The following is a 109484-nucleotide window of genomic DNA, read 5'->3' on the forward strand; positions in this document are numbered from 1 at the left end:
TGTCCAGCCACCTGCTGGCCGAGGTGGACCAGATGTGCACCCATGCCGCCGTCATGAGCGCCGGCAGGCTTGTGGCGCAGGGGCCGCTGGCTGAGCTGCGGCAGGCAGGGTCCACCCGCCTCCGGCTGGTCACGCCCGACGGCGGGACGGCCCGGGAGGTCCTGGCCCGGCTGGGGCTGGCACCTGACCCCGGACAGGCTGGACCGCGTGCACAAGCCGATGGGGAGACCGTTGTGGCGGTGCTCCAGACCGGCGCCCAACAGCCGGAGGTGCTCCCGGAGGACGTCGTGGCGCACCTGGTGCACGCCGGCGTTCGGGTCCGGGGGTTCGCCGTCGAGCGTGAAAGCCTTGAAGACCGCTTTGTTGCCCTCACCGGGGAAGGATTCGACGTTGCCCAGTAGCGTGCCCGCCGACATGCCCGAAGCCGCCGGAACGGCCCGGCCGGCAGCAGCCCCGCGAAGCTCCGGATTCTCCCTGCTTGGGTCAGAACTCAAGGTTTTGTTTGCGCGCCGCCGGACCTGGGCGTTGCTCCTGGCTCTGGCTGCCATCCCGGTCCTCATCGCCATCGCCGTGAAAGTCTCTTCCGCCGTCCCGCCCGGCAGGGGTCCCGCATTCCTTGACCGGATCACCCAGAACGGCCTGTTCGTTGCCTTCACCGCCATTCTGGTCTCCGTACCGCTGTTCATGCCGCTTGCGGTGGGGGTGGTGGCCGGGGACACGATCGCAGGCGAGGCGAACCTGGGAACCCTCAGGTACCTGCTGGTGGCACCGGCCGGACGGGTACGGCTCCTGCTGGTCAAGTACGCAGGCGCGCTGGCCTTCTGCATCGCGGCACCCTTGACCGTGGGCGTCGCCGGGGCGGCCATCGGAGCCGCGCTTTTCCCGGTAGGCCCGGTGACGCTGCTCTCCGGCGGCGTGGTCCAGCCGGGCGAAGCGGCTTTGCGCATCGTGCTGATCGCCGCCTACCTGGCGGTATCCCTGGCGGGCCTGTCCGCGATCGGGCTGTTCCTGTCCACCCTCACCGTGGTTCCGGTCGGGGCCATGGCTGCCACCGTGGTGGTCTCGGTGGTGTCGCAGGTCGCGGACCAGCTGCCGCAGCTGGAGTGGCTGCACCCGTGGCTATTCAGCCACTACTGGCTCGGTTTTGGCGACATGCTGCGCCAGCCGCTGGTATGGGATTCCTTCGGCAGCAACGCCCTGCTCCAGGCCGGCTACGTGGCAGTGTTCGGAGCACTCGCCTACGGCCGGTTCGTCACCAAGGACATTCTGAGCTGACGACGCCGGCGGCAAACTTCACTGCCGCAGGGTCCGGCGATGAGGGTCAGTAGCGGGCCGCGTACGGGTAAAGCTCCATGCCCACCATCGAGCTGATGCTGGAAACGGTGATGCCTTCCTGCGGGTTGAGGGCCTGCACCACCTGGCCGTTCCCCAGGTAAATGGCTACATGGTAGAAGTTCGGTGCCGAGCCCCAGACCAGCAGGTCGCCGCGGCGGGCCTGCGAAATCGGAACGTGGACCGGGGCTGCCGCGTACTGCTGGGAGGCTGTGCGCGGGAGGTACTGGCCAGCCGCGGCGAAGGCGTTCTGCACCAGCCCGGAACAGTCGAAACCGTAGACCCCGGTCCCGCCCCACTGGTAGTAGTACGGTGCCCCCACCTTCCCCAGGGCTACGGAGATCGCTGCCTCATAGGTGCCTGAACCCGTTGAAGGGGCGGGCGCAGGAGCCGGTGCAGGCGCGGGCGCGGGAGCCGGGGCAACGGGAGCAGGGGCAGGAGCCGGCGCGGCGGGAACCGGCGCAGCAGGAGCAGGTGCCGGAGCAACGGGCGCGGGCGCGGGTGCAACAGGTGCCGGTGCGGCCGGCGCTGCGGGGGCTGCTGCTGGAGCAGGTGCCGCAGGGGCCGTGTCCGGGCTTGGGTCGTTCTGGCCGGCAGCAGCCTGGTTTTGCCCGCCCTGGTTCTGCCCGCCTTGGTTCTGCGCTGCCTGGTTTTGGGCTGCCTTATCCTGGGCGGCCTTGTCCGCTGCAGCCTTGTCTGCGGCGGCGGACAGTGCGGCGAGGCGGGCCTCCTCGCGCTGCCGGTCCAAGGCATCTACGCGGGCTGATTCGAGCGCCACCGTGGTGTTGCGGAGCTGTGCGAGTTGGTCCACCAGGACGGTCCGCTGGGCCTTGGCGTCAGCCACAGCCTTGGCCTGTGCGGCGTTGGCCTGTTCCGCCTGGGACTTCCGCTGTTCCGCCGTCTTGGCTGCATCGTCGGCGGCCTTGGAGGCGTCATCCGCAGCTGCGGTCAGGGAACGGTAGGCGGTGGCTGCGGCGTCGGCAGCTTCGAAAGCCCGGCTGCGGCTGGCGGAGAGGGCCTCGAGCGTGGCGGCCTGCTGCAGGCTTTCACCGCCGCTGGCGAAGGTGCCGAGGGTGGGGTTCAGGCCGCCGTTCCGGTACAGGTCACCGGCGAGCTGCCCCACCTGCTTGCGGGTTTTGTCCTGCTGTTCCCGGGCGGAGTCGGCCTTGGCTGCGGCGACTGATGCCGCCTCGGTCCGCTGCTGCAGTTCCACCAGTGCCTCGCTGTAGGCGTTGTTGGCCTGCATGGCCACCGCGAACGCGGCCTGCTGGGCTGTGGACGCGTCGGCCAGGATGCGTTCGATGTCCGTGACCTTGTCCGCCGTTGCGGACTCGCTGGCCTTGGCTGCGGCAATGTCCTCGGGCGACGGGATCTCGGGCGTCGCCGGAACGGTCAGGGGCAGGGACGGTGCCGGGACTGCGGCCGCCGGCGTTGCGACGGAAGCAAAAAGGACGACGGCGGCGCAAAGCACGGCCGTCCTGCGGCCGGATCCGGATAAAGCCATCTGCAGAGACCTCGCAACAGTAAGGCTGGGAGTGAGGTTCTGGATGCGGCACAACCGTGCCCCTCAGCTGCTCGCCAGCAGTCCGAGGCTACGTGACCATCTGCACATTGGCAACACTAGTCACATCAATAACATAAACCACAACAGTGTCATTAGCGGCGGAATCCGCGGGGGTGTGTCGGCTCAGGCGTGTTGGTGTTCCTCATGTGCGGAGTGGCTGGCGGGTTCCAGCTGGAAGGTGCAGTGGTCCGTGTCGAAGTGGGATCCCAGGCACGTGATGAGCTTGTCCAGCAGCTGGTCGGCGCCCCGGGCGTTGAGCACGCCGTCCTCCACCACCACGTGGGCCGAGAACACCGGAACGCCTGATGTGATGGTCCAGATGTGAATGTCATGGACGTCGGTCACACCCGCCACCGAAAGGATGTGCTCGCGGATCATCTGCACCTCCACTCCCTTCGGGCTGGCTTCCAGCAGGACGTCCACCACATCGCGCAACAGGCTCCAGGCCCGCGGGAGGATCATCAGTGCGATCAGGACGGAAGCAATGGTGTCCGCTGCCTGGAAGCCGGTCAGCATGATCACCACGGCGGCGATGATGACGGCCACCGAGCCCAGGAGGTCGCCGAGCACTTCCAGGTAGGCGCCGCGGATGTTCAGGCTTTCCTCCTGCGCCGTACGCAGAACCAGCAGCGATACCAGGTTGGCCACGGCGCCGAGGATGGCGGCAGACAGCATGATGCCCGTCTGCACTTCCGGGGGTGCGCCGAACCGTCTGATGGCTTCAGTGAAAATGACCACCGAAATCACAATCAGGATCAGCGCGTTGGCCAGGGCCGCGAGGACCTCTGCCCGCTGGAAGCCATAGGTCCGCTGATCGCTCGCGGGGCGGCCCGCGATCCATGCAGCCAGCAGGGCGATGGTGACGCCGGCCGCGTCGGAGAGCATATGCCCCGCGTCCGCCAGCAGGGAGAGTGACCCGGAAAGCACGGACCCCACGATCTGGATGACCACCACGCCAAGGGTGATCCCCAGGACGGCCACAAGGCGTTTCCGGTGCCGGCCGGTGGCGGTCATCCCGTGGCTGTGGCTGTGGTCGTGTCCCATGTTTACAAGGCTAGCCCCAGCCCAGTTCATGCAGCCGGTCATCGGAAATGCCGAAGTGGTGCGCGATTTCGTGGACCACGGTCACGGCCACTTCGTGGATCACGTCGTCCCGCGAGGCACTGATTTCCAGGATCGGTTCGCGGAAGATTGTTATCCGGTCCGGGAGGGAGCCGGCTTCCCACCACGAATCGCGCTCCGTCAGCGGAACCCCTTCGTACAGCCCCAGCAGCACCGTGTCCGGATCCTCCCCAGGCCCCGGCACGTAATCGTCGTCGATGAAGACCGCAACGTTGTCCATGGCGCGGGCCAGCCGCTCCGGAATGCTGTCCAGGGCGTCCTGGACAGCGGCCTCAAACTCGTCGGGGGACATGCTGAAGCCGGAAGGCTCGTGCGGGCCGTCGGGGACGATCGGCAGGCCCGGCGGCAGATTGGTTGGCATGCCCAGACCCTACCGCTGGAAGCGTTGTTGCCGGAGGCGGTCCGCCCGGGACCTGCGGCGGGTCAGCCCCACTCCCACCAGGCACACCAGCCCGCCCACCAGTCCCCAGGCAGTGGGGATTTCGCCCAGCAGCAGCCAGGAGATCAGGACGGTGGTGCCGGGGACCAGGTAGGTGGTGGCCGCCAGCTTCCCGGCATCCACGAGTGACAACGCGTAGGCCCAGGTGGTGAAGGCGATGGCGGTCGGGAAAACGCCAAGGTACACGAGCCCCAGCGTGGCCTGCGGCGGGGCTGCCTGCACTTCGGCCGCCAGCTGCCCTGCGAAGGGCAGGCAGCACAGCGCTCCCACCACGATGCCGAACCACGTGGCCTGGGCCGCCGGGAATTTCCGCACAACCGGTTTCTGGATGATGACGCTGACCGCGGCGAGGACCGCTGCAAGGAGGCAAAGCGCCACACCCGCCAGGTCCGCCGTCGAACCTTCCCCTGGTGTTCGCGGCTGCCCTGAACCGAGGGCGATCAACGCGACCCCGGCAAACGCCACCGTGCTACCGATGAGGAGCCAGCGCGGAAACCCTTCCTTGAGGAAGATGCCCGCCATGATGGCCACCAAAATGGGGTTGACGTTGATCAGCAGGGCACTGGTGCCGGCATCCAGGATGTGCTCCGCGGCGTTCAACGCCACGTTGTACCCGCCGAACCACATCACGCCGTAGGCGAGGATGGGCAGCCACTCGCGGCCCATGGGCAACAGCCGGCTCTTGAGAAGTTGCGGCACCACCAGGAAGGCCAGGACGACGGCGGCAATCGCCAGCCTCCCCAGAGTCAGGGAGCCGGGGGAGAAGTGCGGGCCAATGGCCCGGATGCCCACGAACGCCGAGGCCCACAGCACCACGGTGACCACCATGGCCGCCACGCCCAGGGCCTTGACGGGAGCAGCCGCTGGAGCTTGGGGAGGAAGTGGTTGGCGGGCGGGGCTGGTGGAAGGCATGAGATAAATCTACGGCGGATGCGGGCACCGGACTGGCGGGAATCGGCCACGTCGGTGCCCGGCTGGCGCTGCGGCGGCGGGCAGGCCCCCTGCTTCATGCCCGGCCTGCTTTTCTGCCCGACGCTGCCTTTTGCCGTCCCTACTTCCCACCAGCCCAGGCGAGCAGCTTCTCCACAGGCCAGGTGGTGATGATCCGTTCAGCCGGGACGTCGTTGCGGGCGGCCCGCTCCGCGCCGTACTGCAGGAAGTCCAGCTGCCCCGGTGCGTGGGCATCACTGTCGATGGAGAACAGGCAGCCCGTCTCCAGCGCCAGCTGGATCAGTGCGTCGGGCGGGTCCTGCCGCTCGGGCCGGGAATTGATTTCCACGGCGACGTTGTGCTCCGCGCAAGCTGCGAAGACCTCCTTGGCGTCGAATTCCGACGGCGGCCGGGTCCCGCGGGAGCCCTCCACCAGGCGGCCTGTGCAGTGGCCCAGGACGTTGGTCTGCGGATCCTGGATGCCGCCGAGCATCCGGTTGGTCATGGTTTTCCGGTCAGCGCGCAGCTTTGAGTGGACGCTGGCCACCACGATATCCAGCCGGTCCAGCAGTTCCGGCTCCTGGTCCAGCCCACCGGACTCCAGGATGTCCACTTCGATCCCGGTCAGAAGCCGGGTGGCCCCGCCGTTGCTGTTGATGCCGGCCACCACATCCAGTTGCTTCAGCAGGCGCTCGGCGGACAGCCCGTTGGCAATCGTGAGGTTGGGGGAGTGGTCGGTCAGGGCCACGTACTCCCTGCCCAGCACCTCTGCAGCAGCCACCATCAGCTCAATGGGGGAGCCGCCGTCGGACCATTCGCTATGGCTGTGCAGGTCTCCCCGAAGTGCCGCCCGGAGGTCCTCCCCGCCGGATGCCAGTGGCTGGGCCCCCTTCTCCCTGAGGTCAGCGAGGTAATCGGGGACAAACCCGTCCACGGCCTGCCGGATCACCGCATAGGTCCGGTCACCGATCCCCTTCATGGACTTGAGCCGGCCGGTGCGGGCACGCAGTGCCACTTCATCAGGCCCAAGGGGCTCGATTGCGGCCGCCGCCTTGCGGAAGGCCTGGACCTTGAAAGTGGCGGCGCGTCCGCGCTCCAGCCAGAAAGCAATCTCGTTGAGGGCTGCGACGGCATCCATCCGTCCATCTTTACCCGGATTTACCGCGCACAGCGGCGGAACGGCGGGGGTTTCCGGCAATTTTGGAATATTCCCGGTTACCCCCTATAGTTGTGGAGTCCCGTTCGGAGAAACGCAGAGGACAAAGACGGAAAGCCCCGCTTGACGCCTTTTATTTTGTTCCGGACAGGTTCTGGCCCCCATCGTCTAGCGGCCTAGGACACCGCCCTTTCACGGCGGCGGCACGGGTTCGAATCCCGTTGGGGGTACGCAAGGAACTGGTCAAGCAGGCTAAAAAAGTCTGGTAGGCTGGAAGCCTTGAAAAATGCGGTAGAGATACTGCAAAGCAAGAAACGCAAGGCCCTGTAGCGCAGTTGGTTAGCGCGCCGCCCTGTCACGGCGGAGGTCGCGGGTTCAAGTCCCGTCAGGGTCGCTCTGATTGTTGGAAGAAATTCCGGCTGTCATGGTGACTAGTCACCTAGGCTCTGTAGCTCAGTTGGTAGAGCGTTCGACTGAAAATCGAAAGGTCACCGGATCGACGCCGGTCGGAGCCACCACTGGGAAGCATCAGTTCTTCGGAACTGGTGCTTTTCTGCTTTAACCCCTGATCACTCTTCCAGCGCAGTGTCACAGGCTGGGGATAGGGTGGAAGCAACAGAAGGGGGAGTGCCTGATGGAACACCAGAACCCACAACCCGTGGTGCCAAGCCGTCCCGCCGCAAGCCCGGCCCCGGGCCCCGGACGGACCGTTATTTCCGAGACTGCTGTGGCAAAGGTCGCCGGAATTGCCGCGCGGGCAGTTCCCGGCGTTTACTCCCTGGGTTCGGGTCCCTCCCGTGCCCTGGGCGCCATCCGCGACGCCGTCGGAAGCTCCGACCACGCCGCCGGGGTCCACGCTGAAGTGGGCGAAACCCAGGTAGCCGTGGACATCACCCTGGTGGCAAGCTACGGAACACCCCTGCACTCACTGGCCAATGACGTCCGCGCCGCTGTCTACCGCGCCGTCGAGGAACTGGTGGGCCTGCAGGTCATCGAGGTGAACGTGGAGATAACGGACGTCTACGTACCCCCGCCCGTCAAAACCACCCCGCCCGCCACCACCGAGCGGGAGGCACTGCTGTGAGCCTCACGGTGGCAGGCGCGGCGATGGGCGCCTTCGTTGCGTTCATGTCCCTGCAGTTTGGCCTGTGGGGCTTCCTTGTTTCACTGCTGTTCATGGCCATCGGAGCGCTCCTGGGCCGTGCCGCGGAAGGAAAGCTGGACCTGCGCGGCGTGTTCGACGCCATCACCGGCCGGCGTTCGTCGTCATGAGCTCGCCCGCGCCCGTTGTGCGTGGGCAGGCGCTCAGCGGCCATAACCGGATCAGCACCCAGGCATTGACCAGCCTTGCCAGGGTGGCGGCGGCGCAGGCCCTGGGCGTCGACGCGCAGGATGTCCGCGCGGATTGGACGGACGACGACGGCCTGCTGGCTTTATCCCTCGTTGCCCCCATCAGCATCCCGCCCTTGCAGTCCGTGGTTCTGGACCCCGCACGGGTGCAGGCGGCCGGCGGTTCCATCTGGGACCGCACTGTCAGGGCCAAGGCAAGCATCCTGGCAACAGTTTCCGAACTGAGTGGTTCCCGGTTGAGCCGCGTGGATATCCGCATCAGCGGGGCGAGGATCAGTACAGCAAGGATCAGCACAGCCGGGATCAGCACAGCAAGGATCAGAACAGAAGGGCGGGTGCGGTGAGCAGCAGCGTGGAAGACCGCGGAGTCACTGGTGGAACCCGCGGGAAGAACGAACCCTGGATGCGTCGGGTCCTTTACCGTGAGACCCACTCGTCCCGTGCAGCGGTGTCCGTTGCCGCCGCCATCCTGGTCCTGGTCCTGGCCGCATACGGGGTCCTGGAATCCGGGGTCCACGCCGTGGGCCAGCCGGCCTGGCTGATCGAGCCGCAGGTGGCGGCGCAGCGCATCGTGGACCTTCCGGCCGGAATCTCCCCGCTGCTGCTGGCAGCGATCGGCGCCGTTCTTGCCATGCTGGGACTGATTTTCTTCCTTAACGGTGTCCTTCCCGGAAAGCGCGCCCGCCATCTGCTGGCCGGTGCGCCCGGCGAGGGGTTCCCCGCGGTGGTGGTGGATGACGAGGTCATCGCATCCTCGCTCGCCCGCCGCGCACGGTTGGCCGCCAACGTCACACCTGAACAGGTCATGGTCGTTGTTTCCCAACGGCAGGTGCTGGTCAACGTGCGTCCCACGTCCGGAATCCCCGTGGATCAGGACAGGGTGCTGGACGCGGTCCGCGACGAGCTGGATCAGATGCTGCTGGAACCTGCGCCCGTTCCCCGTGTCAACGTCACGGCTTCCGGGGTGATCGGGGCATGAACAGCACACCGGCGCTGCTCAACCGCATCCTGCTCACTGTGCTGGGCCTGATCCTGCTTGGGGCAGGGATCCTGCTGGTGCTGCTGGCGGCCCTTCCTCCCGTCGCTTCCTGGTGGCATGCCTGGTCCGGCGGAGTATGGGGCGGGATCACCCGGCTTTTCGACTCGACCCGGTTCCCGGGCCGGCCGGAAAGCTGGTTGTGGATTGTCGTTGCACTGGCGTTGGTGGCGCTAATGGGGCTCATGGTGGCCTGGATCGCCCAGCAGGGGAAGGGCCGGTCAAACCTCCTCGCGGCCGAATACGATCCCGGCGACACCCCCGGCGACGTCCGTATCGGCGCCGGGGTAGCGGAACAGGCCCTGAAGCAGGCCTTGGAGGGAAGGCCGGACTTGGCTGGGGCCACCGTCACTACCTATGACGTAAAAGGTTCGCCCGCGTTGAAGGTCCGTCTCCTGCCGCGCCAGGGTGTGGCCCCGCATCTGCTCGCAGCCGAGGTGTCAGGACTCCTGCACGCACTGGAGTCCGCTGTGGGCAAGGAGGTGCCGGTCCTCATCCACATAGGGGCCGGGGCACGGACCCGCTTCAGCCGGGCTGAACGCGTCCGCTAGCGTACCGCTGGTTCCGCCGGCGCTGCGGCCGGTACTGTCCGCCTTTCCCGGCTACCGCCCGCGTTGAGCGTTCCGTGGGCTTTAGGGATGCCGTGGGCTTTAGGAATGCCGGACGCTTTGGAGATAAACAGTGCAGTCCACCGGGACCTCCTGCATGCTGGCCCATTCTTCGGCGGGTTCGGGACCGCTGGACAGGACCACGGCATAACCTTCGGGCACGGGGGCCGAGGAGAAGCCCATGTTGGACAGGACCACTGTTTCCCCATTGCGGAACGCCAGCAGACCGCTGTCCGGCGCGTGTTCGTCAGTCCACTCCACGGTGCCGCTGCCCAGGCGCTGGGCCGCCCTGAACGCCAATGCGGCGCGGTAGAGTTCCAGCGTCGAGCCTTCCTCGCCGTCCTGCTGGTCGACGGCCAGGGGGCCGAAGCTTTTCGGCTGCGGGAGCCACGGCCCGGGTGCTCCTGTGGATACCCCTCCAGAAAAACCAAAGCCAGGTTCTTCTCCTGCCCACGGCAGTGGGACCCGGCATCCGTCCCGCCCGATCTCGGCACCGTGGGTCCGGAAAAATGTCGGGTCCTGTCTGGCCTCCGCAGGGAGGGTTGTGTGCTCCGGAAGTCCCAATTCCTCACCTTGGTAAAGGTAGGCCGAACCCGGCAACGCCAGTGCAACCAGCGTGGCAGCGCGGGCGCGGGCCAGGCCCAGGGCTGCGTCCGGCTGTTCGTCATCAGGGCCAATGCCCTTCGGGAAAGTGGTGGGGTCTGTCAGCCCGAACCGGGTGGCGTGACGCACGGTGTCGTGGTTGCTGAGTACCCACGTACAGGGAGCACCAACTAATGCTGCCGCTGCCAGCGACGCGTCGATGGCGTCGGCCATGCGTTCGGCATCCCAGCCGGCCAGCAGGAAATCGAAGTTGAAGGCCTGCTGCATCTCATCGGGCCGGACGTAGCGTGCAAGGCGCTCAGCCGGTTCCACCCAGGCCTCGGCAACCATCATCCGGTCTCCGCCGTATTCGGCCAGGACCTGGTTCCAGTCGCGGTAGATTGCGTGTACCCCGTCCTGGTCAAAGAACGGCGACGGCGGATACATCGGGGAGACTGCCCTGTGTGGTTCCTCGGCGTCGGTGTGGGCGTGGGGTGCATCCCCGGGCAGATGGCTCTCGATGCGGGGACCTGATGTTCCCTCAACCATGGCAGCCACGCCGTCCCAGTCTGGCAGCCCAGCCTCCTTCACCAGGCCGTGCGCAACGTCCACCCGGAAGCCGTCCGCCCCGCGGTCCAGCCAGAACCGCAGCACCGAGCGCATCTCCTCCTGAACTTCCGGGTTCTCCCAGTTCAGGTCCGGCTGCTTGGTGTCGAAGAGGTGGAGATACCACTGGCCGGGCGATCCGTCCGCGTCGGTTACCCGGCTCCAGGCCGGACCGCCGAACACGGACTTCCAGTTGTTCGGTGCAAGCCTGCCGTCCCCGGAGCCGGGTACTTCGTCCTTGCCGTCACGGAAGATGTACCGGTCCCGTTGCGGGCTTCCAGGAGCCGCGGCCAGCGCCTCCCGGAACCATGCGTGTTCGTCCGAGGTGTGGTTGGGAACCAGGTCCACGATGACTTTGAATCCGCGGCGGTGAGCTTCCTGCAACATCGCGTCGAAGTCCGCCAGGGAGCCGAAGAGCGGGTCCACCTGGCGGTAGTCCGCCACGTCGTAGCCGCCGTCGGCCTGTGGCGACCTGTAGAAGGGGGACAGCCAGATGGCATCCACTCCCAACCGTTCAAGGTAGGGCAGGCGGTCCAGCACACCGCGCAGATCCCCCATGCCGTCGCCGTTGCCATCTGCGAAGGAGCGGGGGTAGATCTGGTACACGACGGCGTCGGCCCACCAGGCAGAGGGGGCCGGTCCGGATGCGGGAACGGATGGGTCTGGCATTAGGTTCCCCTCCTGATAACTTTTTGATGTAAACGCTTGCATTACTGACAGGTACCTTACTAGTGTGACAGTCACCACATCAACCTCACCTAGCAAGCGCACTGTCGACTTACTTGTCACTCAGCGAGGAGCTTCAAGCTAATGAAAACCCCGAGATTCCTGCTTCCGGCTGCCACGGCCGGCATCCTGGCCCTTACGTTGTCCGCCTGCGGCGGCGGAGGTGGAGGAGGCTCTACAGGCGGCGGCGGTGGCGGCAGTGACGCTAGCGCCAACCTCGACGGCCGCGGCCCCATCACCTATGTGCAGGGCAAGGACAACAGCAATGTGGTCCGCCCCCTGGTCGACAAGTGGAATGCCGCCCACCCGAATGAGAAGGTCACCTTCAAGGAACAGACGGACCAGGCCGACCAGCAGCACGATGACCTCGTGCAGCATTTCCAGGCCAAGCAGTCCGACTACGACGTTGTGGATGTGGACGTCGTCTGGACCGCTGAGTTCGCTGCCAAGGGCTGGCTGCAGCCCTTGAAGGACAAGATGGCGATCGACACCAGCGCCATGCTCAAGCCGACAGTGGACAGCGCAACCTACAAGGGCACCCTGTACGCAGCCCCGCAAACCTCCGATGGCGGCATCCTGTACTACCGGAAGGACCTGGTCCCCACCCCGCCCAAGACCTGGGACGAGATGATGAGCATGTGCTCCATCGCGAAGCAGAACAACATCGGGTGCTACGCGGGCCAGTTCAGCAAGTATGAGGGCCTCACGGTGAATGCCTCCGAGGCCATCAACTCGGCCGGCGGCTCGGTCCTCAACAAGGACGGCAAGCCGGACCTGAACACCCCCGAGGCCAAGGCCGGCCTGGGGAACCTCGCAAAGGCCTACGCGGATGGCAACATCCCCAAGGAAGCCATCACCTACAAGGAAGAGGACAGCCGCCAGGCATTCCAGAGCGGCAAGCTTCTGTTCCTGCGCAACTGGCCCTACGCCTTCAACCTGATCACCACTGAAGGCTCCTCTGCAGTGAAGGACAAGACGGGGCTGGCTGCACTCCCCGGCAAGGATGGACCCGGCGCTTCCTCACTGGGTGGCCACAACCTGGCTACCAGCGTGTACTCCAAGAACAAGGCCACTGCGCTGGACTTCATGAAGTTCATGACCTCGGCGGAAACCGAGAAATTCTACGCCACGCAGGGCTCGTTGGCTCCGGTTCTCGGATCGCTGTATGACGACCAGGAACTCGTTGCCAAGCTGCCCTACCTGCCGGTACTGAAGACGTCCATCGAGAACGCCGTTCCGCGTCCTGTGACGCCTTTCTACCCGGCTGTCACCAAGGCAATTCAAGACAATGCCTACTCCGCTATCAAGGGAGAAAAGACAGTGGATAACGCACTTTCCGACATGCAGAAGTCCATCGAATCCGCCGGTGCGGGATCGTAGTTCTGCCATGGCAACCGAACTAGGCCCGACGCCGGTCAAGTCACCGGCGTCGGGCGGTACCCCCGTCCGTCATGCGCCCAAGGGCGTGGGGGAGGACAACAGGATTGCAAGCCAGGGGCGCTGGGCGTCCTGGCTGCTTGCCCCCACCATCGTCGCCCTGGGCATCGTGATCGTTTACCCGATCATCAGTGCCATCGTCATGTCCTTCCAGAAGGACGCCGGCCTGGATCCAGCCACCGGACTCTTCACTGCAGGCGGCCCGGCAGGCATCCAAAACTACGTCAACTGGCTTGCGCAGCAGTGTTCGTCACCGGACGGCGGAACGGTCGCTTGCCCGCCCGGCACGCTGGGCGGCCAGTTCTGGTCCGCCACGGCCACCACGTTCTTCTTCACAGTGGTGACGGTGGCATTCGAAACTGTCCTGGGTTTCTGGATGGCCATGATCATGGCCCGCGAGTTCCGTGGCCGCAGCCTGGTCCGCGCAGCTGTCCTGGTGCCGTGGGCCATCCCCACTGCCGTAACGGCCAAGCTCTGGTTCTTCATCTTCGCCTTCGAGGGCATTGCCAACAAGCTGTTCAACACCACCATCCTGTGGACGGGCAGCGAGTGGCCGGCCAAGTGGGCCGTGGTCATCGCGGACGTCTGGAAGACCACACCTTTCATGGCCTTGCTGATCCTTGCAGGCCTGCAGATGATTCCGGCGGACGTCTACGAAGCAGCAAAGGTGGACGGAGCCACTGCCTGGCAGCGATTCCGCCTGATCACCCTGCCGCTGGTAAAACCGGCACTTATGGTGGCAATCCTCTTCAGGACACTGGACGCGCTGCGTATGTTCGACCTGCCCTACATCCTGACCGGCGGCGCGAACAACACCACCACCCTGTCCATCCTGGTGATCAACCAAATCAGGCAGGGCTTCAACTCGGCAGCCGCGCTGTCCACCATCACCTTCATCATCATCTTCCTCGTCGCCTTCATATTCGTGCGCTTCCTTGGGGCGAACGTCGTTGAGCAGAGCGGCGCCACCGGAAAGGGGAAGAAATGACCACGGCAACAGCAGATGCCTCGGCGCTGCGGGCCCAACAGGACAAAGGCCGCAAGGCCGCCCAGAACAGGGAGAAGTGGGCACAGGGGCGCACGTACCTCAGCGCCGCCATCATCCTGCTCTGGTGCCTGGCACCGGCGTACTGGATGGTGGTCACTGCCTTCCGCGAGGTGGGCTTCACCTACGACACGTCGATCCTGCCCACCCATGTGACGCTGGACAACTTCAAGACGGCCTTCGACACGTCCTTCGGGAACAGGTTCGGCCAGGCGCTGCTGAACAGTGTGTTCATCGGCGGCGTAGTGACGCTGGTATCCCTGCTCATTGGCGTGTTCGCGGCCTACGCACTGGCCCGGCTGAACTTCAAGGGCAAGTTCCTGGTGCTTGGCTTCATCCTGGGTGCTTCGATGTTCCCCGGCGTTGCCCTGATCACCCCACTGTTCCAGCTGTTCACCAATATCGGCTGGATGGGCACCTACCAGGCGCTGATTATCCCGAACATCTCCTTCGTGCTCCCGCTGACGGTCTACACCATGACGTCGTTCTTCCGCGAGATGCCGTGGGAACTGGAGGAATCCGCCCGTGTGGACGGTTGCACCCAGGGACAGGCCTTCCGAAAGGTCATCATGCCCCTGGCCGCGCCGGCAATCTTCACCACGGCAATCCTGGCGTTCATTTCATCGTGGAATGAGTTCCTGATTGCCAGCCAGCTGTCCAGCGACGCAACCCAGCCGGTGACGGTGGCCATCGCCAACTTCGCCGGGGCACAGCCCAACCAGATCCCATACACGGCCATCATGGCCGCGGGCACCATCGTCACCATCCCGCTGGTGATCCTGGTGCTGGTCTTCCAGCGCAAAATTGTCGCCGGCCTCACGGCAGGTGCAGTCAAGTGACGGACAACGGTTCCCGTCCCCGCACCGCGGGGGCGGGAAGCCGCAGCCGACTGGTCCGCTCCGGTGAGGACTTCGATATCATCATCGGCTTCCTCGGATTCTGGGCACTGGTCCTGCTGGTGGTCACCGTGTGGATGGAAGTTACTGCCCAGCCGGCCCTTGGGTGGGCGCTGGGCCTGCTGGCAACACTGCTGGCGCTGTACGGTATGGTGCGGCTGCGCAGGAAACTGCCGGCCCGCAGGTAGGCGCTGATACGCACGCCCGCCGCCTTGGCGGCAACTGTGTGGATTCGCGCTGTCTAAGTTTTCACTGCCCGGCCCCTGAATGGAAAAATACAGGGCCGGGGGTAAACGCGGGGCCGGGCGGCCCCACGCCGCAAAGGAGTCAAAGAGGGGACACGGTGGCACGGACAACGGAAAGGTCCCAGCGGGGCGGCCATAACGGCGTCAGCATCGAGGACGTGGCGGCGGCCGCCGGAGTCTCCACAGCCACGGTGTCCCGCGCAGTCCGCGGGTTGCCCAGGGTTTCGCCGGCCACCCGCGAGAAGATTCTTGAGGTGGCCGGGAACCTGGGCTACGTTGCATCCTCATCGGCTTCCGGCCTGGCGACCGGGCGGACCAGGACCATCGGAGTGTTGGCCCCGTTCGTGAGCCGTTGGTTCTTCTCGAAAGCCATTGAGGGTGCAGACCGCGAACTGCATGCCCGCAATTACAACCTGTCCCTTTTCAACCTCGGCGGCCACGGCAGCAACCGGGAGCGGCTTTTCAGCAAGACCATGGTCTACAAGCAGATCGACGCTCTCCTGGTCCTGTGTATGGCGCTCAGCCATGACGAACTGGACCATCTCCAGAAAATCGACATCCCCCTCATCGTCGTCGGCGGCCACGTCGAGGAGTGCTCGTACATCGGCATCGACGACTACGCAGCCGCGTCAACGGCGGTGCGGCACCTGATCGACCTCGGCCACAAGAAGATCGCCCTGCTTCACGGCGACGACGAGACCGACCTTAACTTCGACGTTCCCCGGGTTCGCATCCTGGCGTTCAAGGACGTCATGGCGGCAGCCGGTCTGCCCACCCGCCCGGAATGGGACGAATGGGGCGACTTCACCGTACGCAGCGGCCAGGAAGCCCTGCGCCGGCTCTGGTCGCGGGAGGGGGAGAAGCCGACCGCCATTTTTTGCGCTTCTGACGAGATGGCCATGGGCGTAATCTTCGAAGCCAACCACCTTGGCATCAGGGTTCCGGAGGACCTCTCCGTGGTGGGCATCGATAACCACGACTTTGCTGAACCCATGGGCCTCACCACGGTGGGGCAGCGGCCGGACGAGCAGGCCGAACTGGCCACCAAGATGCTTCTTGACGAACTTGATGGGCAGGCAGGAGCTGTGCGCTCCGCCGTCGCGACGCATGAACTGATTGTCCGGCGCACCACGGCGCCGCCGCAGAACCCCTAGAAGCCCAGAACTTCTAAAAGCCCCAAAACCTCTAAAAGCCAGGGAACGGTTACGAGGCGCGGGCCAGCTGCCGGATGGGGATCCAGCGCGAGGCGAGCCGCCGGTAGGCCGCTGCAGCACCGGTCATGTCACCCTCCGCCAGGCACTCGATGCCCAGCCTGATATCCATGGGGGACTCGTCCGGGTAGACCTTGTCCGCCACGGCGCCGTAGTCCAGCTCCACCATGGAGTCCACGTGGAACAGCTCCAGCCATTCCGTCAGCTGCGCCAGGTCATCAAGCATGTCCAGGTCGGGAGCGGCGAGGGCCAGGTTGGCCACGGCATAGCGGGCCCGCTCCAGGGCATCGGTAATGGACGCCCAGACGCGCACGGTGAGAATCCGGCCGCCGGCTTCCACCACGTCCTTGCGGTCGGATTCGGCGAACAGCGAGAACCAGCTGAACGGGATGCCCCACGTGGAAGCCCGCGTGTGCACCCGGACGGAACCGTCCCTGGCCTTCACCAGGTCGATCCTCTCCTGGTGCCGGTCCCGCTGCTCCTCCGGGATCAGCAGCTCGGCCAGCGGGCCATGGATGCCTTCCATCAAGGCGTTGGCTGCCAGTCCGGCGCGCAGGACCAGCTGGCTGGGGCAATACAGCAGGACGGGCTCCGGGGCCGCGTCAGCACCGTCGTCGGCCGTTCCGCCGTCCGTTGCCGGCGCTGTGGTGACGCGCACAAGGTCGGTGCGTCCGGTGGGGAAGGGATCGCCGCCGGAGCGGGTGATGCGTCCCAGCGAGGCCAGCAGTTCAGCGTTTTCGACGGCGGCACGGGAGACTGCCTGCGCTCCGGCTGCCTGGATGGCCGGGCGTTGTTCCTCCGGAAAGGCTTCCAGGGGTTCGTAGACGCGCAGGGTGGAGGAGAAAGGCAGGCCTGCCTGGCCCCGGTAGAGGTTTCCCGTCATTGCGGTCTCCTTGCGTGGGTCCAGGCCACAGTCATCAGTCCGCCAGTTCCACCAGCACGGGCGCGTGGTCGGAAGCGCCCTTGCCCTTGCGTTCCTCGCGGTCAATGGAGGCGCCGGTGACGCGCGCGGCCAGGGCGGGGGAGGCCAGGACGAAGTCGATCCGCATGCCTTCCTTCTTCGGGAACCGCAGCTGGGTGTAGTCCCAGTAGGTGTAGACGCCGGGGCCGGGGGTGTACGGGCGTACTACGTCCGTGTAGCCGGCGGTTTCGAACGCGTGGAATGCCCCCCGCTCCGGCGGGCTGACGTGCGTGGACCGGTTGTTGATGAACAGGTCAATGTCCCAGACGTCCTCGTCGAAGGGGGCGATGTTCCAGTCGCCCATCAGTGCCACCTGCGCCTGGGGGTTGTCCGTGACCAGGGCCTGGGCGTGCGTCTTGAGGCTTTCCAGCCATTTCAGCTTGTACGGCATGTGCTCATCGTCGAGGGAGCGGCCGTTGGGGACGTACAGGCTCCAGATCCGGACGCCTGCGCAGGTGGCAGCCATGGCGCGCGCCTCCTGGACGGGGTCCTTCCCGGCCTTGCCGAACGAGGGCTGGTCCAGGAACGTCCGCTCGACGTCCTCCAGCCCCACCCGGGAGGCGATGGCCACGCCGTTCCATTGGTTCACCCCGAAGTGGGCCACCTCGTAACCCATCCGCTCAAAGAGTTCCCAGGGGAAGTTGTCGTCCTTGCACTTGGTCTCCTGGATGGCCAGGACATCGCAGTCGCTGCGCTGCAGCCACGCTTCCACGCGGTCGGCGCGGGCACGGAGCGAGTTCACATTCCAGGTAGCTATCTTCACGGTTCCTAACTTACCTTGGCAGCCGCACGCCGGGTAAAGCCCTGGGCGGCCCCGCCTCCAGGTGCCCCTGCGGTTGGTTAGGGACCGGAAGGGGCGGGTATATTCGCAAGCAGAATGACCTGGATCACTCATCCGGCCACCATGCGAAGGAGCACCCAGCCGATGACCGCAGCCAAGGGGAACATGACGGACAGCACGACAGGCGGCGGAGGTGCGGATGTACTATTTGAGCGCCGCGGCAGGCTGGGGGTGGCCACCCTCAACCGCCCCCGCGCGGTCAACGCGCTCACGGCGGGCATGGTGGACCTGCTGTTGAGCCAGCTCACCACCTGGTCAGGGGACGACGGCGTGGCCGCCGTCCTGGTGCAGGGCGCCGGGGAACGGGGACTGTGCGCGGGCGGAGACATCGTGGCCATTTACCAGGACATGCTGCACGGCGGAAGTGCGACGGCGGGTTTTTGGCAAACCGAGTACCGCCTGAATTCCCTGATTTCCCGGTACCCCAAGCCGTACGTTGCGCTGATGGACGGACTGGTCCTTGGCGGCGGGGTTGGCGTTTCGGCGCACGGGAACGTCCGCGTGGTCACCGAGCGGACCAGGATGGGGATGCCGGAAACCACCATCGGGTTTGCGCCCGACGTCGGCGGGACCTTCCTGCTCTCGCACGCACCGGGCGAAACGGGAACCCACGCCGCCCTTACGGGCGCACACCTGGGCGCCGGGGATGCCCTGTTCCTGGGCCTTGCAGACCACTATGTTCCGTCATCCGAGCTGCCCCGCCTGGCGGCGGCGCTGGAAACCGAAAGCCCGGAAGACGCCGTCGCCCATTACGCTGAGCAGGCCCCCGCCTCGGTGCTGGCAGGGCAGCGGGAGTGGATTGATGCCTGCTATGACTCCGACGACGCGGGGGAAATTGTCGCCCGCCTCCTCTCCTGGACCGGGCCGGGCCAGGACGATGCGTCGGCGGCTGCCGACACCATCGAAGCCAAATCGCCGACGTCTGTGAAAGTTACCCTGGCATCCCTGCGCCGCGCTTCAAACCTGACCCTGGATGAAGCGCTGGCCCAGGAGTACCGGGCAGGACTGCGATTCCTGCAGGGGCCGGATTTCCGCGAGGGAATCCGCGCGCAGGTGGTGGACAAGGACAGGAACCCGCAGTGGAAGCCGGCAACCCTTGCCGAGGTGCTTCCCCAGGATGTGGACCGGTTTTTCCAGCCGCTGGATGGCGGGGAACTGGACCTGCAGGTGAAGGAGGGCGACCGTGCCTGGCACATTTAGTGTTGCCTTCCTGGGACTGGGGCACATGGGCGGCCCCATGGCCGTCAACCTGGTCCGCGCAGGCTATCGGGTGACGGGTTTCGACGTCGTTCCGGCAGCACGTGAAGCGGCAAAGGCGCACGGCATTCCCGTGGCGGGTTCTGCCATTGACGCCCTGGCCGGCGCGGACCTGGTGCTGACCATGTTCCCCAGCGGCCGCCACGTCCTGGACGCCTACCAGGGCTCCGATGGTGATCCCGGCCTGCTGGCAACAGCCCGTCCGGGAACCATGTTCCTGGACTGCTCCACGATCAACGTCGAAGAGGCCCGCGCAGCTGCCCGCCTAACCATCGAGGCAGGCCACCGGTCCGTTGACGCCCCCGTTTCCGGCGGCGTGGTGGGTGCCGAAGCCGGCACCCTGACCTTCATGGCCGGCGGAGACGACGCGGACTTTGAGGCCGTGCGGCCGCTCCTGGAGGTCATGGGCAACCGGATGGTGCACTGCGGCAGCCACGGCGCCGGCCAGGCTGCCAAGATCTGCAACAACCTGATCCTGGGCGTCTCCATGATTGCGGTGAGCGAGGCCTTCGTCCTGGGCGAAAAGCTGGGCCTGACCCATCAGGCGCTGTTCGACGTCGCCTCCGCCGCGTCCGGCCAGTGCTGGGCGCTGACCACCAACTGCCCGGTGCCGGGGCCGGTTCCCACCAGCCCTGCCAACCGGGACTACCAGCCGGGCTTTGCCTCAGCGCTGATGGCAAAGGACCTGAACCTCGCGGTCAACGCCCTCAACGGCACGGGGGTGGCGGGGGAGATGGGAGCGCTCGCCGCCCATATCTACGATAGGTTTGCCGCGGAGGGCGGCGCGGGCCGTGACTTCTCCGCCATCATCACGGAGATCCGCCGGGCATCCGGCAAGCCTGCCCGGGACGAGGCAGCCGGGGAGCTTGCCCCCGGGGAGGCACCACGCAAGCACAGTACAAGAGCACACGACGACGGGAGCCCCGAATGACGGAGTACGCCAACATCCTGGTGGAACAGCAGGGCAGGGTGGGGCTGGTGACGCTCAACAGGCCCTCCGCGCTGAACGCGCTGAACAAGGCCACCATGGAAGAGCTGGTGGCAGCCGTCACCGCCATGGATTCCGATCCCGGTGTGGGGGCGGTGGTGATCACGGGCTCGGGCAAGGCGTTCGCGGCAGGAGCCGACATCAAGGAGATGGCGGACCAGGGCTATATGGATATGTATCTGGCGGACTGGTTCCGGGGCTGGGAGGACTTCGCCCGGCTGCGGATCCCCACAATCGCTGCTGTGTCCGGCTTTGCCTTGGGCGGCGGCTGCGAACTGGCCATGATGTGCCACCTCATCATTGCCGGCGACAACGCGAAATTCGGCCAGCCGGAAATCAACCTCGGCGTCCTCCCCGGCATGGGCGGGTCCCAGCGCCTCACCCGGGCCGTGGGCAAGGCGAAGGCGATGGACATGATCCTCACCGGCAGGTTCATCGATGCGGACGAAGCGGAGCGGTGCGGTCTGGTGTCGAGGGTGGTTCCGGCAGCGGACGTGGTGTCCGAGGCGCTCGCGGCGGCCGGGGTGATAGCCGGCAAATCCAAGCCTGCGGCGATGGCCGCGGTGGAAGCGGTCAACGCGGCCTTCGAAACCGGCCTGGCCCACGGGGTCCAGTTCGAACGGCGGCTCTTCCATTCCCTGTTCGCCACCGAGGACCAAAAGGAAGGCATGGCAGCCTTCACTGAGAAGCGCCAGCCGGAGTTCAAGCACCGGTGATGCGGATGTCCCGCCTGCCTGGATAAAGCGTGCGACGACGGGAAGCCCCGTAAGGTAGGCATGACGGGGCTAGCACGCGGCCATGGCATGCAGCGGAACGGGATAGGCGTATGTGGACAATCATGACCGGTGCAGCCAGCCCCACCGAGGGGCTCACCGGAATCGTGGGCTTTGCGGCGAGGGCTATTGATGCCCTGGGGGAGTGGGGCGTTGGCGCCTTCACGCTCGCCGAAACGGTGCTGCCTCCCATTCCCAGCGAGGTGATACTCCCGCTGGCGGGCTACCTCGCCAAACAGGGCTCCCTGAACCTCCTCCTCGTCTTTGGCACCAGCACCCTTGGCGCGTACCTCGGGGCATTGTTGCTCTACTGGCTGGGGGCCAAACTGGGCCTTGACCGGTCCATCCAGTGGTTGTCCAAGCTGCCGCTGGTGGACCGGGAAGACTTTGAGCACGCGGCAGGCTGGTTCCGGCGCCACGGCAGGTCCTCCATATTCTTTGGCCGTCTGCTGCCCGGGGTGCGCAGCCTGATTTCCCTGCCGGCCGGAGCGGCTGCCATGCCCGTGGGAACCTTCAGCCTCTTCACCCTCGCCGGCAGCGGCCTCTGGAACGGCGCCCTCATTGGCCTGGGCTACCTGTTGGGCACTCAGTACCGGCTCATTGAGGAGTACTCGCACTACCTGAACTACGCGGTCTACGCCGCGCTGGCTGTTGCTGTGGTCCTGCTCATCGTCCGGCGGACCAAACGCGCCAAGACCAGGCGCTGACAACCGGCAGCAGGCGAACCCCACCTCCTGAACGCTACAGGGACTCGTCGGCGAAGCTGCGCAGTGCTTCCCGGACGAAACCCGCGCCCTCCATCCCGCCGTAATTCACAGCGAACCGGGGGTCCATGACGTACATGTGCGCCAGGCCGAGGACGTATCCGCGAAGGTCTTTATCGCCGGCGGCGGGGGTTCCGGGAATGGACTGCAGCCAGGCCACGTGCCGCCGTGCCAGGTCCTGGGCCTCCTGCCCGTCCGGCGCGGCTCCGGCGGCCGCTGCCGTGCTCCAGTCCCTGCTGAGCTTTTCCGCCTTCGACTTCCACTCCTGCTTCTCCGCCGCAGCCATGCCGCGCCACCAGGCATCGGATGTGGCATAAGCGTCCTTGCCCCAACGCTCCTCGACCTCATCCTTGTACTGCGTGTGGTCGAAGCCTTCAAACATGTCCTCTGCCATCAGTTGGCCTCCTGCCTTCACTGTTTCGATGGTTTGCCGCACGGACTCCGCCTGCCGGGCCAGCCGCTGCTGCTCCTGGTCCAGCCACTTGAGATGCCGGGTGAGCGCCGCAACGGGACCGGCCTGCCGGTGGAAGACCTCCGCAATGGCCGGCAGCCCCAGGCCCAGCTCCCGCAGCAAAAGGATGCGCTGCAGCTGGAGGAGGGCGGCGCCGTCGTAATAGCGGTAACCGTTGCTGCCCACCCGGCTGGGCTTCAGCAGGCCGATGTCGTCGTAGTGCCTCAGGGTGCGGCTGGTGGTGCCTGCGATCCTGGCCACCTCCTGGATGGACCAATCCCGTCCCCCGCGAGCCGCCGTTTCTTCCATGGTTTGAGCCTAAGGTTTGACGCTGCGTCAAGGTCAACGCCGGATGGCCGGCAGGCGTTCCGCCGGGTTATTTGGCGTGGCGGTCACGGGGCGTGCGGTGCCTGGCCTGGGCGACCAGCCTGGTGAACGCGAAAACAAAGATCGCCTCGAACAGCAGCATGAGGCCCATCAACAGCCATTGCTGCCGGGTGATAAAGACGATGCATCCGGTCAAGGCCAGAATGGTTCCCAGGGCGAGCGCGTAAACGGCGAAGCCGACGGCCACCCGGGCGCTGCGGACGCCGGTCCGGAACCCAAACCCGTGCGGCTCCCCGCCGGGCTGGCCGGGGACGCGGTCCGGTGCGGCAGGTCCAAGGGAGTCGAACTCCTCCCACGGATCCCTGTCCTGGTCCTGTGCGCTCATGCCTTAATTATCCCAAACTCTGGAAACGAAGGGTGCGGACACCCAACAGCCTTGGCATTAAAATAGCGGCCCCTCCACCATGGGGTGGAGGGGCCGCTGAATGGGGTCCCGGCAGTTGCCGGAGGCCGCCGAAGACTTAGAGCGGGCGAATGTTCTCAGCCTGCGGACCCTTGGGGCCCTGGGTCACATCGAATTCGACCTTCTGGTTCTCGTCCAGGGAGCGGTAACCGCTGGTGGCGATTGCCGAGTAGTGGGCGAAAACGTCAGCGGACCCGTCATCGGGGGCAATGAAGCCAAAACCCTTTTCGGCGTTGAACCATTTAACTGTGCCTGTTGCCATGGCTGCATTCCTTCATGTGACTCTGATTCTCTCCCCGGGGATCGTCCCGGAGTGCGCGGGAGGTAATCCCCCACTGTCCCCAAACGTACGGGGCGCAGGGCCGTGGTGCAAGGGTATACGCCATAAAGCGTTGTCCGATGTGGTCGCAACCGGGCCATTGGCCGGGCTCTATGGCTGCGCGGGGTGTTCCGGTCCATCGCCCAGCAGCCGGCTAATCCGGTCCTGGACCATCAGATCCGCCGCAGATTCATGGTTGAAGAGGATGCGGTAGATCACGGGAGCAACCACGGTATCCACAATTTGCGACGTCTCCGGCGCACTCTCGCCGCGAAGTCCGGCAAGTCTTCGGATTTCGTCGACATGGCCCTGCATCGATTGGAAGTACTCCCGCGTTACTGCCCCGTCCGCGAGCATGTCCCTCAGCACCTGGCGCCCCAGCGGCGAGGAGAACTCTTCTACGTAAGGGATGAACCAGGCTTCCATGTCGCCCCTGAGTGAGCCGGTATCCTCCACCTGCTCGGGCAGCATCCGGTTGGAGGCGACGGCGGCGAGGAGCCGCGAAAGGTCACCCCACCTTCGGTAGATGGTGGAGGAGTTGACGCCGGCACGCTCTGCAACCTGCGGGACCGACAAAGCCGAGCGGTCGCCGTCGTTCTCGTCGAGTAGAGAGCGCACAGCCTGGTGAACGGCCTGTTGAACCCGGGCACTGCGGCCGCCTGGCCGGGGAGTCGCTGTCACCATCATCACACCATCTTAATGCAAAAACTACGCTTTAGTGACGGCACTCAGGAGTAGTCTCTTAATGCAGAGTTTGTGCTTTAGAGAGGTTTTGCGCGTGGATCGGGCAGGGAGAGCAGTGAAAAACAATGGGGCAGCGTTCTGGCTGCACGCGGCGCTTTTGACAGTCTTTATTGGCGCCTCGTCGGCGCCGTCTCCGCTGTATGAGTTCTACGCCAGGCAATGGGGTCTCGGATCCGCGGCCGTCACGGTCGTCTTCGCCGTGTATGCGGTGGCAGTGCTGCTGACCCTGCTGGTGGTGGGATCGCTGGCAAACCATCTGGGAACCAGGCCGGTGCTGCTGGGCGCCGTGGTGCTCCAGGTCGGAGCCATGATGACTTTTGCATTCGCGCCGGGCCCGGAAATGCTCCTCGCTGCGCGGGCCCTGCAGGGAGTTGCCACCGGAGGGGCCATGGCGGCCGCCGGAGCTGCGCTGCTGGCCTTCGAAGGCACCGTGCGGCGCGGCCGCGGCTCCCTGGTCAACAGCGCCGCTTCCCCCGTCGGGCTCTCCATTGGTGCCTTGGGCTCGGCCTCGCTGGTGCGCTTCCTGCCCGAACCGACCAAAACGGTGTACTTCTTCCTCGCGGCCCTCCTCCTTGTCGGAGCTGCGCTGCTGTGGCTGCCCAGCGCCGGGCAGAAGACGCCCGGCTGGTTCCGCTCCCTGGTCCCCGAGGCGAGGATCCCCAGTTCTGCCCGTAAGACGATGGCCGCAACCATGCCGGTGGCAGCCGCAACCTGGGCGCTTGCCGGCTTCTATCTCTCGCTCGGACCGTCGCTCGCGCACTCGATTACGAAAGACAACTCGGTGCTGGTGGGAGGGTTGGCCCTGTTTGCCCTCTTCGTTCCGGGGGCGCTGGCAATCCTTGTCGTCCGCCGCTGGTCCGACCGCAACACGCTCCTGACCGGTGTAGTCTCCCTGATCGCCGGGATCTCCCTGACGGTCCTTGCCGTCCAGGTGGGCTCGGCGCCGCTGTACTTCGCCGGCACGATGGTGGCCGGAGTCGGTTTTGGCAGCGGCTACTTCGGCGCGATGCGGATGACGCTGCCGCTGTGCAGCCCGCATGAGCGCGTGGGGATGCTCTCCAGCATCTACCTGATCTGCTACCTCGGCTTCAGTGTGCCCGCCGTGGCGGCAGGGCTGCTGGTGGCCGTTGCCGGGATGAAGAGCACGACGTTGCTCTACGGCGCCGCCCTGGTGCTGGCGGCCATTCCTGCCCTGCTGGTCACCGCCAGGGGCACACGCACCAACCGCATCACCCCGCCTGTTGAACCAACAGCGGCATCCTGAAAGGAAATGACATGACCTTCACCCTTCCTGCCAACATCGCGGGCCGGCCCATCACCGTACTCGGTGGCGGCACCCTGGGCCGGCGCATCGCCCTCATGCTCTCGCTCCAGGGCGCCGAGGTGCGCATCTTCGACACCAACGTTGCGGTGGCCCAGGCCGCCGTCAACTACATCGCAGCGGAGCGCCCTGCAGCCGTGGAGGAATTCGGTGGTGTTCCCGCAGGGCGGATTACCGCGGGTGACAACCTCCCGTCAGCCCTCAGTGACGCCTGGCTCGTAATTGAGGCGGTGCCGGAAAAGCTTGAGCTCAAGCAGAAGATCTTCGCCGACCTCGACCGCCTGGCCGCCCCCGACACTGTCCTGGCCAGCAACTCCTCGTCCTTCGCCTCGTCCGAATTCATCGGTGGGGTAGGCACGCCGGAACGGGTGCTGAACATGCACTTCTACATGCCGCCGGCCGTGCGCTCGGTGGAACTGATGTCCAGCGGCCGCACCGAGCCGGCGATCCTGGACCTGCTGATGGGGGAGCTGCCCAAGTACGCACTGGCCCCACACCTGGTGCGCAAGGAAAGCACGGGCTTCATCTTCAACCGGGTCTGGGCCGCGATCAAGCGTGAATCCCTGCTGGTAGTGGCCGAGGGTGTTGCCGATCCCGAAGACGTGGACGCACTGTTCCTTGATGTCTTCAAGTCCAACACCGGGCCGTTCCGCTTCATGGACCAGGTGGGCTTGGACGTGGTCCTCGACATCGAGAACCACTACTGCCAGCTGGCAGGAATGGAGAACAAGTCGGCACCGCTGCTGCAGCGTTACATCGACAAGGGCTGGCTGGGCGTCAAGAGCGGCCGCGGGTTCTACAGCGACTACGCCTAAATCCGCCGCCCACCTTGGCGATGCCTACGTTGTTGTCGAGGAATCCCGGAACGGCAGACCAGCCGCATGTTCGATGCCGTACTCAGCCCCGGACTGCCGGGCACCAGACCTGTGTGCCGTCGCCCTTGTGCAGCATGACGCGCTCAGCGGAGGCAAGGTACCTGACCCAGAGAACTGTCCCGTCCGGCGTCGCGAGTTCTGCCGTCGCGGCCGCCGGGAAACACCCGGGCCGGCGCACCATCACGGGTGCGCCGGCCGCCAGCCCAAGCCAGTTGGTAACCCGAACCAGCTCTGCGGGCGGGCATTCAGACGGCTTCAAGCACGCTGACATAGTTCGCGATGCCCACGCCGCCCATGTTTTGCACGGCTGCCCGGCGAGGGCTGGCCAACTGCATGTCGCCGGCGGTTCCGGTGAGCTGCATTGCAGTGATGACGTGCTGTGAGACTCCGGTGGCCCCCACCGGGTGGCCCTTTGCTTTGAGGCCGCCCGAGACGTTGATGGGAAGCTTGCCGTCCTTGAAGACCCAACCTTCCTTGACCGCGCGGGCGCCCTGGCCGGGTTCGGTCAGGCCCATGGCCTCGTACATCAGCAGTTCGGCGATCGTAAAGCAGTCGTGCACCTCGGCGAAGTCCAGGTCCTCCAGCCCGATACCGGCCATGCCCAGGGCACGCTGCCAGGACGCGCGGGTCGCGGCGAAGGCCGTGGGGTCCCTGCGGTCGGTGGGGAAGAAATCATTCGCCTGGCCGAAGCCGGCGAGACGTACCGGTGCGGTGGCGCCGCCCGTGGGCGCCACGCTGAGCACCACGGCGGCAGCGCCGTCGGAGACCGGGGAGCAGTCGGTGCGGCGCAGGGGATCTGCCACCATCGGGTTCTTGTCCGAGACGGTCTGGCAGAACTCCTCACCAAGGTCCTTCCGGAGCTGGGCGTAAGGGTTGTCGACGCCGTTGCGGTGGTTCTTCGCCGCGATGGTGCCCAGCACGTCGGACAGGTTCCCTGCGCGGGCGCCATAGCGCTTCTCGTAGTGCTTGGCCACCTCGGCGAAGAGGCCGGTGAAGCCTGTCGTGGAGGGCTTGCCGGCCATGTCGTAGTCGGCCCCGAGCAGGGCCGCTCCCACAACGTCGGCGCCGGCATGCGTCATCTTCTCGGCACCAATGACCAGGACCGTCCTGGCGGTCCCCGCCAGCAGCGACTTGGTGCCCTGCTGGAATGCGGCCGAACCGGAGGCACAGGCGTTTTCCACCCGGGTGGAGGGGACGTTGGCGAGGTCCGGCGAGACCTGCAGCGCCAGCGAGGACGGGAAGGCCAGTGGCATCATGCCGGAGTTGAACTGGCCCACGTAGATCTCATCGATCTGGCCGGGCTCGATCCCGGCATTGCCAATGGCCTCGGTAGCCACCTGCACGATCAGGGACTCGAGGGTCTCCTCAGCCAGCTTGCCAAACCGGCTGTGTCCCCAGCCGGTGAGCAGGACGTCCTTGCCAAACTGTTCCTGCAAGCTCATGCCGCCACTTCCTCATTCTCGAGCCGGACCTCAAAGCCGGCCTCGGTCTTCTCCCGGATCTCTTCCACCGTGACCCCCGGGGCCAGCCGGGTGAGCGTGAGCTGCCGCCCGCCGTCGTCCGTCTTGTGCAGGTCGAAGACGGCGAGGTCGCTGATGATCCTGTCCACGCAGCTGAGCCCGGTCAGCGGAAGGCTGCATTCGCGCACGATCTTGGCTGAGCCGTCCTTGGCGTTGTGCTCGGTGAGGACCACCACGCGCGGCGTGCCGGCCACCAGGTCCATGGCCCCACCCATGCCCTTGACCATCTTGCCCGGGATGGTCCAGTTGGCCAGGTCGCCGTTGCCGGAGACCTGCATGGCGCCCAGGATGGCCACCTTGACGTGCCCGCCACGGATCATGCCGAAGGAGGTGGCGGAGTCGAAGATGCTCCCGCCGGGCAGCACCGTGACGGTCTGCTTGCCGGCGTTGATCAGGTCCGCGTCCTCGTCGCCTTCGTACGGGAACGGTCCCATGCCCAGCAGGCCGTTTTCACTCTGCAGGACCACCCGCACGCCCTCGGGCAGGTTGTTGGCCACCAGGGTGGGGATGCCGATCCCCAGGTTCACGTAGTCGCCGTCATTCAGTTCCTCTGCCGCGATGGCGGCCATTTCATCCCTGGTCCATCCCATGGGGTTTCTCCTTTGAAAAGTGGCGGGGGTTTAGACAGCTAACGCTGCAATGTCTGCTCCGGCGCGCTGCCGGACGGTCCGCTGCTCGATGTCCTTGACCCGGTCCGTTGCCTGGACCAGGCGCTGGACAAAGACGCCGGGGGTGACGATGTGGTTGGGGTCCAGCTGGCCATGCTCCACGATGACTTCCGCCTCCGCGACGGTGAGGATCCCTGCCGTGGCCACCACGGGGTTGAAGTTCCTGGCGGTGTAGCGGTAGACCAGGTTGCCGTCCGTGTCCGCGGTGTGGGCGTGGACCAATGCGACGTCGGCCAGTATGGCGCGCTCCTGGACGTACTTTTCGCCGTCGAACACCTCGTGCGGCTTGCCTTCGGCAACCAGGGTGCCCACGCCGGTCTTGGTATAGAAGGCCGGGATACCGGCGCCGCCGGCGCGGAGCCGCTCGGCGAGGGTGCCTTGAGGGGTGAATTCCACCTCGAGCTTGCCGGCGAGGTACTGCTCGGCGAACAGCTTGTTTTCACCCACATAGGAGGCGATCACCTTGCGGACCTGGCCCGCCTCGATCAGGAGGCCCAGGCCCTTGCCGTCCACGCCCATGTTGTTGGACACGACGGTGAGGTCCCGGACACCGGAATCCCGGACGGCTTCGATCAGGTCGGCTGGGATGCCGCTGAGGCCGAACCCGCCGACGGCCAGGGTGATGCCGTCCTGCAGGGCCCCTTCCAGGGCGGCGGCGGCAGAAGCCTGGAGTTTCTTCATGACGTCTCCTCGTTGAGCGCAGTGGCGTCCACTTGGTGGACACCTGGATCTGAGTTTGGAGACTACGGGCGCCTGGCCGGGAGTGTCAAGAATCACTTCTCTAGGCATTACAGTATGGACAGTAGGAACAAAAGCATCCATATTGTGGACACTGGGAGGGTTGATGGCGACGACGCCGGTACAGGGCGCCCAGGTTGTGGCGCGAATCGCCGGGCTGCTGCGCCTGGTGGGCCGGAGCGCCGAAGGCATGCCGCTTGCCGGCCTGGTCCGGGAATCGGGACTCACCCGGCCCACGGTCCACCGGCTCCTGGCATCACTGGCCGCGGAAGGACTCCTGGACCACGACCCCATCACGGGCAACTGGGTTCTGGGCCCGGAAATCCTGCTGATGGGGTCGGTGGCTTCAGCCAGGTTTCCCATGGAGGACATTGCCCGGCCCAGCCTGCGCCGGCTGGCACAGGCAACGGGGGAGAGCGCCTTCTTCTCGATCCGCCGCGGGGCCGAAACGGTATGCCTGCTGCGCGAGGAGGGCAGCTTCCCGGTCCGGTCCTTCGTCCTGCACGAGGGCGTCCGGTTCCCGTTGGGGGTGGCGTCGGCCGGGACCGCCATCCTGGCGTTCCTGCCGAAGAGCGAGCAGGAGGAACTGCTGGGCCACTGGAGCGAACACGCCGGAGCCTTCGCCGCGAACCACACTCCGCAGCTGGTGCGGGAGAACCTGGCCCGCACCCGGCTGGCCGGCTACTCGGTGAACCCCGGGCTGGTCCTGGAGGGAAGCTGGGGGATGGGGGCCGCCGTGTTTGACCGTTCCGGGAAGCCTGCGTGGGCGCTGTCCCTGACCGGCATCGAGCCGCGCTTCAAGCCCGAGCGGCAGGAGGAGCTGGGTGGCCTGCTGATGGCGGAGGCGCACCGGATTACCCAGCAGCTGGGCGGGGGCGGCGACGGCGGCCGGCGCACCCGCTGAGTCTCCCCGGCTTTGGCGTGAAACCACGACGGCGGGCCGCGCTTTTCCGGCGCGGCCCGCCGTCGTACTCCCCAAAGATGGGGAAAAATCAGCAGAAGCGGAGGGCTACAGGCCAGCGCGGGGCTCCTCCGGGCCCTCTTCCTTCCACCAGGTGTCAAAGATGGTCACCGGCACCGTGCGCTTGTGGCGGGTGCGCAGGTACTTCTGCTCGATGGACTCGGCCACGGCGTCCGGCACCTCGCGGCCTTCGAGGTAGTCGTCGATCTGGTCGTAGCTGATGCCCAGTTCATCCTCGTCGGTGCGGCCCGGCCGGTCATCGAGCAGGTCGGCCGTGGGAACTTTCTCCCAGACCCGGGCCGGCGCACCCAGCTCGGCCAGCAGGGCCCTGTTCTGCCGCTTGTTGAGGCCAAACAGGGGCAGGATGTCCGCGCCGCCGTCGCCGTACTTGGTGAAGAACCCCGTGACGGATTCGGCGCCGTGGTCCGTGCCGAGCACCAGGTAGTTGAACTCGCCGGCCAGCGCATACTGGGCGATCATCCGGGTGCGGGCCTTGGTGTTGCCCTTGTGGAAATCGGAAATCTCCGAACCCACGGTCTTCTCGAACTCGTCCTCGAAACCGTCCACCGCCGCGGAGATGTTAAAGGTCCATTCCGTCTTGGCCTTGATGAAGTCCAGGGCCGCCTGGGCGTCTTCCTCATCATGCTGCACGCCGTAGGGCAGGCGGACGGCCACGAAATTGGCCTCGACGCCCTCGGCTTCAAGCTCGTCCACTGCCAGCTGGGCAAGCTTTCCCGCGAGGGATGAATCCAGGCCGCCCGAGATGCCCAGGACGAAGCCCTTGGTGCCGGTGGCCTTGAGGTATTCCTTGAGGAACGTGACGCGTTTGCGCACCTCCCCTGCTGGATCGATCCGGGGCTGGACGCCCATTTCTGCAATGATCTTGGCCTGGAGTTCGCGCATGTGGTCCAGCCTAGCCAGCGCTGTCAACAACCCTCAACTGTTCCACGAGGGTTCTGCGGGGCGTAGCGTAATGCCATGGAGCGGACAGGGTGTGCCGTGGTGGGCGGGGGCCCGGCGGGGATGATGCTGGGCCTGCTGCTGGCCCGGGCCGGGGTGCACGTAACGGTCCTGGAAAAGCACCGCGATTTCCTGCGTGACTTCCGCGGTGACACGGTGCATGCCTCCACTGTCCGGCTGATGGACGAACTGGGTTTGGGCGCGGGGTTCCGCGCCCTGCCGCAAAGCCGCCTGAGCAATGTAGCCGTCCCGGTCCCCGGCACCGGCCTGGTCACCCTTGCCGCCTTCGACTCCCTGAAACCCCCGTACAACTACGTGGCTATGATGCCCCAGTGGGACTTCCTGGATTTCCTCGCGTCCGCGGCCGCGGAGGAACCGACGTTCACATTGCTCCTGGAAACCGAAGCAACGGGTTTGGAGTTCGACGGCGGGCGGGTCACCGGAGTGCGCTGCCGCAGGGCCGGAGCCACCGGCGAGCAGGTGCTGCACGCCGACGTGGTGGTGGCCGCGGATGGACGGCATTCGGTGCTGCGCCAGGCGGCCGGGATGCGGACCAAGGAGTATCCCGTGCCTTTCGACGTTTGGTGGTTCACGCTTCCACGCCACGCCTCCGAGAAAGGTGAAGTTGCCGGGGTGGTGCCCGCCATCGGCGACCGGGACGCCATGATCGCGCTCAACCGCACCAAGTACTACCAGATGGGCTATCTCGCCCCCAAGGGTTCCGACGCCCTGATTCGCTCCAATGGTGTGGACCGGTTCCGGCAGCGGGTGGCGGCGCTCCGCCCGGACCTCGCGGACCGCGTCGAGTCCATCCGCAGCGTGGAGGACCTGCACTGGCTGGACGTCAAACTGAACCGCCTGCGCCGATGGTACGTGGACGGCTTCCTGTGCATTGGGGACGCGGCGCACGCGATGTCCCCCGCCGGGGGAGTGGGAATCAACCTCGCCATCCAGGACGCAGTGGCAGCCGCGGAACGGCTGGCTCCGGACCTTCGCCGGGGATACGTGCGCACCAAAACCCTCGCCGCGATCCAGCGCCGCCGCCGCATGCCCACGGTGGTGGTGCAGACCGTGCAGCGCGTCATGCACAGGGTGGTGTTCGTTCCGCTCTTCGAGGGGAGGCTGTCCGGAGACACGCTGGCAGGCAAGGGGGTTGGTGGCAGGTTCCTGATACAGCGGGCCATCTTTTTCATCCTCCGCCACAACCCCGTGGTAAAGCGCGTACTCCCGCGCGTCATCGCGCTGGGACCGCGCCCGGAGCATGCGCCGGGGTTTGCGCGCCCACTCACGGTCCGCCCACCCACTAAACTTGAAGCCATGACTTCGCCCACTGACACTGCGGTAGACACCGCGGCTGCCCGCGCCCGACTGCTCGAACTGATCAAGGAGCTCGCCGTGGTCCGCGGCAAGGTGATCCTTTCCAGTGGAGCTGAGGCCGACTACTACATCGACCTCCGCCGCATCTCGCTGCACCACGAGGCGTCCAAGCTGGTGGGCCAGGTCATGCTGGCGCTGGCGGACGACGCCGGCATCGACTTTGAGTGCGCCGGCGGGCTGACCATGGGTGCCGACCCCGTGGGTACAGCCGTGATGCACGCCGCCGTTGACGCCGGCCGCACCGTTGACGCGTTCGTGGTCCGCAAGGCGCAGAAGTCCTACGGCATGGGCCGCCAGGTGGAGGGCCCCTCCGTCGAGGGCCGCAAGGTGCTGGTCCTGGAGGACACCTCCACCACGGGCGGCTCCGCGCTCACGGCAGTCGAAGGCGTCCGGAAAGCCGGCGGCAACGTTGTGGCAGTGGCCGTGATCGTGGACCGCGACACCGGTGCCAAGGAAAAGATCGAAGCCGAAACCGGCGTGCCGTACCTGTTCGCGTTCGGCAAGGACGAACTGGGGCTGGACTAGACCCCGCGGCCGGACGGGCCGCTGGTCTGGGCGGTGAACCGCTGCTCCGCCCTTGCGTTTTGGCCAAGATGGCGACCTTTCCCAAAGTAGTGGCGGAATGTATAGAACATGGGCCGCCAGGTTCGCACGTCCACACGGGAGGTATCGAGCGCCAGGTCATCGCGGACTTGCACCTGCCGGACGCGTACATGGATTGCATGCAGGTCGGCTTCCAAGGGCCACGAGTTGTCCAGGGTCGCCTCGATATGGACGGGACATTGCGCAATCCGTTGGGGAGCGGTCCGCAGGCCCGGCAACGGGTCCCAGCCCGCCACGGCCCATTTGTCGTGCTCGGTGCGGTAGCTGCTGCCCTTCACGGCCGGCACCGGGTCACTGCCCGTGGTCATGGAGATCCGTTCGATGGCCGGCGCCATGCATTCCTCGGGAAGATTGAGCACCACCTCGCCGGTGCGGATCAGGTTCCGGTAACCCTGGCTACGGGAGCTGAGCCCCAGGACGTAGTGGTCTCCCAGCGACCACGCGGAGGAGATGGGCGTGATGTTGGTGGTTCCATCCGGGTTGCTGGTGGTTAGCAGGACCACCAGGGAGCCGAAGTAGTGGACGCTTGGGGAAATCGTGGTGAACATGGGTTCATCCTTCCCGGGAGAAGGTTTGAGGGGGGACAAACTGTCCTCCGGGCAGGATGGCTGCATGACAGCGTATTGGGCTGAGGACCTCGCCCTGATAGCCAGGGCGATGGGAGAAGCGTCGCGGGCGCGGATCCTGGTTGCCCTCATGGATGCCCGGGCCTGGACAGCCACAGAACTTGCCGGCTGTGCGCGGATCAGCAAGGGCACGGCCACCACGCATTTGAACCATCTCGTTGATGTCGGCCTGCTGGATGAAGTGCGCCAGGGGCGGCACCGGTATGTACGGTTGAAGAACCAGGGTGTAGCCGACGCGATCGAAGCCATGGTCCGGCTCAGTCCTTCACCCGGCCCGGAAGTTCCCACGACCTACCGCGGGGGCAGGCATAAGCAGGAGCTGCAACATGGCCGGACCTGCTACCAGCATTTGGCCGGGGCAATGGGGGTCAAACTGACCGCCCTGTGGCAAACCCGTGGGTTCATCACCCCGGCTTGGGAGGTGAGCGGGGCCGGGTTTGACTGGGCGGAATCGATTGGCCTGCGGTTCCCCGACAAGCCGCCACGCCCTTTGGTCCGGCCGTGCCTGGACTGGACCGAACGTGTTGACCATGCCGCCGGCGTGCTGCCGGATCTTTTCACCCAGCACGCACTGTCGTCAGGATGGCTCAAGCGCGGATCGCATCCCCGCTCCGTCGTCCTGACTGAATCAGGCGCCGGGCGGCTTGCCGGCTTGGGACTGGCCAATGCGCTTGGAGCCCCCATAGGCGCTGATTTATGATGTGCGTTAACACTTTTCAGTTGCTTGGAGACCATGCATCTTGCTCCCCCCAGAACAGCCCTTGAGCGCAACCGACCAGGTGCAGAACCTGATCCTGGAAAGCGCTGATTTCGAGGATTTCCTTAACGAACTCGCCCGGTTCTCCGCCCACCAAATGGCAGGGGACGGCGACGATGCCCTGTGCGGCATCACCTTGCTCCGTGACCGCAAGGCAGCCACCATTGGCTGGAGCAGCCCCTCGGCGCGGGAAGTGGACGAGATCCAGTACTCCCTTTCCCAAGGTCCTTGCCTGACTGCGGCGAAGGAAGAACGGGAAGTCTACGTTCCGGATCTGCTGCAGGAGGACCGGTGGGGCCCGGACTATGCCGCTGCGGTTGCCTCGCATGGCCTGCGCTCGGTCTTTTCCCTGCCCTTCCACCTGCAGGGCGAAGCCAGGGCAGCCCTGAACCTCTACTCTGATTTCCCGCACAAGTTCGACGGGCGGGCTGCGGAGAGGGCCAGGGACTTCACCCGGGAGATCTCACAGGCCCTGCGCCTGGCCGTCAGGTTCTCGCTGCACGCAGACAGCGCGACCAACCTCAAGGCCACCCTGGAATCCCGCACCATCATCGACATCGCGGTGGGCATCGTCATGGCGCAGAACCGCTGCAGCCAAGAGGCCGCCGTCGAAATCCTCACCGAGGCGTCCAGCAACAGCAACACAAAGCTGCGGGACATCGCCAAGTCACTGGTTGATTCGGTGGGCGGTCCCGGTGCGCGCACCTACTACCAGGAGCCGGGGAAGGTCGGGTCGGGCCCCAGCGCCTGACGGCAGCTTGTGCGGGGGCTTCACGGGGGTTACGCTTGCGGAGGTTGAGCCGTCGGCCATAGACCTCTTTTGGAGTACCTATGGACCGCGTATTAGACGCACTCGTTAACCTTGATGTCCCTGCCGACATCGTCCGGATTGAAGTCCGGGGGGCCCTTCACCACGACACCCGTGCTGACCTGGTCCACATTATCCGCCGCGTCCGAAGGATGGGCATCCGCTGCCGCATCTGCGTTGATCTTTCGCAGGCTGAGCTTATTGAATCCTCCGCGCTGGCCGGGCTGCGGACGGATCTCAACGCAATCGCCACCAACTCATTGCTGGGTGTTCCTTCCGCCACGGTGGAACTTCAGCTCACGCCCGCCGCGCATGATTGGGCCCCGGAGAATGCCGCCAGCCGCCAGCCGCTCCTGATGGACGACGACGTCCGTGAGCTTTTCCCCGGGGGCGAGTTTGCCGGTGAGTTCCCCCAGCTGCCCGTCATGTGGATCCAAGAGCTGTACGGCCGCCCGCTGACCGAATACACAGACGAGGAACTGCTCCAGGCGAGTGACGCGGTCTTTGCGCTCCTGGACACCCCGGAAGCCCCCGACGGAGCGGACCTGCTGGGCCGCTACAACGATATCGGCCTGGAAATCCTCCGCCGCCGGCAGGAACCCCACGCGCCGTTCCCAGCTGCGGAAGGGCAGGCCGCCAGCTGACCCTCCCGTCACCAAACGGTTACCTCCACCGGTTGCAGTGGCCACTTTCGGTGGGCTTACGGTAGGAGGGTGCCGTATGAGGGGGAGGTAAGTCCGCAGGGCCGGCGCTGGGTCCCAGACGCCCGGCTGCTGCTGGAAGCGGCTGCCCTAAAGCGCTTTTCACGGCGCAGCTTCCTGGCCGGTGCCGGGGCCTCCGGACTTCTGGCTGCCGACATGCTGGTGACCCGCGACGTGCAGTCGCAGCGCCGCAGCACCAGGATCCTGACCGTTCCTGATGACTTCGCCGACGCCTACTACCCGGACGCCAGCTGGTTCCTGTTCCCGGGCTACAAAACCAGCTGGGAAGAGGCGCAGTGGATCCTCAACACCATGCGCGGCGCCCTGAACAAGCGGGCCCGGCTAGCCGCCGTCGGGTACTCCAATCTGGGCCTGAACATCACCGAGGTGGTCAACGCCATCACTGACTACATCGCCGCCGAGAAGATCACCAAGCTGTTCTTTTACGGACACAGCTTTGGCGGCATGCTGGCAACACAGGTGGCTGCGCGGCTGCTGGCGTTGCAGGGAGTCCAGGTGCAGTTCATCCTCCTGGACTCCAGCCCCTACAGCGCGCACGACGTCCTGGACCAGAGTTGGTTCGACGGCGTGGTGTTCCTTTACGAGAGCGGGGTCAGGTTCCCGTCCACCCTCCGCGGCGGCTATGAACTGGGGGAGCGGATCATCCACAAGGACGAACGGAGCTGGCGGCAGATCCTGAACCAGACGCTGGAGCAGCTTTCACCGATTGCCCCGTCCAATGTCCTGGTCCAGACGGAGTCCGCCTACATCTACCACTTCGAGGGAAGCCAGTTCGCCGGCCATCTTGGCACAGCCAAGATGGCCTACATAGGCAATCCCAAGGACGGGACCGTGGACTACGAGACCGCGTCCGAAACGTGGTCCGTGGTGTTCAAGGACAACATGGTCTCAAGCAACCTGCAGACCACCGGTGCTGCCCCCGCCCACGCCAGCCCCGGCTGGAATCCGCAGATCTACCGGCCCCTGGTAAAGGAGTTGCTGGACGAGTACTTCCCACTTCCCCGGGGCGGTTCCCGGGTCAGCATCTTCTAGATCTGGTTCTTCAGGTCCGCCACCGAGTTCAGCACCTGGTTGGGCCGGAACGGGTACGCGGCGATGTCGTCCTTGTGGGTGATGCCGCTCAGGACCAGGACGGTGTGCAGGCCAGCCTCCATGCCGGCAATGATGTCCGTATCCATCCGGTCACCGATCATGGCGGTGGTTTCGGAATGGGCGTCGATCTGGTTCATCGCCGAACGGAACATCATGGGGTTCGGCTTGCCCACAATGTAAGGCTCCCTGCCGGTGGCCTTGGTGATCAGGGCCGCGATGGCGCCGGTGGCGGGCATCGGGCCGTCCTTGGAGGGGCCGGTGGCGTCCGGGTTGGTGGCGATGAACCGGGCACCGGCCAGGATCAGGCGGATGGCGGTGGTGATCGCTTCGAAAGAGTACGTGCGCGTCTCGCCGAGCACCACGAAGTCGGGGTTCTGGTCGGTGAGGATGAAGCCTGCCTCGTGCAACGCCGTCGTCAGCCCTGCCTCGCCGATGGTGTAGGCGCGGTTCCCGGATTCAGCGCCCCCGGCGGACACCTGGTCCTTCAGGAACTGGGCCGTGGCGAGGGCGGAGGTCCAGATGTTTTCCTCCGGGATCTCCAGACCGGACGCGCGCAGGCGGGCGGCGAGGTCGCGGGGGGTAAAGATGGAGTTATTGGTCAGCACCAGGAAGCGCTTTGAGGTATCCACCCAGCGCTGGATCAGTTCCGCGGCTCCCGGGATGGGCTGGTTTTCGTGGACCAGGACGCCGTCCATGTCCGTCAACCAGCACTCGATGTCCTGGCCGCTGCGGTATACCGCGGGGTTGCCTGCTACCTCGTCTGCCTCTGCCATGCCTGCCTCCGCCTGTGATGGTTGCCCGAAGAGTCCAGTCTAGTGTTGAAGGGTGAACCAAACGCCCGGCATGACAGACGAACCCGACCACCAGCCCGGGGAGGCCGAACCCGCAAAGGCGGAGGTCGGCGTCGGGCCCTGGGAAGGGGAACTTCCCGAAGGCGACCACTGGGACCCTGATCTGCTGGCCGACGGCGACCGGCGCAACGTCCTGGACAAATACCGCTACTGGAAGCACGAGGCGATCGTCGCGGAACTGGACTCGCGGCGCCACAACTTCCACGTGGCCATCGAAAACTGGCAGCACGACCTGAACATCGGCACCGTGGTGCGCACCGCCAACGCCTTCCTTGCCAAGGAAGTGCACATCATCGGCCGACGGCGGTGGAACCGGCGCGGTGCCATGGTCACCGACCGCTACCAGCATGTCCGCCACCACCCCACCGTTGAGGACTTTGTCCAGTGGGCGCAGGGGGAGGGGCTCGCGATCATCGGAATCGACATCTTCCCGGACTCCGTGCCGCTGGAAACCTACGAGCTGCCCCGGGACTGCGTGCTGGTCTTCGGACAGGAGGGGCCGGGCCTGACCCCGGAAGTCCACCAGGCTGCCGTCGCCACGCTGTCCATCGAGCAGTTCGGTTCCACCCGCTCCATCAATGCGGCCTCCGCCGCCGCCATCGCCATGCACGCGTGGATCCGCCGGCACGTCTTCAACCAGCATGTCTAGGGAAGGGCCGCTTCCTTTGGACGGCCAGGGTGCGGGTGGTGGGCCCACGCCCGCAGGGTTCCCTGGCTGAGCTTGCGAAGTTAGGGTGCGGGTGGTGGGCCCACGCCCGCAGGGTTCCCTGGCTGAGCTTGCGAAGTTAGGGTGCGGGTGGGGCGTAACCCAGAGCACTCCCGGCCCGCTAATGGCTAGGATGGTGCCAAGCCGTAAGCGGTCTACTTGAGGGTCTTCCACCCACAGACGAAACTCAGCAGAGGAGCCAGCATGCCCATTGCAACCCCAGAGATCTACTCCGAGATGATCGACCGCGCGAAGGCGGGCGGCTTCGCATACCCGGCCGTGAACGTCACGTCCTCGCAGACCCTGAACGCAGCCCTCCGCGGCTTCGCCGAGGCCGAGTCCGACGGCATTGTCCAGGTTTCCACCGGCGGCGCAGCCTACTGGTCCGGCGCCTCCACGAAGGACATGGTCGCCGGTTCCCTGGGCTTCGCGGCTTTCGCCCGGGAGGTTGCCAAGAACTACGGCGTTAACGTCGCCCTGCACACGGACCACTGCCCCAAGGACAAGCTGGACGGATTCGTCCTGCCCCTGCTCGAGGCTTCCGAGGCTGAGGTCAAGGCCGGCCGCAACCCGCTGTTCAACTCCCACATGTGGGACGGCTCCGCCGAAACCCTGCAGGAGAACCTGAAGATCGCACGCGACCTGCTGGCACGCACCGCTGCGGCGAAGATGATCCTCGAGGTTGAAATCGGCACCGTCGGCGGTGAAGAGGACGGCGTGGAGAACGCCATCAACGACAAGCTCTACACCACGGTCGAGGACGCCCTGGCCACCATCGACGCCCTGGGCGCCGGCGAGAACGGCCGCTACATCACCGCCCTGACCTTCGGAAACGTCCACGGCGTGTACAAGCCCGGTGGCGTTAAGCTGCGCCCGGAGATCCTGAAGGACATCCAGGCCCAGGTGGGTGCCAAGATCGGCAAGGAGAACCCGTTCGACCTGGTGTTCCACGGCGGCTCCGGCTCCTCCGACCAGGAAATCGCGGACGCTGTTTCCTACGGCGTGATCAAGATGAACATCGACACCGACACCCAGTACGCCTACACGCGTCCCGTGGCGGACCACATGTTCAAGAACTACGACGGTGTCCTGAAGGTGGACGGCGAAGTGGGCAACAAGAAGACCTACGACCCCCGCGTCTGGGGCGCTTCCGCAGAAGCAGGCCTGGCGGCCCGCGTGGTGGAAGCCACCAAGCAGCTCGGTTCGGCCGGAAAGACCTTCTAGATGTCGGACGAGTTCCGCCGGAACCTGATGGGGCCGGAGCCCACGCTCCTGCCCGCCGAGACCGAAGTGTACGGACAGCTGGACGCCGGTCAGGAAGCCCTGGACCTGGTGGAAAAGCACCCAACGTCCTCGCTCCTGTGGGCCATCCTGGCCGAGGAAGCCTGGGCGGAGGGGCGCACCATCGACTCCTACGCCTATGCGCGGGTGGGCTACCACCGCGGCCTGGATTCGCTCCGGCGCAATGGCTGGCGGGGCGTGGGGCCCATCCCGTGGGAGCACGAGCCCAACCGCGGCTTCCTGCGGGCGCTCTACTCCCTGGGGCGGGCGTCCTCGGCCATTGGCGAGGCTGACGAGCCGGAGCGGATCGAGAAATTCCTCAACGACTCGGACCCCAAGGCGAAAGCGGCCATCGAGGGTGCCTGAGGCCCAACGGCCTTAAAGCAGACGACGGCGGGCGGTGACTTTCATTCCGAAAGTCACCACCCGCCGTCGTTCGTTTAAGGTTTGGCGATGCCGGTGCGGGCCATGGCGTCGGCGTAGGCCGTGCGCATGTCTTCGAGGAACTCCTCCTGGCGTGCAGGGGAACCGGCGAACGCGCGGCCGCTCAGCGAGCGGACCTTGTAGGTCTTCAGGCCGCGGCGCCACAGCAGGGGCACCTCGGTCTTCAGCAGCAGGTTGGCCAGGCGGTTGGCTTCAGTGCCGTGCGCCACGATGACCGATGCGCGGGGCACCAGGGCCAGGAACTTCAGCAGGGGCTTCAGGCCGGCCTGAACCTGGTCCGGGGTGAACTTGCCGTTGGGTTCGCCGGGAACGTGCCAGGGGTGGACGTTCCACGGCATCACGAACTCGGGGCGCAGGCCCAGCTTCCACTGGATGCCCAGCATACGGGTGGCGGCGTCCTGGTCGCCGGCGGTGATGAAGCCGGACGGATCCGCCTCACCGATGTTGGAGTAGAGGCTGACAATGCGGCATTCTTCAACGTCGTGCATCGGATCCACGTAGGGGACCACGGTTCCGGGCTTGGTCTCCCGCAGGGAATCGCACAGTTCGTTGACGGCTGCCACGCTGGGTTCGTAGCGGCGGCTCATGAGCTGTTCGTGGAATGTTTCGGGGGCCAGGGCTGTCATGAAGTGCTGGTTCTCCTGCGGGGATTGGCGTTGCTGCCGCCGGCAGATGAGGGCGCGGGCAGGCGCAACGCATCAGCAGCGGTTGGTTGGGGTGGGCCGGACCTCGCCGGCCTTCCCCAGTTTAGCAAGCCCCGGGAAGCGAAACGCCGGCTGCCCCTTTCCGGTGATGGAAGGAACAGCCGGCGCCCGGACTGCAGGCGTATTTACCAGAGCCGGTTGGTGGCGCGGCGGGCACCCTCGCCCAACGCCTCCAGCTTGGCGAAGGCAATCTGCGGGTGCACGCGGCCGCCCAGGCCGCAGTCGGTGGAGGCAATGACGTTCTCCCGGCCCACCACGTCGGCGAAACGGACGATGCGGTCCGCCACCAGGTCCGGGTGCTCCACGACGTTTGTGGCGTGCGATACGACGCCCGGAATGATCACCTTGCCTTCGGGGAGCTTGGTGTCCTCCCAGATCCGCCATTCGTGTTCGTGGCGCACGTTGGCAGCCTCGAAGGAGTAGGCGCCGGCGTTGACCTGCAGCACGGAGCCGATGATGTCTGCGAACGGGATGTCGGTGGTGTGCGGGCCGTGCCAGGAACCCCAGCAGACGTGCAGCCGGATTTGCTCCTGCGGAAGGTCCCGGAGGGCCCAATTGGTAGCCTCGACGCGCAATTGGATGAACTTCAGGTAGTCCTCCAACGACGGTTCGGGGTTGATCTGGTCCCAGCTCTCGGCCAGGGACGGGTCGTCGAGCTGCACGGTGAGTCCGGCGTCGATGATCGCCTTGTATTCCTCCCGCATGGCGTCGGCACAGGCGTAGACCAGTTCCTCGTCGGACTTGTAGTACTCATTGGCCACCCGGGCGCAGGAGCCGGGGGAAAGCGAGGCCACGAAACCGTCGGAGAGGCCCGCAGCGGCCAGCCCGGTCTTCAGGTTCCTGATGTCCGACGCCACAAGGTCCTGGCCCGTGTACGTCAGCGGCCCGGCGATCTTGGGCTGGGTGACCGACTTGCGGTTTGAGAGGATGCCCGAGGACGGATCGCTATAGGCGTCGTTGAACTTCTGCCGGTCGCGGCGGTCCGGAAAGGAGGTCAGGACGATGTGGCCCGGCGAGGAGCGGTGGACTTGCGAGTCGGCCCAGCGGTCCACGTTGGTCGGTTCCAGGCCGCCGAGTCGGGAAAACGAGTAGTTCCACCAAGCGCCGTAGTCCACGGAAGTGGACATGGTGTGGCCGTACTCGCCGTCGTTGGCGATGTCGACGCCCAGGTCTTTTTGTCGCTGGACAATGTCCACCACCGAGGCCTCGAGGAGATCAAGGAATTCCGGGGTGATGCCGTCGGCTTCCTTGGCCGCATTTGCTGCGATGAGTTCCGGGGTGCGGGGGAGGGAACCGGCGTGGGTGACGCGGATGTGGTCGGTGTTCAGGGACATGCTGGAATCTCTCTTTCCATCGGTCCTGGCAGTAGCACCTTCGGCCAGCAGGACTCCTGCTGGACCGTGGTTGCTGCGGCGTCATCGAGCCAGGTCTCTCGGCCGCTCCGGATGGTTCCCTCTCACTTAAAGCGAGAAGCGCGGGTCTGGGCAAGTCCTGTCCGCTTTGTGTCGCACCAGATGCCGGCGCTTACTTCTTCTGTGCTGTTGGCGTACTTACAGCTTTCGTCCAGCGTATTGACAGATTCTGTCCAGCTTGGTTGGCTCTTGTCACAGCCAAATGAGGGAAACGATGGCTGACTGCCCACTCGCACGAAGCGCATCGCACCCAAAGAAGAGGTCATTCACCGTGAACAAATCCCTGGCAACCTTCAGGAACCTTGCCCTTTCCGGCGCCCTGGCGCTCGCCGTCGTGGCCGGACCGGCGCCGCTGGCCATCGCAGTGGGCGAAGGCCCCGGCTATGACGGCAACGGCCAGATCACCACAACAAAACTGGCCACCTATGACCAGATGGTTTCCTTCCTGAAGGACCAGGACGCCAAGCAGCCCGCCATGGAACTGGAAGTCATCGGCCAGACCGTGAAGGGCCGCGACATCCACCTGGTCAAGTACATTTCCGATCCGGCCAAGCCCACCATCCTCTACCTGACCCAGCAGCACGGCAACGAACAGCTCACCACCGAGGGCGCCATGGAGTTCATCAAGCACCTGGGCACCGGCAAATCGGCGGACATCCTCAAAGGCGTGAACATCCTGGTGGTGCCCATGCTTAACGCGGATGGCGCCATGGGGGACGTCAACTTCTCCCTGGACAACTACCTCGCCAAGGGGGACCGGCACCTCACCCGCTACAACGCCCAGGGCGTGGACCTGAACCGCGACCACGTGGCCAAGGTCCAGCCGGAAACCCAGGCGCTGCACAACAACGTGATGCGCAAGTACCGGATCGACTACATGATCGACCTGCACCACCAGGGCACCCGCGCCGAGCGTGACGGCAAGCTGGTCTCCGGCTCCATCCTGTACCCCACCACTCCCAACGCAGATCCCGCCGTCGTCGAAAAGTCGAAGCAGCTGGGCGCCGTGGTCTTCAACAACGTCGACTCGACCGGCTGGGGCCACCTGGGCAAGTACCAGGGCGGCAGCGCCGAGACCATCAGCCGCAACGGCATCTCCGTGGAATACGGCATCGCCACCTTGCTCTTCGAGATGCGCGGCATGTCCGACCACTACCTGGACGGCTACGCGCTGGGCCAGCGCAGCAACGGCTACCTGATCAAGCAGACGGTCACCACGCTGACGTCCACCGCCGCCGCCATTGCGGACGGTTCCATTGCCGACGCCGACACCTCCTTCTGGGACACCCTCGCCGAGCAGACGTCCCGGCCCGCCGGGGAGGCGGACGACGAATAGCGCGCCAAGGGCCGCCGCTGCCCTATACGCCTGAAGGGCAGCGGCGGGCCAAACGGTGGACAAAGTGCCCCATCGGCTAAACTTGGGTGGTAAGAGCCCCGGGACTCTTCCTTCGCCGTGCCGTGCTGCGGCCGCGCGAAGGCCGGTATGTTCGGGGCATTCTCATGAACGGCGCTGCATAGGCCTGCCACCTGGTGGCCGGACCCGGGCAGCCCGAACGAATGGGGGAGGATCCCATGCCAGCAATTGTGATCGTAGGAGCCCAGTGGGGCGACGAAGGAAAAGGCAAGGCCACCGATTTGCTGGGCGGCCGTGTTGACTACGTCGTCAAGCCCAACGGCGGCAACAACGCCGGGCACACCGTCGTCGTGGGCGGTGAAAAGTACGAACTCAAGCTGCTGCCGGCAGGCATTCTCAGCCCCAATGCCGTTCCCATCATCGGCAACGGCTGCGTTGTGAACCTCGAGGCACTCTTCCAGGAAATCGACGGCCTGCAGGCCCGTGGCGCCGACACGTCCAGGCTGCGCGTCTCCGCCAACGCCCACCTGGTGGCCCCGTACCACCAGGTCCTGGACAAGGTGACCGAGCGATTCCTCGGCAAGCGTGCCATCGGCACCACGGGCCGCGGCATCGGCCCCGCCTACATGGACAAAGTTGCCCGGTTGGGCATCCGCGTCCAGGACGTCTTTGACGAATCCATCCTCCGCCAGAAGGTGGAAGGCTCGCTGCGCCAGAAGAACGAACTCCTGGTCAAGGTCTACAACCGCCGCAGCGTGGTGGTTGACGAGATCGTGGAGTACTTCCTGTCCTTCGCCGAGCGGCTCCGCCCGCTGGTCATCGACAGCACCCTGGTCCTGAACTCCGCCCTGGACGAAGGCAAGGTGGTCCTCATGGAAGGCGGCCAGGCGACGTTCCTCGATGTGGACCATGGCACCTACCCGTTCGTCACCTCCTCCAACCCCACCGCAGGCGGCGCATCGGTTGGCTCCGGCATCGGGCCCACCCGGATCTCGCGCTCCATCGGCATCATCAAGGCCTACACCACCCGCGTTGGCGCCGGCCCCTTCCCCACGGAACTCTTCGACGAGATGGGCATGTACCTGCAGAAGACGGGCGGTGAGTTCGGCGTCAACACCGGCCGGCCGCGCCGCTGCGGCTGGTACGACGCCGTCCTGGCCCGCCACGCCTCCCGCGTCAACGGCTTCACGGACTACTTCGTGACCAAACTGGACGTGCTCACCGGCATCGAACAGATCCCCGTGTGCGTGGCCTACGACGTGGACGGAGTCCGGCACGACGAAATGCCCATGACGCAGACCGAGTTCCACCACGCCAAGCCGATCTTCGAGTACTTCGACGGCTGGACCGAGGACATCACCGGCGCCCGGACCCTTGCGGACCTGCCGGAGAACGCGCGGAACTACGTGCTGGCGCTGGAGAAGCTCTCCGGCACCCGGTTCTCTGCCATTGGCGTTGGCCCGGACAGGGACCAGACGATTGTGGTCAACGACCTCATCAACGACTAACCCGCGCTTAGAGCGCAGCATGACGACGGCGGCAGGCCACCTTTGCAGGTGGCCTGCCGTTTGCTTTGGTGCTGGGGTGGAAGCAATTTACACAGGCTTAACGCGGCCGGTCTTGTGAGGCGGCTGGCGTGGCAGCCACACTCGGTAGTACCCCCTGGTGCCCAAGGAAGGACTGTCATGGCTGGAAAATTCGAAGCATTCATCGACGCTGATTCATTCTTCCGGTTCCGGCTCCTGGCTCCTGACGGGGGAGTAATCGCGATCTCAGGCCCGTACGAAGATAAGGCATCGGTGGCGGCCGGGATCGCCGCGGTGCGGGAATGTGCCGGCACCGGCCTGGTCACCGATCTGTGCCCCGCGGGAGCCGTAACCCGTCCCGGCGAAGCGGTAAACCGTCACGGAACCCCGCCCGCTGCCGCGAGTGCCGCGGAGCCGCGGGCCGTCGTCGTGCCCGTCTGCGGCGAAGAGCGCCTGCCCGTCAGGCTGCACGCATTCGCACTGGCCAAGGCGCCCCGACGGCAAGCGACGTCCCCGCGGTGGACCAGGACAGCAGCCCGCTGAAAAAACTTTTGAAAGTTTTTTTGAAAACGCGTAACCCTGACTGCAGCGTTGGCGATTACCCCTATGAAGTGCCGGTCTGGAACCTGTCCCCCATCACGTTCCAGGCCGGCTCTTTTATCTTTCCCCGTGGGTAGCTTCCCCGCCTGACCCCGCACCGGACCGTACCCGGCACCGTGGCGTTCCGGCAGGGTGGTTACCGGAGGGTAGAGTGGGGGCCAGCGTTCCGGATGTACTGAGCGCTTGCCTTGCCAACACCCTCTTTGACGGAAAGCACTACGTCAGTGACCGATGCACAGACAGATGAGGCTCCGGACCAGCCAGTTTCCGGTACCGCTGCCTTCAGCCTCGTCTACAGGACATACGCATCACAGGTACTGGGCTATCTCACGGCCCGGGGAGTCGAGGATCCGGAGGCCGCCATGCAGGAAGTGTTCCTTTCGGTGCTGCCCAGGCTCGACACCGTCCATGGAGGAGAAGCCGGGCTGAAGACCTTTATCTTCTCCGTTGCCCATGCCCGGATGGTGGATGACCACCGCCGCCAAAGCCGGACTCCGGTCAAGCTGTCCTTCGAGCCCGAACTCGACCAGCGCGAAGATACCTCCGCGGAGAAGGAAGCCCTGCGGCGCATCTCGCCCCGGGAAGTCCTTGGGCTGCTGGACGGACTGCCCCAGGACCAGCGGGAAGTGCTGTCGCTTCGGCTGGTGGGCGGCCTTTCCATAGAACAGACAGCGGAAACCATGGATAAGAGCGCCGGTGCGGTGAAACAGCTCCAGCGGCGCGCCTTGCTCAAACTCCGGGAACTTAAGGCAGTGAAGGAGTATCTCACGCCATGACATCCGCCTCGGATAACCTCGCCACCCTTGTGGACGACATGCTCCAGGACGCAGGCTGCGGCCAGGACGCGGAACTTCGTGACGCCCTGCTCTCGCTCGGCACCATGGCATCGCTGCCCGTACCCGCTCCCACCGGGGAGTTGGCCGCATTGCTTGCTGCAGGTGTGCCGCCAACGGCTGAAGTGCCTGATTCGGGTGAGCCGGATGCAGAGCAGCCAGGTGGCCCGCCGCAGGAGGAGCCAGGCGTCCAGCCGCAGGACGAACTTGCCCGCCGCCGTCGCCGCCACCGCCCTACGGCGCTGGGCCTGGTCCTGGTGGCCGGGATGGGACTCGGCGTTGGTGGAGTTGCTGCCAGCACCACCGCTCCCGGGGGCAACGCCATCGAGCAGGTGCTGGAGGAGTGGGCACCGTGGAGCCGGCCTGCCGCCGACGCGTCAGCCGCCGGGGACGGTGCCGGGGCGGCCAGCCCGGGTTACCGCGCGCCTCAAGCGGCGGCAGACGGTGAACCCGCATCAACCGCTGCGCCCGGCGCGGCTGCCGACGCCGCAAATCCGGCGTCCCGGCTCCTGCGGGGTCATGCGGGCCTGTCCGGAAACTTCCCGCCGTGCACCAGCCCGGTGAGGCTTGCCGCCGAACAGGGTACAGCGAAGTGTGGGGCGACCGGGGACAACGGTTCATCCGGGGCAGCTGCACAGGGCAATGGAGCCGGCAGCGGCAAAGGCAACGCGGGACCGGCCGGGGCTGACGGAACGACGGCAGGGCCGGGCTCGCAGGGAGTGGCGAAGGCTGAACCGCCGGCAGCCAGTACTCCGGCCGGGGCCCAGGGGACAGCCGGTGCCGGCGCGCAGAAGCCGGCAGGCTCCGCGGGCAATGCGGGGCAGGGCCAGCCCCAAAGCCAGACACAGGGCCAGTCGCAGGGCGGGAACCCGGGCAACGCGCAGAAGGGTGCCTTCCCCGCGAAATGACCGTTAAAGACGACAGCGGGCCCGTGGCAACGGGCCCGCTGTCGTCTTTCGAAGGGAAGCGTTACGCCAGGACCTGGCGTTTGGAGGAAACCACGCCGGTATCGAAACCGGCCAGGTGAAGTCCGCCATGGAAGCGCGCGTGCTCGATTTTCACGCAGCGGTCCATCACCACATTGAGCCCCGCGGCTTCCGCGGCTGCTGCCACGCCTTCATGCCATGAGCCCAGCTGCAGCCAGAGCGTCTTCGCGCCCGCGGCCACTGCCTCGTCCAGGACACCGGGAAGGTCGTCGTGCTTGCGGAACACGTCAACAATGTCCGGGCTTTCCGGCAGGTCCGCCAGCGAGGCGTAGGTGGGCTGGCCCAGGATCTCCTTGACCACCGGGTTGACGAAGTACACCTTGTAGCGGGTGGAGGACAGCAGGTAGGTGGCCACAAAGTAGCTGGCCCGGGACGGCTTGTCCGAGGCGCCAACAATGGCAATGGACTTCGCCTGCCGGAGCAGGGAAAGCCGCTCCGGTGCGGACGGGCCGGACCAGGTGCGTTCGGCGGTGCTCATGCGTTTGCTCCGATCGTGCAGGCTTCTGCGGGTTCTTCAGCGATGGCTCCGGGCACCGCTTTGGACGCTTCGGTGAGTGCCTGGTCCAGGTCCCACAGGATGTCCTCGATGTCCTCGAGGCCCACCGAGATGCGGACCAGATCCTCCGGCACACCCGCCGATTCAAGCTGGGCCGCACTGAGCTGCTGGTGGGTGGTGGAGCCGGGGTGGATTACCAGGGTCCGGGAGTCGCCCACGTTAGCGAGATGCGATGCCAACTGCAGCGACTCGATGAACTTCTGGCCGGCAGCGCGGCCGCCCTTGACCCCGAAGGAGAACACCGATCCAGGGCCCTGCGGCAGGTACTTGCGTGCCCGTTCGAAGTGCGGGTGCGACGGCAGCCCGGAGTAGTTGACGTAGGCTACCCGGTCATCGTTTTCCAGCCATTCGGCCACGGCCTGTGCGTTCTTCAGGTGCTCGTCCAGCCGCTGCGGCAGGGTTTCGACACCCTGGAGCAGCTGGAACGCCGACTGCGGCGAAAGGGCCGGGCCAATGTCCCGCAGCTGCTCGGAGCGGAGCTTGGTGAGGAAGCCGTACTCGCCGAAGTTGCCCCACCAGGAGACGTTGCCGTAGGAAGCCACAGGCTCGGTCATGGTGGGGAACTTGCCGTTGCCCCAGTTGAACCGGCCGCTTTCCACCACTACGCCGCCCAGTGTGGTGCCGTGCCCGCCCAGGAACTTCGTGGCTGAGTGGATCACGATGTCGGCGCCGTGTTCAATGGGCCGCACGAGGTACGGCGTGCTCAAGGTGGCGTCGACCACCAGGGGGATCCCGGCGTCGTGCGCCACTTTTGCCAGCGCCGCAAGGTCCTGGACCTCCGACGACGGGTTGGCCACTGCCTCCACGAAAATCGCCTTGGTGTTGTCTTGGACAGCCGCGGCGTAGTCTGCGGGGTCCGTGCCGGGGACGAAGGTGGTGTCCACGCCGAACCGGCGGAGGGTCACGTCCAGCTGGGTCACGGTGCCGCCGTACAGCTGGGAGGCTGCCACGATGTGGTCTCCCGCCTGCGTCAGGGCCGCGAAGGTGATGAACTCCGCTGCCATGCCCGACGACGTCGCCACGGCTCCGATTCCGCCCTCAAGGGACGCGATGCGCTCCTCGAACGCCGCGACGGTGGGGTTGCCGATGCGGGAGTAGATGTTGCCGTACTTCTGCAGGGCGAACAGGTTGGCCGCGTCGTTGGTGTCCTTAAAGACGAACGACGTGGTCTGGTAGATGGGGACGGCGCGGGCGCCGTGCTCGGCGTCGGGGGTGCCGCCGGCGTGCAGGGCGCGGGTGCGGAAACCGAAGGTGCGTTCAGCCATCAGACAGCCACCGCTTCGGCGGCAACCGGGGTGCTGGACAGGTCGAGCTCGGTGCCGTTCTTCCGGGCCAGGTCCGCCTCAAGCTCGCGGACGATCGGCAGGATGTCCCGGCCGAAGGCGGCCACCTCCTCCTGGAAGTGCAGGTAGCAGGTGAGGAACAGGTTCACGCCGATCTTCTTGTATTCGACGATCCGTTCTGCGATCTGCTCCGGCGTTCCGATCAGCTGGGTCTTGAAGCCGTCGTTGTACTGGATCAGGTCCTCGAACGTGGAGTCGGCCCACATACCCTTGCCGTCCTTGGTGGAGGCCCCGGCTTCCTGGACCGCGTCCCGGAAGCCCTGCACGGCCGGCTTGTGGGCTTTCTGCACGATTTCCCGGAGCGTGTCCCGGGCCTCCTTCTCCGAGTCGCGGGCGATGACGAAACCGTTCAGCCCGAAGCGCGGAGCGGCCAGCTGGCCCGGGGTGCCGCGGCGGGCTTCACCGGCCGAAGCGACGACGCCGGCAATGTTCTCCTTGAAGCCCTCCAGGTCCTTGCCGTTGGAGAAGTACCAGTCGGCCACCCGGCCTGCAGTGGCCTGGGCCGCCGTCGAGTTTCCGCCAAAGAAGATCTCCGGGTGCGCCCGGCCCGGGACGTCCACGGGAGCGGGGTTCAGGGTGAAGTCGGTGATGTTGTAGTACTTGCCGGACTGGCTGTACTCCTGCTCGGTCCACAGGCCGCGCAGCACGTTGATGAATTCCTCAGTGCGGACGTAGCGCTCGTCGTGCTCCAGCCACTCCAGGCCGAAGTTGGTGAACTCGCTCTTGAGCCAGCCGGAGACGATGTTGACGGCGGAACGGCCGTTGGAGATGTGGTCCGCCGTGATGATGTACTTCGCCAGCACACCCGGGTGCCACATGCCGGGGTGGACGGCGGCGATCACCTTGAGCCGTTCGGTGGCGGCCAGCAGGGCCAGGCTGAACGAGGTAGCCTCGTGCTGCTTGTCCGCCCCGTAGGAGGCGGCGTAACGGGTCTGCGTCAGGGCGTACTCGAAGCCGGACTCCTCGGCGATCCGGGCCAGCTTCTTGTTGTAGTCGAAGTCCCAGCCGGTGCGCTGTTCGATGGTGGACACCACCAGGCCGCCGGAGACGTTGGGCACCCAGTAGGCGAACTTGAGCGGTTCGGAGAGACGTGCGACGTTGCTGGTGTCTGTCATGATTCTTCCTTTGGTAGGGCCCGCTGGCGCAGGACGTCCTGGATGCCGGCGATGGCCGGCTCGTTCTGGAGTGAGGTGGTGTCGCCCAGGGTCGTTCCTTCGAACAGCTGGGTGAGCAGCCGGCGCATGATTTTGCCGCTGCGGGTCTTGGGAACGTCAGGGACCACGACGACGTCGCGCGGCTTGGCGATGGGGCCAATCTCCCTGGCGACGTGGTTGCGGAGCTCCTGGGCACAGTCAGCCGGGGAACCGGCCTTCAGCACCACGAACGCGACGACGGCGTGCCCCGTCTTGGGGTCCGCCACCGGGCAGACGCCGGCTTCCACCACGTCCGGGTGCGATACCAGGGCGGACTCGATCTCGATCGTGGAGAGCAGGTGGCCGGAAACATTCAGGGTGTCATCCACCCGGCCCAGGATCCAGATGTCGCCGTCGGCATCGTATTTGGCGCCGTCGCCGGCCAGGAACCAGCCCTGGTCCGCATACTTGCTCCAGTAGGAATCAAAGTAGCGCCGGGGGTTGCCCCAGACGGTGCGCGCGATGGCGGGTCCGGGGGAGTCCACCACGATGTTTCCCTGGACGCCCGGCGCAACGGTACTGCCGCCGTCGTCCACGATCCTGGTGCTGACGCCCGGCAGCGGGCGTGCCGCGCAGCCGGGTTTGAAGCTGGTGTCCGTGGGCGCGGGGGAGAGGATCGTGGCGCCGGTTTCGGACTGCCACCACGTGTCCACCACCGGTGCGGTGCCGGCGCCCACGTTCTCGCGCAGCCAGCGCCAGGCCTCCGGATTGACCGCTTCCCCAACGGTGCCCAGCAGGCGGATGGAGGACAGGTCGTAGGTGTCCGGAACGCCGTCCGGGAACCAGCCCATGAGGGAACGCACCAGCGTGGGTGCTGTGTAGTACTGCGTCACGCCGTAGCGTTCGATGATCTCGAAGTGCCGGCCCGGATGCGGGGTGTTCGGGGTGCCCTCGAAGATCACCTGGGTGACGCCGTTGGAGAGCGGGCCGTAGATCTCGTAGGTGTGCGCCGTGACCCAGGCAAGGTCCGCGGTGCACCAGTGCACGTCCCGGTCCCGCAGGGCAGGGTCCGGGTTGCTGAACAAGTGCTCGAAACTCCAGGACGCCTGCGTGAGGTAGCCGCCGGAGGTGTGGACCAGGCCCTTGGGCTTGCCGGTGGTGCCGGAGGTGTACATGATGAACAGCGGCGTCTCGGCGTCGAACGCCTCCGGAACGTGGACGTCCGCGGCGGTTTCGACGACGTCGTGCCACCAGAGGTCGCGGCCCTCCGTCATGGGGACGGTTGCCAGGTCGGTGGCCGGGGTGGTGCGGTTGACCACCAGGACGTGCTCGATGGCATTGTCCCCGGCGACGGCTGCATCCGCGTTGTCCTTCACGGGAACGGCCACGCCTCGGCGGAACTGGCCGTCGGTGGTGACCAGGAGCTTGGCGCCGGTGTCCTCCACCCGGAACTTCAGTGCCTCCGCCGAGAAGCCGCCGAACACCAGCGAGTGGATGGCGCCGATGCGGGCCACGGCGAGGGTGATGATGATGGTTTCGGGGATGACCGGGAGGTAGATGACCACCCGGTCGCCCTTGGTGATGCCCAGGGCCAGGAGGGCGTTGGCTGCCTTGGACACCTCGCGCTGGAGTTCGGCGTAGGTGATGGAGCGGCGGTCGCCCGGCTCGCCTTCGAAATGGAGGGCCACTTTGTTGCCGCGCCCCGCGGCTACGTGCCGGTCCACGCAGTTGGCGGCCACGTTGAGCTTGCCGCCTTCGAACCAGGTGATTTCCGGGCCGCGGCCCGCCCCGGCGTCTGCCGGAATCCAGCGGTGCGGGGTATGCCAGGGGGTGTCCCAGTCAAGTCGCAGCGCCTGCTGCTCCCAAAAGGCAACGTTGTCCGGGTGCACGCCTGCGTTCAGGTCCAACGTTTCGGTGGCGCTCAAGCCCATCGTTTCACCGCCCATTTTTCGGCCAGGCCCAGCAGGGCGTCGGTAATCTTTCCAATCACGGCCAGCATCACGATAGCCAGGAGCAGCCGGTCCGTGCGGCCGTTGTTTTGCGAGTCAATCAGCAGGAAGCCCAGTCCCATGGAGGAGGCGATCAGCTCAGCCGCCACCAGGAACAGCCAGGCCTGGGCAAGGGCCAGGCGCAGGCCGGAGAACACGGCGGGGACGACGGCGGGCAACTGCACGGTGGTCAGCAGCCGGATCCCCTTGAGCCCGAAGGCGCGGGCGGCTTCCACCAGGTTGCGGTCCACGTGGCGCAGCGCCAGGGAGACGGTGGTGAACACCGGGAAGAAGGCGCCAATGATGATGAGCGTGACCTTCGAGTCCTCGCCGATCTTCATCCACAGGATCAGCAGCGGCACCCAGGCCAGCGACGGCACTGCCCGGAGTGCGCCGATGGTGGGTGCCAGCAGGGCATCGGCGAGCTTGGACAGTCCCACGGTTGCGCCGAGGACCAGGCCCAGGGCCGCGCCCACCAGGAATCCGATAAGGACCCGCTGGGTGGAGATGGCGATGTGGGTCCCCAGTTCGCCACGGTCCACGAGCTCGCCGGCAGCGGACAGCACCATGGCCGGCGGGGGCAGCTGGACCACGGTGAACATCCCGCTGGTGGAGGCGAGCTGCCACGCTGCCAGCAGGGCTGCCGGAATGATCAGGCCAAGGGGCAGACGCGCCCAGTTCCAGGAACGGACTCCGGCGGGAGACCATCCCGGTGCCGGAGCGCGTGCCGTGCCGGCACCCGCATGGGCGGCGTCTGCCGCGGTTGCGGTGGCGGCTGCAGCACGCCCATCCGCAACACTTGCGCCGGTGGTGTAGGGCTCTCCTTGATGGCTCATCAGGAGGCCTTGATGGCTGACGGATCAGCCTTCTTCACCAGCGAGTCGTCGAGAAGGGAGGCTACGGCGTCGTCAATCTGCTTCTGCGTCTTGACGTCGCCGGTTTCCACGAAAGTGGGGCCGATCTTCTCCAATACTTTGCGCTGCGCGTCACCCGGTGCCGGGTTGACGTCCAGGTTGCTGCGCTCCAGGACTACCGTCTTGGCCACGGAGAGGTCCAGGCCGGCGACGTCGGCCAGGATCTGGGCGGTCTGGTCCGGGTTCTGCGCTGCCCAGGCACGGGCCTTTTCATAGGCGTTCACCACGGCCTGGGCCAGTTCAGGCTTGTTTTTCAGGAAGGATTCGGTGGCGTTGAGGAAGCCGTAGGTGTTGAAGTCCAGGTTGCGGTAGAAGAGCTTGGCGCCCTTCTGCTCCGCCCCTGCCATGATCGGGTCCAGCCCGGACCAGGCCTGGACCGAGCCGTTTTCCAGGGCGGTCCGGCCGTCGGCGTGCTGCAGGTTCTGCACGGTCACGTCGCTTGGCTTCAGTCCGGCCTGCTCCAGTGCCTGCAGGAGGAAGAAGTAGGGGTCGGTGCCCTTGGTGGCGGCAACGGACTTGCCCTTGAGGTCGGCCACAGACTTGATGTCTGAGCCGGCCGGTGCCACCAGGGCTGCCCACTCCGGCTGCGAGAAGATGTCGATGGTCTTGATTTCCGAACCGTTGGCACGGGCCAGGAGTGCCGCGGATCCTGCCGTGGATCCGACGTCGATGGCCCCGGAGCGCAGCGCCTCATTGGCTTTGTTCGAGCCGGCGGACTGGACCCAGTTCACGGTGACGCCCTGCTCCTTGAGGCTCGCCTCGAGCCACCCCTGCTTTTTGATCACCAGGCTCAGCGGGTTGTACGTGGCGAAGTCGATGTTCAGGGTTCCACCGCCTTTGCTGTTGCCGGCCGCCGCCGCACTGCCGGAGGAACCTTCCCCTGCAACGCATCCGGTGAGTGCCAGGACCGTGGAAACGGCGAGGGCTGCGGCGCCCAGGACTGAACGGCGGGAGATGGGCGATGCGTGCGGCATTGGTTTCCTTCGAAAACGGGATGGAACGGTGCGGAAATAGACGGTGCGGAACAGGGGAGGCCAGGCTGCGCCTGCCAAAGGGATAGGGTCCGACGGCGGCGCGGGCCACCGGGGCGGGTGAAGGTTTTGTCGGGGTCAGGGGCGCCTAGTGCCCGTCGACGCCCAGCGTTTCCAGGAGCGAGCTGCGCATGAGCGCGAGTTCGGCTGAGGCGCGATCGCGCGGCCGGCTGCCGGGTACCTGGACTGTCCTGACGATGGTTGCACCCTGCCCGGTGGCGTCGGGGCCGAGGACGATGATGCGGTCGGCGAGCTGTAGGGCCTCGTCTACGTCGTGGGTGACCAGCAGGACGGTGGTGGGCTCTGCCCGGTGGATGTCCAGGAGCAGGTCCTGCATCTTGATGCGGGTGAGGGCGTCCAGCGCGCCGAACGGCTCATCGAGCAGCAGGACGCCGGGGTTCCGGGCAAGGGCACGGGCCAGCGATGCGCGCTGCGCCATGCCGCCGGACACCTCGCGCGGGCGGTGCTTGGCGAATTTCTCGAGCCCCACCAGTTCCAGCAGGCGGGCGACCTTTGCTTTGCCCTCTTTCGCGCTGCATCCGGTGGGCAGGCCGATGGCTACGTTCGCCTGCAGGGTGTGCCAGGGCAGTAGCCGGGGTTCCTGGAAGGCGAAGGCGCAGCGGGGATCGATGCCGTGCACCGGGGTGTCCTCGATAACCACGGAACCGGCGCTAGGGAAGTCCAGGCCCGCCGTGGCGCGCAGGAGTGTGGACTTTCCGCAGCCGGAAGGTCCCAGGATGGCCAGCACCTCTCCCGCTGCCACATCGAACGTCACATCGCGGAGGACGGTATGGGCTGCGGTGCCGGCTCCGAACGTGCGGCGCAGGTTCCTAAAGGATACGGGGAGGGCAGGCGCGTGGCCGGGGTTCGCCCCGACAGAAAGGGGCGACAAAACTGCAGTCATAGGATCACTCCATCGGTCCTGGCAGTAGCACCCTACGGAGGCAGCCTTCGCCGGAGTGGTCGGTTCCGGTACCCACGGCTGCAATCCTTGCTATCGCCGGGGCCGTTGGGGAGCGTCCGGCGACCAGGGTTGCTGCGGCGTCATCGATCCAGGTCTCTCGGCCGCTCGGGATGGTCAAGCACCACTACACAGCAATGAATCGCCGAGAGCAAACTCTCGCGTTTCCGCGCGTAATATTCGTTCATAGCGGCATGAGCGAAGAGCGATCATTCTTTTATTCGATCGCTCCTGCTGCTCAAGGCAAAGCGTAGGCTAATCCCATGGGCCACACGAACGATCCTGCAGTCATCGAACGCCTCATGCGAACCAAGGGGCGTTGGGCCATCGTGGGTTTGACCACCAACGAATGGCGTGCCGCCTATGATGTCTCGCTGTTCATCCGCGACCGGCTGGGCATGGAGATCATCCCCGTCAACTTGCCCGGCGACGCTGTCCACGGCGAAACCGGGTACCGCACCCTCGGTGACATTCCGGCGGAAAAGCGGCCCATCGACGTCGTGGATTGCTTTGTGAACTCGCAGAAGGTGGGCAGCGTGGTGGACCAGGCCATCGCAGTGGGGGCCAAAGCTGTTTGGCTGCAGCTGGGGGTTATCGACGAGGCAGCGGCGGAGCGCGCCAAGGCTGCAGGACTAGACGTGGTGATGAACGCCTGCCCGGCCCAGCTCGCGTGGAAGTACAACCTTTAGCGCTTCAGTAACTCTGGATAGTGCCGTTCGGTGACGTCCGGGTGCGCACGCATCCGGCCTTTGAGCATGTTCATGCCGAAGGAAGCCAGGAGCGGGTTGGCGGGGTCATCGGTGATTCCCCGGGCAGCCGCCTTCAGGTCAGGAGCCAGCGGCACCGGTTCAATGACCGCGTCCAGCCGTGGCGACCAAAAGAACGGCACCGAGTAGCGGTCCACGCCGGGCGGAGGCGCCTGCACACGGTGGATGGTCGCCGCGAGGTACCCCTCGGTGGCAACTTCCAGCATCTCGCCGAGGTTTACCACCAACGCTCCGGGCAGCGGTTCCACCGGCAGCCACTCGGTGGTCCCGGGCGGCAGTACTTCAAGGCCGCCCACCTCATCCTGCAGCAGGAGCGTCACGAAGCCGTAATCGGCGTGGGATCCAACGCCCTGGTCGCCGGCTTCTTCCACCACACCGCCTACGTAGTGCACCAGCTTGCCCATCCACGCAGGCGAATCCCGAAAAGGCTCGTCGAAATAGTCCTCGGGCAGATGCAGGGAAACAGCGATGGCCCGCAGCAGTTCCATCCCCACCCCGGACATCAGGTCCGCCCACTCCATCGCGGCAGTCTTCAGCTCCGGGAAGGTTTCATCCGGCCAGAGGTTGGGGCCCTGCAGCAGCCAGTAGGGCTGGTCGGCCGGATAATCCCTGACAGGCTCGCGCTCCGGTGAGTAGTCAATCTGCTCGCGGGCGTCCGCCCTGCCCTGGGTCACCTCCGTGCCCATCCGGGTGTAGCCGCGGAAATGCGGGGAAAGGCGGTTGTCCAGCTTCATCCGCTCCTCAAGCGGCAGGTCGAAGAAGCGCCGGACAGTGCCCAGGAGCTCTTCGGCCTGGCCCGGCCGGCCGCCATATCCCGTGACTTGGAAGAAGCCAACATCGTGGGTGGCGTGCCGCAGCTGCTCAATAAACCCAGGGCGAAAAGACCCGTAAGGCAGCCGTGCGGAACCTAAATCCAGAACAGGTATTGCTCCCTGGTCGCGTGACATCCCTGCACACTAGCACCGTGCAGGCCCGCTTTATAGGCTTCCTATATGGACCCAAGTGCGCTGCGGGAGATCTGCCTGTCTTTCCCGGGAACCTATGAGGATTTCCCCTTCGGGCCCGAAACCTCGGTGTTCAAGGTCCGCGCCCACATTGCCGGCGGGACCCGCCACGAGGCCAAGCTGTTTGCCCTGTCCTCCATGGACCAGGCCGACTTCTACGTGAACCTGAAGTGCGAACCGGCCCTGGCCGTGCAGCTGCGCGCAGTGCACCCGGCCATTACCGGCGCATGGCACATGAACAAAACCCACTGGAATGGCATCCGACTTGACGGCTCGCTGCCGGACGGGATGGTCCGGGACATGGTGGAGGACTCCTATGACCTTGTGGTGGCAGGCTTGAGCCGGAAGCAACAGGAGCAACTGGGGTGGGCAGGCCTCGAGAGGACAGGCGGCAATGACTGAAGAGGGACAGGTTCCGGGCAAGCTCGGATACCCCGGTGTGGGGAGCACGGAGCAGGGCAGCGCTCCGCAAGGCTACGACCGAGTCCTGGAGGAGGCCCGCCTGGGCACTGGACTGGACGTTTACAGGCGGGTGGCGGACGGCATCCTGGGCTGGGAACTGCAGCGGCGGGCAGGGCTCCGGGTCCGGGCCGATTCGCCGCGGGCCGTCCCCGGGGCACACGTGGTGAGCGGATTCGGCGTCGGGCCCTTCCGCCTGCCCGCACCCTGCCAAGTGGTGTGGGTCCACGAGCCGGCCCCCGACGGTGTTCCCCAATCCGCCGGCTTCGGATACGGCACACTGCCTGGCCACCCCGCCCGCGGGGAGGAATCATTCGAGGTGGAGATCAACAGCCAGGGGGAGGTGTGGCTGAGGATCCGTGCCTTCAGCAAGCCCTCCAACTGGTTCTATGCGGCCGGCGGCCCGGTCACCCGGGCGACGCAGCGCTACGTTACTTCCCGGTACATTGAAGGAGCACGCAGTCTCGCCGCGGAAGGAAAAACCAAGTGATCTTTATCGTCGTCAAGTTCAAGGTCAAGCCCGAGTGGTCGGAGCGCTGGCCGGACCTCGTGGCTGATTTCACCGAAGCCACCCGCAAGGAACCGGGCAACCTGTGGTTCGACTGGTCCCGCAGCCTGGACGACCCCAACGAATACGTCCTGGTGGAGGCCTTCAAGGACGACGCGGCCGGCGACCACGTGAACAGCGACCACTTCAAGAAGGCCATGGCTGACATGCCCCAGGCCCTCGTCGAGACGCCCAAAATCATCAGCCGCCAGCTCGACGGCGAAGGCTGGGACCTGATGGGCGAACTCACCATCTAAACCCCGTCGATTGCTCCGTACTTGTCGTTTTGACCCGCCAAAACGACGAGTACGCAGCAGTCGATAGCATGAAGCCATGTGGATTGGCTGGACCGAGTTCGACATCCTCCTTGGCGACGTACACAGCCTGAAGGAGAAACGCTCCGTGGTCCGGCCCCTCCTGGCCGAGCTCAAGCGCCGCTTCGAGGTCTCAGTCTCCGAGACGGGGGACCACAGCCAGTACCGGCGCACGCAGCTCGGCGTTGGCCTGGTGGCAGCCGACCGGGCGCACCTCGTGGAGGTGCTGGCCGCCGTCGAACGCTTCGTGGCAGGCCGCCCGGAGATCGAACTGCTCAGCGCCCGCCAACGGGAACTCCACAGCGAAGATTAACCCATCGACTGCTGAGTATTTGTCGTTTTCACGCGCCAAAACGACAAGTACTCAGCAATCGATGGAGGGTGTGGATAACTTCTGCGCACTAATCCTGATTCTGGTGTCATGGACCGATGAAGACCCCACGCTCATTACCGGAGGAACTCCGCGGCCGCCCCTTTACCGTTGCTGACGCAGCTTCTGCGGGCCTATCACCGCGGCGTTGGCGGCATGGGTCGCTGGAGCGCTTCGGCCGGGGCATCAGGATGGAGGGCACGACGGCGGCGCTTTCGTTAGGCGCGCGGGTCCGGCCTTTCGTTGAGGTCAACGAGCTCTGCGCCGCCTCGCATGTTACGGCTGCGGAGCTTCACGCGCTGCCGCAGCGGCGCCAGGACGGGACCTTTGACGTTTTCCACCTGATCCGGCCCGAAGGCGCAGCCCACCTGGACAGGCCCCACGTCATCGTCCACCGCATGAAGCTGTACGGGGACGAAGTCACGGCAATTGACGGGGTTCCGGTCACGACCCCGGCGCGTACCTGGCTCGACATGGCGGAATTGCTGTCCCTCGATGAAATCGTGGCCATAGGGGATGCCTGCGTTCGCATGCCCAGGCCGGAGTTTGAGGACCGGGACATGCCGCTGTGCAGCGTATGGGATCTGCAGCGGATGGTTGACGGACACCGGGGAAAACGCGGGCTCCGGAAGGCGAAGGACGCCCTGGAATTGATCCGGGTCGGCTCGGATTCGGCCCAGGAAACCATGCTGCGGCTCGCGATTGTGCGCGCGGGGCTGCCCGAACCCGAGCTGAATGTCCCAATTATCACTGAGGACGGCATCAGGCATCACAAGCCGGACCTGTCTTACCGCAAATACCGGATCGGCATCGAGTACGAGGGCGAACACCACGGCGAGGAAAGCCAGATCGCCAGGGATATAGCGCGCTCTGAACGGTACGCCGCCTTGGGGTGGACGGAGGTCAGGATCTCCAAGCGCCACATGGTCAACGACGCCAAACCGGCCGCGGCCAAAGTCCTTGTTGCCTTGGCGGAGGCCGGCTGGCGAAGGGGCTCTTAAAAACGATTGTCCCCACCGGCTCCCAGCCTTCGCAAGCTCAGGCCGGGCCCCTCGCCGGCGGGGGCCCACCGTACTTGTCGTTATGAGGCTTCAAAACGACAAGTACGGAGCACTCGATGGGGGTGGGACTAGCTGAAGTACTTCGGCAGGGTCCCCTCGTGGGCTTCGCGGAGGGCGTCGAGGGAAAGGGCGTCCACGCCGTTGATCTCCAGCTTGCCGCTGTCCGCGTCCACAACGCCGATGCGGGTGTGGGCGAAGCCGCGGGCGGTGCACATGTCCGTGAAGCGGACTTCCTCGGAACGCGGGACGCCCACGATGGCACGGCCCTGCGACTCGGAGAAGAGCGCCGTGAACAGGTCCACGCCGTCCCTGTCCATGATGTCCTGGAGGGCGATCCGCGCACCCACGCCGTAGCGCAGCGAGGACTCCACAAGGGCCGCCGCGAGGCCGCCCTCGGAAAGGTCGTGCGCGGCGTCGATCATGCCGTCGCGCGAGGCGTTGATCAGGATCTCGCCCAGGGCGCGTTCTGCCTCGAGGTCCACCTTCGGCGGCTGCCCGCCCAGGTGCCCGCGCATGTTGGCCCATTCGGAGCCGTCCAGCTCGGCGCCCGTGGTGCCCAGGAGGTAGATGGCCTGGCCGTCTTCACGCCAGCCCGACGGCGTGCGGCGCGCAACGTCGTCGAGCTTGCCCAGGACCGCCACCACCGGGGAGGGGTGGATGGGCGTGGTGCCCGTCTGGTTGTACAGCGAGACGTTGCCGCCGGTGACCGGAATCCCCAGCACCATGCAGGCGTCGGACAGGCCGCGGATGGCCTCGGCCAGCTGCCACATGACGTCCGGGTCCTCGGGGGAACCGAAGTTCAGGCAGTCGCTGACGGCCATGGGGATGGCGCCCGCGGTGGCCACGTTGCGGTAGGCCTCGGCCAGTGCCAGCTGTGCGCCGTGGTACGGATCGAGGTAGGTGTAGCGGCCGTTGGCGTCGGTGGCCAGGGCAACGCCCAGGCCGGTCTCCTCGTCAACGCGGACCACGCCGGCGTCGTCCGGGAATGCCATGGAGGTGTTGCCACCCACGTACCGGTCGTACTGGTTGGTGATCCAGGCCTTGGAGCACATGTTCGGCGAGGCCACCAGTTCGGTCACAGCGGCTGCAAGCTCGGCCGGAGCCGCCGGGCGTCCGGCGTCCTGGACGGACCCGGTGAAGGTGTCGGCCTGGACCGAATCCTGCCACTCGGGACGGGCGAACGGGCGGTCGTAGACCGGGCCGTCGTGCGCCACGGTGCGGGGATCGACGTCGACAATCACGTCGCCTTCCCACGTGATGATGAGGCGGCCGGTGTCGGTGACCTCGCCCAGCCAGGAGTACTCCACAGCCCACTTGTCCATGACGGCTTCGAACGCTTCCACGTTCTCCGGCGTGACCACGGCCATCATGCGTTCCTGCGACTCGGACATCAGGATCTCGCCCGGGGTCAGCGTGGGGTCGCGCAGCAGGACGGAGGTCAGCTCAACCTGCATGCCGCCGTCGCCGTTGGACGCGAGCTCGGAGGTAGCGCAGGAGATGCCCGCGGCGCCGAGGTCCTGGATGCCTTCCACCAGGGAGCCCTTGAAGAGCTCCAGGCAGCACTCGATGAGCACCTTCTCGGCGAAGGGATCGCCCACCTGGACGGCGGGACGCTTGGAGGGCTTGGTGTCGTCAAAGGACTCAGAGGCCAGGACGGAGGCTCCGCCGATGCCGTCGCCGCCGGTGCGTGCACCGAACAGGACCACCTTGTTGCCCTTGCCCGAGGCGTTGGCCAGGCGAATATCCTCGTGCCGCATGACGCCCACGGCGAGGGCGTTGACCAGCGGGTTGCCCTGGTAGACGGAGTCAAACACCATCTCGCCGCCGATGTTGGGCAGGCCAAGCGAGTTGCCGTAGCCGCCGATGCCGGCCACTGCGCCGTGCATGACGCGCGCGGTGTCGGGGTGGTCGATGGCGCCGAAGCGCAGCGGGTCCATGACCGCCACGGGGCGGGCGCCCATGGAGATAATGTCGCGGACAATGCCGCCGATGCCGGTCGCAGCGCCCTGGTAGGGCTCAACGAACGACGGCGAGTTGTGCGATTCGATCTTGAAGGTCACGGCCCAGCCGTCCCCCAGGTTGGTCACGCCGGCGTTTTCGCCGATGCCCACCAGCATGTCCTTCTTCATTTCCTCGGTGACCTTCTGGCCGAACTGGCGCAGGTGGTTCTTGGAGGACTTGTAGGAGCAGTGTTCGCTCCACATGACGGAGTACATGGCCAGCTCGGCGCCGGTGGGGCGCCGGCCCAGGACCTTGACGATCTCGTCGAACTCGTTCTGCTTCAGGCCCAGCTCTGCCCAGGGCAGCTCGGTGTCCGGGGTCTTGGCAGCGTTCTCGACGGTGTCGATGTTGAACTTCTTGGTGGTTTCGGTGGTCACTTGTCGCCTCCCACAATCTTGTTCAGTACGGAGGTGAAGAAGCCCAGTCCGTCGGTGTCGGACCCGCCGATGCCATCGAGGGACTCGGGACCGAAGCCCGGCTCCACGGCGTGCTCGGGGTGCGGCATGAGGCCCACCACGTTGCCGGCGGCGTTGGAGATGCCGGCGATGTCCCGGCGTGAACCGTTCGGGTTGAAGCCTACGTAGCGGAAGACGACGCGGCCCTCGGCCTCAAGGGCGTCCAGGGTTTTCTCGTCAGCGATGTACTGGCCGTCCTGGTTCTTCAGCGGGATGGTGATCTCCTGGCCCGCCTGGTAGTCCAGCGTCCACGCGGTGTTGCTGTTCTCGACGCGGAGCACCTGGTCGCGGCAGAGGAACTTCAGGTGGTCGTTCTTAATCATCGAACCGGGGAGCAGGTGCGACTCGGTAAGGATCTGGAAACCGTTGCAGATGCCGAGGACGGGCAGCTTGGCATCGGAGTTCGCGGCGTCGATGATCTTGGACATCAGCGGGGCGAAGCGGGCAATGGCGCCGGCGCGGAGGTAGTCGCCATAGGAGAAACCGCCGGGGATGACTACGGCGTCCACGTCGCCAAGTTCGGTGTCGCCATGCCAGAGTTCGACGGCGGTGGCGCCGGCCAGGCGGACGGCGCGGGCAGCGTCCCGGTCGTCCAGGGTGCCGGGGAAGGTGACGACGCCGATGCGGGCGCCGGCGAGGCGCGGTTCCGCCGCGACAGCGACAGCTTCGCCGATCAGGGGAAGTTCAGTCATCTCAGGCCTCGACGACCTCGACGTTGACGACGTCCTCGATCACGGGGTTGGAGAGGAGGGTTTCGGCGGCGTCACGTGCCTGGGCCAGGATTTCCTCCGTCACCTCGCCGTCGACCGTCAGTTCGAAACGCTTGCCCTGGCGGACAGAGCTGAAGCTGGTGAAGCCCAGCCGGGGGAGAGCGCCAACGATTGCCTTCCCCTGCGGGTCCAGAATCTCGGGCTTGGGCATGACGTCAACAACGATCCGGGGCATCCGGTAACTCCTGTGCGTGAGCTTGGGTAAGGGCGCAGCGGAGTGGTGCCGTCTCACGCCGTACCGGGATGTTGGGGACAAGTGGTCACCTGCGTTGGTTCACCATGAGGTCGGGCGCTCCGCGAGCTTGCCTTCCCATTCTACCGGCCCGGACACGTCCCTCTGTATTCGGCGGGTTCGGGGCCGGAACGCCGCGTGGAACGGCCCGCTCCGGCTCCGCTGGCAGGGTGGTCTGGAGTTGCCCGAAGGCCTTCACTAGGATTGCTGGATGGCTGAGAATTCAAAGTCCGTGCTGTTGCCGATGGTTGCCGCAGCGGTGTTCGCCGGCCTGGGCAGGATGGTCTTCCAGAAGATCAAGGCAGACCGGTTGGCCCGCGAAACGCGGATAGCCGGCCCGGTGGATGAAAAGACCAGGCAGTGGATCAGCGACGTGGTGCGGACCCCGCGCCAGTAACGCGGCCTCCCACCTGCCACTCGTCCGGGCGTCCTTCGGGGCGCCCTTTTTCATGCCCGGAACTGTCCGGGCATGCCCATATGACAAGCAAAAAAATCTCAAATGTGCTCTATGTCATATCCCGCTCTCAGTCTGTACTCTGTGATCAGTCTGGTCTCAGCAAATTACAAAACCTGTAATTTCCTCTGCAGTGCCAGTCGTTCGGGGGCGCCCACCAAGTCTGGGCGGCACATCGTGAAAGGGTTGCACGTGAAATCAACTGGAAAGAGCCCCTTGCGGGCTGGGGGACTCCGGAAGGCGGCCGCGCTGGCCGTCGGGTTGCCCCTTATCCTCAGCTCGCTGGCAGTAGGTCCCGCTTCGGCGGCCCCTGACGGCAAGGGCGTGGGGAATGCTTCTTCCAGCGCCAAGGACAGTCAGTTCAAGGACGGCCGGTACATCGTAGTGCTGGCCGGGCCCGCTGCCGCGGCCTATGAAGGGGGAGCTCCCGGGCTTGGTGCAACCAAGCCCCAGCAGGGCAGGAAGCTCGACGCCGGCAGCCCCAACTACAAGGCCTACGACGCCCACCTGCGCAAGCAGCAGCGTGATGTCGCGGCTGCCCAGGGAGTCACACCGGCCAAGCAGTACACCGCGGCCCTGAACGGGTTCAGCGCAGAGCTGACCGCGGCCCAGGCTTCGGCGTTGTCCAAGGACACCCGCGTCCTGGTGGTGGCGCCCGACGTTGAAAACAAGCCGGACTACACCACCACCGACTTCCTCAAGCTCACCGGTCCCGACGGTTCCTGGGCCAAGCAGTTCGGCGGAGAAGCCAACGCCGGCAAGGGTGTGGTGGTGGGCGTCATCGACTCCGGCTACGCACCGGACAACCCCTTCCTCCAGGGCGAAGCGCTGAAGCCGCTGCAGGGGAGCCCGCAGGTGGGCGTTCCCTACCGCACGGCTGACGGCAAGATCGCCATGCTGAAGTCAGACGGCACCACCTTTGAGGGCGAATGCCAAAAGGGCGAGGGAACCGGGGCAGGGTTTGACGGCTCGCTCTGCAACTCGAAGGTCATCGGTGCCCGCTACTTCGCAGACTCCTTCCTCCAGTACGTGGCGCCGGGAAACCGGGCACCGGAAGAGCAGATCTCCCCGGTGGACGTCGGCAGCCACGGCACCCACACCGCCACCACGGCAGCCGGTAACGCCAATATTGAGCAGGTGATTGACGGGGCCAGCTTCGGCAAGAGCTCGGGCGTGGCCCCGGCCGCCAAGGTCTCCGTCTACAAGGTCTGCTGGGAGGACACCAACCCGGACACCGGCGGCTGCTACTCCTCGGCCTCCGTTGAGGCTGTGGACGCAGCCATCAAGGACGGCGTCGACGTCCTGAACTACTCCATTTCAGGCAACAACAACAGCACTACCGATCCGGTCGCGCTGGCCTTCCTGAACGCCGCAGCCGCAGGAATCTTCGTCTCGGCCTCCGCAGGAAACTCCGGTCCTACGGCTTCCACCGTGAACCACGCATCGCCGTGGCTGACCACTGTGGCCGCCTCCACCTTCCCCAGCGACCTGCAGGGCACCGTCAAGGTATCCGACGGATCGCTGTACCGTGGCGCCTCCATCATGAAGTCCGAAGTGGTGGACAAGCCTGTTGTGGTCGCCGCCGCTGCCGCTGCCGCCGGCGCCGCAAATCCCAACCTGTGCGGTCCGGGAACCCTCGACGCCACCAAGGTGGCCGGCAAGGTCGTGGTCTGCGACCGCGGAGTGGTGGACCGGACTGCCAAGAGCAAGGAGGTCATGGACAAGGGCGGCGTGGGCATGATTTTGGTGAACCTCACCAGCAGCTCTGAGGACGCCGACAACCACGTCATCCCCACGGTCCATGTCAACGCGCCAAAGAGCCTGGAACTGAAATCCAAACTGGAAGCCAACCCTGCGCTGACCGTCAGCCTGGTCAAGGGTGACCTGACTGGCCTTCCCCCGGCTCCGGCACCCCAGATCGCGGGCTTCTCGTCACGCGGACCCACCTTCGCCTCCGGCGGTGACCTGCTGAAGCCGGATATCTCTGCCCCGGGCGTCAACGTCCTGGCCGGCGTCTCCACCATTGGCAACCACGGCGACCAGTTCGGGTTCATGTCCGGCACGTCCATGGCCGCGCCGCACATCGCCGGTTTCGGCGCCCTGGTGCTGGGCAAGCAGCCCAAGTGGACCCCCGCCATGGTGAAGTCCGCCATGATGACCACGGCCTACCCGATGGTCAACGCCGATGGCTCGCCCAACACCGACCCCTTCCAGGGCGGTGCGGGGCACATCGATTCCACCCGGGTCCTCGATCCCGGCCTGGTGTACGACTCCGGTATCCAGGACTGGCTCGGCTTCCTCAACGGCCAGGGTGTGGACACCGGCGCTCCGCAGGCAGGCTCCGTCGCTGCCCGCGACCTCAACCTGCCTTCCATTGCCCTGGGCAGCCTTGTGGGCGAGGTCCAGGTGAAGCGCAAGCTGACCGCTCTGGTGCCGGGCATGTACCGCCCCGAGGTGAACATGCCGGGCTTCAACGTCAATGTGGAACCCAAGGCCCTGAACTTCGCCAAGGCGGGCCAGACCCGCGAAGTGACCGTGACCATCCGCAACGTCAGTGCACCCGTGGGCAAGTTCAGCACCGGAAGCCTCACCTGGAAGGGCCCGCGGACGGTGACCTCACCGATCGCCATCCGCCCGGTCGACGCGCAGATCGCCCCGTCGTTCTCGTTCAGCTCCGCCACCGGCACCGGCAGCGGAACCATGGAACTGGTGTCCGGCTCGGACAGCCCCATCGCCGTCGGCGTCGAGGGCCTTGCACCACTGAGCCAGACCGCGATCACCAAGACGCCGGGCGAGTACGCGCCTACAAATGACGCACACAACGCCCTGGTCCAGGTGAAAGTGCCTGCCGGCGCCTCGTTTGCCCGGCTGGGCATCCAGGCGCAGTCGAACGACGTCGACTGGGACATGGTGGTCTACGCACCGAACGGTTCGGGCGGGCTGGCGGCCACCCAGGTGGCCACGGCATCTGCCAGTGAGTTCCTGGACATCGAGTCTCCGCGGGCCGGAACCTACTATGTGGTGGCCAATCTGTACGCCACGCCGGACAATGGGGCCGCCACTGCCTCCGTGCAGGCGGTGACCTTCGCCGGTGACGCGGGCAACCTTACGGTGAACCCGAACCCCATTGTGGCACCGAACGGAACCGCAACCTCGGCGACGCTGAACTGGACCGGGCTTGCTGAAGGCTCCTACCTCTCACGGCTGAGCCTTGGCAGCAACGGCATCAAGACCTGGGTGAACGTCCAGGTGGGAGCGGGCAACGCTCCTGCCCCGGCCGGCGCTCCCCAGCTTGACCTGGCCCAGGCGGTACCCGCCACCTGACCGGGTAGACATGGGGGGAGGTCCCGGGTGGTCGTCAGGCCGCCCGGGACCTTTTCTGTTCCCGCGGCTTCTTCCCTTGCCCGGGAGTGGCTAGGTGGCCGCGCCGCCCAGCAAAGGGGCCATGGCTTTCCACCGTGCGATTTCGCACCCGTCTGTGCGGGTGAAGGTCGAATGCACGGTGCGCCCGTGGAACGTCCCGGTGACCACGGCCACCTGCGGCCCGCCGTACTGCTGGGTGCACAGCTTTGGGGGTCCGGGCTTGGGGAAGAAGATGTCCTCGCCGAAGCGCTCTACCGCTGCCAGGGCCGCCCCCGGGTCCGGCAAGGTGGTCCCGGCATGGGGTTGGCCGTCGCCAGCCAGCAGGCGGAATACGTGTTCGGGAGCTCCGGGGTCCTCCCGAATACTGATGGTCAGGTCGATCACCGTGATACCCCTTCTGCCATGGCCCCAAGCTCCGCCGCGAGCCTGTTCCGCAGGACCCCCGCTTCCGCTGCAAATGCCCGCTGGTACTCGACGTAGGCGGCTTTGCCCTGGGGCGTCTCGATGGCGATGGCAGGGTAGCCCCAGTCGGCCAGATCGTAGGGCGATGCCTGCATGTCCATGGCCCTGATTCGCCATGACAGTTCAAAGCAGTCCATGACCAGTTCGCTGGACAGTGCAGGCAGGAGTTTGTAGGCCCACTTGTACAGGTCCATGTTGGCGTGGAGGCAGCCGGGCTGCTCCAGATGCCGCTGCGTTTCCCGGCTGGGGGAGTGTTCATTGAGCGGTATGGCGTCCGGAGTGTAGAAGCGGAACGCATCGAAGTGGGTGCAGCGGATCCTGTTGTCCTCCACCACCTTGTCCGTGCCGGCGGCTCCCAGCCGGAGCTGCAGGTACTCATGGCGGAGGTCGAACTTGTCCTGCCGGTAGACCATGGCCCACTCGTGCAGGCCGAAGCAGCCGAACTGGGCGGGCCTGGCGGCAGTGCCGCGGAGGATAATGCCGGCAAAGGCCACCGCTTCCTTGCGGTCGTCGAGGAAGGCGCTCCGGTCGAAGGTGACCGCGGTGCTGCCCGCAGCCAGCCCCAGGGAGGCGAGCTCGCCGTCGTCGAGCCTCCGGTAGTGCTTCCACCCAACCCGCGCGGCGGCTTGGTCACCGGTGAGGACCGTGCCGGCCCCTGGGTGCCAGCGCTTTAGCTGGCCGGGTTTCTGCGTGTAGTAGGTGAAGAGGAAATCCTCTACGGGGTGTTTTTGTCCGGCCGACCGGCGGGCCAGGTAGGGATCGGCATAGCGGCTGACACGCTGCACATGGGCTTTCTCCCTGTCCTGCGCACCGTCAGCCGCCAGGAGCCTAAGAGGCTCCACCGGCCGCACCCAAAACGTCCTTGGCGGCGTCCCACGCGCTGATTTCACATCCATTGGTCCGGGCGAAGGATGAATCGACGGCGACACCGTCCACTACCCCCGTGATGGTCGCCTTTTGGGGGCCGCCGTACTGCTGGGTGCAGGCCTGGGCGCTTGTCGGCTTCGACGGAGCCAGGATGTCCGGGTTTGCCTTGATTGCCGCGCAGGCCGCAGCGGCATTCGGATGGCTGCTTTCCGCGGCCGGTGTTCCCGAGGTGCAGACCAGGGTGTAGTCGACCTCAGGTGCGCCCTGGGACGGCACCACCGTGATGGCCAGTTCGGCGTTTCCCTGTCCCGGGCCGGCGCTTGGCCGCGATGATGCGGGAGCGGGGGCCGGTACCGAGGTTTCCGTGTCAGCGGAGGGGGTGGCAGAGTCCGCGGGAGAGCTCGAGGAGCTGCCTGGGTTGGTGGAAGGTGCTGTGGACGCGGACGTGCCGCCGTCGGGTGTAGCACTGCAACCGGAGACCAGCCCGGCGGTCACGGCCAGGAAGACCGCGAGGGTCCGAAAATTGCGCATCAGGCCACCTCTCGTTCGTCCCGTAATTCTAGTCGCTTGGCGTACGGCGGCAGGTTTCCGTTTGGCCGCAATCACTCACTGGGAGGTGGCGGCAATCAGTCCCATCATCGAGGCATGCAGTTCAGCGACCTGTTCGCGGGTCAGCCCCAGCCGCTCCATCATGGTCCCCGGCACCCGTAATGCCTGCTGCCGCAGTGCGGCCCCTTTGGGTGTCAGTTCGACGGCGAGTGCGCGCTCGTTTCCGTCGGCCCGCTGCCGTGTGATCAGGTCCGCTGCCTCCAGTCGGCGGAGGAGCGGGGAAATGGTGGCCGGTTCCTGCGCGAGCGCCTCACTGATGTTCCGGACTGTCCGCGGGCTGTTTTCCCAGAGGCAGAGCATCACCAGGTACTGCGGATGGGTGAGGTTGAGCTTCTCCAATACAGGCTTGTAGGCCCCCACCACGCTGCGGGCAGCCACCGTGAGGGCAAAGCAGAGTTGGTGTTCCAGCAGCAGGTCTTCCTCCTGCGCATCTGCCCCTGCCGCGTCCTTTGCTGTCGCTTCCTTCGCCGTTGTGACGGTCATGGCCCCTCCAACTGTTAGTGCACTAATCATTAGTGTACATTTGATGTAGGTAAAGGGTGAGTGGAAGGAACTTCTTCATGGGCAGGGACAAGTCCGCGGACAAGGGCAACGCCTCCCAGCGCTTCATGCGCGCCACAGGAAAGCTGAGGGCCATCTTCGGTCCCGCCAGCCGCACTGCCCTGGGGCACGACATGACCGAAGAGAACCGCCGGCTGCTTGCCCAGCGCCAGGCCGAGACCCAGCAATGGGAAACGATCACCAGGCCGGACGGCAGCACCTACGTCGTCCCAAGGAACCCCGAAGACCGGTCCCTGCGCTGACGATTCCGCCCTTCACGCGCCGGCGCCTTTTTCACGGCCCGGGCATAAAATAAGGGCACTGGCTCCCGCCGGAGCCGGCTGCACTTTCGCCCGAGGCTCGGGAAGGGGGTGGAAACAGTGGCACATGTCCTCAGCGGCTTCATGAGCCTGACTGAGAGGCTCCGCTTCGTCTTCGGTCCTGCCACCCGACTGGATGCCGATGCGCCGGTGGTGCACAAGCATGATGAATTCGAGCAGGCCTCCGAAGAGGAACTCACGCATTTCGTGGTGGAAACCGACTCAACCGGACACCACTACGCCGTGCGCCGCGAAGACCTGGAACGCGAAACCTGATTCTCTCCGGCGCTTCCTGAAACAACAAAGCATCATGGCACCAAAAAAGCCGGGCTGCCCTTCCTCCTGGGAATCCAGGGAAGGCAGCCCGGCTTTTTGCCGGCGCGGCGTTAGCGGCCGGTGCCGCCGTAAACCGTGGCTTCGCTTTCGGTATCGAGCCCGAACGCCTTGTGGATGACGCGCACAGCTTCGTCGAGCAGGTCCGCGTGGGTCACCACGGAGATCCGGATTTCGGACGTGGAGATCATGTTGATGTTGATGCCGGCGTCGGACAGCGCCTTGAAGAACGTGGCGGAGACGCCCGGGTGGGACCGCATGCCGGCGCCGATCAGGGACAGCTTGCCGATCTTCTCGTTGTATTCGATGGCCTCGAAGCCGATTTGGTCCTGCGCAGCGTGAAGGGCGGCCAGGGCGTCGGCACCTTCAATGATGGGCAGGGTGAAGGAGATGTCGGTCTTGCCCGTGCCGTGGGTGGAGACGTTCTGCACGATCATGTCGATGTTCGAGTGCGCGGCGGCGATGACCTGGAAGATCGCGGCAGCCTTGCCGGGGATGTCGGGGACGCCGACCACGGTGACCTTCGCTTCGGAACGGTCATGCGCAACGCCGGAGATGATTGGCTGCTCCAAGGCAACTCCCTCTTGAGTGGTGATCTTGTCGTCGGCGCTGGGGATTACCCAGGTGCCTTCATGCTGGCTGAATGAGGAACGGACATGCAGCGGCACACCGAACCGGCGGGCGTACTCGACGCAGCGCAGGTGGAGGATCTTGGCGCCCGAGGCAGCGAGTTCCAGCATCTCTTCGCTGGAGATGGTGTCGATCTTCTGTGCTGACGGGACAACACGGGGGTCGGCGGTGAAGATGCCGTCCACGTCCGTGTAGATCTCGCACACATCAGCTTCAAGTGCTGCGGCCAGCGCCACGGCGGTGGTGTCCGAGCCGCCGCGGCCCAGGGTGGTGATCTCGTGGGTGGTGCGGCTCATGCCCTGGAAGCCGGCCACGATGGCGATGTTGCCCTTGTCCAGGGCGGTTCGGATCCGGTGCGGGTCGACGTCGATAATCCGCGCCTTGCCGTGGATCCCGTCGGTGATCATGCCTGCCTGGGATCCGGTGAAGGACTGGGCTGAGGCGCCAAGCTTGTTGATGGCCATGGCAAGCAGCGCCATGGAGATGCGTTCGCCGGCCGAAAGGAGCATGTCCATTTCGCGGGCGGGCGCGGAGTCGGTGACCTCGGCGGCAAGGTCGAGGAGTTCGTCGGTGGTGTCGCCCATTGCCGAAACAACCACCACCACCTCGTTGCCGGCCTGCTGGGCAGCCACCACCCGCGCGGCCACGCGCTTGATCCCTGCCGCGTCCGCAACGGACGAGCCGCCGAATTTCTGCACAATGAGCTGCTTGGTCACCGCGCCGGCGGCGGGTGCTGCCTGCGGCTCTGTTGCGTTGTGCACTTCGGTGGTGGGCGTACTCATGCGCGTACCTTCATTGGGTCAATTGGAGTTCTGGGAGGCCATACGGCCTGGCGCCGCGCGGGCGCAGCATTCCTTGGGACAGTTTATCGCCGTGCCCGGAGGGACGTTTAATTGTGACCACATACCGGCCACGGCACGGAGCCGGCAGGGAAGATGGCGGCAGGGCCAGGTGGGGATGATGTACGACGGCGGACGGCGGCCGGGTGCGTCAGCCCAGGGCGTTCCGGCGGCCTTCGAAGGCCCGGCCCAAAGTAACCTCGTCGGCGTATTCCAGGTCCCCGCCCACGGGAAGGCCGGAGGCAAGGCGGGTGACGGCGATGCCGATCGTCTTCAGCATGCGGGCCAGGTACGTGGCTGTCGCCTCACCTTCCAGGTTGGGGTCCGTGGCAATAATGACTTCCTGGATCTGGCCGTCGTTCAAACGGGTGAGCAGTTCGCGGATCCGCAGCTGGTCCGGTCCCACACCGGCGATGGGATTAATGGCACCGCCCAGCACGTGGTACCGGCCGCGGAACGACCGGGTGCGCTCCACCGCGAGCACGTCCTTGGATTCCTCCACTACGCAGATGACAGCGGGATCACGGCGCGGGTCGCGGCAGATGTTGCACAGCTCCTGCTCGGTGACGTTGCCGCACACGGTGCAGAACTTGACCCGCTCCTTGACGGTGGTGATGGCCTCCACCAGCCGCTTCATGTCCTGGGGATCGGCTTCCAGGATGTGGAACGCCAACCGCTGTGCGGACTTGGGTCCAACCCCCGGAAGGCGTCCGAGCTCATCAATCAGCTCCTGGACAGCACCTTCGTACACGTTTCCCTCTTCAAATTGGTTTGGATGCGGGTGGATCGGTCATGGCCTGGGGCTGCCGGGGCAGCCTTGCCCACCGTCAATAGCGTGGGGTGACCGGGCTGCCGTCCAGTGACCGCTCCTCGATCAGCTTGCCACCCAGGATTCGCTCCACGGCCGCCCGGCCGAACACGCCCGATTCCTCGATGGTTTCATCATCGGCGCTTGGGATGTCCTGGACATAGGCGCTGGGGGCGGCAGCCGCCCTGGCAGGCGCCTTGGCCCGGCCTGCTTCAGCTTCCGGACTGCTTGAAAGCCGCTGGTACAGGCTTTGCCGCGTTTCGGTTCTTCCCGCCACCGGAGCAGCTGCAGGCGGCTGCGCGCGGGCCGGGGCAGCGGGTGCCACCGTGGCCGGTGCAACAGCGGCCGGCGCACCCGTCGCGGGCGCGGCGGAGGCCATGGCGTATTCGGGTACCGGGGAGGGCTGCGGTGACGATGCCTGGTAGCTTTCCGTGGCAGACGCCGCATGATCGTTGCCGGAACCCGGATCCCAATCGTTCCCTGGCACGCCGGCAGCAGGCACCGGAGCCACAGGAATAGAGGGCGGTACCTGGGCTGTTGCCGGCGCATAGTGCGGAACGTTGCCCTGTGCTCCAATGTTGTCGCTGCCGGAGGCGGCTACCGGTTTGGCACCCACGTTGCTCTTGTCTCCCACAACCCAGACCCCTGGGGCCTGCTCAACCGCCCGTGTCCAGGGATCGTGGGGTGCGTGTGCCGACTGAGCGGAGGACGGGCCAGGTTGCGGAGCGGCGGCACTGTCCGTGCGCGGGGCAACAGCCGAACTTCCGTGGGAACGTGTGCCAGCCTCCGTTTGGCCGCCGGCAGGTTGGCGCCCGCCGGCTGCGGAGGAGGATGAGGCGCCGCGGCTGGCGGGACCCGCGGAGGGCTCCCAGTCCATGGGAGGTTCCTCATCCAGCGGGGGAGCGTCCTCGTCCCGGGGCGGGCCCCAGTCGTCATCCGAGTAGGAATAGTCACCGCCGGTTGACGGGTACGGGGACTGGCCGGCATCAGGGCCGGAGGCACTAGGAGGGGTTCCCGGGCTCCCGGCCGCCGTCCGGACGGGCTCCGGGTCCTGCCGGACGCGGCTGTTCACGCCCTGTGCCGGACGTGTTTCAGCGACGGTGGCCGCAGCAGGCGTACCTGCCGGTGCGGCAGCCAGGCCGCCGGCAACGGCAGTGCTCCCGGAACTTCCGCTGCGGGCGGAGTTACCAACGGCGGAACCCTCAGGACTTCCACCCGACTGGGCTGCCGGGGCGGCCAGAGTTTCAGGGGCGGTCCCGGGCGTGGTCGAATTGGCTGCCTGCTGGAGCGGTGAGGCAGGGCCCTGCGCCGGTGCGGCTGTTTGGACGGGTGAGGCCGGGCCTTGTGCCGGTGCGGCTGGTTGGGCCGGCGCAGGAGCCAAACCCCAGGCAACGTCAGCTGAAGTGGCCGGAACCACCGGGCTGACGGGCGCTTTTGGGTTTGGCTCAGAGCTCGCCTGGCTGGCGCCACCGGCAACGGCGTTGATCTGGCAGTCAATGCCCACGGTCCTGTGGATGGCCTGGCGCAGGTTGTCAGAGTGGTCCGCCCGGCCGAAGGCGCCTGCAAGTCCGGACGTAGTGAAGGACAGGGTGAGGACACTGCCGTCAAACGCACTTACCTGCGCGTTGGGCTCAACAAGCGCCCAGGTGCTGCGCTTGATCTTGGACAGAGCCTGCAGGACGTCCGGCCATGCCCTGCGGAGGACCTCCACATCACCCATGCCTGCAGCACTGGCGGGTGCTGGCCTTCCCGGTGCCCCCTGCTGCGGCGCGGGCGCCTGGTTGCCCGGTGCGTGATTGCCAGGGGCTGGCGCGCCGGCTGGTGGTTGGTGGGCAGGTGCCTGCGGGCTTGAAGATTCGTGGTCCGGCGCGGCGCCGGGATGCACCGCAGCGCTCTCCTGCGGCGCCGCTTGGCTGGGGTCCGCAGTTCCGGAGCCATGCTGTGTTCGGGGCCGCGCCGGCTCCTCGACAGGCCAGTCGCTGGTGCTGACCCTTGGCGGTGTGAGCGGGCTGCGGGGTGCCTCGGCGGCAGGAGAGTCCTGGCTGCCGGACCCGGGTGCAGCGGACGCAGCGGGAGCGGATGCCTCTTGAGCCGGCTGAGGGGCAGGGCGCGCCTGCTCCGGCATACGGCTCACTTCGGGGCCCGCCTGCTCCGGGGCAGGGCGTGGTCCGGCAGACGATGCGCCGGAGGCCGGGCCAGGAGCTCCGGCAGGGGCTGTGGCCTGGCCTGCCGGGGCTGCTGGCGCTGCCGTTGGTGTCGCAGCCGCTGCTGTCCGGGCTGAGGGGACGGTTGCCTGGTCTGCCGGTGCTGGGGCGGCGGGAGCTCCGACGTCGTTCCCGGCGTAGTTCAGCCGCCGCTCCACGCGGTCGATCCGTGCAGCCATGCCGCGCTCGTTCTGCTCGGAGCTGGGCAGCAGGATCCGGGCGCACAGCAGTTCCAGGTGCAGCCGCGGGGACGTGGCACCGGTCATCTCGGTCAGCGCAGTATTGGTGACATCCGCGGCACGCGAAAGTTCCGCAGCACCCAGGTTATGGGCCTGGTTCTGCAGCCGCGCGATCTGGTCGGCCGGCATCCCCCGCAGGATGGCGTGGGCGCTTTCGGGCATGGCCTGGACGATGATCAGGTCGCGGAAGCGTTCCAGCAGGTCCTCCACGAACCGGCGCGGATCGTGGCCGGTCTGGATGACCCGGTCCACGGCGCGGAAGACGGTGGCGGAATCGGAAGCGGCGATGGCCTCCACGACGTCGTCCAGCAGTGAGGCGTGGGTGTAGCCCAGCAGCGCGACGGCGAGTTCATAGTCGAGGCCGTTGGGACCGGCACCGGCCATGAGCTGGTCCAGGACGGAGAGCGAGTCGCGGACGGAACCGCCGCCGGCCCGGATAACCAGTGACAGCACGCCCGGGGCAACCGGGACGTTTTCCTGGCGGCACAGGAGCTCGAGGTAGGCCATCAGAGGTTCCGGCGGCACCAGCCGGAACGGGTAGTGGTGGGTCCGGGACCGGATGGTTCCGATGACTTTGTCCGGCTCCGTGGTGGCGAAGATGAACTTGATGTGTTCCGGCGGCTCTTCCACGATCTTCAGCAGGGCGTTGAACCCTGCGGAGGTGACCATGTGGGCTTCGTCGATGATGAAGATTTTGTAGCGGTCCCGCACGGGGGCGAAGGTGGCCCGCTCGCGGAGGTCCCGCGCGTCGTCGACGCCGCCGTGGCTGGCGGCGTCAATCTCGATGACGTCGAGGGATCCGGAGCCGCCGCGTGCCAACTCAATACAGCTGGGGCAGGTTCCGCAAGGGGTGTCGGTGGGACCCTGGGCGCAGTTGAGGCAGCGGGCCAGGATGCGGGCGGACGTGGTCTTTCCGCAGCCCCTGGGGCCGGAAAAAAGGTAGGCGTGATTGACCCGGTTCTTCCGCAAAGCCGTCATCAGCGGCTCGGTGACGTGCTCCTGCCCGATAACGTCAGCGAACGAGTCGGGACGGTATCTGCGGTACAGGGCGGTAGTAACTGTCACAGAGAAAACCCTACCAATCCGGGCTGACATCATGCCGCCCTGTGGGGGAATAGTAAAGACCCCCCATGCACCCGCCAGAGCCCGTCTACCCTTGCTACCTTCCGGTCCTGGGGGAGTTCAACAGGATGACGCCACATGAGGGGCCGTCAGATACTTTACCCGAACATGTGGCCCGACTCGAATCGGGCTCCCGTCACCGCCAGCCTTCCACGCGCCAGGTCATGAAGGCGGGCTCCTCGTACGGGTGCGCGGCCCGCAAGGCGGCCACGACGGCGGCCAGCACCCGTTCGTCCACAACACACTCGATGCGTTCTTCGGCGACTACTTCAGGGGTGCCTGGCCGCCCAAGGAAGGGCCGGGCGCCATCCTGGGGTGTGAACCTCCCGGTCCCCGGCGTGACGAAAGAGCAGTGGGAGTAATTGCCCAGCCGGCCAGCTCCGGCGTCGCCGATGGCATCTAGAACCTTCCGGGTGTGGGACGCGGGAACGTAAACCACCAGTGCATGCAGCTCGGCCATGAACCCATCCTGCCCGATGCCGCCAGGGGCGGGGCGCTTCACGGATTCCATTGCTTATCTCCGTCCCAGCCGCGATCATGGAAACGTACACCGATTGGGGCAATCTCAAGGTTGTGAGCTGCGTGGCCTGGTTGGGCGGGCCGGACCCGGCAGCTCAACGGTGCACCAGGGAATGGGCGCATTGGGGGCGTCCATTTTCAGATTAAAGACTCCCTAAAGAAGCCTCCGCAAATGCTTGGACGGCGCCCTCAAACCTGCTCCGTGTGGGCCAATTGGGCGATGCGGAAAAGTTCAGGTAATCTAGTACCTGCTTTTGATTCAGAAGCAGATGGAGAATTCGCCTAGCGGCCTATGGCGCACGCCTGGAACGCGTGTTGGGTTAACGCCCTCGGGGGTTCAAATCCCCCATTCTCCGCCGGTCGAGAACCCGGTCCCAGCAACCCTGGGGCCGGGTTCTTGCTTTTTCGCCGTCGCCCGGCACTGTTGCCGCCGGCTTCCTTGGTGCCCGCCTTGTCGATAGATGTTTGCTCAGGCCAGGTTCGCCGAGGGCTCCCCGAGCCGCTTCAGGCGTTGCCTCGCGGCGATTTCACTCGGACCCATGCGCCGGCCGATGCCGCCCAGGGCGAGGTGTACGACGCCGAGCACCACCTTCGTGGCCAGCCTCACCGGAAGGGGAAAGGGGCCCAGCCGTGGCACAGAGAGCCCCAGCATTTCGCGGTACCGGGGTTCCAGGCTGTAGACGGCGCCGGCAAACAGGATCCGGTAGCCGGGCCTGAGCAGGGGATGCAGCGGAGCCTTGCGGATGAACTCCACGGTCTCCTTCACCCGCCCGTCTGCCCTCAGTTGGCCCTGCGCGTACCACCCTTCCAGCTGGCTCCGCAGCTCCGCTTCCGTCGTCGGCGGGTTTTCCACCCCCATCAGCCGCCCCGCCTGGGCCCACTCCCGGACGTAGGCGTCGTCCCCGTCCGGAATGGGCCCACCCCAGATCTTGTGGGCTGCGAGGAAGCCGTCCGTGAAGGCGAGGTGGATCCAGCCTGCGAGCGCCGGATCGTTGGCACTGTAGGTGCGCTGGCCGCCGTCGTTGGCCTGGTAGCTGCCCTGGACGGGCTTATGCAGGTGGCGGACACGCCGTGTTGCCTCCTCCGCCGCGGCCGTGGATCCATACGTGACCGTGAAGATCCAGCGGATGGTGTTGGCCAGCCGGCGCAGGGGGTCCTCGCGGAAATTGGAGTGCTCGTGTACGCCTGCCAGGGCGCCCGGATGCAGCGACTGCATGAGCAACGTTCGGATTCCTCCGACAATGGGCGTCATGGAGCCGTGGACAGCCCAGACCGCTGAACCGGGCAGGTGGTAGCCCGCGTCGTCGCCTTCGGCCAGGCGCAGCGACCACTCCGGCGGAGCGTCGGCGTTGCCTGAGAAGGTCTTCTTGACCTCGTCCTGCCATGATCGAAGGACATTGCGCATGAACCATTGTTGCCCATTCCGGCCGGGACAGCAGGGCCGCCGGCCCAAGACCACAACTGCGCACCCCCTAACGCCCGATAAAAAACCCGCATAGCCCGTACGTGGGGTTTCCACCCGTGCGGTCCTGTGGTCCCATGGGACATACCGTCGAGACAACGTGCGGCAGGCCACGTCGTGGAGTCAGTCAATTGGCTAAGAAATCCGTACCCGGCAGCAGGAAGCCGGACCAGCGTACGTTTCGCCCCGTTGCCCGCGCCGCCGCCGCTGCAGGCGTGCTGGCCGCGTCTGTTTACGCTGTTAATCTTTCCGCCGATTCAGCAGAACCGGGACAATGGGCAGGATCCTTTGCCCCCGCCGGGGTAACTCCGGGTGCCGCCGCCCCGTTCGAAACTCCGGGTGCAGACGCGGGCAAAAAGACCGAACGGCAACCAGTTCCGCCTGCATCAGACCAGGTTGTGGCCGGCGCGCTTCCGCCCGCAATCCTGTCCAGTCCGCAGGTCACGCTGGCCTTCCCGCACACGTCGATCGGTGGCGCCGGGCAAGTGGGTCCGGGTGCCCTGACCCTGGGACCCGCAGGTGCGGGCAGGCCGTTGGCCGGCTTCCTGATGGCACCGCTCCAGTTCCTCGATCCGAGTTCGCCTTTCGGTCTCCGGGTCAGCCCGCTTAGCGGCACTGCGGGGGACTTCCATTTGGGACAGGATTATGCGGCGGCCTGCGGCACGCCCGTCTACGCAGCTGATTCGGGTGTTGTGCGGGCGGCCGGCTGGCATCCATGGGGCGGCGGCAACCGGATAGAGATCGACCACGGCGATGGACTCATCACCACCTACAACCACTTGGAGTCCATCGGCGTTCATACCGGCGACAGGGTGAAGGTTGGCCAGGTCATCGCACGCGTGGGCACCACCGGATGGTCCACGGGCTGCCACCTGCATTTCGAAGCCATCCTCAACGGCCGCTACACCAATCCCCTGCGGTGGAGCTTCCTCCAGCTCCGGGCTTTGGGCCAGGTTCCGGCCGACATGGTTTCGTACGCGCCGGGCCAGGGAGCCTCCGCGGGCATGATCAGCTGGACTATTCCCCTCCAGGTGGACCCGGGCGATGGGTCGCCGGCGGCCGGGCTGCTGCCGTCGCCCTTCCCGCCGCTCCTGCCACGTCTTCCAAGCCCAGTGCCGTCCGAAGCGACGGGCATCGTGCTCCCACCTCCCAGCGCGCAAACGACGACGTCGGCCCCGCCACCGCCCGAACCATCCGGAGGTGCCGCGCCGCCTTCGTCCGGCCCGGCACCCAGCGGGCCGCCGGCTGCTCAGCCAAGCCCGACGCCGTCGCCCACTTCGCCGAGCCCGACGCCTTCGCCAACTGGGCCGACGCCGTCGCCCACTTCTCCGAGCCCGTCGCCTTCCCCGACAGAGCCGGTCAGCCCGACTCCCGCGCCCACTGATCCGGCGCCCTCGCCCACTTCGCCGGGTCCGTCGCCTTCGCCGACCCAGCCGACCCCCACAGAGCCGGTCAGCCCGACTCCCGCGCCCACTGATCCGGCTCCCTCGCCCACCTCACCGGCGCCCGTCGACCCGGCTCCTGCCCCGCCGGCTCCTACACCGGCCCCGGTCGAACCTGCGCCAACGCCAATTGCACCTGCTCCCGCACCGGCACCAGCACCTGCGCCGGCGCCGGCACCGGTTCCGGTCCCGGCTCCGACGACCGTGCCGCCTGCGCCAACCCCAACGCCAACCCCCACGCCATCGCCCTCGTTGACCGGACCCGTACCCACAACGCCGCCAGCCTAGAAAAACTCCGGTCCGTACCCGTACACGGGGGCTTCGGCAACGAACTCCCCATATGAATAATTCTTCGCTGATGCGCAGCCCGCGGCCCCTGTATCCGATCCCGCTGATCCTCAATGACGGGACCAGGACGAATTTTGGACAGTTCGAAGGGAAAGTAGTGCTGGTGGTCAATGTCGCCTCGAACTGCGGATTCACCCGCCAATACGCAGGCCTCGAAGCCCTCTACGGCAAGTTCCGGGACCGGGGGTTCGAAGTCCTTGGCGTTCCGTGCAACCAGTTCGCGGGTCAGGAACCCGGTACCGACGACGAAATTGCGGACTTCTGTGAACGGAATTTTGGCGTCACGTTCCCACTCACGGCCAAGACCGATGTCCGCGGCAGGAACCAGCACCTGCTCTACGGCGAGCTCACCAAGTTCCGGACCGGCCTGCTGCCGGGGATGGTGAAGTGGAACTTCGAGAAGTTCCTGGTCAACCGCGAGGGGAATGTGGTGGCCCGGTTCGCTCCCACAGTGGAGCCGGACTCAGCAGCAGTGATCGACGCGATCGAGCAGGAGCTCGGATAAGGGCGGGTTGTCCGAACATCGTCCGCAAAAGCGCAGTTCTTTTAACTTTTTCCACATCAGCAACGGCGATTCACCCCAAGTTTGCCAAATGTCTGATTGGATAAATATTACTGAAGGGTACAAGGGAAGAACGGCTTCCCACCGACCATAGAGGTAGCAATGGAGCACATCGAGGCCGAACATCCCCGGCCACGCCACTTCCTACTCCACCTGAGCGATCCCCACCTGTTGGGAGGTCCAGAACCCCTCTACGGAACCGTCGACAGCGAAGCCAGGCTCATCCAGCTGTTCGACGAAGTCAAAGCATCCGGCGCCAGGCCGGAAGCCGTGATTTTTACCGGCGACCTCGCCGACAAGGGCGATGCACAGGCCTACGTCAAGCTGCGCGCCATCGTCGAGCCCGCCTGCAAGGAACTCGGCGCCCAGGTCATTTGGGCCATGGGCAACCACGACGACCGTGCCAATTTCCGCAAGGGCCTGCTCGACCAACCCGGTACGGATGAACCGGTGGACCACAGCTACTTCATCAACGGGCTGCGCGTCATCACGCTGGACACCACCGTCCCGGGTTTCCACCACGGCGAACTGAGTGCCGCCCAGTTGGAGTGGCTGGCCCGGCAGCTGGAAACCCCCGCGCCGGACGGCACCATCCTGGCCCTCCACCACCCTCCGGTCCCGTCTGTCCTGGATCTTTCGGTGCTTGTGGAACTGCGGGACCAGGCATCCCTGGCGGCCGTGGTGCGCAACTCGGACGTCCGCACCATCCTGGCCGGCCACCTGCACTACTCCACCACTGCCAGCTTCGCCGGCGTGCCCGTGTCGGTCGCGTCCGCGTCCTGCTACACGCAGGACCTCAACGTTCCGGTGGGAGGCACCCGCGGACAGGACGGCGGCCAGGCGTTCAACCTGGTGCACGTCTACGAGCACACCATCGTGCACTCGGTGGTTCCGCTGGGCAGCTCGCCCACCGTGGGCGAGTACGTCTCACCCGAAGAAACGGCCCGGCGCCTGGAAGCGGCGGGCGTCCGGATCCCGGAAACCACCAAGCAGCTGGGGAGCTCCAAGCTCGGAATCAGCGCGCGACGCTAGGCATAGCTTGAAGGTGATGCCGGTCCCCGTTGGGGGACCGGCATTGGTCTTTCCTGGCTACTTTTCCCAGGGCGCCTTGATGGGGAAGTACCGTTCCAGGAAATCGGTCACCAGTTCGGCCCGCTCGTCCGCACTGACCTCGGGGAAGCTGCCGTCGTTCAGGCAGAAGAAGTCCATGTTCCGCTTGCCCAGCAGCTTGGGCAGGTACTTCAGCCCGGACCGCATGGTGGTGTCCACATAACGCACCTTGGCCGCTGTCTGGGTGACGGCCAGGCCGGTGAGCAAGGCGTAGTAGTGGTAGAACGAGTTGGTCACGGAGATGTTGTCCGCCGCCCGGAACCGGCTGGCCGCCGTCTTGCGGAACTCCTCAGGGAACTCTTGCTCCATCTGGCTTACCACGCTGCGCCGCAGGGGCGCGGCGGTGTGCTCAAGGTGCCGGGTGGTGATCCGCCCGAACCGGTTCCACAGCAGCTTGCGGTTCACGCGGGCGGCGTTCTCGAATCCGCTGCGCTCGGCATCGTTCTCGCCCAGGCCGATCCTGGTTTCCGCCTCGATGAACTTGGTGATGCCGCCGGGGGTAAAGAACATGTCCGGGCCCACGGGGCGGCCGAAGAACATGTCGTCGTTGGAGTAGAGGAAGTGCTCGGACAACCCCTCGATGTTGTGCAGCTGGCACTCCACCGCCTGGGAGTTGTGGGTGGGCAGCACCGAGGGATCAGAGAAGAACTCCTCGCTGCGGACGATCGTGACGGAGGGGTGGTCGGCCAACCAGGCCGGCGCGGGGGAGTCCGTGGCGATGAAGATGCGGCGGATCCAGGGCGCAAACATGTAGACCGAGCGCAGCGCGTACTTCAGCTCGTTGATTTGCCGGAAGCGGGCCTCATGGTCGTCGCCTTCACCCAGGACATGTCCCTTTTGCTGGGCGCGGCGGGCCGCGATGTATTCGGGGGAGCTGCCGTCCACCCAGGAGAAGACGATGTCGACGTCGAAGCTGATGTCGCTGGCATGGTCGGCGAACATGTTCTCGATGGTGGGCCAGGTGTGGCCGTAGCGCTCCACCGTGCCGCGGACCGCGTCCTGGCGCAGCAGGGTCCTGCGGGTCAGGGAGTTTTCGATGGGAAGGGTGAGTTGTTCGCCCTCGAAGGCCCACAGTTCGATCTGGACGCCGGCGGAGGCGCCGAACTCGAAGCCGCCCACCGGCTCAACCCGCGGACGGTAGAGGCGGAAGATGCGGCCCTGCCGGTTGGGGGACAGTTCGCCGTCGGCCACCAGGACGGATGTCTTTTTCTTGGCATCCACGGTCATGGAGTAGAAGGGCTCGTCCCGGCAGGCCTCCACCAGGGCAGCGCGAAGCTTCTTCCGGTCCTTCCAGTCCAGAGCCAGCACGGGCCGGTCGTTGTTCCCGCGGACCAGGAGGTAGGAGAGGCCGGCGTTGGCCAGGACGTTGCGCAGGAACAGCAGGTCTTCCACCATGGCCTGGTATGGGGTCCTGGTGTCGTTGATCAGGGCATAGCGGCCCTTGTGCCTGATGACGTCCGGCCGGTGGCTGAGCCGCTGCTCCGCCGCCGCCGACGTGATCTCGGCATGAAATTGTTCCTCCACGGACGCCTGGCCGCCGTAGTAGACCTCGTCCTGGACCGGTGCTTCTGTAATGGTTGTCTCCGTGCTGCTGGAAGTGGGCATTCTTACCTGCATGATAGTCCTGCAGTTGTAACGGGAGGTTTCGGAGCGCCGTCAGGGCACCCCGGTGAACGTTCGACGGCGGCCCGGCAGCGGCTCAGGCGTCCAGCGCCTCCCGCCAGGCGCGCAGGAAGGCGCCGCCGGCGTCGTCGTGGATCACTGTGGCTTCCAGCCCCAGGTCCTCCGCCGTGAGCACCGGGTAGGGCTTGTTGGGCACGCCGTCCGCAGGGCGCACGTCCACGTGCTTGACGGAATGGTCGTTGTGGTGGAGCCAATCAGCCATGGCGTAGTCGGTGCGTGAATCGCCCACCGTCCGCCACGCCTGCGGCGTGATGCCCTGGGCCGCGAGGAGTTCCACGGCGCGGCTGGCGCCCAGGTCCTTCCCCAGGCGTACGGACTCGATGTCAGTGGAAATGATGGTGGGATCCACGCGGTAGTCCACCTCGTCGTCGGAATTGGGGACGTGGTGGTCCAGCCGGACAACGCCGAGGCCGTGCCGCACCATGAGCTCCATCGCTTCGGCGTCGAACAGCTTTTGCTCGGCCAGGTAGTCGGCGCTCGGCACGTCGATGTGCTGCTCCACGGACACCATGGCCCGCTTGGTTTCATCGAAGAACATGTGCGCGGCGTAGTCCTCTGCCACCAGCCGGCGGATGTCGTCGCCATACGCTGCCGGCACGGCCAGTTCCCGGTCCACGTGGACGGGCCCGGGCCCGGCGGAGGTGTAGCTGAACCAGACGGCCCCCTTTTCGCAGATGGCGTGGATAACCGTGCCTGCCGGAATACCGGCCGCGATCATCGGTTCCATCACCTGCTCCCGGATGAAGGCGTCGGAGCGGCCGGTGTTGAAGATGACGGGAATCCCTGCCGCGGCGAGGGCCACCAGGTCCAGGATGATGTCCGCTTTAACGTTCCGGGTCACCGGGCTGGCCACCGGCCCATCCACATCCAGCAGGAGCGCCAGCGGCGGTGCGGACGGCAGGCGGATTCCGGGTGCGGGCACGGCTGGGGACTCGGTGGCTGTCATGGCTCCATTCTCTCAGCACGGGCGGGGGTGCTGCGCGGGCGCCGGGGGACGGGGGCGCTTTGTCACTGTTTGGCTACAACCTGGCACGCACCAGCCCTGCTACTTTCGCTGGCGCGGCGCGGTGCCTACTGTGGCATGGTGATATTCAAAGCTGTGGGCGAGGGCCGCCCTTACCCCGACCATGGTTTCAACACCCCAAAACAGTGGGCCTCCCTGCCGCCGCGGCCCGTCCGGCTGGACGAACTGGTGACCACCAAGCGCACCCTGGACCTGGAGGCGCTGCTGGCGGAGGATTCCACCTTCTTTGGCGACCTTTTCCCGCACGTGGTGCAGTACCGGGGAACCCTGTATCTGGAGGACGGGCTGCACCGCGCGGTCCGCACCGCACTGCACCAGCGCACCGCAATCCACGCCCGGGTCCTGGTACTCGATGGCTAGGAAGCGGCCGGCGGACCCCAGCGTCCTTCACGGCCACCATGTTGTTTCCGGCCCGGAGCTGCGCGCCGCCATGGAAGCGGCCAAGGACGCCGATGAGACCGCCCGGGTCCGCCGCCGCGTACTGCACGGGGTGGTGCTGGTCCTGCTGATCGGCCTGATCGCCGCCGGCATCATCGTTGCCATGGCCATCATCAACGGGCGGCTGAAAATCCCTGCCGCCGAACCGGCCCCGACTCCGGTGTCATCCTGCCCGGCCTCGAGCTTCGACTACACGCCCAACGACAAGGTCAACCTCAACGTCCTGAACTCCACCAGCCGGTCCGGGCTGGCCCGCTCGGTGGCGGACGAGTTCCTGGCACGGAAGTTCGTGGTGGGGAACGTGTCTAACATCAACGCCGGCTATCGGGGCGTGGCTGCGGTGGTGTCAGGTGCGGCCGGACAAGCGGCGGCCTTCACGGTGCAGCGCAATCTCCAGGGGTCCGACTACTTCCAGGACGGCAGGAACGACGCCAGCGTTGATGTGATCCTGGCGCAGGACTACAAGGGCCTCGTCCCGCCGGAACTTGTTGACCAGACTCCGGGCCAGCTCAGCTGCCCCCGGGAAAGCCGGCGCATAGCAGACCCTGACAAGCTGCCCGTTACGCCTGCCGCCTGATCCTCCGGCCCGGCACCTGGCGCCTGCCCGTCAGCTGGCCACCGCCGGAAGCTGCGCCACCCTGATGGGCCGCCCCCCGGCGTCGAACCTTGCACCTGCGCCCAACTGAATGAACCGCACGGTCCGGGCCACGCGGGCCTCCAGCTCGGCAGGCTCGTCGCTGCCCCTCGCCGCGCTGGAGGACAGGGTGCCCAGGATCAGTTGCGACTGCTGGCCCACGTCGGCTACGGGCAGGTAGCCCTGTTCCATGCCATCCCGCAGGATGCCCTGGAGCAGGACGCTGAGCTCGCCCACGTGGTCCGAGAGTTTGGCAAAGGACGACGGCGACAGCACGGCCCCCATGGCAGGCCCCGGCGGGAGGTGGCGGCGGCTGAGGTCAACCACCTGGGCGCGGACGTACAGGGCCAGCCGGTCCACCGGGTTCTCCAGGCGCTCCAGTGCGTCGCGCAGGTCGGAAAGAAACTTTTCGGTTTCATCGAGGGCGTAGGAGATCAGGAGCTCTTCGATATCGGCGAAGTAGTTATAGACGGCAGTCCTGCCAATGCCTGCGTGGCGGGCCACGTCGGTCATGGTCAGCCCTGGAAGGCCGTGGGTGAACAGGAGCTCGCCGAAAGCGGTGAGGATGCGGCGCTGGGTCTCCGCGCGTTGTTCGGCATTGCTGGCCGCTGAAATCCTGGGCATGCGGACACTTTACCGCGATGTGTCAGTAAAGTGCGCTAGATGGCGCAACCGTCAGGACCGCAGGCTTCGGCGTCGGTGGAATTGACCAGGACCAGTGGGTTGGCTTCCTGCCAGGCCTGGTCCAGGGCTGCGGTGAACGTCTCCGTGGGCTGGGCTCCGGACAGCCCGAACTTGCGGTCGATCACAAAGAACGGGACACCGCTGATGCCCAGGCCCCGGGCTTCCTGGAAGTCGAACCGTACCTCGTCCGAGTACTTGTCCGTGGTGAACAGCTCATCCACCTCGGCGGCCGGCAGCCCCAGGTCCTTGCCGAGGGCGGACAGGTACTCCCGGCTGCCGATGTCCTTGCCGTGCTCGAAGTGGTCGCTGAGCAGGCGTTCCTTCGCCGCATCCTGTTTGCCGTGTGCCGCGGCCAGGTGGATCAGCCGGTGGGCGGTGAAGCTGTTCGCCACCACCACTTTGTCGAACCGGTAGTCCAGGCCTTCGCCCTTTGCCTGCTGGGCCACGTGCTCGAACATTTGGGAAACCTGCTGGGCCGGCATGCCCTTGCGGCTGCTCAGGTACTCCAGTTCGGTGCCGTCGTAGTGTTCCGGAAGCGTGGGATCCAGCTGGTAGCTGCGCCACACCACGTCAACGGCATCGCGGTGGGGAAATGCGGCCAGGGCAGCCTCGAACCGGCGCTTGCCGATGAAGCACCACGGGCAGGCGACGTCGGACCAGATCTCAATCTTCATGTCCTGCACAACCCGCGGGCTTCCGCCACCATTCCTGGCCCCGGGTATGAGATGTCCCACAACCGGGTCTTGTGGCCGGGGCAATCCTGCGGAATAGTCGGAGCAGAGGTCATGCAGCGGGCCCTTTCGGAAAGCACCGCGGCGCAGGTAATCCGCCCGGTGAAGTATTGCCCGGCCAGCTGGGGAGCCCGGCCTGTCAAACCTGGGAGCCAGGAATGCGGATTGGACTTGTCACAGGGCCGTGGATTCAGGTGCCACCGGCAACGTACGGCGGAACCGAGAGAGTAGTGGACACGCTGGCCAGGGGCTTCGCGGCCGCCGGGCATGAGGTGCTTTTGGCAGCACCGTCAGACAGCACCTGCCCCGTGCAGTTGGTGCCCGGGATGCGGCCCACCGACTATGGGGGGCTGGGGACCACGATCTCCGAGCTCAGCCACGTGGTCAGGGCTTACGAGGGGCTGAAGGGCGTGGACATCATCCATGACCACACGGTTGCGGGTCCCCTCTACCTGCACCGGCCCGGCGGGGTTCCGCTGGCGACCACCATCCACGGGCCAATCCACGAACAGGCTGCGGACATCTACCGTGCCGTAGCCAGGAGTGGAGCGGTCATAGCCATCTCCAGGGACCAGGCATCCCACGCACCCACGGTTCCCGTGACCCGCGTGATTCACCATGGAATGGACCTTTCCGCCGTACCGGTTGGGTCCGGAAGCGGCGGCTACCTGTGCTTCGTGGGCCGATCATGCCCGGATAAGGGCCTGGTTGAGGCCATCGCCATCGCGCGGCAGGCCGGCATGCATCTTAAGATCGCGGTCAAAATGCGGGAGCCGGAAGAAATCCGCTACTTCCGGGATGTCATTGAACCGATGCTTGGGCCCAACGAGGACTTCGTGGGCGAGGTGGACGACGCCACCAAATACCGGCTGATGGGAGAGGCGGCAGCCTTCCTGAACCCCATCCAGTGGTCGGAGCCGTTCGGCTTGGTGATGATCGAAGCCCTGGCCACCGGAACGCCCGTGGTAGGGACGTACATCGGTTCCGCCCCGGAGATAGTTAAGCACGGACGCACGGGATTCCTGGGAAAGACAGAGGAGCTGGCCGGCTTCGTTCCTGCTGCTGCAGCACTGGACAGGGCTGGGTGCCGCAAATCCGTGGAGGACAGGTTCAGTGCCGAACGGATGGTTGCCGAGCACCTGGAACTCTACAGCGACCTGATTGAAGGGAGGATGCCGCCAGGGGTTCCGCACGGTACCCGGTTGCACCAGAATCGATAGGGGCAGAACTGCATTCCCGATCCCCCGGGAAGCGTCCCCTTCAGAAGGGAGTCCTTCCATGACAGCCTGGAACGCAGACAATGAGGCCACCGTTTCCGAGTCGGGCTCAGTCACGGTCCTGGAGGGTTCGTCCTTCTGTATTTCCTCGGGCAGTGGCGACATCAGTCCAGATGCCGGCACGAACGGAGCGTTCTACCAGGACACCCGCATCGTGTCCCGCTGGGTTCTGCGCGTCAACGGCTCGCTGCGCGAACCGCTTTCGGCCCAGCGCCCCCAACCCTTCCAGGCCACCTTCGTAGGGCGGGCAAAGTGGCCCGGCGGGAGATTCGACAGCCCGCTGGTGGTCCGGCAGGTCCGGCACATCGGCCCGGGCCTGCAGGACGACATCACGCTGGAAAATTATGCCGCCGAGCCCGTGGAATGCGACATCGAACTCCTGGTGGATGCCGACCAGGCCGACCTGTTTGACGTAAAAGGTGGACGCACCACGGGAGCGGATGACACCACCCGGACGGTGTCCGAGGGCAGGCTTGTCATCGAGGCCGGGCGCCATGGCCAGCAGCGCGGCTCCGCCATTGGGGCCCGGGACGCAGAGGTCAGCACGGACGGACTGCGCTTCCGGGTGACTGTCCCGGCCCGGGGCAAATGGGCCACCAGTGTCATTGTGGTGCCGCTGGTGAATGGTGAAGCGCCGGAAGAGCCATTCAAGGAAGGACAACTGCCGCATCACCGCGAGGGTGTGCGACGGCACCTGGCCTGGGAAGAGAACATCCCGCGGATCAGCATTGAGGACACCAGCCTCCAGAACCTGCTCAACCGAAGCCAGAGCGATCTTGGTGCCCTTCGCATCTTCGATGCCCATCACCCGGAACGGGCAGCGGTTGCTGCCGGTGCGCCATGGTTCATGGCCCTGTTCGGGCGGGATTCGCTGCTGACCTCCTACATGAGCCTGATGGTCAATCCCAACCTTGCCCTGGGCACCCTGCAGACCCTGGCCGGAATCCAGGGGAAGAAGGTGGACCCGGATTCGGAGGAAGAACCGGGGCGCATTCCCCATGAGGTTCGGCTCGGCGTGACGGCGGGCCTTTCCCTCGGCGGCACGGCGTACTACGGCACGGCGGATGCGACACCGCTTTTTGTGGCGGTCCTCGGTGAGCTGAGCCGTTGGGGGCTGTCCCGGGACAAGATCCAGCCGCTGCTGGCCCACGCCGACCGTGCACTGGACTGGATCGAAAATTACGGCGACCGGGACGGTGATGGATTCGTCGAATACCTCCGCGCCAATGACCATGGCCTGGTCAACCAGGGCTGGAAGGACTCCTGGGACGGCATCAACTTCGCCGACGGCACCATCGCCGAAGCCCCGATCGCCCTGTGCGAAGTCCAGGCCTATGTGTACTCCGCCTACCTGGGCAGGTCACTGCTGGCCCATTGGAGCGGCGACCCGGCCCTGGAACTGCACTGGGCCGACAAGGCAGCGGCGTTCAAGGAGGAGTTCAACAAGAAGTTCTGGCTGCCGGACAAGGGCTATTATGCGGTGGCGCTGGACAAGGACAAGCGGCCGGTCGACGCCCTGACCTCCAACATCGGCCATTGCCTGTGGACCGGCATCGTGGACCAGGACAAAGCGGTGTCCGTGATGGAGCATCTGATGTCCCCACAGATGTTCACCGGATGGGGCATCCGTACGCTGGCCTCGGACATGGGCGCCTATAACCCCGTCAGCTACCACAACGGCTCCGTGTGGCCGCACGATACGGCGCTGGTAGCCACGGGCCTGATGCGCTACGGGTTCGTGGACGAGGCCAAGCGTGTGGCCCTGGGAATCTTCGACGCCGCCGCGCACTTCGACGGCCGGCTGCCGGAACTGTTCTGCGGTTTCGACCGCGGAGAGTTTCCCAGCCCTGTGCCTTATCCCACGGCATGCTCACCTCAAGCATGGGCTGCCGCGGCGCCCGTGCAACTCGCCCGGATCCTGCTCCGGTTCGACCCCGTCTTCACCCGGGACGTGGTGCACCTGGCACCCATCCTGCCTGAGGTGGTGGGCACCTTCCGGGCGGAGAACGTCCTGCTCGACTCCAGCCGGGTCACCATCAGCGCGGCCGGAACCAAAGGCAGTGTCGAGGGCCTTCCGCCGGGGCTCAAGCTCCTGACCGAGCCTCGGCCCCCGCTGGCCTACCCGCCGAACGGTTTTGCCGGGAGTTCCGTGCGGCACGGACTCAACCAGCCCGGCGCCTGAACCCGGGTTCAGGGGAGGGCGCGCTCCAGGACGAAGTCATGTTCAACGGTACTGCCCAGCCGGAAGGACTTGGTGCCCACCTTGTGGAAACCGGACTTTTCGTAGAACCGGATGGCCCGGGCGTTCTGGCTGTTCACGCCCAGCCAGGCTCCGGCGCCGCCGCCTCCTGCCGCCGCCTGCAGGCTGGCGTGCATGAGTTCGGCTGCCGCGCCCAGGCCGTGGTAGTCAGGGTGGACGTAGCACTTGCTGATTTCGACGGACGGCAGCAACTTCAGGACAGAGGCCACGTCGGGATCGGTGGCGGGCCGGTCCACCAGCAGGCTGTAGCCGTTGAGCTGCCCGCCGGCGTCGATGACCAGGATGGTGGTGTCCGGGTCCGCAAGGTACCCCTTGAAGTGTTCTTCGCTCAGGGTGTTGGCCAGGTGGGCGGCAATATCGGCAGGTGACGACGACGGCGGGCAGGCCAGCGGAAAGGTGACGACCGCCAGCGCAGCCAGCGCGCCGGCGTCGTCCGCTGTTGCCCTGCGGATGGTGTGGGTCATGCTGTTCTTTCGGGTTCAGGCGGTGATGGTTCGGATGGGGGAGCCGGCCAGCCAGGCGGTGATGTCCTCAAGGGCGCCGCCGTAGAACTGCCGGTAGCTTTCCTGGGTGACGTACCCCAGGTGCGGGGAGAGTACGGTGTTGGGTGCAGCCAGGAGCGGGTGACCGGCCTGCAGCGGTTCCTGGTCGAAGACGTCCAGGGCGGCGCCGCGGATCCACCCCTCGTTCAGCGCTTTGATCAGCGCTTCCTGGTCCACCAGCGGTCCGCGGGAGGTGTTTACCAGGATGCCGTCAGGCCCCAGGAGCCTCAGTTCTGCCTCGCCCACCGTGTTCTCCGAGCGTGGGGAGAGCCTCAGGTGGAGGGTGGCCACATCGGCAACCGTGAAGAGCTCCTCCTTGGAAACCAGCCGGGCCCCGGCCTCCTTGGCTGCTTCCGCCGTGAGGTTCTGGCTCCACGCCACCACGTCCATGCCGAAGGCCTGCCCGTAGGCGGCCACCCGCCGGCCGATTTTGCCCAGCCCCACGATCCCCAGGGTCTTTCCGGCCAACTCCACCCCGACCGTCGACTGCCACGTTCCGGCCCGGAGGGAGGACTCCTCCGCGGGAAGGTGCCGGGCGATGGCCAGCAGCAGGGCCCAGGTCAGTTCCGGCGCTGCAGCGGGCGAACCGTTCGTGCCGCACACCGTCACCCCGTGCTCGGCCGCGGCTGCCACGTCGATGGCGGCGTTCGCCATTCCGGTGGTGACCAGCAGCTCAAGCCCCGGAAGCCTCTCAAACACCTCACGCGGGAACGCGGTCCGCTCGCGCATCGCGATCACCATGGTGGTGTCTGCCAGCGCGGAAACCAGGGCGTCCTGGGAAGCGAAAGGCTCACGGTAGGACGTCACGGCGACCCCTTCCGCCTCCAGGGCCGCGAAGTCGGCGAAGCCGTGGGCCACGTCCTGGTAGTCGTCGAGGATGGCCAGGCGGTGCGTCATGGGTGTCCTTCCCAGTGTGCTGCGTCCTTGGGTCACGTTCATCGTATGGCAGCGCCGCCCGGGAGGGTGCCTGAAACTCCAGCAACGCCGGGCATGATAGCAATGGGAGTGATGAATCCACGCCCATTCCCGATTTTGCCCCTGTGAGCGGCCGCGTCCTCTCCCGCATCCCGAAGAGCTGGGTCCTGCTGGCCTGCATCGGCCTGCTTGCGCTGAACCTCCGCGGCCCTTTCGTTGCCGTAGCACCCCTGGTGGACCTCATGCAGGCGGAGCTGCACTTTTCGCCGGTCATGCTGGGGCTGCTGACCAGCATTCCCGTGCTCTGCTTTTCGCTCGCTGCTCCCTTGGCGTCCCTTGCTTCGCGGAAATTCGGTGCCGAGTTCGCCGTTACGCTGACCATCGTGGGGGTCCTGGCCGGTGTGCTGGTGCGCTCCGCTGGGGGACCGGTGCTGGTGGTGGCCGGCACGGTGGTTATCGGGGTTGCCATCACGGTGGGAAACATCGCGGTGCCGCTGATCATCCGGCGGGACTTTGCGCCGCGGCGGCAGGGGACCGCGATGGGGATCTACACCGCCGCACTGAACATTGGGTCCTTCCTGACCTCGGTCATCATGGCCCCGCTCGCGGCCGCGACGGGGTGGCGGCTGGCTTTGGCAGCAGTTGCCGTCCTGGCAGTCGCAGCGGTGGTGGTGTGGGTGCTGGCTGTTGGGCCCCGGACCGCATTCCTGGCCGTGGCTGAGGATGACGCAGATGCACCCCGTGCCCCGGCGGCCCGTTCCGGCTGGATCACCTTCGGGCTCACGGCCGGGTTCGGTGGCCAGGCGTTCTCCTACTACGGCGTCACGGCGTGGCTGCCCAGCTACCTGCATGACGAGCTGGGCATGACGGCCGCGGAAGCCGGAGCCGCCTCCTCCATCTTCCAGATCCTTGCCATCGTGGGCGGGCTCGGCGTGCCCTTTGCGGCCAAATACATGAGTACGACGGCGGTGGCGGTCACCCTGGGCGCCCTGTGGCTTCCCGTTCCGGTGGGGCTGCTTCTTGCGCCGCAGCTGTGGTGGCTGTGGTCAACGTCCGGCGGCATCGCCCAGGGCGGCGGCATCACGCTGATCTTCATCGCCATCATCAAGCTGGCCCGCGACCAGGCTTCCGCCGGGCGGATGTCCGCCACGGTCCAGGGCCTGGGCTACTGCCTCGGGGCGGTGGCCCCGCCGCTGGTGGGCTTCGTGCACGACAGCTCGGAGTCGTGGACCCCTGCGTTGCTGGTCATCCTGGTTTCGGTGCTGACCTTCTTCGTCAGCACCACCCTCTCCGTGCGAAAGGTGCCGAAGGGGCGCTAAGGCGGGGCGCCGCCGTCGCGCTTCCCTTAAACCCCACCGCGAGATGGCATTTAAGGCCAATGGTTCCTCGGAACACTGCCCATATATGCCATCTCGCGGATGGAATGTAATGCTCCGTTACCGGACCGGCGCCCCGGATTTCGGGGGGCCTGTTGCGAAGGGCGTGCCGGCCCGGCAAACGGAAGTTGTGATTCCCTGCTAGGCCGCGGCCAGCTCCTCAACGGTGGCCTTTTCACGGGCCTCGGTTAGGTAGCGGGCGTAGGCGGGGAGGGTGAGGAAGGACGGGAACTCGGTTGCCAGGGTGACCTCTTCGAAGATGTCGCGGGCATCCTCGAACCGGTCGCCGTCGAAGCGTTCCAGCCGGGCGAACTCCTCGTCCAGGAGCTCCTCCACCCACTCGTGGCTGACGATCTCGCCGTGGTCGGTGATGGCCCGGGCGTAGATCCACTGCCACAGCTGGGAGCGGGAGATTTCGGCGGTGGCGGCGTCCTCCATGAGGTTGTGGATGGCCACCGCGCCGTTGCCGCGCAGCCAGGACTCGATGTAGCGGATGCCCACTTCGATGTTGTTCCGGATGCCCTGTTCGGTGATGGTGCCGTGCAGGGAGGCGATATCGATGAGGGCGCGGTCGTCAGGGGTGACGTCCTCGCGGAGCTTGCCGAGCTGGTTGGGCCGTTCGCCGAGGACGCTGTCGAACACCTCGCGGCAGATGGGCACCAGGTCCGGGTGGGCAATCCAGGAGCCGTCGAAGCCGTCGTTGGCCTCGCGGGTCTTGTCGGCGCGGACCTTCTCGAGCGCGTTGGCGTTGGCTTCGGGGTCCTTGCGGTTGGGTACGGCCGCGGCCATGCCGCCGATGGCCATGGCGCCGCGCTTGTGGCAGGCGCGGACCAGCTGTTCGGTGTAGGCGCGCATGAAGGGGGCGGTCATGGTCACCTGGCTGCGGTCCGGCATCACGAAGCGGGGGCCGCGGGTGCGGAAATTCTTGATGATGGAGAAGATGTAGTCCCAGCGGCCCGCGTTCAGGCCCGCGGCATGGTCGCGCAGTTCGTAGAGGATCTCCTCCATCTCGAATGCGGCGGTGATGGTTTCGATCAGCACCGTGGCGCGGATGGTGCCCTGCGGGATGCCGAGCAGGTCCTGGGCCAGGATGAAGATGTCGTTCCACAGCCGGGCTTCGAGGTGGTTCTCGATCTTGGGCAGGTAGAAGTACGGGCCCTTGCCCTGGGCCAGCAGGCGGCGGGCGTTGTGGAAGAAGAACAGGCCGAAGTCCACGATGCCGCCGGCAATCGGCTGGCCGTCGATGAGCATGTGCTTTTCCGGCAGGTGCCAGCCGCGGGGCCGGACCACGATGGTGGGCAGGTCGCCGGCCGGGCGGAGCTTGTATTCCTTGCCCTCTTCACTGGTGAAGTCGATCCGGCGCTCCAGCGCATCAGTGAGGTTCAGCTGGCCTTTGATGACGTTGCGCCATGTGGGGGTGGAGGAGTCCTCCATGTCAGCGAGCCACACCTTGGCGCCCGAGTTCAGGGCGTTGATGGTCATCTTCTTGTCGACCGGCCCGGTGATTTCCACCCGGCGGTCCTCCAAGCCGGGTGCGGGGGGAGCAACCCGCCACGACGGATCGTTGCGGATGTGCTCGGTCTCCCGGAGGAACCGGGGATCGGCGCCCGCCGCGATGTCGGCGCGCCGTGCCCGCCGTGCCTGGAGCAGCTCCTGACGCCGCTCGGCAGTGGCCCGGTGCAGCTTGGCGATAAAGGACAGGGCATCCGGCGTGAGCACTTCATCCTGCCGGCAAATCGGCTGCGCGGTGAGGGTTATGCCATTGATCGTGAAGTTATCGGTGAAGCTGTTCATCTCAGTCTCCTTAAAGACGAAAGGGAAGTTCGACGGCGGGACTTACCTGGGTGGGCCGGGATCGGAAATCCTCCGCGTGCTATCCCCATCCCCGGCGTAAGACCTCGCAAAGCTCGGTCGACGCCGGGGACAGGGCCCCTTTACGCACTCTTCCGGATTCCCCATCCCGGCCAGGCGACGTCACGCTCAGGCGCGTGCCGCCGTCGTGCCTCTTCGGTGAGCGAGGCGAATGGCTCACCTTGGGCGAAAATTAGTGGAACTGGCCCTCTTCGGTGGATCCCACGAGGGCGAGGGTCGACGCGTTCGGGTTGAGCGCCGTGGAGATGGTGTCAAAGTAGCCGGTGCCGACTTCGCGCTGGTGCTTGGTTGCGGTGTAGCCGCGGGACTCGGAGGCGAATTCCTTTTCCTGGAGTTCGACGTAGGCGCTCATGCCTTCACGGGCGTAACCGTGGGCGAGGTCGAACATCGAGTAGTTCAGGGCGTGGAAGCCGGCCAGGGTGATGAACTGGAATGTGAAGCCCATGGCGCCGAGTTCACGCTGGAACTTGGCGATGGTGTCGTCGTCCAGGTGCTTGCGCCAGTTGAACGACGGCGAGCAGTTGTAGGAGAGCATCTGGTCCGGGAACTCAGCCTTGACGGACTCGGCGAACTTGCGGGCCAGCTCCAGGTCCGGAGTGCCCGTCTCCATCCAGATGAGGTCGGAGTACGGGGCGTAGGCCTTGGCGCGGGCGATGCAGGGTTCGATACCGTTGCGGACCTTGTAGAAGCCCTCGGCTGTGCGCTCGCCGGTGATGAATGCCTGGTCGCGCTCGTCGACGTCGGAGGTAATCAGGGTGGCGGCCTCGGCGTCGGTGCGGGCGATGACGACGGTGGGGGTGTCGGCAACGTCGGCTGCCAGGCGGGCGGCGTTCAGGGTGCGGACGTGCTGCTGGGTGGGGATGAGGACCTTGCCGCCCAGGTGGCCGCACTTCTTTTCGGATGCGAGCTGGTCTTCCCAGTGAACGCCCGATGCGCCGGCCTGGATCATGGACTTCATGAGCTCGTAGGCGTTGAGCGGGCCGCCGAAGCCGGCTTCGGCGTCGGCAACGATGGGGACCAGCCAGTCCTCAACGGACTGGATGCCTTCGGAGAATTCGATCTGGTCTGCGCGGAGCAGGGCGTTGTTGATGCGGCGGACAACCGTGGGGACCGAGTTGGCCGGGTAGAGGGACTGGTCCGGGTAGGTGTGGCCTGAGTTATTGGCGTCGGCTGCTACCTGCCAGCCGGAGAGGTAGATGGCGCGCAGCCCGGCCTTGACCTGCTGCACGGCCTGGTTGCCGGTGAGGGCGCCAAGGGCGTTGGTGTAGCCGCCGGTTTTGTGCTCCTCGGTGAGCTGCTTCCACAGCTTCTCCGAGCCCCGCCGGGCCAGGGTGTGCTCCTCGGAGACGCGGCCGCGGAGGCGGACGACGTCGGAGGCTGAGTAGTCCCGGGTCACACCTTCCCAGCGGGGGTTGGCGGCCCACTCGAGCTCCAGGGCGGCGGCCTGCTGCGTTGTGTCCTGGCTGGACGGCTGCTGGGTGGGCTCAAATGCTGCAGTCATCGTTGATCTCCTTGATTGAGCTCCGGATGGAGTAGGTGGGAACCGCGTCGTTGAGGCTCCCACCGGCTTATCCGGTGCGGTGTTTCTTTCCGTGACAACTACTTTTCAGCACTTTCAACCCCCTTTCTAGATAAGAAGTCTGGAAAGAAATGCACTTCTTCACGTATTCTTCAGAAATGTCGCCTTCAAGCTGGAACAGGGACGTTTCCCAGCCACAGTCCACCGCCGCAGCGGAACTGGATGTCATCGCGCTGGGCCGCCGGGTCCGCCATTTGCGCAAACAAGCCGGGCTCACGCTCGATGACCTGAGCGCCGCCGTCGGCACCGCGCCCAGCCAGCTAAGCCTGATTGAAAACGGCAAGCGTGAGCCCAAACTGACCCTCCTCCAGCACCTCGCGGGGGCGCTCAATGTCACCATCGACCAACTGCTCGGAGCCGAGCCTCCCAGCCGCCGGGCAGCCCTGGAAATCGAGCTGGAACGGTACCAGCGGGGGCCGCTGTACGAATCGCTGAACCTGCCCAGGATCCGCATCAGCTCGCGGCTCCCACTGGATGTGCTGGAGGCCCAAGTGGGGCTGCTGCACGAGCTGGAACGGAAGATGAACGAGCAAGTGGCCACCCCTGAGGAGGCCCGCCGCGCCAACGGTGAACTGCGGGCCATGATGCGGGAGCGCGGCAACTACTTCCCGGAGTACGAGGCCGAGGCGCAGAAGGTCCTCAAAGAGGTGGGCTACACCTCAGGTCCGCTGAGCCAGCACGTCATCGCGGACATCGCCGAGCACCTCGGTTTCACCCTCCACCACGTGGGGGATTTACCGCATTCCACCCGCTCCGTGACGGATTTGAAGAACCGCAAAATTTACCTGACGCAGAGCCAGCGGCAGGACCATGACCCCCGCTCGGTGCTGCTGCAAGCCTTGGGCCACTACGTTCTGGGCCATGAGACACCCAAAAACTACGGCGACTTCCTGGCCCAGCGGGTGGCCACCAATTATTTCGCCGCCGCCCTGCTCCTGCCCGAACAGGCAACCGTGGATTTTTTGCAGAAAGCCAAAGCGGCCAAGGAAATAGCCGTTGAGGACATCCGGGATGCGTTCGCCGTTTCCTACGAGACCGCAGCACACCGCTTCACCAACCTGGCCACGAAGCATCTGGGCCTCACCACGCATTTCCAGAAGACACACCAGAGCGGGATCATCTACAAGGCGTATGAGAACGACGGCGTGAACTTCCCCCAGGACCACACCGGCGCCATCGAGGGGCAACCGTCGTGCAAGGCCTGGACCTCCCGCGCCGTGTTCGACGTGCCGGACAAGTTCAGTGCGTACAGCCAGTACACCGATACGCCGTCCGGCACGTACTGGTGCACGGCACGGACAGAGCGGTCCGCCAGCGGAGAGTTTTCCCTGAGCATCGGGGTGCCGTACCAGCATGTGAAGTGGTTCCGGGGCCGGGAGACCACCGCCCGGGCAACGTCCAACTGCCCGGACCCCACCTGCTGCAAGCGGCCGCCGGCCGAGCTGGCCATACAGTGGGCCGGCAACGCCTGGCCGTCAGCCCGGGCCCACTCCCACCTGCTCGCCGCGATGCCGCCCGGCGCCTTCCCCGGCGTGGACGAGACCGAGGTGTACAGCTTCCTGCAGGCCCACTCGGGGAGTTAGTCAGCGGGGGAAGCTGTGACGCCTGCAGCCGTCTCCGCGCCGCTGGGAGTCGAGCGCATGTCCAGGCAGATGATGTCCGTCAGGATGCCGCATACTGCCCGGTACGATTCCGGGTTGCCGCACCAGCGGCCGGAATCCTGGAGAAACTTTAGGAATTGCATCAGCGAATAGGTGGCCACGAGGCCTGCGTGGGCGGTATTGATTATCAGGGATACCAGTCTTGCTGCCACCTCGGCCGGGTCGAGGGCAGTGATGGAACGGCTTTCGCCAGCCTCAGGGTAGAAGCGGAAAAAGAGCTTCAGGCTCGCCAGCACCTCTTCCACGTCTGTGCTGAATGGGCGCTGGACATACCAGCAGATGAAGGCTGGGGCCAGCGTTTCCAGCTCCCGGACGTTGTCCGATAAAGGGACTGCCACTTTAGGGACGGCGGCTTTGAACGCGACTCTTGGTTGCTTTCGCACATGGTTCGTTCGTGCCGCCCGTCGGCGCTGGTTCCTGCCCACAGTGATCCTCGTTTCCTGCCTGCTCTCCTGGTCGTCCAAACAGTACGGAGGAAACTGTCGGCCCTGCGACAGCCGGAAGCACCTATGTGGAAAGTCGGCATACAAGCTGACTGAACGCCCGCTCGAATCCTGGCGTTTTCCAGACACCCCCGCTCACTCTCCTGAGGATAGTGAGCGGGCGTTGGGGTTTAGGCCGCCATAAGTGAGCGGGCGTTGATGGGTCGCCCGTCAAACGTGAGCGGGCGTTGGAGGATTTCCTGCCAAACGTGAGCGGGCGTTTGGTTAGCCGTGCAGCGTTCGGTAGGCGTCGGCTGCGGCGGGGTGCAGCGGGACGCCCGCGGTGTTGATGAGGCTCTCCGCACTGAGGAACTGCACGCCCAGGGTGGACTGCGGAATCAGCTCGCCGGCATTGTGCACCAGCAACTGGACGGTCCGCTCCACGGTGGCGTTGTCCAGGTCGCGGCGGCACAGGAGCAGATTGGGTGCGCCCACCGTCCACACTGCCGAAATTCCGGGGTAGCTGCCTTCCGGAATGAGGACGCGGTCGTACATGCCGCCATATCGCCGGCGCAGTTCCGGCAGCAGGCCCGACAGGTCCACGAGCCCCAGTGCCACTTCCTGCTGGGCGGCGGCGATGGCAGCCGTGGGCACCCCGCCGGACCAGAACAGGGCATCCACGGTGCCCGCTTTGAGGGCGGCGATCCCATCGTTGAGGCCGAGATTTTCGACGGCGGCAGTTCCGGCAGCGGGCGCAACCCGGTCAGTTGAGGTGCCCAGCCCGGCCGCTTCCAGGAGCCGGGGAGTGGTGAGCGAAGTGCCCGATCCCGGCTGGCCCACGGCAACCCTGCGCCCGGCCAGCCCGGAAATATCGCGGATGCCGCTGTCCTTCCGCACCACGCAGTGGACGTAGTTTTCGTATACCTTCCCGATGGCGGCGATCTCCGCTGTGTCCCCGCCCGGCTGGCTGGCGGCATCGGCCAGGGCCACAGCGAAAGCGGCCCGCCCGGCCCGAAGCTCGGCGATGTTGTCCAGGCTTCCGCCCGTTGCAACAGCCCGGGCGTGCGCGGCGACGCCGTGCCGCTCAAGCGCGGCGGCCAGCAGCGTTGAGAACTCCAGGTAGAACCCGCCCGGTTCGCCGCCGGCCACCACGAGTTCCTGTGGCCTGTCCCTGCCGGTGCAGGCGCTGACGGCAGGCGGCAGGAACGCTGCGAGTCCGACGGCGAAGGCTGACTTCAGCACGGCCCGTCGCTGCGGCAGGGGGCCAGGACAGCCCGGGGCAAGTGGTTCACGCATTGGCACCACCCGTTTCCGGAAGCACCGGGTCAGAAGCTGCGACGGGGAACTCAATCCGGGCCAACAACCCATGCGGAGAGGCCTCGGCGAGCACCAGCCGGCCACCGTTGGCCGCGGCAAGCTCGCCCACGATTGTCATGCCCAGCCCGGTCCCCGGAACGGAAGAGTGCCGCGGGGACCGCCAGAACCTGGTGGCAGCGGAGGCGCGCTCTGCGGCCGGAAGCCCAGGACCGTCGTCGGAAATCTCCACAACCACCACGTCCTGCTCCAGCCGGACTGCCGCCGCCACCGTGGCACCCGGGGCGTACTTGATGGCGTTGTTGAGGAGTTCGCCCGCCATCTGGGCCAGCTCTGCCGGGTGGCAGGCAGCCAGCGCCGGCGGCTGCGGCGGCTCGGCGAGGACCAGCCGGCACCCCGCCTGCTCCGCCAGCGGCGCTGCACGCTCGATCTCCCCCTGAAGTACCGGGAAAGGATCCACCGGCTGGGCAGGGGGATGGTCTCCGGAACCACCGGCAGCCCGCAGGTAGCCTTCGGACGCCCGGTGCTCCGCTGCGGCCAGCTTCAGCACCCCGTCCAGGATCTCCTCCACGCGGTCCAGCTCCGCCACGGCCCGCTCGGCCGCGTCGTGTTCGCGGGCCGTCTTCAGCTCGAGCTGCAGCAGGTCAAGCCGCAGCCGGAGGGCTCCCACCGGATTCCGCAGCTGGTGCGAGGTGTCCGCGATCAGCTGCCGCTGCGCCGCCATGCTGGCGCTGACGGTCCTGGCCATGGCCGTGAAGGACCGGCTCAGTTCCCGCAGCTCAGGTGGGCCGTCCTCCGGGAGCCGTTCCATGCGCCCGGTCCGCTCCAGCTCATGCACCGCCGAATCCAGGCGGAGGACGGGCCGCAGGACCCAGCCGGTGACCCGTGCCGCCCCCACCAGGAGTATGGTGGCCAGCGCGAGCGCGGCCACGCCCACCCCAAGCCAGCGCTCACGGAGTTTCTGCTGTGCCGTGTCCGCATGGACGTCCAGGACCACTGCACCCAGGACCTGGCTGGCGCTGCCGAAGGGGCGGAAAATGACCTGAGAGCCCGAACTGAACGGCTCCAGCGGCTTCAGCGATGTGCCGCTCACGTTCAGTCGGGCCAGGGACAAGGAATTCTGCACATCCGGCCGTTCGGGGGACAGGCCCCCGGAGGCCAGGGTGGACGCCTGCACCCGCACCACTATTCCCTCGCCGTACAGCCCCGAGTACGTGTCCATTTCCCGCTGCAGGCGCACGGAATCGCCGTCATTGGCGGCATCGAAGGCCACCTGGGCCAGCCGGTTCAGGGAGGCCGCCCGGTTGATTTGCAGTTCCTGGGTCAGCTCACGGGATGCGGACGTGAGGATGGTGCCCGAGATCAGGAACACCACTACCAGGCAGAGGACGCTGAGGACGCCCAGGACCCGCAGCCTCATGCGCGGGCCGCCTCCACCCGGTAGCCCACGCCGCGGACGTTGATAATGAAGCCGGGCTTCTGCAGTTTTGCCCGCAGCCCGGTGAGGTGGACGTCCAGCGAGCGGGATGAGGCCAGGAAGGCGTCGCCCCACAGCGCATCCAGGATCTGCTCACGGGTGACCACCGAGCCTGCGTGGCGCGCCAGCAGGGCCAGGAGTTCGAACTCCGTGGCCGTCAGCGGGATGGGGAGGCCGGCTTTAAACGCCGTGCGCCGGTTCAGGTCGATGGCGACGTCGTCCAGCACGATGGTGTCTTCCTGCGGCACGCTGCCCGTACGCCCGGCCCGCCGCGTCACCGCCTCGATCCGGGCCAGCAGTTCCACCAGTTTGACCGGCTTGACCAGGTAGTCGTCCGCACCGGAACGCAGGCCGAGCACCACGCTGCGTTCGTCGTCGCGGGCGGTCAGGATGAGGATGGGGACGTTGGTGACCTGGCGGAGTTTGCGCAGGACCTCCAGCCCATCCATGTCCGGCAGGCCAAGATCCAGGAGGATCACCTGGAAGTTCCGGTGGGACAGCAGCGCATCCGCGCCGCGGGAGAGCCGCTGCGGGTGGTGCCCGGCGCTTTCGACGGCAGCGGTAAGGGCGCCGGCCATGGCGTCGTCGTCCTCGACGATCAGCACATCCATTGCCATCTTCCTTGCTGTTTTTGTGCGGTCTCCGGTTCATCCCCCGCCTTTGGAGACTACCGCCTAAGGAACAGTTATGTCCGACGGCGGCCGGCCGGCAGGAAGGGACGGCCAGTCAGTCAAAACCTAAGGAAGTGTTAGGAAATGCCCCGCCACGTTGGTTGTGCGGTGGATCACCCATACCTTGGATGAGGCCCTCCGGCGTTGGAGGACGCACGTCACCACAAGGAGGAACTCACCGATGAGCACCCAACAAACCGCGCCCTTATCGGAGGCCGCCCAGACCCGGCGGGCCGTGGGCAACATCCTGAAGGGTTCCGCGGGCAACCTTGTGGAATGGTACGACCTCTACGTCTACACGGTCTTCGCCGCCTACTTCCAGGCCCACTTCTTCAACTCCAAGGATGAACTCCAGGCGGGCCTCGAAGCGATGGCCGTCTTCTCGACGTCCTTCCTCATGCGGCCCATCGGTGCCTGGTTCTTCGGCCGGTACGCCGACCGCCACGGCCGGAAGGCTGCGCTGACGCTCAGTGTCACCCTGATGTCCGCCGGTTCCTTCGCCATCGCGGTGTTGCCCACCCAGGACGTCATTGGGCTGTGGGCCATGATCCTGCTGGTCATCGTCCGCGTGATCCAGGGCTTCTCCGTGGGTGGCGAATACGGCACCAGCGCCACTTACATGTCCGAGGCCGCCACCAGCAAGCGCCGCGGGTTCTTCTCCAGCTTCCAGTACGTGACACTGATCGGCGGCCAGATGCTGGCCCTGCTGGTCCTGGTGATTCTGCAGAACGTCATGCCCAAGGGCGACCTGGGCGAGTGGGGCTGGCGCATTCCGTTCGCGATCGGCGGCGTGGCCGCACTGGTGGTGCTGTGGCTCCGGCGCTCCATGGAGGAGACCGTCTCCGCCGAACAGATCAACGCCGCGAAAACCCCCGCGAAGTCCGGCCAGGCACAGCCCGGCACACTCAAGCTGCTCTTCACCGGCTACTGGAAGCCGCTGCTGGTGTGCATCGGCATCACCCTGGGCGGCACCGTGGCTTTCTACACCTACACCAACTTCATCCTGAAGTTCATGAACGATACCTCCGGCATCGCCAAGACCGACACCTCCGTGATCAACTTCTGGGCCCTGTTCATCTTCATGCTGCTGCAGCCTGTCTACGGCATCATTTCGGACAAGGTGGGCCGCAAGCCCCTGCTGCTCTGGTTCGGCATCACCGGCGTGCTGTTCACCTGGCCGCTGCTGTCCACCCTGGCCGGCACCAAGGACCCGTTCACCGCGTTCCTGCTGATGATGGGCGGCCTGCTGATCGTGGGCGGCTACACCTCCATCAATGCCCTGGTGAAGGCAGAACTGTTCCCCGCCTCCATCCGAGCCCTGGGCGTGGGCCTGGGCTACGCGATCGCCAACTCGCTCTTCGGCGGCACTGTTCCGCTGATTGGCGCCGCATTCCAGAAGGCGGAGCGCGAGGACCTCTTCTTCACCTACGTCACCGTGGCGATCGCCATCTCGCTGCTGGTCTACATCTTCGCCTTGAAGAACAAGAAGGCCACGCACCTCGACGACGAGCAGGGTCACGCCTGGGACCAGGCGCCCAAGGGCGGCGGCAAGGACAAGGATCCCCTGGGCGTTTAGTCCGGACGGCGCCACGGTGCCTGTTTCCTAAAGGAGGCGTACGACGGCGGCTGCCAGGCCGCCGTCGTACGCCTCCTTTTTGTTTCGGCTTGCTGCTGCTGAATACCTGTTCCGAAGTGCCCGCTGAGGCGGGCGGACTATATTGGGCCATGTCAGAACACCACCACAAACGCGGGAGTCTGCACCCATGGCCAAGGAACTTGCCACCCAGCTCATCGAACAACTCCAGGCTGCCGGCGTGCAGCGGATCTATGGAATCGTGGGTGACAGCCTCAACCCGATCGTGGACGCCGTCCGCCAAACGGGAGGCTCCGCGAAGGGCGGCATCGACTGGATCCACGTCCGCCATGAGGAAGCCGCCGCGTTCGCCGCAGCGGCCGAAGCGCAGCTCACTGGCAGGCTCGCCGTATGCGCCGGATCCTGCGGGCCCGGCAACTTGCACCTGATCAACGGCCTCTACGACGCCAACCGCTCCGGGGCGCCCGTGCTGGCCATCGCCTCGCACATCCCCAGCAAGCAGATCGGCACGGACTTCTTCCAGGAAACCCACCCGGACCGGCTCTTCAACGAGTGCTCCGTGTACTCCGAACTGGTCAGCACCGCCGAGCAGGCGCCGCGTGTGATGCACAGCGCCATCCAGCACGCGCTGGGACTCGGGGGAGTCGCCGTCGTGACCCTGCCCGGCGACATCGCCGGCCTGGAGGCTGTAGGTTCCACTCCCGCGCCGGCCACCTTCCGGCCGGCCGCCCTGGTGCCGGATCCCGCCAGCGTGCAGGCGCTCGCCGACGCGATCAACGACGCCGGCAAGGTTGCCATTTTCGCCGGTGCAGGCGTCGAGGGGGCGCACAGTGAGCTCATGGCGCTCGCCGAGCTCGCCAAGGCGCCGGTGGGGCACTCGCTGCGCGGCAAGGACTTCGTCCAGTACGACAACCCGTTCGATATCGGCATGACCGGCCTCCTTGGCTACGGGGCCGCGGCGGAGGGCATCGAGGACGCAGACCTGCTGATCCTCCTGGGCACGGACTTCCCATACGACCAGTTCCTGCCGGACACCCGCACCGCCCAGGTGGACCGCGCGGCCCAGCGCCTGGGCCGGCGGACCGACGTTGACATCGCTGTCCACGGCGACATCCTGCCCACGCTGCGTGCGCTGCTGCCGCTGGTGAAAGCCAAAAAGAGCCGCCGGTTCCTGGACCAGATGCTGAAGAAGCACGACCGGCTCATGAACAAGGCCGTGGGCGCCTATACGCGCAAGGTGGAGAAGAAGCAGCCCATCCATCCCGAGTACGCGGCGTCGCTGCTGGACCAGGTGGCCGCCGAGGACGCCATCTTCACTGCGGATACCGGCATGTGCAACGTCTGGACCGCGCGCTACATCAACCCGCTGGGCACGCGCCGGCTGATCGGGTCCTTCCTGCACGGCTCCATGGCCAACGCCCTCCCGCACGCCATCGGCGCGCAGCTGGCGTATCCGGGCCGCCAGGTCATCTCGGTTTCCGGCGACGGTGGGCTCTCCATGCTGCTGGGCGAACTCATCACTGCCGCCGCATACAAGCTGCCGGTCAATGTGGTCGTCTTCAACAACTCCACCTTGGGCATGGTGAAGCTGGAAATGCTGGTGGACGGGCTGCCGGATTTCGGCGTGGACGTGCCGGACGCCAACTACGCCCAGGTGGCCAAGGCCCTGGGCTTCCACGCCGTGCGGGTCACCGATCCAAGCCAGATCGAGGCGGCCTACCGGGAGGCGTTCGCGCACCCGGGCCCGTCACTCGTGGAACTCATCACCGACCCCAACGCACTGTCCATCCCGCCCAAGATCTCCGGATCGCAGGTGATCGGCTTTGCCACCGCCATGTCCAAGGTGGTCCTCAACCGCGGCGCAGGCGAGGCCGTCAGCATGGCCCGCAGCAACCTGCGGAACATTCCGCGGAGGTAAGGGGCGCCGGTTCCCACACGAAACGGCACCAAATCGTGACCCGGGCGCGGTCCCGCTATCCCGTTGCCGGTGCTTGACTGGCGGTAGGCGGATTCCCCGCCGTTTTCCTCGGTTGTGCGGGCTTTGGGGGCGCGATGAAACGGAAGATTCCGGCACGCATTCTTGCGGGCGCAGCGGGCCTGGCGCTGGTTCTGACAGCCTGTGCGGCCTCGCCGCCGGCAGTGGTGAAGGCCGGCGGCGTCGAACGCGTGTCGGTGGGCCGGTCCGACTACCAGGCCGGGCTGGCGCAGCTCCAGGCATCAGCCCGGAAACTGGGCGCAACGCTCCTCGCCAACGGCGGGGAGGCCGGAAACGGCAACGTCGTTGCGTCCCCGGGCAGCCTGCTGCTTGCCCTGGCCATGCTGCGCACGGGTGCGTCTGGGGCGACGGCCGCCGAGATGGACAACGTCCTGGACCTCCCCGCACAGCACCGCGACGAGGCGCTGGCCGCGCTGCTCGCTTCCTTGGAGGCTTTCGACGGCGACCCCGGCTCGGTGGACGAAAAGAACCCTCCGCGGCGGCCGGTTCTGCACACCGCCAACGGCCTGTTCGTGGACAAGCGCGTACCCGCGGGTGAGGGTTACCTGCGCTCACTGGCGCGATACTTTGGGGCCGGTGTGTACCCAGTGGATTTCCAGGATGAGGGCACCACCAAACCGGCGATCGACGCCTGGGTGGACAAGAACACCGGCGGACGGATCAAAAAGGCACCCGCTGGTTACCGCCGCGAGAACACCTTCAGTATGGTCAATGCCGTGTATTTCGCCTCGGCATGGAAGGTTCCTTTCAATCCGGCGGACACCGCAGACCGTCCCTTCACGACTGCCACGGGTGAGAAGGTCTCTGTTCCCACCATGTCCGGCGTCCAGGATCTCGCCTTTGCCCGGGGCGAGGGTTGGCAGGCCGTCGACCTTCCCTACGCCGAGGGATTCGTCATGCGGCTGGTTCTGCCGGATGCCGGGACCCCCGGCGCCGGCGAGCCATACCTGGCAGATGCTGCCCGGGCACTGGCCGCGGCTGCCCCGGCGCCTACTCAGATTTACCTGCCGCACTGGGACGACAAGAGCAGCTTCGAGCTGCGGGAGGTTTTCGCTGGCCTCGGCCTGCGGAAGATGCTTGATACCGAGACAGATTTCGACTCGATCCAGCCTGGCCTGAAGATCACGCAGGCCGCGCAGGCCGCCAACATCACCGTTGCGGAGAAGGGCACCATTGCGGCCGCCGCCACCCAGATCAACGCGCAGGCGGTGAGCGGCACCGTCTCCTCGCGCACGATCCGTTTCGACCGGCCGTTCCTCTACGAGATCGTCCACGTCGAGACCGGGCTGCCGCTGTTTATGGGCAGGGTGTCTAACCCCAGCTCATGAGACCTTCCCTGGGATTCTGCAGGACCAGGGCTAGCGGGCGCCGCCCTGCCAGAGGGCATCGAAGGGGGCGCCCGAGGCAACCCGGTTGCGGATGCCGGCGGTGACGAAGTCCTTGGCGGTCCGGGCGGCGTCCAACGGCGTGGCACCCTTGGCGAGCTCGGCCGTCACCGCGGCGGCGAGCGAGCAGCCCGCACCGGACACTGCCACCTCGCCCACCTTGGGGGCGCTGAGGACTTCGAGGGTCTGGCCGTCATAGAAGACGTCGACGGCGTCCGGGCCTTCCAGCCTGACCCCGCCCTTGGCCAGGACTGCTGCGCCGCTGAGCTCGTGGATGCGGACCGCAGCGGCCTTCAGCGACTCCACGTCCGTGATGTCCAGGCCGGACAGCGACTCCGCCTCGAAGTGGTTGGGCGTGACGAATGTGGCCAGCGGAAGGATCTGGGACTTGAGGGCCTGGTCCGTGTCCAGCGCGTGGCCCGGCTCCTGGCCCTTGCAGATCAGCACCGGATCCAGCACTACGTTGGCGAAGCTGTTCTCCTTCAGGGCGCCGGCCACGGTGCTGATGGTGGCAGGGCTGCCCAGCATGCCGATCTTCACCGTGTCCAAAGCCGACGGTGCGCCCGACGCCGGACCATACGCCGCCGCCGTAGCCTCCAACTGGTCCGCGATCACCTGCTGGTCCACCGGCACGAAGCGGTGGTTCCAGCTGTCCTTCGGGTCGAAGGACACGATGCAGGTGAGGTTGGCGATGCCGAAGACGCCGAGTTCCTGGAAGGTCTTCAGGTCGGCCTGCGCGCCGGCGCCGCCGGTCGCTTCGGAGCCTGCGATGGTGAGGACGACGGCGGGACTTGCGGCGGGCAGCGTAGCGTCAGGGGTAGCGGAAGTCATGCACCCATCCTGCCACCCGGCGTCGGCCGCTTTCCATGTGTCACCGGACAGGGCTCCGGGACGCCGTATGGTCAGGGTTCCAGCGGTGCAGGTGCGGGTACCCCGGGTTGGTGCCCGGCTGCGTCATGGATGGTGACGAGGCCGGACACGGCAGCGCGCCCCAGGGCTGCGCAGAGCCCGGTCCACAAGACTGTGCCCCACATGGCGGGCCAGTGGCTCCCGGTGATGAACATGAGCGTGAGCATCCCGGTAACCAGCCCTGCCGCGCTGACGGCCAAGACGTGAAGCAGTTGGTTGCGGACCGGCCGCATGCAAACTCCGGCAGCCAGCGCCAGGGGCATGCCCAGAAGCAGCGCGGAGAGCGTTCCGTAGAGATAGCCGGGGAAACCCAGGGGGAACCCGAAGACCAGGACTGTGAGGAACGCGCCGGCAAGGAACGCGCCGGGACCGAAGGTGACGCGCACCGGGCGGCTCATCCCTGGCCCTTGGCGATCTGCAGCAGGGCCCGCCCCAACTCCGGCTGGCTGTAGACAAAGCCTGCGTCCAGGAGCTTCTGCGGCTGGACCCACCTGCTTTTGAGTACCAACTCGGTTTCGGTGCGGATCAGCACGGCCCCGGCCCGCAGCAGCCACGCAGGGGTGGGGAGCCCAAAGCGCGCGCCGTAAGCCCGCCGCACCAGGCGCATCATCTCCTGATTGCTGACCACATCGGGCGAGGCCACGTTGACGGGTCCGGTGATATCGGTCCGCGCATGCAGGAAGCGGATGCCGCGGTATAGGTCCTCCACGTGTATCCAGCTGAAGCGCTGCCTGCCGTCGCCCATGTGGCCGCCCAAGCCCAGCCGCGCCAGGTTTGCGAAGGGCGCCAGCGCGCCGCCGCCGCGGCCCAGCACGATGGCGATCCGCAGCGGGATCTTCCGGGTGGCCGGCGTGGTGGCTGCCTCGACGGCGGCTTCCCAGGCTTTGGCTACGTCCACGGAGAACCCGGAGCCAAGCTCGCCCCCGGCTTCGGACTGGGGGCGGTCGCGGGCGTCCCGGTAGATGGTGCCGGTGCTGGCATTCAGCCAGGTCGACGGCGGCTC

At 66.1% G+C, this 109484-nt stretch carries 109 protein-coding genes, 4 tRNA genes, 1 other RNA gene, 2 pseudogenes and 1 riboswitch (2 of these 117 running past the window's edge); of the genes and pseudogenes, 59 read left to right on the plus strand and 57 right to left on the minus strand.

Annotated features, from left to right (window positions below; all coding sequences use genetic code 11):
- Both ACFO0G_RS15655 and ACFO0G_RS15660 read left to right on the plus strand, forming a co-directional pair.
- A protein-coding gene (locus tag ACFO0G_RS15655) for an ABC transporter ATP-binding protein (protein WP_376978769.1) crosses the window boundary here: on the plus strand, positions 1–401 show its 3' end. 577 nt of this gene lie to the left of the window's left edge; only the last 401 of its 978 coding nucleotides appear in the window; its start codon lies beyond the left edge, outside the window; its stop codon occupies positions 399–401.
- A gap of 13 nt (positions 402–414) precedes the next feature.
- A complete protein-coding gene (locus ACFO0G_RS15660; RefSeq protein WP_376978951.1) occupies positions 415–1275 on the plus strand; it encodes an ABC transporter permease in 861 nt (286 codons plus the stop codon).
- Between the two features lie 46 nt (positions 1276–1321).
- Here the strand turns inward: ACFO0G_RS15660 and ACFO0G_RS15665 are convergent, their stop codons facing one another.
- The 5 genes from ACFO0G_RS15665 to ACFO0G_RS15685 form a co-directional block, all read right to left on the minus strand.
- On the minus strand, positions 1322–2836 hold the full coding sequence (locus tag ACFO0G_RS15665; RefSeq protein ID WP_376978771.1) for a C40 family peptidase: 1515 nt from the start codon (positions 2834–2836) through the stop codon (positions 1322–1324).
- A 183-nt stretch (positions 2837–3019) separates the two neighbouring features.
- Positions 3020–3940: a cation diffusion facilitator family transporter gene (locus ACFO0G_RS15670; protein WP_376978773.1), complete on the minus strand. Its 921-nt coding sequence runs from the start codon at positions 3938–3940 to the stop codon at positions 3020–3022.
- 10 nt (positions 3941–3950) lie between these two features.
- Complete coding sequence (locus tag ACFO0G_RS15675; protein ID WP_376978775.1) at positions 3951–4379, minus strand: metallopeptidase family protein; 429 nt, start codon at positions 4377–4379, stop codon at positions 3951–3953.
- A gap of 9 nt (positions 4380–4388) precedes the next feature.
- Positions 4389–5369, minus strand: a complete 981-nt coding sequence (locus ACFO0G_RS15680) for a DMT family transporter (RefSeq protein WP_376978777.1) — start codon at positions 5367–5369, stop codon at positions 4389–4391.
- 139 nt (positions 5370–5508) lie between these two features.
- A complete protein-coding gene (locus ACFO0G_RS15685; RefSeq protein WP_376978779.1) occupies positions 5509–6525 on the minus strand; it encodes a PHP domain-containing protein in 1017 nt (338 codons plus the stop codon).
- Positions 6526–6700: 175 nt separating this feature from the next.
- Between ACFO0G_RS15685 and ACFO0G_RS15690 the strand changes: the two genes are divergently transcribed.
- The 8 genes from ACFO0G_RS15690 to ACFO0G_RS15725 all read left to right on the plus strand — a co-directional run bounded on the left by ACFO0G_RS15690 (position 6701) and on the right by ACFO0G_RS15725 (position 9480).
- Positions 6701–6773, plus strand: a tRNA-Glu gene (locus ACFO0G_RS15690).
- A gap of 90 nt (positions 6774–6863) precedes the next feature.
- Positions 6864–6937: transfer RNA gene (locus tag ACFO0G_RS15695), tRNA-Asp, on the plus strand.
- A 48-nt stretch (positions 6938–6985) separates the two neighbouring features.
- Positions 6986–7061, plus strand: a tRNA-Phe gene (locus tag ACFO0G_RS15700).
- 116 nt (positions 7062–7177) lie between these two features.
- Complete coding sequence (locus ACFO0G_RS15705; protein WP_376978781.1) at positions 7178–7627, plus strand: Asp23/Gls24 family envelope stress response protein; 450 nt, start codon at positions 7178–7180, stop codon at positions 7625–7627.
- On the plus strand, positions 7624–7815 hold the full coding sequence (locus ACFO0G_RS15710; protein ID WP_286401408.1) for a hypothetical protein: 192 nt from the start codon (positions 7624–7626) through the stop codon (positions 7813–7815). The genes ACFO0G_RS15705 and ACFO0G_RS15710 overlap by 4 nt, the downstream gene beginning before the upstream one ends.
- Positions 7812–8237, plus strand: coding sequence for a hypothetical protein (locus tag ACFO0G_RS15715; protein ID WP_376978783.1), 426 nt, complete (start codon positions 7812–7814; stop codon positions 8235–8237). The genes ACFO0G_RS15710 and ACFO0G_RS15715 overlap by 4 nt, the downstream gene beginning before the upstream one ends.
- Positions 8234–8872 (plus strand): hypothetical protein, encoded by a 639-nt coding sequence (locus tag ACFO0G_RS15720; RefSeq protein ID WP_376978785.1) that lies wholly within the window; start codon positions 8234–8236, stop codon positions 8870–8872. The genes ACFO0G_RS15715 and ACFO0G_RS15720 overlap by 4 nt, the downstream gene beginning before the upstream one ends.
- Positions 8869–9480, plus strand: a complete 612-nt coding sequence (locus ACFO0G_RS15725) for a hypothetical protein (RefSeq protein WP_286401415.1) — start codon at positions 8869–8871, stop codon at positions 9478–9480. Before ACFO0G_RS15720 ends, ACFO0G_RS15725 begins: the two co-directional genes overlap by 4 nt.
- 99 nt (positions 9481–9579) lie before the next feature.
- On the opposite strand, the gene ACFO0G_RS15730 is transcribed toward ACFO0G_RS15725, so the two are convergent.
- Positions 9580–11394, minus strand: coding sequence for a glycoside hydrolase family 13 protein (locus ACFO0G_RS15730; RefSeq protein ID WP_286401417.1), 1815 nt, complete (start codon positions 11392–11394; stop codon positions 9580–9582).
- A gap of 141 nt (positions 11395–11535) precedes the next feature.
- Here ACFO0G_RS15730 and ACFO0G_RS15735 point away from each other — a divergent pair, with 141 nt between their 5' ends.
- The 5 genes from ACFO0G_RS15735 to ACFO0G_RS15755 all read left to right on the plus strand — a co-directional run bounded on the left by ACFO0G_RS15735 (position 11536) and on the right by ACFO0G_RS15755 (position 16228).
- Entirely contained in the window at positions 11536–12831 is a 1296-nt protein-coding gene (locus tag ACFO0G_RS15735) for an ABC transporter substrate-binding protein (RefSeq protein WP_286401419.1), read from the plus strand.
- Positions 12832–12838: 7 nt separating this feature from the next.
- Positions 12839–13876 carry a carbohydrate ABC transporter permease gene (locus ACFO0G_RS15740; protein ID WP_286401422.1) on the plus strand — a complete coding sequence of 346 codons (1038 nt, stop codon included), beginning with the start codon at positions 12839–12841 and terminating at the stop codon, positions 13874–13876.
- Positions 13873–14772 carry a carbohydrate ABC transporter permease gene (locus tag ACFO0G_RS15745; RefSeq protein WP_142131327.1) on the plus strand — a complete coding sequence of 300 codons (900 nt, stop codon included), beginning with the start codon at positions 13873–13875 and terminating at the stop codon, positions 14770–14772. Before ACFO0G_RS15740 ends, ACFO0G_RS15745 begins: the two co-directional genes overlap by 4 nt.
- Positions 14769–15017, plus strand: coding sequence for a hypothetical protein (locus ACFO0G_RS15750; RefSeq protein ID WP_286401425.1), 249 nt, complete (start codon positions 14769–14771; stop codon positions 15015–15017). Before ACFO0G_RS15745 ends, ACFO0G_RS15750 begins: the two co-directional genes overlap by 4 nt.
- Positions 15018–15172: 155 nt before the next feature.
- Positions 15173–16228, plus strand: a complete 1056-nt coding sequence (locus ACFO0G_RS15755; protein WP_286401428.1) for a LacI family DNA-binding transcriptional regulator — start codon at positions 15173–15175, stop codon at positions 16226–16228.
- A 49-nt stretch (positions 16229–16277) separates the two neighbouring features.
- Here ACFO0G_RS15755 and ACFO0G_RS15760 read toward each other — a convergent pair whose 3' ends face one another.
- Complete coding sequence (locus ACFO0G_RS15760) at positions 16278–17168, minus strand: DUF8083 family protein (protein WP_286401431.1); 891 nt, start codon at positions 17166–17168, stop codon at positions 16278–16280.
- A gap of 34 nt (positions 17169–17202) precedes the next feature.
- Complete coding sequence (locus tag ACFO0G_RS15765; protein WP_376978789.1) at positions 17203–18009, minus strand: exodeoxyribonuclease III; 807 nt, start codon at positions 18007–18009, stop codon at positions 17203–17205.
- A 162-nt stretch (positions 18010–18171) separates the two neighbouring features.
- On the opposite strand from ACFO0G_RS15765, the gene ACFO0G_RS15770 reads away from it, so the two are divergent.
- From ACFO0G_RS15770 to ACFO0G_RS15785, 4 genes are all read left to right on the plus strand, one after another.
- Positions 18172–19287, plus strand: coding sequence for an enoyl-CoA hydratase/isomerase family protein (locus tag ACFO0G_RS15770; protein WP_376978953.1), 1116 nt, complete (start codon positions 18172–18174; stop codon positions 19285–19287).
- A gap of 25 nt (positions 19288–19312) precedes the next feature.
- A complete protein-coding gene (gene mmsB / locus ACFO0G_RS15775; protein WP_376978955.1) occupies positions 19313–20275 on the plus strand; it encodes a 3-hydroxyisobutyrate dehydrogenase in 963 nt (320 codons plus the stop codon).
- Positions 20272–21048, plus strand: a complete 777-nt coding sequence (locus ACFO0G_RS15780; RefSeq protein WP_286401441.1) for an enoyl-CoA hydratase — start codon at positions 20272–20274, stop codon at positions 21046–21048. The genes mmsB and ACFO0G_RS15780 overlap by 4 nt, the downstream gene beginning before the upstream one ends.
- Positions 21049–21158: 110 nt before the next feature.
- The gene (locus ACFO0G_RS15785; protein WP_286401443.1) at positions 21159–21812 is read left to right on the plus strand and encodes a DedA family protein; all 654 of its coding nucleotides are present in this window, start codon (positions 21159–21161) and stop codon (positions 21810–21812) included.
- A 34-nt stretch (positions 21813–21846) separates the two neighbouring features.
- Here the strand turns inward: ACFO0G_RS15785 and ACFO0G_RS15790 are convergent, their stop codons facing one another.
- The 4 genes from ACFO0G_RS15790 to ACFO0G_RS15805 form a co-directional block, all read right to left on the minus strand.
- Complete coding sequence (locus ACFO0G_RS15790) at positions 21847–22629, minus strand: MerR family transcriptional regulator (protein ID WP_286401446.1); 783 nt, start codon at positions 22627–22629, stop codon at positions 21847–21849.
- Between the two features lie 67 nt (positions 22630–22696).
- A complete protein-coding gene (locus ACFO0G_RS15795; RefSeq protein WP_286401448.1) occupies positions 22697–23032 on the minus strand; it encodes a hypothetical protein in 336 nt (111 codons plus the stop codon).
- A 136-nt stretch (positions 23033–23168) separates the two neighbouring features.
- Positions 23169–23372, minus strand: coding sequence for a cold-shock protein (locus tag ACFO0G_RS15800; protein WP_009357211.1), 204 nt, complete (start codon positions 23370–23372; stop codon positions 23169–23171).
- Positions 23373–23540: 168 nt separating this feature from the next.
- Positions 23541–24047, minus strand: coding sequence for a TetR/AcrR family transcriptional regulator (locus ACFO0G_RS15805; protein WP_286401464.1), 507 nt, complete (start codon positions 24045–24047; stop codon positions 23541–23543).
- A 181-nt stretch (positions 24048–24228) separates the two neighbouring features.
- Here ACFO0G_RS15805 and ACFO0G_RS15810 point away from each other — a divergent pair, with 181 nt between their 5' ends.
- Entirely contained in the window at positions 24229–25437 is a 1209-nt protein-coding gene (locus tag ACFO0G_RS15810) for an MFS transporter (RefSeq protein ID WP_376978792.1), read from the plus strand.
- Positions 25438–25448: 11 nt separating this feature from the next.
- Complete coding sequence (locus tag ACFO0G_RS15815; protein ID WP_376978794.1) at positions 25449–26309, plus strand: 3-hydroxyacyl-CoA dehydrogenase family protein; 861 nt, start codon at positions 25449–25451, stop codon at positions 26307–26309.
- A gap of 305 nt (positions 26310–26614) precedes the next feature.
- Here ACFO0G_RS15815 and ACFO0G_RS15820 read toward each other — a convergent pair whose 3' ends face one another.
- Genes ACFO0G_RS15820 through ACFO0G_RS15830 form a run of 3 tightly spaced genes read right to left on the minus strand, consistent with a single transcriptional unit; the run spans position 26615 to position 29238 of the window.
- Positions 26615–27811, minus strand: coding sequence for an acetyl-CoA acetyltransferase (locus tag ACFO0G_RS15820; protein WP_376978796.1), 1197 nt, complete (start codon positions 27809–27811; stop codon positions 26615–26617).
- Complete coding sequence (locus tag ACFO0G_RS15825; RefSeq protein WP_286401472.1) at positions 27808–28479, minus strand: CoA transferase subunit B; 672 nt, start codon at positions 28477–28479, stop codon at positions 27808–27810. The genes ACFO0G_RS15820 and ACFO0G_RS15825 overlap by 4 nt, the downstream gene beginning before the upstream one ends.
- A gap of 30 nt (positions 28480–28509) precedes the next feature.
- Positions 28510–29238: a CoA transferase subunit A gene (locus tag ACFO0G_RS15830; RefSeq protein WP_376978799.1), complete on the minus strand. Its 729-nt coding sequence runs from the start codon at positions 29236–29238 to the stop codon at positions 28510–28512.
- Positions 29239–29401: 163 nt separating this feature from the next.
- Between ACFO0G_RS15830 and ACFO0G_RS15835 the strand changes: the two genes are divergently transcribed.
- The gene (locus ACFO0G_RS15835; protein ID WP_286401479.1) at positions 29402–30199 is read left to right on the plus strand and encodes an IclR family transcriptional regulator; all 798 of its coding nucleotides are present in this window, start codon (positions 29402–29404) and stop codon (positions 30197–30199) included.
- Positions 30200–30304: 105 nt separating this feature from the next.
- On the opposite strand, the gene nadE is transcribed toward ACFO0G_RS15835, so the two are convergent.
- Positions 30305–31159: an ammonia-dependent NAD(+) synthetase gene (gene nadE / locus ACFO0G_RS15840; RefSeq protein ID WP_286401481.1), complete on the minus strand. Its 855-nt coding sequence runs from the start codon at positions 31157–31159 to the stop codon at positions 30305–30307.
- 75 nt (positions 31160–31234) lie between these two features.
- Between nadE and ACFO0G_RS15845 the strand changes: the two are divergent.
- A pseudogene (locus ACFO0G_RS15845) lies at positions 31235–32485 on the plus strand (FAD-dependent oxidoreductase); the annotation flags it as partial.
- 48 nt (positions 32486–32533) lie between these two features.
- Positions 32534–33118: an orotate phosphoribosyltransferase gene (gene pyrE / locus ACFO0G_RS15850; protein ID WP_286404258.1), complete on the plus strand. Its 585-nt coding sequence runs from the start codon at positions 32534–32536 to the stop codon at positions 33116–33118.
- Here the strand turns inward: pyrE and ACFO0G_RS15855 are convergent.
- Positions 33115–33744 (minus strand): flavin reductase family protein, encoded by a 630-nt coding sequence (locus ACFO0G_RS15855; RefSeq protein WP_286401482.1) that lies wholly within the window; start codon positions 33742–33744, stop codon positions 33115–33117. The two genes, pyrE and ACFO0G_RS15855, sit on opposite strands and share 4 nt — an antisense overlap.
- A gap of 64 nt (positions 33745–33808) precedes the next feature.
- Between ACFO0G_RS15855 and ACFO0G_RS15860 the strand changes: the two genes are divergently transcribed.
- The 4 genes from ACFO0G_RS15860 (at position 33809) to ACFO0G_RS15875 (ending at position 37141) form a co-directional block, all read left to right on the plus strand.
- Entirely contained in the window at positions 33809–34522 is a 714-nt protein-coding gene (locus ACFO0G_RS15860) for an ArsR/SmtB family transcription factor (protein WP_286401483.1), read from the plus strand.
- A 61-nt stretch (positions 34523–34583) separates the two neighbouring features.
- Positions 34584–35330, plus strand: coding sequence for a GAF and ANTAR domain-containing protein (locus tag ACFO0G_RS15865; RefSeq protein WP_286401484.1), 747 nt, complete (start codon positions 34584–34586; stop codon positions 35328–35330).
- 80 nt (positions 35331–35410) lie between these two features.
- The gene (locus ACFO0G_RS15870; protein ID WP_376978803.1) at positions 35411–36031 is read left to right on the plus strand and encodes a hypothetical protein; all 621 of its coding nucleotides are present in this window, start codon (positions 35411–35413) and stop codon (positions 36029–36031) included.
- A 69-nt stretch (positions 36032–36100) separates the two neighbouring features.
- Complete coding sequence (locus tag ACFO0G_RS15875; protein ID WP_286401488.1) at positions 36101–37141, plus strand: alpha/beta fold hydrolase; 1041 nt, start codon at positions 36101–36103, stop codon at positions 37139–37141.
- Here the strand turns inward: ACFO0G_RS15875 and ACFO0G_RS15880 are convergent.
- Positions 37138–37974: an HAD-IIA family hydrolase gene (locus tag ACFO0G_RS15880; RefSeq protein WP_286401490.1), complete on the minus strand. Its 837-nt coding sequence runs from the start codon at positions 37972–37974 to the stop codon at positions 37138–37140. The genes ACFO0G_RS15875 and ACFO0G_RS15880 overlap by 4 nt on opposite strands.
- 70 nt (positions 37975–38044) lie before the next feature.
- Between ACFO0G_RS15880 and ACFO0G_RS15885 the strand changes: the two genes are divergently transcribed.
- The 3 genes from ACFO0G_RS15885 (at position 38045) to ACFO0G_RS15895 (ending at position 40405) form a co-directional block, all read left to right on the plus strand.
- On the plus strand, positions 38045–38701 hold the full coding sequence (locus ACFO0G_RS15885; RefSeq protein WP_286401491.1) for a TrmH family RNA methyltransferase: 657 nt from the start codon (positions 38045–38047) through the stop codon (positions 38699–38701).
- A gap of 261 nt (positions 38702–38962) precedes the next feature.
- Positions 38963–39982, plus strand: coding sequence for a class II fructose-bisphosphate aldolase (gene fbaA, locus ACFO0G_RS15890; protein ID WP_286401494.1), 1020 nt, complete (start codon positions 38963–38965; stop codon positions 39980–39982).
- Positions 39983–40405, plus strand: coding sequence for a DUF3151 domain-containing protein (locus tag ACFO0G_RS15895; protein ID WP_286401496.1), 423 nt, complete (start codon positions 39983–39985; stop codon positions 40403–40405).
- 74 nt (positions 40406–40479) lie between these two features.
- Here the strand turns inward: ACFO0G_RS15895 and ACFO0G_RS15900 are convergent, their stop codons facing one another.
- Together ACFO0G_RS15900 and ACFO0G_RS15905 are read right to left on the minus strand one after the other, a co-directional pair.
- Positions 40480–41109, minus strand: coding sequence for a uracil-DNA glycosylase family protein (locus ACFO0G_RS15900; protein ID WP_286401498.1), 630 nt, complete (start codon positions 41107–41109; stop codon positions 40480–40482).
- Positions 41110–41312: 203 nt separating this feature from the next.
- Positions 41313–42521, minus strand: coding sequence for a cobalamin-independent methionine synthase II family protein (locus ACFO0G_RS15905; RefSeq protein ID WP_286401499.1), 1209 nt, complete (start codon positions 42519–42521; stop codon positions 41313–41315).
- Between the two features lie 13 nt (positions 42522–42534).
- Positions 42535–42639: riboswitch (SAM riboswitch) on the minus strand.
- 231 nt (positions 42640–42870) lie between these two features.
- Here ACFO0G_RS15905 and ACFO0G_RS15910 point away from each other — a divergent pair.
- From ACFO0G_RS15910 to ACFO0G_RS15930, 5 genes are all read left to right on the plus strand, one after another.
- Positions 42871–43935, plus strand: a complete 1065-nt coding sequence (locus ACFO0G_RS15910) for a M14 family zinc carboxypeptidase (protein ID WP_286401500.1) — start codon at positions 42871–42873, stop codon at positions 43933–43935.
- Positions 43936–44171: 236 nt separating this feature from the next.
- The gene (locus ACFO0G_RS15915; RefSeq protein ID WP_286401502.1) at positions 44172–45461 is read left to right on the plus strand and encodes an adenylosuccinate synthase; all 1290 of its coding nucleotides are present in this window, start codon (positions 44172–44174) and stop codon (positions 45459–45461) included.
- A 177-nt stretch (positions 45462–45638) separates the two neighbouring features.
- A complete protein-coding gene (locus ACFO0G_RS15920) occupies positions 45639–46022 on the plus strand; it encodes a YegP family protein (protein WP_286401503.1) in 384 nt (127 codons plus the stop codon).
- A gap of 281 nt (positions 46023–46303) precedes the next feature.
- Positions 46304–46855, plus strand: a complete 552-nt coding sequence (locus tag ACFO0G_RS15925) for an RNA polymerase sigma factor (protein WP_286401505.1) — start codon at positions 46304–46306, stop codon at positions 46853–46855.
- Positions 46852–47820 carry a hypothetical protein gene (locus tag ACFO0G_RS15930; protein ID WP_376978808.1) on the plus strand — a complete coding sequence of 323 codons (969 nt, stop codon included), beginning with the start codon at positions 46852–46854 and terminating at the stop codon, positions 47818–47820. Before ACFO0G_RS15925 ends, ACFO0G_RS15930 begins: the two co-directional genes overlap by 4 nt.
- 61 nt (positions 47821–47881) lie before the next feature.
- Here ACFO0G_RS15930 and ACFO0G_RS15935 read toward each other — a convergent pair whose 3' ends face one another.
- The 7 genes from ACFO0G_RS15935 to ACFO0G_RS15965 form a co-directional block, all read right to left on the minus strand.
- Positions 47882–48376: a CoA-binding protein gene (locus tag ACFO0G_RS15935; protein ID WP_286401510.1), complete on the minus strand. Its 495-nt coding sequence runs from the start codon at positions 48374–48376 to the stop codon at positions 47882–47884.
- Positions 48373–49719: an O-acetylhomoserine aminocarboxypropyltransferase/cysteine synthase family protein gene (locus ACFO0G_RS15940; RefSeq protein WP_286401511.1), complete on the minus strand. Its 1347-nt coding sequence runs from the start codon at positions 49717–49719 to the stop codon at positions 48373–48375. The genes ACFO0G_RS15935 and ACFO0G_RS15940 overlap by 4 nt, the downstream gene beginning before the upstream one ends.
- Complete coding sequence (sfnG, locus tag ACFO0G_RS15945; protein ID WP_376978811.1) at positions 49719–50912, minus strand: dimethylsulfone monooxygenase SfnG; 1194 nt, start codon at positions 50910–50912, stop codon at positions 49719–49721. The genes ACFO0G_RS15940 and sfnG overlap by 1 nt, the downstream gene beginning before the upstream one ends.
- A complete protein-coding gene (gene acs, locus ACFO0G_RS15950) occupies positions 50909–52861 on the minus strand; it encodes an acetate--CoA ligase (protein ID WP_376978958.1) in 1953 nt (650 codons plus the stop codon). The genes sfnG and acs overlap by 4 nt, the downstream gene beginning before the upstream one ends.
- On the minus strand, positions 52852–53754 hold the full coding sequence (locus tag ACFO0G_RS15955; RefSeq protein ID WP_376978813.1) for an ABC transporter permease: 903 nt from the start codon (positions 53752–53754) through the stop codon (positions 52852–52854). Before ACFO0G_RS15955 ends, acs begins: the two co-directional genes overlap by 10 nt.
- Positions 53754–54806 (minus strand): aliphatic sulfonate ABC transporter substrate-binding protein, encoded by a 1053-nt coding sequence (locus tag ACFO0G_RS15960; protein ID WP_376978815.1) that lies wholly within the window; start codon positions 54804–54806, stop codon positions 53754–53756. Before ACFO0G_RS15960 ends, ACFO0G_RS15955 begins: the two co-directional genes overlap by 1 nt.
- A 145-nt stretch (positions 54807–54951) precedes the next feature.
- Positions 54952–55767 carry an ABC transporter ATP-binding protein gene (locus ACFO0G_RS15965; RefSeq protein ID WP_376978817.1) on the minus strand — a complete coding sequence of 272 codons (816 nt, stop codon included), beginning with the start codon at positions 55765–55767 and terminating at the stop codon, positions 54952–54954.
- Positions 55768–56087: 320 nt separating this feature from the next.
- Between ACFO0G_RS15965 and ACFO0G_RS15970 the strand changes: the two genes are divergently transcribed.
- The gene (locus tag ACFO0G_RS15970; RefSeq protein WP_286401525.1) at positions 56088–56513 is read left to right on the plus strand and encodes a CoA-binding protein; all 426 of its coding nucleotides are present in this window, start codon (positions 56088–56090) and stop codon (positions 56511–56513) included.
- On the opposite strand, the gene ACFO0G_RS15975 is transcribed toward ACFO0G_RS15970, so the two are convergent.
- Entirely contained in the window at positions 56510–57538 is a 1029-nt protein-coding gene (locus ACFO0G_RS15975) for an isopenicillin N synthase family dioxygenase (RefSeq protein WP_376978819.1), read from the minus strand. The genes ACFO0G_RS15970 and ACFO0G_RS15975 overlap by 4 nt on opposite strands.
- Before the next feature lie 45 nt (positions 57539–57583).
- Between ACFO0G_RS15975 and ACFO0G_RS15980 the strand changes: the two genes are divergently transcribed.
- The 5 genes from ACFO0G_RS15980 (at position 57584) to ACFO0G_RS16000 (ending at position 60286) form a co-directional block, all read left to right on the plus strand.
- On the plus strand, positions 57584–57997 hold the full coding sequence (locus ACFO0G_RS15980) for an MmcQ/YjbR family DNA-binding protein (protein WP_286401528.1): 414 nt from the start codon (positions 57584–57586) through the stop codon (positions 57995–57997).
- The gene (locus ACFO0G_RS15985; RefSeq protein ID WP_376978822.1) at positions 57990–58544 is read left to right on the plus strand and encodes a DUF1990 family protein; all 555 of its coding nucleotides are present in this window, start codon (positions 57990–57992) and stop codon (positions 58542–58544) included. The genes ACFO0G_RS15980 and ACFO0G_RS15985 overlap by 8 nt, the downstream gene beginning before the upstream one ends.
- Positions 58541–58858, plus strand: a complete 318-nt coding sequence (locus tag ACFO0G_RS15990) for a putative quinol monooxygenase (RefSeq protein WP_286401532.1) — start codon at positions 58541–58543, stop codon at positions 58856–58858. The genes ACFO0G_RS15985 and ACFO0G_RS15990 overlap by 4 nt, the downstream gene beginning before the upstream one ends.
- A 76-nt stretch (positions 58859–58934) precedes the next feature.
- Positions 58935–59228: a DUF503 domain-containing protein gene (locus ACFO0G_RS15995; RefSeq protein WP_376978824.1), complete on the plus strand. Its 294-nt coding sequence runs from the start codon at positions 58935–58937 to the stop codon at positions 59226–59228.
- A 116-nt stretch (positions 59229–59344) separates the two neighbouring features.
- Positions 59345–60286 carry a hypothetical protein gene (locus ACFO0G_RS16000; RefSeq protein WP_376978826.1) on the plus strand — a complete coding sequence of 314 codons (942 nt, stop codon included), beginning with the start codon at positions 59345–59347 and terminating at the stop codon, positions 60284–60286.
- A gap of 128 nt (positions 60287–60414) precedes the next feature.
- Here ACFO0G_RS16000 and purL read toward each other — a convergent pair whose 3' ends face one another.
- Genes purL through purS form a run of 3 tightly spaced genes read right to left on the minus strand, consistent with a single transcriptional unit; the run spans position 60415 to position 63747 of the window.
- On the minus strand, positions 60415–62724 hold the full coding sequence (purL, locus tag ACFO0G_RS16005) for a phosphoribosylformylglycinamidine synthase subunit PurL (protein ID WP_376978828.1): 2310 nt from the start codon (positions 62722–62724) through the stop codon (positions 60415–60417).
- Positions 62721–63494 (minus strand): phosphoribosylformylglycinamidine synthase subunit PurQ, encoded by a 774-nt coding sequence (gene purQ / locus ACFO0G_RS16010; RefSeq protein ID WP_376978830.1) that lies wholly within the window; start codon positions 63492–63494, stop codon positions 62721–62723. The genes purL and purQ overlap by 4 nt, the downstream gene beginning before the upstream one ends.
- Position 63495: 1 nt before the next feature.
- Positions 63496–63747 (minus strand): phosphoribosylformylglycinamidine synthase subunit PurS, encoded by a 252-nt coding sequence (gene purS, locus ACFO0G_RS16015; RefSeq protein ID WP_015935902.1) that lies wholly within the window; start codon positions 63745–63747, stop codon positions 63496–63498.
- 268 nt (positions 63748–64015) lie between these two features.
- On the opposite strand from purS, the gene ACFO0G_RS16020 reads away from it, so the two are divergent.
- Both ACFO0G_RS16020 and ACFO0G_RS16025 read left to right on the plus strand, forming a co-directional pair.
- Positions 64016–64201, plus strand: a complete 186-nt coding sequence (locus tag ACFO0G_RS16020) for a hypothetical protein (protein ID WP_286401543.1) — start codon at positions 64016–64018, stop codon at positions 64199–64201.
- A 249-nt stretch (positions 64202–64450) separates the two neighbouring features.
- Positions 64451–67582: a S8 family serine peptidase gene (locus tag ACFO0G_RS16025; RefSeq protein ID WP_376978832.1), complete on the plus strand. Its 3132-nt coding sequence runs from the start codon at positions 64451–64453 to the stop codon at positions 67580–67582.
- A gap of 90 nt (positions 67583–67672) precedes the next feature.
- Here the strand turns inward: ACFO0G_RS16025 and ACFO0G_RS16030 are convergent, their stop codons facing one another.
- From ACFO0G_RS16030 to ACFO0G_RS16045, 4 genes are all read right to left on the minus strand, one after another.
- On the minus strand, positions 67673–68005 hold the full coding sequence (locus ACFO0G_RS16030) for a serine protease inhibitor (protein ID WP_376978834.1): 333 nt from the start codon (positions 68003–68005) through the stop codon (positions 67673–67675).
- Positions 68002–68934: a 3-methyladenine DNA glycosylase gene (locus ACFO0G_RS16035; RefSeq protein ID WP_376978836.1), complete on the minus strand. Its 933-nt coding sequence runs from the start codon at positions 68932–68934 to the stop codon at positions 68002–68004. Before ACFO0G_RS16035 ends, ACFO0G_RS16030 begins: the two co-directional genes overlap by 4 nt.
- Positions 68912–69481: an SSI family serine proteinase inhibitor gene (locus tag ACFO0G_RS16040; protein WP_376978838.1), complete on the minus strand. Its 570-nt coding sequence runs from the start codon at positions 69479–69481 to the stop codon at positions 68912–68914. Before ACFO0G_RS16040 ends, ACFO0G_RS16035 begins: the two co-directional genes overlap by 23 nt.
- A 75-nt stretch (positions 69482–69556) precedes the next feature.
- Positions 69557–70042, minus strand: coding sequence for a MarR family winged helix-turn-helix transcriptional regulator (locus tag ACFO0G_RS16045; RefSeq protein ID WP_376978840.1), 486 nt, complete (start codon positions 70040–70042; stop codon positions 69557–69559).
- Positions 70043–70119: 77 nt separating this feature from the next.
- Here ACFO0G_RS16045 and ACFO0G_RS16050 point away from each other — a divergent pair, with 77 nt between their 5' ends.
- Together ACFO0G_RS16050 and ACFO0G_RS16055 are read left to right on the plus strand one after the other, a co-directional pair.
- Complete coding sequence (locus ACFO0G_RS16050) at positions 70120–70362, plus strand: hypothetical protein (RefSeq protein WP_286401559.1); 243 nt, start codon at positions 70120–70122, stop codon at positions 70360–70362.
- Positions 70363–70479: 117 nt separating this feature from the next.
- Positions 70480–70695, plus strand: a complete 216-nt coding sequence (locus tag ACFO0G_RS16055) for a hypothetical protein (protein WP_286404260.1) — start codon at positions 70480–70482, stop codon at positions 70693–70695.
- Positions 70696–70805: 110 nt separating this feature from the next.
- Here the strand turns inward: ACFO0G_RS16055 and ACFO0G_RS16060 are convergent, their stop codons facing one another.
- The 5 genes from ACFO0G_RS16060 to ACFO0G_RS16080 all read right to left on the minus strand — a co-directional run bounded on the left by ACFO0G_RS16060 (position 70806) and on the right by ACFO0G_RS16080 (position 77054).
- Positions 70806–72164, minus strand: coding sequence for an aspartate kinase (locus ACFO0G_RS16060; protein WP_142131273.1), 1359 nt, complete (start codon positions 72162–72164; stop codon positions 70806–70808).
- Positions 72165–72372: 208 nt separating this feature from the next.
- Positions 72373–72972 carry a recombination mediator RecR gene (gene recR, locus ACFO0G_RS16065; RefSeq protein ID WP_142131272.1) on the minus strand — a complete coding sequence of 200 codons (600 nt, stop codon included), beginning with the start codon at positions 72970–72972 and terminating at the stop codon, positions 72373–72375.
- 76 nt (positions 72973–73048) lie between these two features.
- Positions 73049–76567 (minus strand): DNA polymerase III subunit gamma and tau, encoded by a 3519-nt coding sequence (locus tag ACFO0G_RS16070; RefSeq protein WP_376978843.1) that lies wholly within the window; start codon positions 76565–76567, stop codon positions 73049–73051.
- A 21-nt stretch (positions 76568–76588) separates the two neighbouring features.
- Positions 76589–76685, minus strand: an RNA gene (gene ffs / locus ACFO0G_RS16075) — signal recognition particle sRNA small type.
- Between the two features lie 45 nt (positions 76686–76730).
- Positions 76731–77054, minus strand: a complete 324-nt coding sequence (locus tag ACFO0G_RS16080; protein ID WP_376978960.1) for a YqfO family protein — start codon at positions 77052–77054, stop codon at positions 76731–76733.
- Between the two features lie 330 nt (positions 77055–77384).
- On the opposite strand from ACFO0G_RS16080, the gene ACFO0G_RS16085 reads away from it, so the two are divergent.
- Positions 77385–77469, plus strand: a tRNA-Ser gene (locus ACFO0G_RS16085).
- A gap of 113 nt (positions 77470–77582) precedes the next feature.
- On the opposite strand, the gene ACFO0G_RS16090 is transcribed toward ACFO0G_RS16085, so the two are convergent.
- Complete coding sequence (locus ACFO0G_RS16090) at positions 77583–78518, minus strand: oxygenase MpaB family protein (protein WP_376978845.1); 936 nt, start codon at positions 78516–78518, stop codon at positions 77583–77585.
- Between the two features lie 605 nt (positions 78519–79123).
- On the opposite strand from ACFO0G_RS16090, the pseudogene ACFO0G_RS16095 reads away from it, so the two are divergent.
- Positions 79124–79477, plus strand: a pseudogene (locus ACFO0G_RS16095) (M23 family metallopeptidase); the annotation flags it as partial.
- Positions 79478–79824: 347 nt separating this feature from the next.
- Here ACFO0G_RS16095 and ACFO0G_RS16100 read toward each other — a convergent pair.
- Positions 79825–80289, minus strand: a complete 465-nt coding sequence (locus tag ACFO0G_RS16100; protein ID WP_376978970.1) for a hypothetical protein — start codon at positions 80287–80289, stop codon at positions 79825–79827.
- Between the two features lie 68 nt (positions 80290–80357).
- Here ACFO0G_RS16100 and ACFO0G_RS16105 point away from each other — a divergent pair, with 68 nt between their 5' ends.
- Entirely contained in the window at positions 80358–80870 is a 513-nt protein-coding gene (locus ACFO0G_RS16105) for a glutathione peroxidase (protein WP_376978847.1), read from the plus strand.
- A 159-nt stretch (positions 80871–81029) separates the two neighbouring features.
- Complete coding sequence (locus ACFO0G_RS16110; protein ID WP_376978849.1) at positions 81030–81959, plus strand: phosphodiesterase; 930 nt, start codon at positions 81030–81032, stop codon at positions 81957–81959.
- 57 nt (positions 81960–82016) lie between these two features.
- On the opposite strand, the gene ACFO0G_RS16115 is transcribed toward ACFO0G_RS16110, so the two are convergent.
- Both ACFO0G_RS16115 and ACFO0G_RS16120 read right to left on the minus strand, forming a co-directional pair.
- On the minus strand, positions 82017–83642 hold the full coding sequence (locus ACFO0G_RS16115) for a stealth family protein (protein ID WP_376978851.1): 1626 nt from the start codon (positions 83640–83642) through the stop codon (positions 82017–82019).
- 94 nt (positions 83643–83736) lie between these two features.
- Entirely contained in the window at positions 83737–84666 is a 930-nt protein-coding gene (locus ACFO0G_RS16120) for a hypothetical protein (RefSeq protein WP_286401580.1), read from the minus strand.
- 138 nt (positions 84667–84804) lie between these two features.
- On the opposite strand from ACFO0G_RS16120, the gene ACFO0G_RS16125 reads away from it, so the two are divergent.
- Together ACFO0G_RS16125 and ACFO0G_RS16130 are read left to right on the plus strand one after the other, a co-directional pair.
- Positions 84805–85104 carry a type II toxin-antitoxin system VapB family antitoxin gene (locus ACFO0G_RS16125; RefSeq protein ID WP_286404266.1) on the plus strand — a complete coding sequence of 100 codons (300 nt, stop codon included), beginning with the start codon at positions 84805–84807 and terminating at the stop codon, positions 85102–85104.
- Positions 85097–85759 carry a LytR C-terminal domain-containing protein gene (locus tag ACFO0G_RS16130; protein WP_286401582.1) on the plus strand — a complete coding sequence of 221 codons (663 nt, stop codon included), beginning with the start codon at positions 85097–85099 and terminating at the stop codon, positions 85757–85759. Before ACFO0G_RS16125 ends, ACFO0G_RS16130 begins: the two co-directional genes overlap by 8 nt.
- Before the next feature lie 30 nt (positions 85760–85789).
- On the opposite strand, the gene ACFO0G_RS16135 is transcribed toward ACFO0G_RS16130, so the two are convergent.
- Both ACFO0G_RS16135 and ACFO0G_RS16140 read right to left on the minus strand, forming a co-directional pair.
- Positions 85790–86440 carry a TetR/AcrR family transcriptional regulator gene (locus ACFO0G_RS16135; RefSeq protein WP_286401585.1) on the minus strand — a complete coding sequence of 217 codons (651 nt, stop codon included), beginning with the start codon at positions 86438–86440 and terminating at the stop codon, positions 85790–85792.
- Between the two features lie 35 nt (positions 86441–86475).
- Entirely contained in the window at positions 86476–87174 is a 699-nt protein-coding gene (locus ACFO0G_RS16140; protein WP_286401587.1) for a DsbA family oxidoreductase, read from the minus strand.
- Between the two features lie 215 nt (positions 87175–87389).
- Here ACFO0G_RS16140 and ACFO0G_RS16145 point away from each other — a divergent pair, with 215 nt between their 5' ends.
- Positions 87390–88451, plus strand: a complete 1062-nt coding sequence (locus tag ACFO0G_RS16145) for a glycosyltransferase family 4 protein (protein WP_376978855.1) — start codon at positions 87390–87392, stop codon at positions 88449–88451.
- Positions 88452–88509: 58 nt separating this feature from the next.
- Positions 88510–90690, plus strand: a complete 2181-nt coding sequence (locus ACFO0G_RS16150; protein WP_286401590.1) for an amylo-alpha-1,6-glucosidase — start codon at positions 88510–88512, stop codon at positions 90688–90690.
- Positions 90691–90698: 8 nt separating this feature from the next.
- On the opposite strand, the gene ACFO0G_RS16155 is transcribed toward ACFO0G_RS16150, so the two are convergent.
- Positions 90699–91232 (minus strand): GNAT family N-acetyltransferase, encoded by a 534-nt coding sequence (locus tag ACFO0G_RS16155; protein WP_376978857.1) that lies wholly within the window; start codon positions 91230–91232, stop codon positions 90699–90701.
- A 15-nt stretch (positions 91233–91247) separates the two neighbouring features.
- Positions 91248–92207: a D-2-hydroxyacid dehydrogenase family protein gene (locus ACFO0G_RS16160; protein WP_286401592.1), complete on the minus strand. Its 960-nt coding sequence runs from the start codon at positions 92205–92207 to the stop codon at positions 91248–91250.
- Positions 92208–92350: 143 nt separating this feature from the next.
- Between ACFO0G_RS16160 and ACFO0G_RS16165 the strand changes: the two genes are divergently transcribed.
- On the plus strand, positions 92351–93544 hold the full coding sequence (locus tag ACFO0G_RS16165) for an MFS transporter (protein ID WP_286401593.1): 1194 nt from the start codon (positions 92351–92353) through the stop codon (positions 93542–93544).
- Positions 93545–93742: 198 nt separating this feature from the next.
- Here ACFO0G_RS16165 and aceB read toward each other — a convergent pair whose 3' ends face one another.
- On the minus strand, positions 93743–95395 hold the full coding sequence (aceB, locus tag ACFO0G_RS16170) for a malate synthase A (protein WP_376978860.1): 1653 nt from the start codon (positions 95393–95395) through the stop codon (positions 93743–93745).
- 250 nt (positions 95396–95645) lie between these two features.
- The gene (gene aceA / locus ACFO0G_RS16175) at positions 95646–96974 is read right to left on the minus strand and encodes an isocitrate lyase (RefSeq protein ID WP_376978862.1); all 1329 of its coding nucleotides are present in this window, start codon (positions 96972–96974) and stop codon (positions 95646–95648) included.
- Between the two features lie 149 nt (positions 96975–97123).
- On the opposite strand from aceA, the gene ACFO0G_RS16180 reads away from it, so the two are divergent.
- Complete coding sequence (locus ACFO0G_RS16180) at positions 97124–98635, plus strand: helix-turn-helix domain-containing protein (RefSeq protein ID WP_376978864.1); 1512 nt, start codon at positions 97124–97126, stop codon at positions 98633–98635.
- On the opposite strand, the gene ACFO0G_RS16185 is transcribed toward ACFO0G_RS16180, so the two are convergent.
- The 4 genes from ACFO0G_RS16185 to ACFO0G_RS16200 all read right to left on the minus strand — a co-directional run bounded on the left by ACFO0G_RS16185 (position 98632) and on the right by ACFO0G_RS16200 (position 102537).
- Positions 98632–99051, minus strand: a complete 420-nt coding sequence (locus ACFO0G_RS16185) for a hypothetical protein (protein ID WP_286401598.1) — start codon at positions 99049–99051, stop codon at positions 98632–98634. The genes ACFO0G_RS16180 and ACFO0G_RS16185 overlap by 4 nt on opposite strands.
- Before the next feature lie 369 nt (positions 99052–99420).
- Positions 99421–100431, minus strand: a complete 1011-nt coding sequence (locus tag ACFO0G_RS16190) for a TAXI family TRAP transporter solute-binding subunit (RefSeq protein WP_376978866.1) — start codon at positions 100429–100431, stop codon at positions 99421–99423.
- Positions 100424–101869, minus strand: coding sequence for a HAMP domain-containing sensor histidine kinase (locus tag ACFO0G_RS16195; protein WP_376978868.1), 1446 nt, complete (start codon positions 101867–101869; stop codon positions 100424–100426). The genes ACFO0G_RS16190 and ACFO0G_RS16195 overlap by 8 nt, the downstream gene beginning before the upstream one ends.
- A complete protein-coding gene (locus tag ACFO0G_RS16200; RefSeq protein WP_376978870.1) occupies positions 101866–102537 on the minus strand; it encodes a response regulator transcription factor in 672 nt (223 codons plus the stop codon). Before ACFO0G_RS16200 ends, ACFO0G_RS16195 begins: the two co-directional genes overlap by 4 nt.
- Positions 102538–102778: 241 nt before the next feature.
- On the opposite strand from ACFO0G_RS16200, the gene ACFO0G_RS16205 reads away from it, so the two are divergent.
- From ACFO0G_RS16205 to ACFO0G_RS16215, 3 genes are all read left to right on the plus strand, one after another.
- A complete protein-coding gene (locus tag ACFO0G_RS16205; RefSeq protein ID WP_286401608.1) occupies positions 102779–104173 on the plus strand; it encodes an MFS transporter in 1395 nt (464 codons plus the stop codon).
- Between the two features lie 187 nt (positions 104174–104360).
- The gene (locus ACFO0G_RS16210; protein WP_376978873.1) at positions 104361–106109 is read left to right on the plus strand and encodes a pyruvate dehydrogenase; all 1749 of its coding nucleotides are present in this window, start codon (positions 104361–104363) and stop codon (positions 106107–106109) included.
- A gap of 134 nt (positions 106110–106243) precedes the next feature.
- Positions 106244–107515, plus strand: a complete 1272-nt coding sequence (locus tag ACFO0G_RS16215; RefSeq protein ID WP_376978875.1) for a serpin family protein — start codon at positions 106244–106246, stop codon at positions 107513–107515.
- Between the two features lie 30 nt (positions 107516–107545).
- Here ACFO0G_RS16215 and ACFO0G_RS16220 read toward each other — a convergent pair whose 3' ends face one another.
- The 3 genes from ACFO0G_RS16220 to ACFO0G_RS16230 form a co-directional block, all read right to left on the minus strand.
- Complete coding sequence (locus ACFO0G_RS16220; RefSeq protein WP_376978877.1) at positions 107546–108403, minus strand: hydroxymethylpyrimidine/phosphomethylpyrimidine kinase; 858 nt, start codon at positions 108401–108403, stop codon at positions 107546–107548.
- Between the two features lie 71 nt (positions 108404–108474).
- On the minus strand, positions 108475–108879 hold the full coding sequence (locus ACFO0G_RS16225) for a hypothetical protein (protein WP_376978879.1): 405 nt from the start codon (positions 108877–108879) through the stop codon (positions 108475–108477).
- Positions 108876–109484 carry the 3' portion of a TIGR01777 family oxidoreductase gene (locus ACFO0G_RS16230; RefSeq protein ID WP_376978881.1) on the minus strand. 303 nt of this gene lie beyond the right edge of the window, so only the last 609 of its 912 coding nucleotides appear in the window; its start codon lies off the right edge, out of view; its stop codon occupies positions 108876–108878. The genes ACFO0G_RS16225 and ACFO0G_RS16230 overlap by 4 nt, the downstream gene beginning before the upstream one ends.

It is taken from the genome of Arthrobacter sedimenti (assembly GCF_042652025.1).
GTDB classification, from domain to species: Bacteria; Actinomycetota; Actinomycetes; order Actinomycetales; family Micrococcaceae; genus Arthrobacter; species Arthrobacter sedimenti.

Bases quoted from the DNA above. Each gene is read 5' to 3' on its own strand.
- ACFO0G_RS16090 (WP_376978845.1), bottom strand. From the start codon at position 78,518: ATGCGCAATGTCCTTCGATCATGGCAGGACGAGGTCAAGAAGACCTTC.
- ACFO0G_RS15940 (WP_286401511.1), bottom strand. From the start codon at position 49,719: ATGGCTGAACGCACCTTCGGTTTCCGCACCCGCGCCCTGCACGCCGGC.
- ACFO0G_RS15905 (WP_286401499.1), bottom strand. From the start codon at position 42,521: ATGTCCCTGAACACCGACCACATCCGCGTCACCCACGCCGGTTCCCTC.
- ACFO0G_RS15725 (WP_286401415.1), top strand. From the start codon at position 8,869: ATGAACAGCACACCGGCGCTGCTCAACCGCATCCTGCTCACTGTGCTG.
- ACFO0G_RS15855 (WP_286401482.1), bottom strand. From the start codon at position 33,744: ATGTTCACCACGATTTCCCCAAGCGTCCACTACTTCGGCTCCCTGGTG.
- aceB (WP_376978860.1), bottom strand. From the start codon at position 95,395: ATGAACAGCTTCACCGATAACTTCACGATCAATGGCATAACCCTCACC.
- ACFO0G_RS15995 (WP_376978824.1), top strand. From the start codon at position 58,935: ATGTGGATTGGCTGGACCGAGTTCGACATCCTCCTTGGCGACGTACAC.
- ACFO0G_RS15825 (WP_286401472.1), bottom strand. From the start codon at position 28,479: ATGGGATGGACCAGGGATGAAATGGCCGCCATCGCGGCAGAGGAACTG.
- ACFO0G_RS15735 (WP_286401419.1), top strand. From the start codon at position 11,536: ATGAAAACCCCGAGATTCCTGCTTCCGGCTGCCACGGCCGGCATCCTG.
- ACFO0G_RS15880 (WP_286401490.1), bottom strand. From the start codon at position 37,974: ATGGCAGAGGCAGACGAGGTAGCAGGCAACCCCGCGGTATACCGCAGC.
- ACFO0G_RS15815 (WP_376978794.1), top strand. From the start codon at position 25,449: ATGACCTTCACCCTTCCTGCCAACATCGCGGGCCGGCCCATCACCGTA.
- ACFO0G_RS16220 (WP_376978877.1), bottom strand. From the start codon at position 108,403: ATGACTTCCGCTACCCCTGACGCTACGCTGCCCGCCGCAAGTCCCGCC.
- ACFO0G_RS16050 (WP_286401559.1), top strand. From the start codon at position 70,120: ATGGGCAGGGACAAGTCCGCGGACAAGGGCAACGCCTCCCAGCGCTTC.
- ACFO0G_RS16145 (WP_376978855.1), top strand. From the start codon at position 87,390: ATGCGGATTGGACTTGTCACAGGGCCGTGGATTCAGGTGCCACCGGCA.
- ACFO0G_RS16195 (WP_376978868.1), bottom strand. From the start codon at position 101,869: ATGAGGCTGCGGGTCCTGGGCGTCCTCAGCGTCCTCTGCCTGGTAGTG.
- ACFO0G_RS16070 (WP_376978843.1), bottom strand. From the start codon at position 76,567: ATGTCAGCCCGGATTGGTAGGGTTTTCTCTGTGACAGTTACTACCGCC.
- ACFO0G_RS16045 (WP_376978840.1), bottom strand. From the start codon at position 70,042: ATGACCGTCACAACGGCGAAGGAAGCGACAGCAAAGGACGCGGCAGGG.
- ACFO0G_RS15820 (WP_376978796.1), bottom strand. From the start codon at position 27,811: ATGAGCTTGCAGGAACAGTTTGGCAAGGACGTCCTGCTCACCGGCTGG.
- ACFO0G_RS15800 (WP_009357211.1), bottom strand. From the start codon at position 23,372: ATGGCAACAGGCACAGTTAAATGGTTCAACGCCGAAAAGGGTTTTGGC.
- ACFO0G_RS15955 (WP_376978813.1), bottom strand. From the start codon at position 53,754: ATGAGCCATCAAGGAGAGCCCTACACCACCGGCGCAAGTGTTGCGGAT.
- ACFO0G_RS15970 (WP_286401525.1), top strand. From the start codon at position 56,088: ATGGGCCACACGAACGATCCTGCAGTCATCGAACGCCTCATGCGAACC.
- ACFO0G_RS16040 (WP_376978838.1), bottom strand. From the start codon at position 69,481: ATGCGCAATTTTCGGACCCTCGCGGTCTTCCTGGCCGTGACCGCCGGG.
- ACFO0G_RS15895 (WP_286401496.1), top strand. From the start codon at position 39,983: ATGTCGGACGAGTTCCGCCGGAACCTGATGGGGCCGGAGCCCACGCTC.
- ACFO0G_RS15685 (WP_376978779.1), bottom strand. From the start codon at position 6,525: ATGGATGCCGTCGCAGCCCTCAACGAGATTGCTTTCTGGCTGGAGCGC.
- ACFO0G_RS15980 (WP_286401528.1), top strand. From the start codon at position 57,584: ATGGACCCAAGTGCGCTGCGGGAGATCTGCCTGTCTTTCCCGGGAACC.
- aceA (WP_376978862.1), bottom strand. From the start codon at position 96,974: ATGACTGCAGCATTTGAGCCCACCCAGCAGCCGTCCAGCCAGGACACA.
- acs (WP_376978958.1), bottom strand. From the start codon at position 52,861: ATGGGCTTGAGCGCCACCGAAACGTTGGACCTGAACGCAGGCGTGCAC.
- ACFO0G_RS16225 (WP_376978879.1), bottom strand. From the start codon at position 108,879: ATGAGCCGCCCGGTGCGCGTCACCTTCGGTCCCGGCGCGTTCCTTGCC.
- sfnG (WP_376978811.1), bottom strand. From the start codon at position 50,912: ATGACAGACACCAGCAACGTCGCACGTCTCTCCGAACCGCTCAAGTTC.
- ACFO0G_RS16150 (WP_286401590.1), top strand. From the start codon at position 88,510: ATGACAGCCTGGAACGCAGACAATGAGGCCACCGTTTCCGAGTCGGGC.
- ACFO0G_RS15900 (WP_286401498.1), bottom strand. From the start codon at position 41,109: ATGACAGCCCTGGCCCCCGAAACATTCCACGAACAGCTCATGAGCCGC.
- ACFO0G_RS15760 (WP_286401431.1), bottom strand. From the start codon at position 17,168: ATGACGGGAAACCTCTACCGGGGCCAGGCAGGCCTGCCTTTCTCCTCC.
- ACFO0G_RS16160 (WP_286401592.1), bottom strand. From the start codon at position 92,207: ATGACGCACCGCCTGGCCATCCTCGACGACTACCAGGACGTGGCCCAC.
- ACFO0G_RS15930 (WP_376978808.1), top strand. From the start codon at position 46,852: ATGACATCCGCCTCGGATAACCTCGCCACCCTTGTGGACGACATGCTC.
- ACFO0G_RS16180 (WP_376978864.1), top strand. From the start codon at position 97,124: ATGCACTTCTTCACGTATTCTTCAGAAATGTCGCCTTCAAGCTGGAAC.
- ACFO0G_RS15670 (WP_376978773.1), bottom strand. From the start codon at position 3,940: ATGGGACACGACCACAGCCACAGCCACGGGATGACCGCCACCGGCCGG.
- ACFO0G_RS15915 (WP_286401502.1), top strand. From the start codon at position 44,172: ATGCCAGCAATTGTGATCGTAGGAGCCCAGTGGGGCGACGAAGGAAAA.
- ACFO0G_RS16115 (WP_376978851.1), bottom strand. From the start codon at position 83,642: ATGCCCACTTCCAGCAGCACGGAGACAACCATTACAGAAGCACCGGTC.
- ACFO0G_RS16155 (WP_376978857.1), bottom strand. From the start codon at position 91,232: ATGACCCACACCATCCGCAGGGCAACAGCGGACGACGCCGGCGCGCTG.
- ACFO0G_RS16080 (WP_376978960.1), bottom strand. From the start codon at position 77,054: ATGGCCGAGCTGCATGCACTGGTGGTTTACGTTCCCGCGTCCCACACC.
- ACFO0G_RS15975 (WP_376978819.1), bottom strand. From the start codon at position 57,538: ATGTCACGCGACCAGGGAGCAATACCTGTTCTGGATTTAGGTTCCGCA.
- ACFO0G_RS16130 (WP_286401582.1), top strand. From the start codon at position 85,097: ATGGCTAGGAAGCGGCCGGCGGACCCCAGCGTCCTTCACGGCCACCAT.
- ACFO0G_RS15680 (WP_376978777.1), bottom strand. From the start codon at position 5,369: ATGCCTTCCACCAGCCCCGCCCGCCAACCACTTCCTCCCCAAGCTCCA.
- purS (WP_015935902.1), bottom strand. From the start codon at position 63,747: ATGCCCCGGATCGTTGTTGACGTCATGCCCAAGCCCGAGATTCTGGAC.
- ACFO0G_RS15740 (WP_286401422.1), top strand. From the start codon at position 12,839: ATGGCAACCGAACTAGGCCCGACGCCGGTCAAGTCACCGGCGTCGGGC.
- ACFO0G_RS15985 (WP_376978822.1), top strand. From the start codon at position 57,990: ATGACTGAAGAGGGACAGGTTCCGGGCAAGCTCGGATACCCCGGTGTG.
- ACFO0G_RS16060 (WP_142131273.1), bottom strand. From the start codon at position 72,164: ATGAGTACGCCCACCACCGAAGTGCACAACGCAACAGAGCCGCAGGCA.
- ACFO0G_RS16135 (WP_286401585.1), bottom strand. From the start codon at position 86,440: ATGCCCAGGATTTCAGCGGCCAGCAATGCCGAACAACGCGCGGAGACC.
- ACFO0G_RS16020 (WP_286401543.1), top strand. From the start codon at position 64,016: ATGGCTGAGAATTCAAAGTCCGTGCTGTTGCCGATGGTTGCCGCAGCG.
- ACFO0G_RS15920 (WP_286401503.1), top strand. From the start codon at position 45,639: ATGGCTGGAAAATTCGAAGCATTCATCGACGCTGATTCATTCTTCCGG.
- pyrE (WP_286404258.1), top strand. From the start codon at position 32,534: ATGACTTCGCCCACTGACACTGCGGTAGACACCGCGGCTGCCCGCGCC.
- ACFO0G_RS15675 (WP_376978775.1), bottom strand. From the start codon at position 4,379: ATGCCAACCAATCTGCCGCCGGGCCTGCCGATCGTCCCCGACGGCCCG.
- ACFO0G_RS15795 (WP_286401448.1), bottom strand. From the start codon at position 23,032: ATGAGCGCACAGGACCAGGACAGGGATCCGTGGGAGGAGTTCGACTCC.
- ACFO0G_RS15785 (WP_286401443.1), top strand. From the start codon at position 21,159: ATGTGGACAATCATGACCGGTGCAGCCAGCCCCACCGAGGGGCTCACC.
- ACFO0G_RS15870 (WP_376978803.1), top strand. From the start codon at position 35,411: ATGGACCGCGTATTAGACGCACTCGTTAACCTTGATGTCCCTGCCGAC.
- ACFO0G_RS15660 (WP_376978951.1), top strand. From the start codon at position 415: ATGCCCGAAGCCGCCGGAACGGCCCGGCCGGCAGCAGCCCCGCGAAGC.
- ACFO0G_RS16200 (WP_376978870.1), bottom strand. From the start codon at position 102,537: ATGGATGTGCTGATCGTCGAGGACGACGACGCCATGGCCGGCGCCCTT.
- ACFO0G_RS15830 (WP_376978799.1), bottom strand. From the start codon at position 29,238: ATGAAGAAACTCCAGGCTTCTGCCGCCGCCGCCCTGGAAGGGGCCCTG.
- ACFO0G_RS15770 (WP_376978953.1), top strand. From the start codon at position 18,172: ATGACCGCAGCCAAGGGGAACATGACGGACAGCACGACAGGCGGCGGA.
- fbaA (WP_286401494.1), top strand. From the start codon at position 38,963: ATGCCCATTGCAACCCCAGAGATCTACTCCGAGATGATCGACCGCGCG.
- ACFO0G_RS16190 (WP_376978866.1), bottom strand. From the start codon at position 100,431: ATGCGTGAACCACTTGCCCCGGGCTGTCCTGGCCCCCTGCCGCAGCGA.
- ACFO0G_RS15790 (WP_286401446.1), bottom strand. From the start codon at position 22,629: ATGGAAGAAACGGCGGCTCGCGGGGGACGGGATTGGTCCATCCAGGAG.
- ACFO0G_RS15935 (WP_286401510.1), bottom strand. From the start codon at position 48,376: ATGAGCACCGCCGAACGCACCTGGTCCGGCCCGTCCGCACCGGAGCGG.
- ACFO0G_RS15885 (WP_286401491.1), top strand. From the start codon at position 38,045: ATGACAGACGAACCCGACCACCAGCCCGGGGAGGCCGAACCCGCAAAG.
- ACFO0G_RS16105 (WP_376978847.1), top strand. From the start codon at position 80,358: ATGAATAATTCTTCGCTGATGCGCAGCCCGCGGCCCCTGTATCCGATC.
- ACFO0G_RS16000 (WP_376978826.1), top strand. From the start codon at position 59,345: ATGAAGACCCCACGCTCATTACCGGAGGAACTCCGCGGCCGCCCCTTT.
- ACFO0G_RS15665 (WP_376978771.1), bottom strand. From the start codon at position 2,836: ATGGCTTTATCCGGATCCGGCCGCAGGACGGCCGTGCTTTGCGCCGCC.
- ACFO0G_RS15835 (WP_286401479.1), top strand. From the start codon at position 29,402: ATGGCGACGACGCCGGTACAGGGCGCCCAGGTTGTGGCGCGAATCGCC.
- ACFO0G_RS16205 (WP_286401608.1), top strand. From the start codon at position 102,779: ATGAGCACCCAACAAACCGCGCCCTTATCGGAGGCCGCCCAGACCCGG.
- nadE (WP_286401481.1), bottom strand. From the start codon at position 31,159: ATGCGCGAACTCCAGGCCAAGATCATTGCAGAAATGGGCGTCCAGCCC.
- ACFO0G_RS15745 (WP_142131327.1), top strand. From the start codon at position 13,873: ATGACCACGGCAACAGCAGATGCCTCGGCGCTGCGGGCCCAACAGGAC.
- mmsB (WP_376978955.1), top strand. From the start codon at position 19,313: ATGGGCGGCCCCATGGCCGTCAACCTGGTCCGCGCAGGCTATCGGGTG.
- ACFO0G_RS16215 (WP_376978875.1), top strand. From the start codon at position 106,244: ATGAAACGGAAGATTCCGGCACGCATTCTTGCGGGCGCAGCGGGCCTG.
- ACFO0G_RS16110 (WP_376978849.1), top strand. From the start codon at position 81,030: ATGGAGCACATCGAGGCCGAACATCCCCGGCCACGCCACTTCCTACTC.
- ACFO0G_RS16140 (WP_286401587.1), bottom strand. From the start codon at position 87,174: ATGAAGATTGAGATCTGGTCCGACGTCGCCTGCCCGTGGTGCTTCATC.
- ACFO0G_RS15705 (WP_376978781.1), top strand. From the start codon at position 7,178: ATGGAACACCAGAACCCACAACCCGTGGTGCCAAGCCGTCCCGCCGCA.
- ACFO0G_RS15860 (WP_286401483.1), top strand. From the start codon at position 33,809: ATGACAGCGTATTGGGCTGAGGACCTCGCCCTGATAGCCAGGGCGATG.
- ACFO0G_RS15730 (WP_286401417.1), bottom strand. From the start codon at position 11,394: ATGCCAGACCCATCCGTTCCCGCATCCGGACCGGCCCCCTCTGCCTGG.
- purQ (WP_376978830.1), bottom strand. From the start codon at position 63,494: ATGACTGAACTTCCCCTGATCGGCGAAGCTGTCGCTGTCGCGGCGGAA.
- ACFO0G_RS15715 (WP_376978783.1), top strand. From the start codon at position 7,812: ATGAGCTCGCCCGCGCCCGTTGTGCGTGGGCAGGCGCTCAGCGGCCAT.
- ACFO0G_RS15780 (WP_286401441.1), top strand. From the start codon at position 20,272: ATGACGGAGTACGCCAACATCCTGGTGGAACAGCAGGGCAGGGTGGGG.
- ACFO0G_RS15965 (WP_376978817.1), bottom strand. From the start codon at position 55,767: ATGACTGCAGTTTTGTCGCCCCTTTCTGTCGGGGCGAACCCCGGCCAC.
- ACFO0G_RS16210 (WP_376978873.1), top strand. From the start codon at position 104,361: ATGGCCAAGGAACTTGCCACCCAGCTCATCGAACAACTCCAGGCTGCC.
- ACFO0G_RS16120 (WP_286401580.1), bottom strand. From the start codon at position 84,666: ATGACAGCCACCGAGTCCCCAGCCGTGCCCGCACCCGGAATCCGCCTG.
- ACFO0G_RS15960 (WP_376978815.1), bottom strand. From the start codon at position 54,806: ATGCCGCACGCATCGCCCATCTCCCGCCGTTCAGTCCTGGGCGCCGCA.